Source organism: Micromonospora sp. NBC_00330, assembly GCF_036136635.1.
Classification (GTDB): Bacteria; Actinomycetota; Actinomycetes; order Mycobacteriales; family Micromonosporaceae; genus Micromonospora; species Micromonospora salmantinae.
This window is the reverse complement of sequence record NZ_CP108012.1, coordinates 2,185,413-2,297,974: the sequence shown is the minus strand read 5'-3', so window position 1 is coordinate 2,297,974 and position 112,562 is coordinate 2,185,413. Positions and strand designations below refer to the sequence as shown.

The 112,562-nt window shown below is 72.2% G+C and carries 112 protein-coding genes (2 of these 112 cut by a window edge); 47 read left to right on the top strand and 65 right to left on the bottom strand.

All coding sequences use genetic code 11. The features are described 5' to 3' along the window. On the top strand, positions 1-1,141 hold the 3' portion of the coding sequence (locus tag OG598_RS10120) for an MFS transporter (protein ID WP_328654178.1). The gene continues 92 nt to the left of window position 1, outside the view; 1,141 of the gene's 1,233 nt are visible here — the last part of the coding sequence; the start codon falls outside the window, past its left edge; the stop codon is at positions 1,139-1,141. An 85-nt stretch (positions 1,142-1,226) separates the two neighbouring features. Here OG598_RS10120 and OG598_RS10115 read toward each other — a convergent pair whose 3' ends face one another. Both OG598_RS10115 and OG598_RS10110 read right to left on the bottom strand, forming a co-directional pair. Then, a complete protein-coding gene (locus OG598_RS10115) occupies positions 1,227-1,418 on the bottom strand; it encodes a DUF397 domain-containing protein (protein ID WP_328654177.1) in 192 nt (63 codons plus the stop codon). Next, complete coding sequence (locus OG598_RS10110; RefSeq protein ID WP_328654176.1) at positions 1,409-2,176, bottom strand: DUF5753 domain-containing protein; 768 nt, start codon at positions 2,174-2,176, stop codon at positions 1,409-1,411. The genes OG598_RS10115 and OG598_RS10110 overlap by 10 nt, the downstream gene beginning before the upstream one ends. 222 nt (positions 2,177-2,398) lie before the next feature. Between OG598_RS10110 and OG598_RS10105 the strand changes: the two genes are divergently transcribed. The 6 genes from OG598_RS10105 to OG598_RS10080 all read left to right on the top strand — a co-directional run bounded on the left by OG598_RS10105 (position 2,399) and on the right by OG598_RS10080 (position 8,198). Next, complete coding sequence (locus OG598_RS10105) at positions 2,399-2,644, top strand: flavin reductase (protein ID WP_328654175.1); 246 nt, start codon at positions 2,399-2,401, stop codon at positions 2,642-2,644. Positions 2,645-2,737: 93 nt separating this feature from the next. After that, complete coding sequence (locus OG598_RS10100) at positions 2,738-3,961, top strand: hypothetical protein (protein WP_328654174.1); 1,224 nt, start codon at positions 2,738-2,740, stop codon at positions 3,959-3,961. Further along, positions 3,948-4,850 carry a hypothetical protein gene (locus OG598_RS10095; RefSeq protein ID WP_328654173.1) on the top strand — a complete coding sequence of 301 codons (903 nt, stop codon included), beginning with the start codon at positions 3,948-3,950 and terminating at the stop codon, positions 4,848-4,850. Before OG598_RS10100 ends, OG598_RS10095 begins: the two co-directional genes overlap by 14 nt. Before the next feature lie 143 nt (positions 4,851-4,993). Next, the gene (locus tag OG598_RS10090; RefSeq protein ID WP_328654172.1) at positions 4,994-5,515 is read left to right on the top strand and encodes a SigE family RNA polymerase sigma factor; all 522 of its coding nucleotides are present in this window, start codon (positions 4,994-4,996) and stop codon (positions 5,513-5,515) included. Beyond that, complete coding sequence (locus OG598_RS10085; RefSeq protein WP_328654171.1) at positions 5,512-6,780, top strand: hypothetical protein; 1,269 nt, start codon at positions 5,512-5,514, stop codon at positions 6,778-6,780. Before OG598_RS10090 ends, OG598_RS10085 begins: the two co-directional genes overlap by 4 nt. A gap of 137 nt (positions 6,781-6,917) precedes the next feature. Continuing rightward, positions 6,918-8,198 carry an MFS transporter gene (locus OG598_RS10080; RefSeq protein ID WP_328654170.1) on the top strand — a complete coding sequence of 427 codons (1,281 nt, stop codon included), beginning with the start codon at positions 6,918-6,920 and terminating at the stop codon, positions 8,196-8,198. On the opposite strand, the gene OG598_RS10075 is transcribed toward OG598_RS10080, so the two are convergent. From OG598_RS10075 to OG598_RS10065, 3 genes are read right to left on the bottom strand one after another with little or no spacing between them, the layout of a single operon-like run. Next, a complete protein-coding gene (locus OG598_RS10075; protein WP_328654169.1) occupies positions 8,199-8,786 on the bottom strand; it encodes a GNAT family N-acetyltransferase in 588 nt (195 codons plus the stop codon). Between the two features lie 24 nt (positions 8,787-8,810). Then, positions 8,811-9,317, bottom strand: coding sequence for a DinB family protein (locus OG598_RS10070; RefSeq protein ID WP_328654168.1), 507 nt, complete (start codon positions 9,315-9,317; stop codon positions 8,811-8,813). Beyond that, positions 9,314-10,345, bottom strand: a complete 1,032-nt coding sequence (locus OG598_RS10065; RefSeq protein WP_328654167.1) for an aldo/keto reductase — start codon at positions 10,343-10,345, stop codon at positions 9,314-9,316. The genes OG598_RS10070 and OG598_RS10065 overlap by 4 nt, the downstream gene beginning before the upstream one ends. 123 nt (positions 10,346-10,468) lie before the next feature. Between OG598_RS10065 and OG598_RS10060 the strand changes: the two genes are divergently transcribed. Beyond that, complete coding sequence (locus OG598_RS10060) at positions 10,469-12,022, top strand: ArnT family glycosyltransferase (protein WP_328654166.1); 1,554 nt, start codon at positions 10,469-10,471, stop codon at positions 12,020-12,022. A 29-nt stretch (positions 12,023-12,051) separates the two neighbouring features. Here the strand turns inward: OG598_RS10060 and OG598_RS10055 are convergent, their stop codons facing one another. Continuing rightward, a complete protein-coding gene (locus OG598_RS10055; RefSeq protein ID WP_328654165.1) occupies positions 12,052-12,531 on the bottom strand; it encodes an RrF2 family transcriptional regulator in 480 nt (159 codons plus the stop codon). A gap of 125 nt (positions 12,532-12,656) precedes the next feature. Here OG598_RS10055 and OG598_RS10050 point away from each other — a divergent pair, with 125 nt between their 5' ends. After that, the gene (locus tag OG598_RS10050) at positions 12,657-13,397 is read left to right on the top strand and encodes an SDR family oxidoreductase (protein WP_328654164.1); all 741 of its coding nucleotides are present in this window, start codon (positions 12,657-12,659) and stop codon (positions 13,395-13,397) included. 37 nt (positions 13,398-13,434) lie between these two features. On the opposite strand, the gene OG598_RS10045 is transcribed toward OG598_RS10050, so the two are convergent. Both OG598_RS10045 and OG598_RS10040 read right to left on the bottom strand, forming a co-directional pair. Further along, complete coding sequence (locus OG598_RS10045; protein ID WP_328654163.1) at positions 13,435-14,007, bottom strand: GNAT family N-acetyltransferase; 573 nt, start codon at positions 14,005-14,007, stop codon at positions 13,435-13,437. Then, positions 14,007-15,260: an MFS transporter gene (locus OG598_RS10040; RefSeq protein ID WP_328654162.1), complete on the bottom strand. Its 1,254-nt coding sequence runs from the start codon at positions 15,258-15,260 to the stop codon at positions 14,007-14,009. The genes OG598_RS10045 and OG598_RS10040 overlap by 1 nt, the downstream gene beginning before the upstream one ends. A 128-nt stretch (positions 15,261-15,388) precedes the next feature. Here OG598_RS10040 and OG598_RS10035 point away from each other — a divergent pair, with 128 nt between their 5' ends. Then, entirely contained in the window at positions 15,389-16,327 is a 939-nt protein-coding gene (locus tag OG598_RS10035) for a LysR family transcriptional regulator (protein WP_328654161.1), read from the top strand. On the opposite strand, the gene OG598_RS10030 is transcribed toward OG598_RS10035, so the two are convergent. Continuing rightward, positions 16,320-16,748 carry a winged helix-turn-helix transcriptional regulator gene (locus tag OG598_RS10030; RefSeq protein WP_328654160.1) on the bottom strand — a complete coding sequence of 143 codons (429 nt, stop codon included), beginning with the start codon at positions 16,746-16,748 and terminating at the stop codon, positions 16,320-16,322. The two genes, OG598_RS10035 and OG598_RS10030, sit on opposite strands and share 8 nt — an antisense overlap. 52 nt (positions 16,749-16,800) lie before the next feature. Here OG598_RS10030 and OG598_RS10025 point away from each other — a divergent pair, with 52 nt between their 5' ends. From OG598_RS10025 to OG598_RS10010, 4 genes are all read left to right on the top strand, one after another. Next, a complete protein-coding gene (locus OG598_RS10025; RefSeq protein ID WP_328654159.1) occupies positions 16,801-17,646 on the top strand; it encodes an alpha/beta fold hydrolase in 846 nt (281 codons plus the stop codon). A gap of 188 nt (positions 17,647-17,834) precedes the next feature. Beyond that, a complete protein-coding gene (locus OG598_RS10020; RefSeq protein ID WP_328654158.1) occupies positions 17,835-18,245 on the top strand; it encodes an ArsR/SmtB family transcription factor in 411 nt (136 codons plus the stop codon). Next, positions 18,245-18,733, top strand: a complete 489-nt coding sequence (locus OG598_RS10015; RefSeq protein ID WP_328654157.1) for an SRPBCC domain-containing protein — start codon at positions 18,245-18,247, stop codon at positions 18,731-18,733. Before OG598_RS10020 ends, OG598_RS10015 begins: the two co-directional genes overlap by 1 nt. 4 nt (positions 18,734-18,737) lie before the next feature. After that, entirely contained in the window at positions 18,738-19,298 is a 561-nt protein-coding gene (locus tag OG598_RS10010; RefSeq protein ID WP_328654156.1) for a dihydrofolate reductase family protein, read from the top strand. 79 nt (positions 19,299-19,377) lie between these two features. On the opposite strand, the gene OG598_RS10005 is transcribed toward OG598_RS10010, so the two are convergent. Next, entirely contained in the window at positions 19,378-19,770 is a 393-nt protein-coding gene (locus OG598_RS10005; RefSeq protein WP_328654155.1) for a hypothetical protein, read from the bottom strand. A 60-nt stretch (positions 19,771-19,830) separates the two neighbouring features. Here OG598_RS10005 and OG598_RS10000 point away from each other — a divergent pair, with 60 nt between their 5' ends. Beyond that, a complete protein-coding gene (locus OG598_RS10000) occupies positions 19,831-20,292 on the top strand; it encodes an HNH endonuclease (RefSeq protein ID WP_328654154.1) in 462 nt (153 codons plus the stop codon). Positions 20,293-20,335: 43 nt separating this feature from the next. Next, complete coding sequence (locus OG598_RS09995) at positions 20,336-20,839, top strand: hypothetical protein (protein ID WP_328654153.1); 504 nt, start codon at positions 20,336-20,338, stop codon at positions 20,837-20,839. Here OG598_RS09995 and OG598_RS09990 read toward each other — a convergent pair. The 4 genes from OG598_RS09990 to OG598_RS09975 all read right to left on the bottom strand — a co-directional run bounded on the left by OG598_RS09990 (position 20,829) and on the right by OG598_RS09975 (position 25,038). Further along, a complete protein-coding gene (locus tag OG598_RS09990) occupies positions 20,829-21,515 on the bottom strand; it encodes a Type 1 glutamine amidotransferase-like domain-containing protein (protein WP_328654152.1) in 687 nt (228 codons plus the stop codon). The genes OG598_RS09995 and OG598_RS09990 overlap by 11 nt on opposite strands. An 88-nt stretch (positions 21,516-21,603) precedes the next feature. Then, positions 21,604-22,197, bottom strand: coding sequence for a uridine kinase (locus OG598_RS09985; RefSeq protein WP_328654151.1), 594 nt, complete (start codon positions 22,195-22,197; stop codon positions 21,604-21,606). Between the two features lie 420 nt (positions 22,198-22,617). After that, positions 22,618-24,096, bottom strand: a complete 1,479-nt coding sequence (gene rox / locus OG598_RS09980; RefSeq protein WP_328654150.1) for a rifampin monooxygenase — start codon at positions 24,094-24,096, stop codon at positions 22,618-22,620. Between the two features lie 228 nt (positions 24,097-24,324). After that, a complete protein-coding gene (locus tag OG598_RS09975; protein ID WP_328654149.1) occupies positions 24,325-25,038 on the bottom strand; it encodes a TetR/AcrR family transcriptional regulator in 714 nt (237 codons plus the stop codon). Positions 25,039-25,123: 85 nt separating this feature from the next. Here OG598_RS09975 and OG598_RS09970 point away from each other — a divergent pair, with 85 nt between their 5' ends. After that, complete coding sequence (locus OG598_RS09970) at positions 25,124-25,987, top strand: NmrA family NAD(P)-binding protein (RefSeq protein ID WP_328654148.1); 864 nt, start codon at positions 25,124-25,126, stop codon at positions 25,985-25,987. A 16-nt stretch (positions 25,988-26,003) separates the two neighbouring features. Here OG598_RS09970 and OG598_RS09965 read toward each other — a convergent pair whose 3' ends face one another. From OG598_RS09965 to OG598_RS09955, 3 genes are read right to left on the bottom strand one after another with little or no spacing between them, the layout of a single operon-like run. Further along, on the bottom strand, positions 26,004-26,786 hold the full coding sequence (locus OG598_RS09965; RefSeq protein ID WP_328654147.1) for an ABC transporter permease: 783 nt from the start codon (positions 26,784-26,786) through the stop codon (positions 26,004-26,006). A 31-nt stretch (positions 26,787-26,817) separates the two neighbouring features. Beyond that, positions 26,818-27,576 (bottom strand): ABC transporter permease, encoded by a 759-nt coding sequence (locus tag OG598_RS09960; RefSeq protein WP_328654146.1) that lies wholly within the window; start codon positions 27,574-27,576, stop codon positions 26,818-26,820. 15 nt (positions 27,577-27,591) lie between these two features. After that, complete coding sequence (locus OG598_RS09955) at positions 27,592-28,569, bottom strand: ABC transporter ATP-binding protein (RefSeq protein ID WP_442931464.1); 978 nt, start codon at positions 28,567-28,569, stop codon at positions 27,592-27,594. A 203-nt stretch (positions 28,570-28,772) separates the two neighbouring features. On the opposite strand from OG598_RS09955, the gene OG598_RS09950 reads away from it, so the two are divergent. The 4 genes from OG598_RS09950 to OG598_RS09935 all read left to right on the top strand — a co-directional run bounded on the left by OG598_RS09950 (position 28,773) and on the right by OG598_RS09935 (position 34,238). Then, positions 28,773-30,590: a glycoside hydrolase family 3 protein gene (locus tag OG598_RS09950; protein ID WP_328654145.1), complete on the top strand. Its 1,818-nt coding sequence runs from the start codon at positions 28,773-28,775 to the stop codon at positions 30,588-30,590. Between the two features lie 9 nt (positions 30,591-30,599). Further along, entirely contained in the window at positions 30,600-31,889 is a 1,290-nt protein-coding gene (locus OG598_RS09945) for an exo-beta-N-acetylmuramidase NamZ family protein (RefSeq protein ID WP_328654144.1), read from the top strand. 11 nt (positions 31,890-31,900) lie between these two features. Then, positions 31,901-33,700 carry a serine hydrolase gene (locus OG598_RS09940; RefSeq protein WP_328654143.1) on the top strand — a complete coding sequence of 600 codons (1,800 nt, stop codon included), beginning with the start codon at positions 31,901-31,903 and terminating at the stop codon, positions 33,698-33,700. A gap of 61 nt (positions 33,701-33,761) precedes the next feature. Beyond that, on the top strand, positions 33,762-34,238 hold the full coding sequence (locus OG598_RS09935; RefSeq protein WP_328654142.1) for a hypothetical protein: 477 nt from the start codon (positions 33,762-33,764) through the stop codon (positions 34,236-34,238). A gap of 16 nt (positions 34,239-34,254) precedes the next feature. On the opposite strand, the gene OG598_RS09930 is transcribed toward OG598_RS09935, so the two are convergent. Beyond that, complete coding sequence (locus OG598_RS09930; RefSeq protein ID WP_328654141.1) at positions 34,255-35,238, bottom strand: helix-turn-helix domain-containing protein; 984 nt, start codon at positions 35,236-35,238, stop codon at positions 34,255-34,257. A 103-nt stretch (positions 35,239-35,341) separates the two neighbouring features. Between OG598_RS09930 and OG598_RS09925 the strand changes: the two genes are divergently transcribed. Then, on the top strand, positions 35,342-35,917 hold the full coding sequence (locus OG598_RS09925; protein ID WP_328654140.1) for a maleylpyruvate isomerase N-terminal domain-containing protein: 576 nt from the start codon (positions 35,342-35,344) through the stop codon (positions 35,915-35,917). 105 nt (positions 35,918-36,022) lie between these two features. On the opposite strand, the gene OG598_RS09920 is transcribed toward OG598_RS09925, so the two are convergent. Further along, positions 36,023-36,565 carry a GNAT family N-acetyltransferase gene (locus OG598_RS09920; protein WP_328654139.1) on the bottom strand — a complete coding sequence of 181 codons (543 nt, stop codon included), beginning with the start codon at positions 36,563-36,565 and terminating at the stop codon, positions 36,023-36,025. Positions 36,566-36,596: 31 nt separating this feature from the next. Beyond that, positions 36,597-37,085 (bottom strand): J-domain-containing protein, encoded by a 489-nt coding sequence (locus OG598_RS09915; RefSeq protein WP_328654138.1) that lies wholly within the window; start codon positions 37,083-37,085, stop codon positions 36,597-36,599. A gap of 228 nt (positions 37,086-37,313) precedes the next feature. On the opposite strand from OG598_RS09915, the gene OG598_RS09910 reads away from it, so the two are divergent. Next, a complete protein-coding gene (locus tag OG598_RS09910) occupies positions 37,314-37,964 on the top strand; it encodes a LysE family translocator (protein WP_328654137.1) in 651 nt (216 codons plus the stop codon). A 9-nt stretch (positions 37,965-37,973) separates the two neighbouring features. Here OG598_RS09910 and OG598_RS09905 read toward each other — a convergent pair whose 3' ends face one another. The 3 genes from OG598_RS09905 to OG598_RS09895 are packed head-to-tail and all read right to left on the bottom strand — an operon-like array spanning position 37,974 to position 40,838. Further along, positions 37,974-38,798 (bottom strand): SDR family NAD(P)-dependent oxidoreductase, encoded by an 825-nt coding sequence (locus tag OG598_RS09905; RefSeq protein WP_328654136.1) that lies wholly within the window; start codon positions 38,796-38,798, stop codon positions 37,974-37,976. Next, positions 38,795-40,135: a flavin-containing monooxygenase gene (locus OG598_RS09900; RefSeq protein WP_328654135.1), complete on the bottom strand. Its 1,341-nt coding sequence runs from the start codon at positions 40,133-40,135 to the stop codon at positions 38,795-38,797. The genes OG598_RS09905 and OG598_RS09900 overlap by 4 nt, the downstream gene beginning before the upstream one ends. Positions 40,136-40,190: 55 nt before the next feature. Further along, positions 40,191-40,838: a TetR/AcrR family transcriptional regulator gene (locus OG598_RS09895; protein WP_328654134.1), complete on the bottom strand. Its 648-nt coding sequence runs from the start codon at positions 40,836-40,838 to the stop codon at positions 40,191-40,193. A gap of 57 nt (positions 40,839-40,895) precedes the next feature. Between OG598_RS09895 and OG598_RS09890 the strand changes: the two genes are divergently transcribed. From OG598_RS09890 to OG598_RS09880, 3 genes are all read left to right on the top strand, one after another. Beyond that, positions 40,896-42,254 carry an MFS transporter gene (locus tag OG598_RS09890; protein WP_328654133.1) on the top strand — a complete coding sequence of 453 codons (1,359 nt, stop codon included), beginning with the start codon at positions 40,896-40,898 and terminating at the stop codon, positions 42,252-42,254. 26 nt (positions 42,255-42,280) lie between these two features. Then, positions 42,281-43,435 carry a hypothetical protein gene (locus tag OG598_RS09885; RefSeq protein WP_328654132.1) on the top strand — a complete coding sequence of 385 codons (1,155 nt, stop codon included), beginning with the start codon at positions 42,281-42,283 and terminating at the stop codon, positions 43,433-43,435. A 231-nt stretch (positions 43,436-43,666) separates the two neighbouring features. Beyond that, positions 43,667-44,008 carry an RNA polymerase-binding protein RbpA gene (locus OG598_RS09880; RefSeq protein WP_030489777.1) on the top strand — a complete coding sequence of 114 codons (342 nt, stop codon included), beginning with the start codon at positions 43,667-43,669 and terminating at the stop codon, positions 44,006-44,008. A gap of 86 nt (positions 44,009-44,094) precedes the next feature. Here the strand turns inward: OG598_RS09880 and OG598_RS09875 are convergent, their stop codons facing one another. From OG598_RS09875 to OG598_RS09835, 9 genes are all read right to left on the bottom strand, one after another. Then, positions 44,095-44,625: an FxsA family protein gene (locus OG598_RS09875; RefSeq protein WP_328654131.1), complete on the bottom strand. Its 531-nt coding sequence runs from the start codon at positions 44,623-44,625 to the stop codon at positions 44,095-44,097. A 92-nt stretch (positions 44,626-44,717) separates the two neighbouring features. Continuing rightward, positions 44,718-45,527, bottom strand: coding sequence for a polyprenol monophosphomannose synthase (locus tag OG598_RS09870; protein ID WP_328654130.1), 810 nt, complete (start codon positions 45,525-45,527; stop codon positions 44,718-44,720). A gap of 34 nt (positions 45,528-45,561) precedes the next feature. Continuing rightward, positions 45,562-47,235: an apolipoprotein N-acyltransferase gene (gene lnt / locus OG598_RS09865; protein WP_328655302.1), complete on the bottom strand. Its 1,674-nt coding sequence runs from the start codon at positions 47,233-47,235 to the stop codon at positions 45,562-45,564. Positions 47,236-47,738: 503 nt separating this feature from the next. Then, positions 47,739-49,076 (bottom strand): glutamate mutase L, encoded by a 1,338-nt coding sequence (locus OG598_RS09860; protein ID WP_328654129.1) that lies wholly within the window; start codon positions 49,074-49,076, stop codon positions 47,739-47,741. 40 nt (positions 49,077-49,116) lie between these two features. Next, the gene (locus tag OG598_RS09855; protein WP_328654128.1) at positions 49,117-49,521 is read right to left on the bottom strand and encodes a hotdog domain-containing protein; all 405 of its coding nucleotides are present in this window, start codon (positions 49,519-49,521) and stop codon (positions 49,117-49,119) included. After that, the gene (locus OG598_RS09850; protein ID WP_328654127.1) at positions 49,518-50,273 is read right to left on the bottom strand and encodes an OAM dimerization domain-containing protein; all 756 of its coding nucleotides are present in this window, start codon (positions 50,271-50,273) and stop codon (positions 49,518-49,520) included. Before OG598_RS09850 ends, OG598_RS09855 begins: the two co-directional genes overlap by 4 nt. Beyond that, entirely contained in the window at positions 50,270-51,829 is a 1,560-nt protein-coding gene (locus OG598_RS09845) for a lysine 5,6-aminomutase subunit alpha (protein ID WP_238681383.1), read from the bottom strand. Before OG598_RS09845 ends, OG598_RS09850 begins: the two co-directional genes overlap by 4 nt. Further along, positions 51,826-53,391, bottom strand: a complete 1,566-nt coding sequence (locus OG598_RS09840; RefSeq protein WP_328654126.1) for an amidohydrolase — start codon at positions 53,389-53,391, stop codon at positions 51,826-51,828. The genes OG598_RS09845 and OG598_RS09840 overlap by 4 nt, the downstream gene beginning before the upstream one ends. Before the next feature lie 4 nt (positions 53,392-53,395). Then, on the bottom strand, positions 53,396-54,445 hold the full coding sequence (locus tag OG598_RS09835; RefSeq protein WP_328655301.1) for a zinc-binding alcohol dehydrogenase: 1,050 nt from the start codon (positions 54,443-54,445) through the stop codon (positions 53,396-53,398). A 153-nt stretch (positions 54,446-54,598) separates the two neighbouring features. On the opposite strand from OG598_RS09835, the gene OG598_RS09830 reads away from it, so the two are divergent. After that, positions 54,599-56,005, top strand: a complete 1,407-nt coding sequence (locus OG598_RS09830; RefSeq protein WP_328654125.1) for a KamA family radical SAM protein — start codon at positions 54,599-54,601, stop codon at positions 56,003-56,005. Between the two features lie 133 nt (positions 56,006-56,138). Here the strand turns inward: OG598_RS09830 and OG598_RS09825 are convergent, their stop codons facing one another. After that, the gene (locus OG598_RS09825) at positions 56,139-56,696 is read right to left on the bottom strand and encodes a TetR/AcrR family transcriptional regulator (RefSeq protein ID WP_328654124.1); all 558 of its coding nucleotides are present in this window, start codon (positions 56,694-56,696) and stop codon (positions 56,139-56,141) included. Positions 56,697-56,799: 103 nt separating this feature from the next. On the opposite strand from OG598_RS09825, the gene OG598_RS09820 reads away from it, so the two are divergent. Continuing rightward, on the top strand, positions 56,800-57,744 hold the full coding sequence (locus OG598_RS09820; protein WP_328654123.1) for an NADP-dependent oxidoreductase: 945 nt from the start codon (positions 56,800-56,802) through the stop codon (positions 57,742-57,744). A 3-nt stretch (positions 57,745-57,747) separates the two neighbouring features. Here OG598_RS09820 and OG598_RS09815 read toward each other — a convergent pair whose 3' ends face one another. Both OG598_RS09815 and OG598_RS09810 read right to left on the bottom strand, forming a co-directional pair. Beyond that, positions 57,748-58,428 (bottom strand): polysaccharide deacetylase family protein, encoded by a 681-nt coding sequence (locus tag OG598_RS09815; RefSeq protein WP_328654122.1) that lies wholly within the window; start codon positions 58,426-58,428, stop codon positions 57,748-57,750. Between the two features lie 383 nt (positions 58,429-58,811). Then, the gene (locus OG598_RS09810) at positions 58,812-59,006 is read right to left on the bottom strand and encodes a CsbD family protein (RefSeq protein WP_088989634.1); all 195 of its coding nucleotides are present in this window, start codon (positions 59,004-59,006) and stop codon (positions 58,812-58,814) included. 156 nt (positions 59,007-59,162) lie between these two features. Between OG598_RS09810 and OG598_RS09805 the strand changes: the two genes are divergently transcribed. After that, positions 59,163-59,774 (top strand): histidine phosphatase family protein, encoded by a 612-nt coding sequence (locus OG598_RS09805; protein ID WP_145788530.1) that lies wholly within the window; start codon positions 59,163-59,165, stop codon positions 59,772-59,774. Here OG598_RS09805 and OG598_RS09800 read toward each other — a convergent pair. From OG598_RS09800 to OG598_RS09790, 3 genes are all read right to left on the bottom strand, one after another. Beyond that, entirely contained in the window at positions 59,704-60,210 is a 507-nt protein-coding gene (locus OG598_RS09800; RefSeq protein ID WP_112732312.1) for an Lrp/AsnC family transcriptional regulator, read from the bottom strand. The genes OG598_RS09805 and OG598_RS09800 overlap by 71 nt on opposite strands. A gap of 107 nt (positions 60,211-60,317) precedes the next feature. After that, positions 60,318-61,460 (bottom strand): acyl-CoA dehydrogenase family protein, encoded by a 1,143-nt coding sequence (locus OG598_RS09795; RefSeq protein ID WP_328654121.1) that lies wholly within the window; start codon positions 61,458-61,460, stop codon positions 60,318-60,320. After that, positions 61,457-62,572 (bottom strand): M24 family metallopeptidase, encoded by a 1,116-nt coding sequence (locus OG598_RS09790; protein WP_328654120.1) that lies wholly within the window; start codon positions 62,570-62,572, stop codon positions 61,457-61,459. Before OG598_RS09790 ends, OG598_RS09795 begins: the two co-directional genes overlap by 4 nt. Before the next feature lie 203 nt (positions 62,573-62,775). Here OG598_RS09790 and OG598_RS09785 point away from each other — a divergent pair, with 203 nt between their 5' ends. Beyond that, the gene (locus tag OG598_RS09785; RefSeq protein ID WP_328654119.1) at positions 62,776-64,143 is read left to right on the top strand and encodes a glycosyl hydrolase family 18 protein; all 1,368 of its coding nucleotides are present in this window, start codon (positions 62,776-62,778) and stop codon (positions 64,141-64,143) included. 64 nt (positions 64,144-64,207) lie between these two features. On the opposite strand, the gene OG598_RS09780 is transcribed toward OG598_RS09785, so the two are convergent. Further along, positions 64,208-65,095 carry a winged helix-turn-helix transcriptional regulator gene (locus OG598_RS09780; RefSeq protein WP_328654118.1) on the bottom strand — a complete coding sequence of 296 codons (888 nt, stop codon included), beginning with the start codon at positions 65,093-65,095 and terminating at the stop codon, positions 64,208-64,210. A gap of 205 nt (positions 65,096-65,300) precedes the next feature. Further along, positions 65,301-65,795 (bottom strand): CAP family protein, encoded by a 495-nt coding sequence (locus OG598_RS09775; protein ID WP_328654117.1) that lies wholly within the window; start codon positions 65,793-65,795, stop codon positions 65,301-65,303. 555 nt (positions 65,796-66,350) lie between these two features. Here OG598_RS09775 and OG598_RS09770 point away from each other — a divergent pair. From OG598_RS09770 to OG598_RS09760, 3 genes are all read left to right on the top strand, one after another. Next, entirely contained in the window at positions 66,351-66,554 is a 204-nt protein-coding gene (locus OG598_RS09770; RefSeq protein WP_328654116.1) for a hypothetical protein, read from the top strand. Between the two features lie 58 nt (positions 66,555-66,612). Next, on the top strand, positions 66,613-67,569 hold the full coding sequence (locus tag OG598_RS09765) for a 5'-3' exonuclease (RefSeq protein WP_328654115.1): 957 nt from the start codon (positions 66,613-66,615) through the stop codon (positions 67,567-67,569). Between the two features lie 118 nt (positions 67,570-67,687). Continuing rightward, the gene (locus tag OG598_RS09760) at positions 67,688-68,896 is read left to right on the top strand and encodes a low temperature requirement protein A (protein WP_328654114.1); all 1,209 of its coding nucleotides are present in this window, start codon (positions 67,688-67,690) and stop codon (positions 68,894-68,896) included. A gap of 9 nt (positions 68,897-68,905) precedes the next feature. On the opposite strand, the gene OG598_RS09755 is transcribed toward OG598_RS09760, so the two are convergent. Further along, positions 68,906-69,664, bottom strand: coding sequence for a maleate cis-trans isomerase family protein (locus OG598_RS09755; RefSeq protein WP_328654113.1), 759 nt, complete (start codon positions 69,662-69,664; stop codon positions 68,906-68,908). Continuing rightward, complete coding sequence (locus OG598_RS09750) at positions 69,661-70,488, bottom strand: hypothetical protein (protein WP_328654112.1); 828 nt, start codon at positions 70,486-70,488, stop codon at positions 69,661-69,663. Before OG598_RS09750 ends, OG598_RS09755 begins: the two co-directional genes overlap by 4 nt. A 252-nt stretch (positions 70,489-70,740) precedes the next feature. On the opposite strand from OG598_RS09750, the gene OG598_RS09745 reads away from it, so the two are divergent. Continuing rightward, a complete protein-coding gene (locus OG598_RS09745; RefSeq protein WP_007460667.1) occupies positions 70,741-70,947 on the top strand; it encodes a hypothetical protein in 207 nt (68 codons plus the stop codon). 78 nt (positions 70,948-71,025) lie between these two features. Here the strand turns inward: OG598_RS09745 and OG598_RS09740 are convergent, their stop codons facing one another. Beyond that, entirely contained in the window at positions 71,026-71,415 is a 390-nt protein-coding gene (locus OG598_RS09740) for a winged helix-turn-helix transcriptional regulator (protein WP_328654111.1), read from the bottom strand. A gap of 68 nt (positions 71,416-71,483) precedes the next feature. On the opposite strand from OG598_RS09740, the gene OG598_RS09735 reads away from it, so the two are divergent. Both OG598_RS09735 and OG598_RS09730 read left to right on the top strand, forming a co-directional pair. Next, positions 71,484-72,365, top strand: coding sequence for an NAD(P)-dependent oxidoreductase (locus OG598_RS09735; RefSeq protein WP_328654110.1), 882 nt, complete (start codon positions 71,484-71,486; stop codon positions 72,363-72,365). A 161-nt stretch (positions 72,366-72,526) separates the two neighbouring features. After that, complete coding sequence (locus OG598_RS09730; RefSeq protein ID WP_328654109.1) at positions 72,527-73,486, top strand: TIGR03557 family F420-dependent LLM class oxidoreductase; 960 nt, start codon at positions 72,527-72,529, stop codon at positions 73,484-73,486. A 160-nt stretch (positions 73,487-73,646) separates the two neighbouring features. Here the strand turns inward: OG598_RS09730 and OG598_RS09725 are convergent, their stop codons facing one another. The 5 genes from OG598_RS09725 to OG598_RS09705 form a co-directional block, all read right to left on the bottom strand. Further along, on the bottom strand, positions 73,647-75,149 hold the full coding sequence (locus OG598_RS09725) for a hypothetical protein (RefSeq protein WP_328654108.1): 1,503 nt from the start codon (positions 75,147-75,149) through the stop codon (positions 73,647-73,649). Between the two features lie 174 nt (positions 75,150-75,323). After that, on the bottom strand, positions 75,324-77,420 hold the full coding sequence (locus OG598_RS09720) for an amino acid transporter (RefSeq protein ID WP_328654107.1): 2,097 nt from the start codon (positions 77,418-77,420) through the stop codon (positions 75,324-75,326). 87 nt (positions 77,421-77,507) lie between these two features. Further along, the gene (locus OG598_RS09715) at positions 77,508-77,897 is read right to left on the bottom strand and encodes a hypothetical protein (RefSeq protein WP_328654106.1); all 390 of its coding nucleotides are present in this window, start codon (positions 77,895-77,897) and stop codon (positions 77,508-77,510) included. A gap of 388 nt (positions 77,898-78,285) precedes the next feature. Next, positions 78,286-79,056, bottom strand: coding sequence for a DUF5995 family protein (locus OG598_RS09710; RefSeq protein ID WP_328654105.1), 771 nt, complete (start codon positions 79,054-79,056; stop codon positions 78,286-78,288). Positions 79,057-79,194: 138 nt separating this feature from the next. Next, positions 79,195-82,092, bottom strand: coding sequence for a helix-turn-helix transcriptional regulator (locus tag OG598_RS09705; RefSeq protein ID WP_328654104.1), 2,898 nt, complete (start codon positions 82,090-82,092; stop codon positions 79,195-79,197). 194 nt (positions 82,093-82,286) lie between these two features. Between OG598_RS09705 and OG598_RS09700 the strand changes: the two genes are divergently transcribed. After that, positions 82,287-84,530 (top strand): AAA family ATPase, encoded by a 2,244-nt coding sequence (locus OG598_RS09700; RefSeq protein ID WP_328654103.1) that lies wholly within the window; start codon positions 82,287-82,289, stop codon positions 84,528-84,530. Positions 84,531-84,766: 236 nt separating this feature from the next. Here the strand turns inward: OG598_RS09700 and OG598_RS09695 are convergent, their stop codons facing one another. Further along, positions 84,767-85,585 (bottom strand): class I SAM-dependent methyltransferase, encoded by an 819-nt coding sequence (locus OG598_RS09695; RefSeq protein WP_328654102.1) that lies wholly within the window; start codon positions 85,583-85,585, stop codon positions 84,767-84,769. 171 nt (positions 85,586-85,756) lie between these two features. Here OG598_RS09695 and OG598_RS09690 point away from each other — a divergent pair, with 171 nt between their 5' ends. Beyond that, complete coding sequence (locus OG598_RS09690) at positions 85,757-89,041, top strand: BTAD domain-containing putative transcriptional regulator (protein ID WP_328654101.1); 3,285 nt, start codon at positions 85,757-85,759, stop codon at positions 89,039-89,041. Between the two features lie 90 nt (positions 89,042-89,131). Next, positions 89,132-89,824, top strand: coding sequence for a hemerythrin domain-containing protein (locus OG598_RS09685; protein ID WP_328654100.1), 693 nt, complete (start codon positions 89,132-89,134; stop codon positions 89,822-89,824). 177 nt (positions 89,825-90,001) lie between these two features. Here OG598_RS09685 and OG598_RS09680 read toward each other — a convergent pair whose 3' ends face one another. Then, positions 90,002-90,649: a TetR/AcrR family transcriptional regulator gene (locus tag OG598_RS09680; protein ID WP_328654099.1), complete on the bottom strand. Its 648-nt coding sequence runs from the start codon at positions 90,647-90,649 to the stop codon at positions 90,002-90,004. A gap of 50 nt (positions 90,650-90,699) precedes the next feature. Between OG598_RS09680 and OG598_RS09675 the strand changes: the two genes are divergently transcribed. After that, positions 90,700-91,629 carry an NADP-dependent oxidoreductase gene (locus OG598_RS09675; RefSeq protein ID WP_328654098.1) on the top strand — a complete coding sequence of 310 codons (930 nt, stop codon included), beginning with the start codon at positions 90,700-90,702 and terminating at the stop codon, positions 91,627-91,629. A 100-nt stretch (positions 91,630-91,729) separates the two neighbouring features. Here OG598_RS09675 and OG598_RS09670 read toward each other — a convergent pair whose 3' ends face one another. From OG598_RS09670 to OG598_RS09655, 4 genes are all read right to left on the bottom strand, one after another. Next, on the bottom strand, positions 91,730-92,296 hold the full coding sequence (locus OG598_RS09670) for a dienelactone hydrolase family protein (RefSeq protein ID WP_328654097.1): 567 nt from the start codon (positions 92,294-92,296) through the stop codon (positions 91,730-91,732). Positions 92,297-92,351: 55 nt separating this feature from the next. Then, positions 92,352-93,458, bottom strand: a complete 1,107-nt coding sequence (locus tag OG598_RS09665; RefSeq protein ID WP_328654096.1) for a nucleotide disphospho-sugar-binding domain-containing protein — start codon at positions 93,456-93,458, stop codon at positions 92,352-92,354. A gap of 58 nt (positions 93,459-93,516) precedes the next feature. Next, positions 93,517-94,824 carry a phenylacetate--CoA ligase PaaK gene (paaK, locus tag OG598_RS09660; protein WP_328654095.1) on the bottom strand — a complete coding sequence of 436 codons (1,308 nt, stop codon included), beginning with the start codon at positions 94,822-94,824 and terminating at the stop codon, positions 93,517-93,519. 78 nt (positions 94,825-94,902) lie between these two features. Then, on the bottom strand, positions 94,903-95,352 hold the full coding sequence (locus OG598_RS09655; protein WP_266302423.1) for a MarR family winged helix-turn-helix transcriptional regulator: 450 nt from the start codon (positions 95,350-95,352) through the stop codon (positions 94,903-94,905). Positions 95,353-95,487: 135 nt separating this feature from the next. Between OG598_RS09655 and OG598_RS09650 the strand changes: the two genes are divergently transcribed. From OG598_RS09650 to OG598_RS09620, 7 genes are all read left to right on the top strand, one after another. Continuing rightward, entirely contained in the window at positions 95,488-96,708 is a 1,221-nt protein-coding gene (locus tag OG598_RS09650) for an MFS transporter (RefSeq protein ID WP_328654094.1), read from the top strand. A gap of 142 nt (positions 96,709-96,850) precedes the next feature. Next, the gene (locus OG598_RS09645) at positions 96,851-97,609 is read left to right on the top strand and encodes a class I SAM-dependent methyltransferase (protein ID WP_328654093.1); all 759 of its coding nucleotides are present in this window, start codon (positions 96,851-96,853) and stop codon (positions 97,607-97,609) included. Between the two features lie 70 nt (positions 97,610-97,679). Beyond that, entirely contained in the window at positions 97,680-98,153 is a 474-nt protein-coding gene (locus tag OG598_RS09640) for a fluoride efflux transporter FluC (protein ID WP_328654092.1), read from the top strand. Next, complete coding sequence (gene crcB, locus OG598_RS09635; protein ID WP_328654091.1) at positions 98,150-98,512, top strand: fluoride efflux transporter CrcB; 363 nt, start codon at positions 98,150-98,152, stop codon at positions 98,510-98,512. The genes OG598_RS09640 and crcB overlap by 4 nt, the downstream gene beginning before the upstream one ends. Positions 98,513-98,625: 113 nt before the next feature. Beyond that, positions 98,626-99,150: a PadR family transcriptional regulator gene (locus OG598_RS09630; protein WP_091398392.1), complete on the top strand. Its 525-nt coding sequence runs from the start codon at positions 98,626-98,628 to the stop codon at positions 99,148-99,150. Further along, positions 99,147-99,827 carry an ABC transporter ATP-binding protein gene (locus OG598_RS09625; protein WP_112672048.1) on the top strand — a complete coding sequence of 227 codons (681 nt, stop codon included), beginning with the start codon at positions 99,147-99,149 and terminating at the stop codon, positions 99,825-99,827. Before OG598_RS09630 ends, OG598_RS09625 begins: the two co-directional genes overlap by 4 nt. Next, complete coding sequence (locus OG598_RS09620) at positions 99,824-101,977, top strand: ABC transporter permease (protein WP_328654090.1); 2,154 nt, start codon at positions 99,824-99,826, stop codon at positions 101,975-101,977. The genes OG598_RS09625 and OG598_RS09620 overlap by 4 nt, the downstream gene beginning before the upstream one ends. Before the next feature lie 3 nt (positions 101,978-101,980). On the opposite strand, the gene cobA is transcribed toward OG598_RS09620, so the two are convergent. The 11 genes from cobA to OG598_RS09565 form a co-directional block, all read right to left on the bottom strand. Beyond that, entirely contained in the window at positions 101,981-103,663 is a 1,683-nt protein-coding gene (gene cobA / locus OG598_RS09615; protein ID WP_328654089.1) for a uroporphyrinogen-III C-methyltransferase, read from the bottom strand. Next, on the bottom strand, positions 103,660-104,256 hold the full coding sequence (locus OG598_RS09610; protein ID WP_328654088.1) for a precorrin-8X methylmutase: 597 nt from the start codon (positions 104,254-104,256) through the stop codon (positions 103,660-103,662). The genes cobA and OG598_RS09610 overlap by 4 nt, the downstream gene beginning before the upstream one ends. Next, positions 104,253-104,477, bottom strand: a complete 225-nt coding sequence (locus OG598_RS09605) for a DUF362 domain-containing protein (protein ID WP_328654087.1) — start codon at positions 104,475-104,477, stop codon at positions 104,253-104,255. Before OG598_RS09605 ends, OG598_RS09610 begins: the two co-directional genes overlap by 4 nt. Next, positions 104,465-106,192 (bottom strand): precorrin-3B C(17)-methyltransferase, encoded by a 1,728-nt coding sequence (gene cobJ, locus OG598_RS09600; protein WP_328654086.1) that lies wholly within the window; start codon positions 106,190-106,192, stop codon positions 104,465-104,467. Before cobJ ends, OG598_RS09605 begins: the two co-directional genes overlap by 13 nt. Next, on the bottom strand, positions 106,189-107,451 hold the full coding sequence (gene cbiE / locus OG598_RS09595) for a precorrin-6y C5,15-methyltransferase (decarboxylating) subunit CbiE (RefSeq protein WP_328654085.1): 1,263 nt from the start codon (positions 107,449-107,451) through the stop codon (positions 106,189-106,191). Before cbiE ends, cobJ begins: the two co-directional genes overlap by 4 nt. Then, positions 107,448-108,599 (bottom strand): cobalt-precorrin-5B (C(1))-methyltransferase, encoded by a 1,152-nt coding sequence (locus tag OG598_RS09590; protein ID WP_112672120.1) that lies wholly within the window; start codon positions 108,597-108,599, stop codon positions 107,448-107,450. The genes cbiE and OG598_RS09590 overlap by 4 nt, the downstream gene beginning before the upstream one ends. Then, a complete protein-coding gene (gene cobM, locus OG598_RS09585) occupies positions 108,596-109,441 on the bottom strand; it encodes a precorrin-4 C(11)-methyltransferase (protein ID WP_328654084.1) in 846 nt (281 codons plus the stop codon). The genes OG598_RS09590 and cobM overlap by 4 nt, the downstream gene beginning before the upstream one ends. Continuing rightward, the gene (cobI, locus tag OG598_RS09580; protein WP_328654083.1) at positions 109,438-110,217 is read right to left on the bottom strand and encodes a precorrin-2 C(20)-methyltransferase; all 780 of its coding nucleotides are present in this window, start codon (positions 110,215-110,217) and stop codon (positions 109,438-109,440) included. The genes cobM and cobI overlap by 4 nt, the downstream gene beginning before the upstream one ends. Continuing rightward, complete coding sequence (locus OG598_RS09575) at positions 110,214-111,569, bottom strand: cobyrinate a,c-diamide synthase (RefSeq protein ID WP_328654082.1); 1,356 nt, start codon at positions 111,567-111,569, stop codon at positions 110,214-110,216. The genes cobI and OG598_RS09575 overlap by 4 nt, the downstream gene beginning before the upstream one ends. Next, entirely contained in the window at positions 111,563-112,174 is a 612-nt protein-coding gene (gene cobO, locus OG598_RS09570; protein WP_328654081.1) for a cob(I)yrinic acid a,c-diamide adenosyltransferase, read from the bottom strand. Before cobO ends, OG598_RS09575 begins: the two co-directional genes overlap by 7 nt. A gap of 87 nt (positions 112,175-112,261) precedes the next feature. After that, positions 112,262-112,562: the 3' end of a magnesium chelatase subunit D family protein gene (locus OG598_RS09565; protein ID WP_328654080.1), read on the bottom strand. It continues 1,922 nt past the right edge of the window; 301 of the gene's 2,223 nt are visible here — the last part of the coding sequence; the start codon falls outside the window, past its right edge; the stop codon is at positions 112,262-112,264.

Here is a 112,562-nt window from a genome sequence, read left to right as displayed (position 1 = left end):
GGCGCTGGCCGTGCTGCGGACCACCGGCTCCACCGGCGCACTGGCCGTCGTCCTCGCTGCGTCGGTCGTCCCCCGGCTGGTCCTGTTGCCGCTCGGCGGGGTGGTGGCCGACCGGTTCGACGCCCGCCGGGTCGCCCTCCTGGCCGACCTGGTCCGCTGCGCCACGCAGGTCGCGGTCGGCGTGGAGCTGCTCGGCGGCGACCCGTCACTGACCACAGTCGTGGTGGCGTCCGCGCTCGGCGGCACCGCCTCGGCGTTCGCCATTCCGACAGCGTCCCCGCTGGTCGCCGGCACCGTCGAACCGGCCGACCGGCAGAAGGCCAATGCCATGATGGGGATCACCGCCAACACCAGCCGCCTCGCCGGTCCGGCCCTGGCCGGCGCGCTGATCTGGGCCGCCGGGCCCGGCTGGGCGTTCATCCTGGACGGCACGTCGTTCGCGCTCAGCGCCGCGCTGCTCGCGCTGGTGCGGGTCCGCCACGTGCCGGTGCCCCGCCGTTCCGTCCTCGCCGACCTGCGGCACGGCTTCAGCGAGGTACGCGCCCGCGACTGGTTCTGGACCAGCCTGCTCGGGCACGGCGTGTGGAACGGCGCCGCCGCCGTGCTGATGACCCTCGGGCCGGCCGTGGCCATCGACCGCCTGGGCGGCGAGACGACCTGGGTGCTGCTGTTGCAGGCCGGCGCGATCGGAATGCTCACCGGATCGCTGCTGGCCGGGCGGGTCCGGCTGCACCGGCCGGTGCTGCTGGCCAACCTCGGGCTGGCCTGCTACGCGGCCCCACTGTTCCTGCTCGCCGTCGCCGCGCCCGCCCCTGCGGTGATCGCCGCCTACGCGGTGGCGCTGACCGCCCTCGGCTACCTCAACCCGGTGTGGGAGACAGTCGTGCAGCACCACTTCCCGCCGGAGGTCCTGGCCCGGGTCACCTCGTACGACTGGCTGGTGTCGCTGGCCGCCATGCCGCTGGGCTACGCCCTGGCGCCGTTGGCCGCCGACGCGTTCGGCGCACCCGTCCCGCTGGCCGTCGCGGGCCTGCTGGTCCTCGCCTCCTGCGCGGGCACCGCCCTCGTGCCCGGCGTACGCCGACTCACCTGGCCGGCGGCCCCGCAACCGCAACCGGCCGACCCCGTCGTCGTCCGTTGATCAGATCGTTCGTCGATGCGACGGCCGGGCCACCCACGACGAAGGCTCCCGGCCAGTGCCGGGAGCCTTCGTCTGATGTGGTCGGTCAGCCGGCGTCGCGGGCCATCGCGACGAAGCCACGCCACGATTCTGGGCTGAACGTCAGCGTGCCGCCGTCGCGGTCCTTCGTGTCACGGACCAGGACCACACCCGGAAGGTTGTCGGCAACCTCGACGCAGTCACCGCCGTTGCCGCCGCTCCTCGTGCTCTTCCGCCACCGCGCACCGGTCATGTCCATGATGCTGCCGCTTCTCTGAGAAGTTCCAACGAGCGCCCTCGGGGCAGGGCCTCGCCGCGAATACGCTCCCACCGTCGTTCCAGGCTAACAAGATCCGACGTTTGATCGAGGATCTGCGCCCGTGCCGCGCTGTCGACGTGCGCGACCCGTGACCCGTCCGGCATGTCGGCGATGGTGAACGGTCCGTCGAGTCCGGGGTAGCTGGGCGCGTCCGCCGGGACGATGTGGAGTTGCACGGCGCCCGTCTCGGCGTGCCCGAGCAGGCGCGCGAGTTGCACCGCCATCAAGGCGCGGTCGTCACCGACACGCCGCCTCAGCACCCCCTCGTCCAGCACGGCGATCAACAGCGGCCCGCCTCCCCGGCCGAGGATCGCCTGCCTGTTGATCCGCGCCTCGGCGAACTCGGCGACCGCCTCCGGTGTCAGCACCCCGCCGGCCAGGGTCGCCCGGGCGTACGCCTCGGTCTGGAGCAGCCCGGGAACCCACGCGAGCTGGAACGATCGCAGCGTCACGGCCTCACGTTCGAGGTCGACCCACGGCCGGAACCACACCGGCTCACGGCGACGGACCACGTCCGGCCACAGCGCGTCGGCGTCCTTCGCCAGCAGCCCCGCCACTGTCGCACGGTGTCGACTCTGGGGAATGTGCCCCGGGTTTGCCCACCTGGCGACGGTCTTCGGGTGCACACCGAGCTGACCTGCGAGGCTCTCGGCGGTGTGACCCGCCGCGGCCAGCGCCGCGACAAAGGCGTGGTTCATGCCGTCCCTCCCCTGGAACAAATCCGCTGCTCCGAGAAGATTAGTTAACGCTGTGTGTTTGTCCAGCAACCCCCGGCACAGTGCGGTGTAGACGGTGCAGCGACGAGGAGGAGAAGCTGTGTGGAACGAGGTACGAAGCGCTCTCAGGGCCGGGGTTCTGTTGACCGCCGCCGCGAGCGAACCCATACCGGTTCGACGTTTCGCGACAGTGGGGGTCGGCTGATGCCTGAGCGTCCCAAACACTCCCCTCTGCGCCCGTCGTGGCGCTGCCCGGTCTGCGGCATCCTGTGGCCCTGCTCGGCCGCGAAGCTGCGCCTGCTCGGCGAGTACCGCGAGGATCGACCGGGCCTGTTGATCCACCTGGCGAAGGTCCAGGAGGAAGCCACTGCCGACCTCACCAAGCTCAACCCGGACGTCGCGCTGCCCGACCTGACCGCGCGTTTCGTCGGCTGGGCGGAGGCCCGCTGAGCTGTCGTCAACCACCTCCGGGGGGTCGGTACGCGTCAGCACGATGCGGGAGACTGACTGTGTGACGACAGGCCCCGGGATGAGGCCGGCCCGATGAGCCGACCATTCAGGATCGTCGTCGCCGTGCTCGCCGCGGTGGGCGCCATCCTGGTGTACCTGGGGGTCACCGCCGAGGTCAACTCCCTGTCGGGGCCGATCACCGTCACCCGGACCGCAGTCGACTTCCGGACCCTCGTCGCGAAGGGGGTGGTCTTCTTCGCGCCCCTCGACCTCATGACCGCCCCCATGATGGACGCGGTGACGCCGCTGATCCGCTGGCTGGTGATCCTGCTGGTCGGGGTGTCGACGTACCTGGCCTGCGGCCTGGTCACCCGGCGGACGCACCCGTTCGTCGCGGCGATGGTCGGCGCGGCCGCCGCCCTCACCGCCACGGCGATCGGGGATCTGCTCTGGTGGGCCACCCTCGTGGTTCGCGTCCACACCGCCCCCGCCGGTTGGTACGCCAACGAGGCGCTGGACACCTCCACGCTCCTCGCCAGCGCGCACCTGACGCTGACCGGCTGGACGTCCGACGCCCTCTTTCTCGGCTGCCTGTTGGCGGGCGCGAACGCCTCCCTGGTGGGTGGCACCAGCCTGGCCATACTGCTGCTGGACCGGCTCAGGAAAGACACCGACGAGGGCGACGACAGCGCGCCGGCAGCCCGCGTTCCGTTGATCGGCGACGGGCGAGGACGCAGCGCGAACCTTGCCCTGGCCGGCGTTCTTCCGGTGCTGGTGCTCATCCTGGTCAACGGCACCCAGGCGGTGTGGGACAGCTACTCGGGGAGAGGCTTTCTGGCGTTGCTCAGTGTGTTCCTGTCCCGCCCCGCCCTGTCCCCACCGCCACGCGTACGCGACGACGTCGAATATCTACTGACCCACGAGATCGATCCGAATCCCCTGTCGATGGACGTCTGGGTGCACAGGTCGGTGCTCGCCCTCGCCCTGCTGGTGGTGCTGTGGCTCCTGCTGTGGGCGCTGCTCGCCGGCCTGCCGAACTCCGGGCACCGCCTCGGGCTCGTCGTCGTCTGTTGGGGAGCCACGATCGCGGCGTCCGCGCTGACCGCGGCGTCCGACGTCCTCGTCGACTGCGCCATCTCGGACTCCCCTACCGGCTGCGCGCCCTGGCAGTCCCTGGGCCTGCAATTGACCTCAGCGCTGCGGTTCGGCGCGGCCTGGGGTTGGCTCGTCGCACTGCCCGTGCTGCTGGCCCGTCGGCTCCTCGACACCGACACGTCCACCGATACGCAGGAGACTCCGGTCCATGAGTCCACGTAACAAGCGCCCGCGTCGCCGTAAGGCCGTGCCGCCGCCCGCGCCGGCAACCGTCGCCTGGTGGAAGCGTCCCGTCACCTGGCTGCTGACGATCGTCGTCGGTGCCGTCGCCACCTGGCTCGGCGCCGTCGTCCTCGGCGCGATCAGCCAGTGGAAGCCCGCGAACGAGCTGGCCGAGCAGTTGGCCGGGCGGGGGCCTGTCGTCGTCCTGGACGTGAAGCACGTTCCCTACCCGCAGGAGGGCGCGCTCGACTACGTCTACCCCGCCGGCGCCGACCTGGCTCGCCTGGACGCCAAGCGGCCGGACGATCCGACCGTCGAGGCCGGCGCTGTCGACGTCGAACGGAGCACCTGGGAGATCACCCTCGTCGGCACCCGGGACGAGGCCGGCGAGGCCGTCGACCTCCGGCCCGTCCTCGTCGAGCCCTGCCGTCCCTCGCTCACCGGGATCCGGGAGCCCAACGAGTCCCAGGGCGACTCCAAGAAGATCGTCCTCGTGACACATGTGGACCGACCGAATCCCCGCATGCTCGTCGACGACCCGGATGGCGAGGACACCGGTGCCCCGTTCTTCTCCACCCACAAGATCACCCTGCCCAAGGGTGAGAAGAACGTCGTCCAGGTACGAGCGCTCAGCGCCAAGCAGCACTGCCGATGGCGGCTGGAGCTGGACTACCTGGCCGACGGGCGGCGCCAGACGATGGTGATCTCGGCACCCGGCGACGAGCCGTTCGAGGTGACCGGGCGCGCTGACGACTCGGCCTACACCGGGTTCTACCTCAGTCCGTTCGACGGTTGTCGGGCCAAGGACGGCACCGAGACCGATCGGCTGCGCATCACCGGCGCCGAGTACGCGCAGATGGTGCGCGACGGGCGCAGGTGCCCCTACTGACCGCTGGCCGTCCACCACCCGCGCCACCCGGATCACCGGCCCACACCCGATCACCGGGTCCGACCCGCCGGGCAAAGTTGCCGGACCGGTAAACCCCGCGAGCCCACCTGGTGTCTTGCTGGTTGACGAGGCCGGGAGGTCAGATGAGGGATTCGCGCGGGGCGGAGTTCGACGACTTCGTTCGCTCACGGTCGGGGGCGCTGCTGCGGGTTGCCTTCCTGCTGACCAGTGACCGGCACGCGGCGGAGGATCTGCTTCAGGAGGTGCTGGAGCAGATGTACGTGCGCTGGCGTCGGGTGCAGAGCAGCCCGGAGGCGTACGCGCGGCGTGCGCTGGTCAATCGGTCGATCAACCGGTGGCGGTGGCGTGCCCGCCGCCCGGAACAGTCGCTGGGCGACCACGACGGGGTTGCCCGGGACCACGCCGACGCGGTGGCGGTTCGCGAGCTGGTCGTCGGGGCGCTGCGGGCGTTGCCGCCTCGGCAGCGGGCCGCTGTCGTGCTCCGTTACCTGGAAGACCTGCCGGTCGTCGACGTCGCGGCGGCGATGGGCTGCTCCGAGGGGGCGGTGAAGAGTCACGCCTCCCGTGGGGTGGCTCGGCTGCGAGAGGCGCTGGCCGGATCGAACCTCGTCATGCCCATCACTGGACCCGGGAGTTCGCGATGACCATGAACGACAGTGACGTACGCGGCATCCTGCATCGCGCGACGGATGACCTGGTCAGCCCGCCGGGCCTGCTCGCTGAGGTGCGTCGGGGTGGGCGGCGGCGGGTGGTGCGCCGGCGAGCCGTGTTGGCGGCGGTCTGCGCGGCAGTGGTGGCAGTGCCCGTGGCCGGCGTCCTCGACCTGCCCGGCACCACCGGAGATGCACCCGTCGCGTCACCGCTGCTCGACCAGCCCACTCGCGGTGATCTGGCCGCCGACGAGGGATACCTGCGGCAGGTCCGCCGGGTGTGGCAGCGCCGGATCAAGGAGGTCGGAGATTGGACGCGCGGCGAGCCGCACGTCGTGTGGGCAGGAGGTACGCCTGCTGGCCCGGCCGCCTACGTCGCCCAGGCCACCGCACACGGCACGACCGTGGGGTTCGTCGAACCGACCGCCGGCGGCCCGCGCGTCCGCACCCTGACGCAGGCCACCGACAGCGAGACAGACGGCCTCGAGCAGGCGGTACTGCTCGGACCGCAGCGCGACGTGCTCCTTGTGCTCGACTTCGGGCAACCGGTGGAGTTCTCCGCGCAACTGCGGTCCATGCCCGATGGCAAGGTCGAGCGGACCTTCGAGCCGGTGGTGTTCCGAGACGGTGCGGCGGTGTTGCCGGTGCCGCCACAGCGAACCAAGCTGACCGTCGCGCTCTCCCGGACTCCCGTTGAACGGCAGAACGCGATTCACATCGACGGCACGAGCGAGATCTACTTCCCCGACAACAAGGATCGGCCCGCACCACCGCTTCTTCGCCACACGTTGCCCGGCGCGGAGCAGGTCTGGGGCACCGACCCGGCCGCCAAAGAGGTGAACGCGCCGACCGAAGCCCTCGCCGAATACATCGACCCTGTCGGAGTGCACACGCACAACGGCTCACCCCTCTTGTGGGTCTACGGGGCAACCCCCGACGGCCGGCGGCTCCTCGTGGAAACCGTCCAGTACGACGACGACCCGTCCCGCGTCATCGCGCTGCTCGCCCCCAAATATCTTCCGTTCGAAGCGGTGGCCAGCACGACCGCGGACTGGTCGGCACCCCTCCCCGTGCGGCTACGACTGCCCGACAACCAGGGCATTCTCGTCGCCGCCGAGGGTTCGGCGCTGAGCTACCGGATCGGCGACGGTCAGTGGCAGGACGCCGGCCGCGACGCGGCGCTCCTGCCCGCGACCGCTACCGAGGTACGGGTCACCGACGCCAACGGGACCACCACCGACGTCCCGGTCGCTTCCTGAGTCAGCTCCCCGACAACCGTAAATACCGCGCTCACCGACGCGTCGATGGCTACCTTCACCTACAGGCTGGTTCACCCGTCCCGTGTATCGGCGGCACGACGCCTCACCGCAACCCTCGGCGACAGGGGAAGTTCGAGATGTCCGGCGCAGCGTCCGCCACGGCGGACGCTGCGCCGTTGCGTCCCACCCAGCTGCTTCGTCACAACAGGCCGTTCCGAACGCTCTTCTCGGCACGGCTCGTCTCGTACGCTGGCGATTCACTCAGCCTTGTCGCGCTGATCTTCCATGTCGCCGAGACGACGGGTAAAGGGCTGGCAGTCGCGCTTCTGCTCCTTGTCGGAGACTTCGCTCCATCCCTGTTGGGTCCCTTCACCGGCGCCCTCGCCGATCGGCTCAATCTCCGACGGTTGATGGTCGTCTGCGAACTCATCCAAGCTGTGGTTCTGCTGGTCATCGTCCTGACGATGCCCTCGTTGCCGATGCTGCTGGCTCTCGTCGCGGTTCGCGCCACCGCGTCACAGCTCTTCCAACCGGCGTCTCGGGCGGCAGTGCCCGCCCTGGTCGGTGACAGTGACCTGGAAACCGCCAACTCCACCCTCGGGTTCGGCTCCAACGCGGCGGAGGCGGTCGGTCCCCTGCTCGCCGCGGCCCTGTTCCCGCTGGTCGGACTGCGTGGTGTGCTGCTCGTCGACGCCGTGTCGTTCCTGGTCTCGGCCGTGCTGCTCGCGACGCTCCCCTCACTGCCGCCGGCAACCGGCGACGGACGCCAGCCGTCCCTGCTGCGACAGGCCAAAGCGGGCATCGGCTATCTGTTGAGTGTTCCGACGGTGCGGGTGATCTTCCTTGGCTTCACTGCTGTGGTCGCCTTCAACGGGGTCGACGACGTGGCGCTGGTGCTGCTGGCCCAGAAGACCTTCCACGTCGGCGAATCAGCTGTCGGGCTTCTGCTGGGCGCTGTCGGTGTCGGCCTGGTGGCCGGGTACGCCATGTTGTCCAGGTGGGGCACCAGGGCGTCGATGCCGCTGCTGCTGATCGCGGGCTTCGCCGTCAGCAGTGTCGGCAACCTGCTGACCGGGCTCGCCTGGGCCGTCGCCGCCGCGATCGCCCTGCAGGCCGTCCGTGGGTTCGGGTTGGCGGCCATGGACGTCGCCTCCAGCACGCTGCTGCAACGCACGGTGCCAGCGGGCATGCGCGGCAGGGTCTTCGGCAATCTGTACGGTGCGATCGGGGTCGCCGCCGCGACGTCCTACCTCGCCGGTGGTGTCCTGCTGGACGCCACGTCCGCCCCGGTGACCCTGGTGGTCGCGGGCGTCGGCGGACTGGTGGCCACCGGCCTCGTCGCGCTGCGACTGCCGCGGGCGATGCGACGCGCCGACGAGGACGGCGCGACGCCGACACCATCCGCGCCGACAACCTGATCAGATCGGACCGTCGGTGCGCAGCCGTGCGTGCAGGTGCATGTCGTGCCAGCCATCGGCGTGGCGAACCGACCCCCGGAGCACGCCCTCCACCAGAAAGTCGGCCCGCGTGGCCACCCGGCACGACGCCGTATTGACGGTCGAGTGCTCCAGAGCCAGCCGGTGCAGACCGGCCCGCGTGAAACTCCACCGGGTGAGTGCCCCCAGCGCCTCGGTGGCGATGCCCCGACCACGCGCGGCGGGCACCAACCAGTACGACAGGTGCGCCGACGCCTCGACCAGCAGCACGCCCCGCAACCCCACCTGACCCAGCGGTCGGTCGTCGGCGTCGACGATCGCCCAACTCGCGGCCGTCTCGTCACGCCAACGGCTCGACCACTGCGCCGTCCACGCCCGCGCCTCGTCGTCGCCGTCGATGCGCCGGACGTGCCACCGCTGGATCTGCGGACAGTTGAAGGCCGCCCGGACGGTCGGGGCGTCGTCGTCGCGCCACGGCCGCAAGGCCAGCCCGGGGCGTACCGGAAGATGGGGTTGCTCCTGGGCGGCGAGGCTCCCGGCGGGCAGGGCTGGTGCGACGAGCAGCGGCATCAGCCCATTATCGAGCCGACGGGCTCACCTTCCGGTCGGGCCGCCGGCGAGTTCGGCGACCACGTCGAGGTGGCCCAGGTGGCGGGCGTACTCCTGCACCAGGTGGAACAGCACCCGCTCCAGCGACGCCGGGTCCGCGCCGTTCCACCGCGGGCCCGGCGCGCCGATCTCGGCCAGGTCGTGTGCCGTCACCACGGCCGTGGTGTGCGCGCCCTGTGCCCGCAGCGCCGCCACCAGATCCGCGCGGGTCTCGTCGGGGGCGACGTACCAGCGGTCGTCACGGCGGTCGCCCCACGGCTCGGCGACGTCGCGGCCCTGGAAACCCCACTCGATCCAGCGCAGCTCGACGTGGCGCAGGTGGGTGAGCAACTCCAGTGGCGTCCACCCGGACGGCAGCGGGCTGCGCCGCAGCTCCGGCTCGGCCAGCGCCGACACCTTGGCCACCACGGACTCCCGGAAGTAGTCCAGGTAGCGCAGGAAGACTTCGGTGCGGCTGCCGGCCGGTTCGGTGGGCTCGGGGAACGAGGTCATGATCCGGCCGGCAGGTCACGGGCGCGCTGGCGCACCCCGGCCGCGCCGTACGGGTAGTCGCCCACCAGCGGGGCGCTCGCCTCGTCCAGCAGCCGCATCTGCTCGGCGTCGAGGACCAGGTCGGCGGCGGTCAGGTTGTCGTCGAGCTGGTCGGTGGTCCGCGCGCCGAGGATCACCGAGGTGACCGCCGGTCGGGCCGCCAGCCAGGCCAGCGACACCGCCGACATGGACACGCCCCGGTCCTCGGCGATCTGGCGGACCGCGTCGAGCACCCGCCAGGTGCGCTCCTCGGCGTTGCGACCCGCGTACGCCTCGACGCCGCGCTGCGGGTTCTCGCCGAGCCGGGTCGCGCCGGTGGGTGTGCTGTCGCGCTGGTACTTGCCGGTCAGCCACCCGCCGCCGAGCGGTGACCACGGCAGGATGCCGATGCCCTCGTTCTCGCAGACCGGCACCAACTCGAACTCGATCTCCCGGGCCAGCAGGTTGTACTGCGGTTGCAGGGTCACGATCGGGGTGAGGTTGAGGTGCTGGGTGAGCAGGGCGGCCTTCTGCAACTGCCAGCCGGTGAAGTTGCTGACCCCCGCGTAGCGGATCTTGCCGGCGCTGACCGCGTCGTCGAAGAACCGCAGCGTCTCCGGCAGCGGGGTCAGCGCATCCCAGGCGTGCGCCTGGTACAGGTCGACGGCCTCGACGCCGAGTCGGCGCAGGCTGGCGTCCAGGGCGCGGGTGAGGTGCACCCGGGACAGGCCGGCGTCGTTGGTCCCCGGGCCCATCGGGAACCGCCCCTTGGTGGCGATCACCAGGCTGTCGCGCAGGTCGGGTCGGCTGCGCAGCCAGCGCCCGATGATGTCCTCGGAGACGCCGGTGGAGTAGACGTCGGCGGTGTCGATGAAGGTGCCGCCGGCCTCGACGAACCGGTCCAGTTGGGCGAAGCTGCCGGCCTCGTCGGTCTCCGCGCCGAAGGTCATCGTGCCCAGGCAGAGGGTGGACACCAGGGTGCCGGTGTTGCCCAGAGTGCGATAGCGCATATCGTCCTTTCGGTCCAAGTGACAAAGCTGATCTTCGCACCCGCCTCGGCCACCCGCATTCGGGACAGTGTCGAACGCCGGTAGGGGCACCCACGTTGCGACGCCGCCGGTCATCATGAGCGGGTGAGCGAGCCCGCGATCGAGATCGACCGACCTCAGCGGCCGACCCAGTCGCCGCCGTCGGGGCGGCCGCCGGAGCCCGGCGTTCGTACCCGTGGCCCGTGGCTGGTGGCTGCCGCGACCACAGTGACGCTCCTGCTCCTCGCGGACCGTTACGGCTATCACCGCGACGAGCTGTACTTCCTGCTCGCCGGCCGGCACCTCGACTGGGGTTACGTCGACCAGGGGCCCCTGGTCCCGGTGCTGGCCCGGCTGCTCGACACGATCGCCCCGGGCAACCTGGTGGTGCTGCGTACCCCGTCGGCGGTGCTGGCCGGCGGCGCGGTGCTGCTGGTCGCCGCGATCGCCCGGGAGTTGGGGGCCGGCCGGGGTGGGCAGCTCTTCGCGGCGATGCTCGCCGCGCTCTCCGGCATCGTGCTCGCCAGTGGCCACCTGCTCAGCACCACCACCGTCGACCTGCTGGTCTGGTTGATCGCGGCGTGGTGTGCGGTGCGGTTGCTGCGTACCGGTGACAGCCGCTGGGCGCTGGGCATCGGGCTGGCGCTCGGTGTGGGCATGCTCAGCAAGCTGCTGCCGGCGCTGCTGGCCGTGGGCCTGGTCGCCGGGGTGCTCATCGCCGGGCCGCGTCGGCTGCTGCGCGACCGGTGGGTGCTCGCCGCCGCCGGGATCACCGTGCTGCTGGCCGCGCCGAATCTGATCTGGCAGGCGACAAACGGTTTCCCGCAGCTCGGCGTTGCCGGGTCCATCTCCGACGGCGACAGCTCCTACAGTGGCCGCCTGGAGGCGTTCACCCTCCACTTCGTCATCATCAGCCCGTACGCCGTACCGATCTGGATCGCCGGCCTCGTCGCGCTGCTGCGTCGGCCCGAGTGGCGGGCCTACCGGGCGGTGGGCTGGGCCTGGGTGGTCGTCGTCGGCATCGTGCTGATCGCCGGCGGCAAGGGTTACTACGACGCGCCGCTGTTGCTGGTCCTCACCGCCGCCGGGGCGCTGGTCACCGTGGCGTGGGCGTCGCGCGGGTCGCTCTGGTGGCGTCGGGGGCTGCTCGCGCTGGGCGTGGTGCCGTTCCTGCTGCCCAACGTCGTGCTGCTGCTGCCGGTGCTGCCGGCCGACCGGCTGCCCGGTTTCGTGGTCGACGTCAACTACGACGCCGGCGAGACGATCGGCTGGCCCGAGTTCGCCGACTCTCTCGCTGCCGTCCATCGCGGACTGCCGCCGCAGGAGCGTTCGCGGGCGGTCGTCCTCACCGGCAACTACGGCGAGGCCGGCGCGGTGGCCCGCTACGGGCCGACGCGTGGTCTGCCCCGGGCGTATTCCGGGCACAACAGCATGGTCGACTTCGGTCGGCCGCCCGCCGACGCGGACGTGGTCATCGCCGTCGGCTGGGAGCGCCCCGACCAGCTCACCACCTGGTTCGAGCAGTGCACCCTCGCCGGGCGGGTGGACCAGCGGGTCGAGGTGGACAACGACGAGAACGGCGGCCCGATTCACGTGTGCCGGGGGCTGCGGCGTCCGTGGGCGCAGATCTGGGACACCGAGGTACGCCACACCGGCTGACCGTGTTCAGCCGGCTCTGCCGGGTGGGGTCAGGCCCCGCCGGTCAGCCAGGCCTGGATGCCGACCAGGGCCTCGGGGCCGGAGGTGGCGTCGACGTCACGGGCGAGATCGGCGATCGTGACCGCCGCGAGCGCCTGACGCCACGCGTCCTCGGCCGCCCACATGGCGCGGGCCACCGGGCACGGTGTGGTGCAGGCGTCGGCCGGCGTTGCGAACGGGCCGCGCTGGCGGATCTCGGTGCAGACGAAGGTCGGGCCGGGCCCGTCGACGGCCCGGACCACGTCGAGCAGGGTGATGCTCTCCGGTGCGCGGGTCAGCACGTAGCCGCCCGACTTGCCCTGCACGGAGTGGATCAGGTCGGCGCGGGCGAGCGCCTGGAGCTGCTTGGCGAGGTAGCTGCTGGAGACGTCGTGCAGTTCCGCCAGCTTGGCCGCCGGAACGGGCGTGTGGCTGGTGGTGAGCACCACGCAGCAGTGCAGCGCCCACTCGACCCCGCCGGACATCTTCATGACGTCACCCTAGCCACCCCGCTACTCGGACCTGTTGTGTCCGAGTATAGTTCTCGGACAAGGAAGGTCCGAGTATCGGCTGAACCTCAGCAGTCGGACCACACAGTCACGGGAAGGTGCATGGCATGAAGATCGCCGTACTGGGCGGGACCGGTCTCATCGGGTCGCAGGTTGTCAAGATCCTGCAGGGCGCGGGGCACGAGGCGGTGCCGCTGTCGCCCTCCACCGGGGTGGACCTGCTCACCGGGCAGGGCCTGTCCGACGGGCTCGCCGGCGCCGAGGTCGTCGTCAACCTGACGAACTCGCCGACCTTCGACGAGGCCTCGCCCGCCTTCTTCCAGACGACCATGGACAACCTGCTGGCCGCCGCCGCACGCGCGGGCGTCGGCCACGCGGTGATCCTCTCCATCGTCGGCGTCGACCAGGTGCCTGACCTGGACTACTACCGCGCCAAGGCCCTCCAGGAGGAGATCCTCACGGCCGGTCCCATTCCGTACTCGATCGTCCGCGCCACCCAGTTCTTCGAGTTCGTCGAGGCGATCCTGTCCTGGACGGCCGACGACACCACGGTCCGCCTGCCCGGCACGCCGGTGCAGCCGATGGCCGCCGCCGACGTGGCGCAGGCCGTCGCCGAGGTCAGCATGGGCGCGCCGCTGCAGGGCATCCGCAACGTCGCCGGCCCCGACGTCTTCGCCCTCGACGAGCTGGGGCGGATCACGCTCGCCGCTCACGGTGACCAGCGCACCGTCACCACCGACAACACCGCCGGCATGTTCGCCGCCATGTCCGGCGATGTCCTCATCGCAGGCGACGACGCCGTCATCGCGCCCACCGCCTACCGGGAGTGGCTCGGCCGCCAGGCCTGAGGTGTCCACCTGATCCGCACGTCGCCGTGGCAGACGATCACGACGGCGGCGTGCGGGTGCCGGCCCGCCACTCGTGCGCCAGGATCGCGAAGACGAGCTGGTCGGCCCACTCCCCCTTGAACAGGTAACTCTCGACGTGGCGTGCTTCCTGCCGCATGCCGAGTCGCGCCATCAGCCGGGCCGACGCACTGTTGCGACAGTGGCAGCGCCCGTAGACCCGGTGCAGCCCGAACTCGGCAAACCCCCAGGCCAGCACCGCGGTGGCGGCCTCCGTGGCCAACCCGCGACCGCCGTGGTCGGGGTGGAAGACGAACCCGAGTTCGGCGGTACGCTCCAGCCGGCTGCGCCACACCAACTCCACGATCCCGATCACCCCGACGTCGGTGACCACGGCCGCCGTGAGGCAGTCGCCCTCCGCGCGCCACGCGTCCTCACCCGCCATGGCGAGCACCGACACCCGCGACTGCTCACGGGTACGCGGCTTTGCGCCGAGCATCCAGCGCACGACGTCGGACCGACGCTGAAACGCGTACACGTCGTCGAGGTCGTCGATCGTGACCGGGCGCAGGGTGAGCCGTGCGGTGCGGATCGGGTAGGTCGGCTGGAACATCACGCGATCGTAGAGACCCGTGCGGAGCGCTCCGGTGCCGGTCGATCGGCGTCCGTGCTCCGGGGCAGCAGCAGCGGGCTCGCGAAGATCACCAGCCCGGCGACCGTGATCGCCGTGCGCGGGCTGGTGGCCTGCGCGAGCAGCCCACCGAGCGCGCTGAGGGCGGCGATGGCCGCGCTGCTGCCGATCGACCAGGCAGAGAGGGTACGGACGATGCGATCCTTCGGAGTCTGTTGAAGGCGATAGGTGGCGAGCACCGGGTTGTACAGGCTCATGCTGATGATGATCGCGAACTCGACGGCGATCACCGTGGCGAGACCGACCACGCCGGGCTGGACGAAGGCGAGGCCGATCAGCCAGATCGCGCGCAGCGTGCCCACGGTGCGGATGATCCGGTGTTGGCCATGGCGTGCCACCACCCGACCGGCCAGGCGTGACCCGATGAGCCCGCCGACGCAGGGCGCGGCGAAGGCGAGGCCGTACTGCCACGGCGGAAAGCCCAGCTCGCCGAGCAGGAGCACTGCCAACAGCGGCTCGGTGGCCATGATCAGCCCGGCGACGAGCAACTGGTTGAGGTAGAGCGCCCGCAGACCGGGGTGGGTCAGCAGGTACCGCCAGCCGTCGAGCAGCTCGCCGGCCCGGACCCGGCCTGCGCCGGTGCGCCGAGGTGGGTCTTCGTGGTCGCGAATGGCGGTGAGGCCCAGCGCGGAGAGCAGGTAGCTGAGCGCGTCGGCCACGACGGTGACGACCGGCCCGAAGAGTCCCACGGCGGCGCCGCCCAGCGGCGGCCCGAGCGCGATCGAGCTCCAGGTCGTCGACTCGAACCGCGCGTTCGCCACCAGCAGGTCATCGGGCCGCACGAGGGCCGTGAGGAAGGCGCCGCCGGCCGCGTTAAAGGTGATCTTGGCGGTGGCGACCACGGCCGAGACGACCAGCAACTGCCCGAAGCTGAGCCGGCCCAGCGCGTACGCGACGGGGATCGTCAGCAGGACCGCGAATCGGGCCAGGTCCATCGCGATCATCACCCGCCGCTTGCGGTGGAACTCCACCCACGGCCCGACCGGCAACGCGATCAGCGCGCCCACGGCCGGCCCCAGCGCGGCCAACACCGACACCTGGGCGGGGCTGGCCTGCAACACCAGCACGGCGATCAGCGGCAACGTCCCGAAACCCAGCCCCGAGCCGTAGGCGCTGACCGCGTACGACGCCCACAACCAGCCGAACCGCCGTCCCAGGGACCGCCTCGTGGACAAGCCCACACCTCCCACCCCCGACAACTTCTCGTTGACCATCGCGATCAAAGCAAGGCAGGTGACCATGGATCAAACAACCGCATGGGCGGCGAGTCACAACCAGACGTTGTGTCAGTAGGGTTCGCCGGGTGAACCTCGACGCCGTCCGCACCTTCGTCGCCGCCGTCGACGCCGGCCAGTTCCAGGACGCCGCCGCCGCGCTGTCGATCACCCAGCAGGCCGTCTCCAAGCGCATCGCCGCACTGGAGAAGGACCTCGGGGTACGGCTGTTCACCCGCACGGCGCGCGGCACCCACCTCACCGTCGACGGTCAGACGTTCCTGCCGCACGCCCGTGAACTGCTGCGGGCCGAGGCGCGCGCCGACGCCTCCGTACGCCCCGGGCGACGGGCGCTGCGCGTCGACGTGCACAGCCGACGGATAGCACCAGCGGTGTTGTTGCAGGACTTCCACCGCGCGCATCCCCGCATCGAGCTGGACGTCGTCACCCTCGACGCCGACGTCCACGCCGCGATGGCCGCCGTCGAGGCGGGGACTGTCGACGCCACCTTCCACGCCGTCACCGTCGCGGCGCGTCACCTGCCCGCCGCGATCAGAACCACCCGCGTGATCGACGAGCACCACGAACTGCTCGTCGGCCCCCGCCACGCGCTCGCCAACGCCCGCAGCGTCACGCCCGCGCAACTCGCCGAGCACCGCATCTGGATGCCCGGCATGGCCCCCGACACCGAATGGGCCGACTACTACGACGAACTCGCCGCCGCCTTCGGCCTCACCATCGACCTGGTCGGGCCGGTCTTCGGCAACGAGGCGCTGCTGGCCGAGATCGCCGACTCCGCGGAACTGGCGACCCTCGCCGGGGAACGCACCCGGTACCTGTGGCCGGACAGCTACGACCTGCGCCGCGTACCGGTGCGGGACCCGGCGCCCGTCTACCCCATGTCACTGATCTGGCGCGACGACAACCCGCATCCCGCCCTGGCCGCACTTCGCGATTACCTCGGCTCCCGACGGGTGCAGGCACCCGGCACCGAGGTCTGGCTACCGGCTTGGGCGCACCTCAGCTAGCCAGGTCGGCGGACACCTGATCGTCGTGACGACGGCGGGCCCGACCAACGGCAGCCATGTGATGCTCAGCCCAGGCGCGTACCGCTGCCAGCGGGGCGTCCAACGAAACGCCCAGATCGGTGAGGGCGTAGTAGACGCGCGGGGGCACTGTCGGCTCGACGCGGCGGGTGACCAGGCCGTCACGGCGCAGGCTCTGCAAGGTCTGCGAGAGCATCTTGTGCGACACCCCGGGCGTCCGGCGGCGCAACTCGGCGAACCCGAGTTCGCCCGGATGGACGTCAGCGAGCACCTTGATCAGCATCGACGTCCACTTGTCGCCGATCCGGTCGAGCAGCTCCCGCGTCGGGCAGGCCGGGCTGAAGAGATTGCCGGTTACCTCCAGCTCACCAGGTGTCGGTGAAGTGCCGTCTTGTCCGATCATTCGGTGCTCTCCATGATTGAGTAGGTAACTGATGGTAACCGGTGAGGGTGAGATGGAACTGCGACGAATCCAGACGAACGACACCGAGTTGAACGTGGCGCTGGACGGTGCCGGCCCGCCGGTGCTGCTGATGCACGGTTGGCCGCACACCTGGCAGGTGTGGCGTCCGGTCCTGCCGCTGCTGACCAGCCAGCACCGGGTCATCGCGCCCGACCTGCGCGGCCTCGGCGACAGCGCCGACGTGGCAGACGGCTTCGACGCCGCGACCGGCGCCGACGACATGCTCGGGCTGCTCGACGCGCTCGGAGTGGACCGGGCCGATGTGGTGGCCCTCGACGCCGGCGTACCCGCAGCCTTCCTGCTCGGCGTGCGGCACCCGACCCGCGTCCGCCGACTGGTCCTCATGGAGGCCGTACTGCCCGGCCTGCCGGGCGGTTTCGCCACGCCGCCGTGGTGGTTCGGCTTCCACTCCGCCCCCGGGCTGGCCGAGACGGTGCTGGAAGGTCACGAGGGCGCGTACCTGGACTGGTTCCTCACGGCGGGGACCTACGAGCGCCGGGGCGTGCCACCGGAGATCCGGGACGCGTTCGTCCACGCGTACACCGGCCGCGAGGCGCTGCGCCGCGGGTTCGGCTACTACCGGGCGGCGGAGCAGAACGCGACAGCGATCCTCGCGGCGGGACGGCTGACCGTGCCGACCCTCGCCGTCGGCGGCAACACTGTCGGCGACCTCCTGCACCACCAGTTGGCCCCGGTCAGCGACGAGCTGGCGGGAACACTCGTCGCGCGCAGTGGCCATCTCGTCCCGCTGGACCGTCCAGACGCCGTCGCCGAGCTGATCCTCGCGTCCCACGACGCCAGCGACACCGAGCACCGCTACGGTCTCTCCCGGCCGTAGGCCCGCTCGCCAGGACAGCGGCAGCCACGCCGCGAGCACGGCGTGGCCCAGTGCCGCGGCCACCGCCGGGTCGGCGCCCGCCGGCACCTCGACGAGGCTGCGGGTCCATCCGCGATGTCTCGGCGTGTTGACAGGCGTTCATCCGGCACTACATTTAACGTGTTGGTTAAGTGAGGTGGGAGGCTCTGGTGTCTGGCAGCGATCAACTCAGCGCGGTGTTCTCGGCCCTGGCCGACCCGACTCGACGGGCGATCCTCGCCGAGCTGGCCGACCGCGACGCCACTGTCACCGAGCTCACCGCTCCCCTCCCGATCTCGATGCCGGCGGTGTCGCGGCACCTGAAAGCGCTCGAGCGCGCCGGGCTCATCTCACGCACCCGGTCGGGGAAGTTGCGGATGAGTCGCATCGAGGCCGCCCCGCTGCGCGAAGCGGCCGAGTGGATCGAGCGCTACCGGCGGCTCTGGGACACGTCCCTCATCCGCCTCGACGCCCACCTGGCGGCCGTGCAGGCAGCCGGTCGCCCAACGGACCGAACGGTCCACGACCCGGCGATTTCCGACAGGGATTCACCGGGCAAGGCTCAGGACAAGGAGAATTGATGGACAGCGACGAGCCGCAGATCGTCATCTCACGCGTGGTGGACGCGCCACGGGAGCTGGTCTACCGAGCTTTCACCGACCCGGACCACCTGGCCGCATGGTGGGGGCCGATCGGCAACTCACTGCCCCGCGACGAGATGGACTTCGACGTCCGGCCCGGCGGCCACCAGCGATGGACCGAGGTGTTCCCGGCCCAACCCGGCCTTCGAGTCGACGTCCACATCGACCTCACCGACGTCGCCGACGGCGAACTGATCGACGGCGTCGCGCACGTCACCGGGCAGCTGCCGGAGGGCATTGAGCCGCACGAGACGAGGATGCGGGTCGAGTTCCACGACGAGGCCGATGGACGGACGCGCCTCGAGATCCGTCAGTGGCTCCCGGGGCGGGTGGTTGGCCCCGCCGACCAGGGTTGGAACGAGGCCTTCTCCAAACTGGACGCGGCACTGCGCAATCGCCGCCCCGTCGCAGTCGACGTCGAGGTGTAGCGCCATGGCCAAACTGACGTATGTGACCAACGTGTCCCTCGACGGTTACATCGAGGACGAACACGGCAGATTCGACTGGACCCCGCCCGACGACGAGTACCTCGCGTTCGTCACCGACCTGGTCCGGCCCATGGGCACCTACCTCTACGGCCGACGCCTGTACGAGTCGATGTCGCTCTGGGAGACCGATCCTGCCCTGGCCGCACATTCGAAGCTCACGGCCGACTTCGCCGACGTCTGGCAGGCAGCGAACAAGGTCGTCTACTCCACCACGCTGGACGCGACCTCGACCGCCAAGACCCGGCTCGAACGGAGCTTCGACCCCGCCTCGGTACGTGCCATGAAAGCCTCGGCCACCAGTGACCTCACCATCGGTGGCGCACACCTCGCGGCGCAGGCATTCCAGGCCGGGCTGATCGACGAATGTCACCTGCTGATCCATCCCATCCTCACCGGCGCAGGCAAGCCCGGGCTGCCCAGCGGCACCCGCCTCGGCCTGGAGCTGCTGGGCAATCGCCGACTCAGCAACGGTGTGGCGTACCTGCACTACCGCACCCGCGCCTGAGACGGTCGTCGGCGTCACCGACCCGGACGCGTGTCGGTGGCGCCGCCCAGCTCGCTCCGTGCGAGCGTTCGCATCTCCGTCAGTCCCCATACCAGTGCAGCGTCAGGCCAGGCTCGTCACGCCAACGCGCCAGCAACGCCTTCAGCTCCGCCACCAGCCCACGCTCCGCGTCGTCAGCCGCCGCCGCCCCCAGACGGTCGACCTCAGCATCGAGCTGCGGCAGATCCTCACGAACGAGTACGCCATCTGACCATGGGCTGAGCTGACCCAAGATCGGAAGTCGGTTACCGCCGGCCGCGTTCAGCAACGGCAACAACTTTTCCACCGGCACGTCGAGCAGCAGACCGCGCTCCCGCGCCGTGGCCCACTCTTCGGCGTCGGCGCGATAGCGCTCCCGCCGCTGCGCCCGGGTAGCCCGACGCAGGCTCTTCGGACGCGGCAGCGAAGCGCGCAGCACCAACAGCAGACCCACCCGGGCGACGCTACGGCAACGTCGTTCGCCGACGCTGCATGACGTGGGTACGGTGACACCGTGCTCTCGGCCGTGAAGGGTCTCTCCCGGTACCACACCGAGGAGTCGCTGCGCGCCTACCTCCTGGAGCGCTCACACCGCACCGAGAACGGCTGCCTGATCGTCGAAGGTTACGGGCGGCGACGCGGGGTGCACCAGAAGGTCGCCGGTCGCGCGTGGGCGCACATCGCCGCGTACGTCGTCCTCGTCGGCGGGTACGACCCCGCCCTCGACGTCGACCAGACCTGCGGCGCCGCCGACTGTATCGAGCCGACACATCTCCGCCAGCTCAGCCGGGCCGACGCCTGCCGCAGTCGAAGCCAGCCGGCACAGTGCCGCAACGGCCACGACCGTGAGCTCGACCCGGCCACCGGCCGATACCGTCGGGTCTGTCGCAGTTGCAACCGGGAGGCCCAGCACCGCTGGCGTGAACGCGAGGCCGCCGAGGTGGCCCAGGCCCGCGCCGCGTACGGCCGCTCGTAGTGATCGTCCGGAGATGACCAGTTTCCCCGCGACCGCCCGCCGCGTGCGTGACGATAGCCTCAGCCCTCGACGGCGCCGGTCGCATCTACGGGACTGCCTCTACCACTTCGCGCCGTACGGCTTCCAGGCCACCTGTCATCACCTGGCGACCCGCCACCGCATCCCCCGCAACATCGAGGTCGATCCCCCGTCGCTGGTCCGGGCCCTCGGTGAACTCGAGACAGCCCGCGCTCTGGTGCTGGCGAGAGCAGTCGCCTTCGCGGCGCAACGGCGGCTGCAGAAGCAGGCGGGCAGACGAGTCCCCACAACGCCGCATCCGTGGGACTCGTGGGGTTGCCACGACATCGCCTACTGCCCCGATCCGCGGAGGCACCCCACCGAGGAGCTCTCCATCGTGGTGGAGCGGGTGCTCGATGCGCACGCCGCAGGGGTCGACCCGGCCGGACGTTGCCTGGCCTGCGGCGACGAGGACCGCCCGGGAAGGGTCTGCCGGAACTGCGGCGTCGCACCCGGCGGGTATGGCAACCCGGTCTCGGTCAGGGGTTGATCAGTGTCCACTCTCCTTCGGAGATGACCTCGACGGTGCCATCGACCACCTTGATGGCGGTGTTGTCGTCGATGGCGTAAGTCGGGACCGGGATTCCGGACGCCCACTTCTGGATGTTGGACAGGTCGGTGTCCTCCATGTCCGGATGATTGAGGTGTGGGTACAGCATGAAATCCACCAGCCCCAGCGCCCGGTCGGCACCCTGCGCCATGTCGCTGCCGTCAGGGACGAATTGACTGTCGAATTCGGCGTCGCAGTTGTACGGGGTGACCGCGATGCTCCCGGCGCTGACCCCCACATAGACCGTGTCACTCAGCGACGGCAGGAGGTCGGCCAGGCCCGACTGGCGCAGCCAGTAGGTCAGGTAGAGCACATCGCCGCCCCAGACCAGGAGGGCATCGGCCTCCCGGACCGCGGGGACCCAGTTCTCTTCTCGAATGGTCGGCAGCGCGGTGAGCTCCAACATCCCCAGGGATTTCCAACCGAGCTGGGTCAGTGGGATCGAAGTTTGGCCGTGGATCGCCTTCCACGCCCTCTCGCCTCCGCCGGGGAAGGGGTAGACGGCGGTGGGGACGAACAGGGCCGTGGACTCGGCGATCGGCTTGCCCAGCAGGTCGACGAGCGCGTCGGAGATGCTCGGGTTGCAGATGCCACCCGACGTGAGAAGAAACTTCATCAATCCACCTCCTGAGCGACCGAATGACGGCGATCATGTTGCCCATGAGAACCAGCTTCCCGGCTCGGCTCGTTCTCACTCACCTCGATCATCGTCGACCAATGTCGACCTTGGCGAGGACCGGTCGGGTCACATCCTGGTTGTCGATGACGACGTCCGCGCGTTCGTGAGGCGCGCCGGCGGCGAAGTGCAGCCGCTGGCCGCCGACGTAGCGGCGGAGGCTGGGATGTTCGGGATCCGGATGCGAGCCGTCGCGTCGGGCCATCCGCGCGACGGTGACAGCGAACGGCGCGTCAAGGAAGACGGAGAAGTCCCAGAACTGCACCAGCTCGTCACGGTGCAGGAACAGCCCGTCGACGATGAGTACCGCGCCCGGCGCCGCGGTTCGCCAGGCAAGATCCAGGACCTCGTCTGACCGAAGATCATGGGCAGCGGGACGGTAACGGCGAGAACCCTCGGGACCGAACGGCTCCAGCACGTTGTGGACGAGGGCGTCGTAGTCGTAACTGTCGAGCCAGAAGCCTTCCGGAGAATCCCGGCCCCGGCGATGCCGCACAGCCCGACGGTGATGAAAGTCGTCCGCCGACACGTGCACGACCTGACGTCCCCGGCCGCTGAGCACTGCGGCCAACTCGCCGGCGAACGTGGACTTACCCACCCCGTCGACCCCGTCTACGGCCACCCGTACGCACTGTGGCGCGGGGAACGTCGATTCTGGCAGCCGCTGTCACCGACAGCGCTCCGCATCAAGCCCGTTGGGACAGGACAGCCGCCTCGTCTGGCCGCGTACACCATCCTCATTCATTAGACAGCATAACTGTCATTATGGTGTGTGTACGTTGTGCACCCTTTGTCCCAGGGAATTAGCGGATTATCATTAATAACAATCCAGTATTTGGCTTCTCTGGCCTCGGTCCCCGGCGTCAGCCCGCCTCGGGGCTTGTCCGGCCCTCACGCGGCGAGGGTGGCGGCATGAATGACACAGGGCCGCCCCTCATTCGTGCACGCTGGCGCCCGGGGTGCGGGGTGACCACGACTGTCACCCCGCACCCGTCTCCGCGCCGAACTCCTCAACCTCGACGGTGCGGCCGGCGGCCCGGGATCAGTGGGCCGGGCTGCCGAACCAGCGGAAGAGGTGGTCGTCCAGGTCCCGCTGGTCGTCGCCGATCCAGGCGACGTGGCCGTCCGGGCGCAGCAGGACACAGGGAACGTCCAGTGCCGCAGTCGAATCCGCGAGGTGATCCACCCGGTCCGACCAGCCGCCAACGGTGAGGCGTTCGGTGCGGTCCAGCAGCAGACCGCGGCCGTGGTGCAGCAGACCGTAGAGATGGCCCTGTTTGACGTCGATGTCGGCCAGGCGGCGACCGAGCAGGTCGGGGCCGGCGCCGAAGTCGTAGCGGATACCGATGGCGGTGATCTTCTCCAGCAGATGGAGGTTCACCTCGTCGAAGTCCATCAACTCGGTGAGCAGCCTCCGCACCGCCTGTGCGCCCGGTTCGGTGGACAGCAGCTCCGTCTGGGCTCGGGTGTTGTCCAGCACCGCCTCGGCGACCGGACGGCGTTCGGCCTGGTAGGTGTCCAGCAGTGCCTCCGGCGCCCAGCCGCGGATCCGCGCGGCCAGTTTCCAGCCGAGGTTGAATGCGTCCTGGACACCCAGGTTGAGGCCCTGTCCGCCGATGGGCGGATGAATGTGTGCCGCGTCGCCGGCCAGCAGCACCCGCCCGATCCGATACCTGTCGGCCAGCCGGGTGGCATCGCCGAAGCGGGACAACCAGCGTGGGGAGTGCACGCCGAAGTCGGTCCCGGCGATGGCGCGCAATTGGCGTGTGAAGTCGTCGAGGGTGGGCGGTTCGGCGCGGTCGCTGACCCCGGCGGCGGGGACCAGGACGCTGTAGACCCCAACGCCTGCCGGCCGGAGCCAGAATCGCTGATGGGTCTCGCGGATCTCGGCCACCTTGGCGGCGATCTCCTCCTGCGGGACGCCCACTTCCATCTCGCCCATCAGGCTCTCGGTCCGGGCGGGCTCGCCGGGAAAGCCGACGCCGAGCAGTTTGCGCACCGTGCTCCGCCCGCCATCGCAGCCGACGAGGTAGCGCGAGCGCAGCTGTTCCCCGTCGGCCAGCTCGACTGTCACCCCCTCGTCGTCCTGCTCGAAACCGACGACCGCCCGACCGCGCCGGACCTGCGCGCCCAGTTCGATGGCGCGCTCCTCGAGCAGACGTTCGATGACCGGCTGCGGGATACCCAACAGATAGGCGTACCGGTAATCCAGGCCCTTGGGCGCGGGCTTGGGGATGGCGGCGAAGTAGGCGCTGGCCGGACGCTGCCGCCCGTGCGGGAGGATGCGGTCCAGCAGCCCGCGCATCGCCATCAGCTCCAGACTGCGGATGTGCAGGCCGACGATGCGGACGGCCGATGCCGGCTCGGTCTCCTGCTCCACGATAAGGACCCGTACGTCGTGCAGTCGAAGTTCGGCGGCGAGCATCGCGCCGGTCGGCCCACATCCGGCAACGATCACGTCGTACGTGCTGGGCACGCGATCGGTCGACGGCGGGTCGGCGGTGAATTGCGCAGGGTGCATAGGTATTGCCTCTCGGGAGTGCCGTGTTGGCAAGGCGCTCCCGGCGACACCTACGTCAATCGCCCGACCGTGACGGCAAGGGGGAGCACCCACATCGCTACAACGTTCATGGGTCTCACCTCCTCGGGCGGTGTCGCGGTCAACTGCAAGTTATCTTCCCAGCGGGATCCCGTCGAGTTGTTTCCTCGCCACGTGATCACCTCGTCGGGGGATGACAGCGCCAGGTGATCACGGCGTCTGGTGGGTCAGCGATCGGTGGAGCCACTCGGCCATCAGCGCGCGTTCGGCGTCGGTGAGCCCCGGGAGGTCGGGCAACACCGTCGCGAAGGTCACCGCGACCGCGTTCGCGGTGGTGTCGGGTGTTACCGGAGTTGTCGTCAGGATGTTGGTGAGCACGGCATCGAGCATGGCCTCACCCAGACCGAGGTCGCGCTGGTCGGCGGGCATTCCCAGCAGCGTGAGGATGGTTCCGTTGCCCGCAGAGTGGATCATCATCAGCGCGCGCTCCTCGTCGACCCGCAGGAGGCCGGCTGCGGCGAGTCGTCGGACGCGGCGACGTAGCACGTCGAGGCCGGCAATCGTCGCCGGCGAGGGCGCACCGCTCCCCCGGGTGGCGATCAGCGCGTACAGCTCGGGGTTTGTCAGGCCGAACTCCACGTGCGCGCGCCATCCGGCGCGCAGGTCCGCGACCGGGTCGCCCGTCGCGCCGTCCGCGGCGACCGATTTGCCGCTGACGTAGGTGGCCATGACGTGCTCGGCGACGGCGTCGATGAGGCCGTCCTTGTCGCCGAACAGGCGATAGATGGTCGGCGCCTGCACGCCCGCGGCCTGGGCGACGGCGCGGGTCGTCACCGCGTTCGCGCCCTTCTCCCGCAGCAGGTGGGTCGCTGCCGCGACGATGCCCGCGCGGACGTCGTCGCGGGTGTCCTGCGTCGTCACCATGAACCGATGTTAACAGTGTCTTGTTAGCCACGGAATATCAGTGCTAACGTTCCTGGCGTAACGCCGATAACAAGGAGAGTTCATCATGATCGTCGTCACCGGTGCCACTGGAAACCTCGGGTCCCAGATCGTCGACCGGCTGCTCGACCGGCTGCCGCCCGACGCCGTGGGCGTGAGCGTGCGCGACGTCGACAGGGCCGCCGGCCTCGCCCAGCGGGGTGTGCGGGTCCGCGCCGCAGACTTCACCGACCCGGCCACGCTGGGGCACGCCTTCGAGGGCGCCGACAAGGTCCTCGTCGTCTCCGCCGCCATCCGCGGCCCCGGCGCGCTCGTCGCGAACCGCGCCGCCATCGACGCCGCCCACGCCGCGGGAGTCAACCGGATCCTCTACACCAGCCACCAGGCCGCCTCCCGGGACTCGCTCTTCGCCGCCCAGCCCGCGCACGCCGCGACCGAGGAACACCTTGCCGGACTGGGGGTTCCCTTCACCGCCCTGCGCAACGGGTTCTACGCCAGCACGCTCAGCTTCTCCATCGGCACGGCGCTGGAGACCGGGCAACTCGTGGCGCCGGCGGACGGCCCGGTGTCCTGGACCGCGCACGCCGACCTGGCCGAGGCCGCAGTCGTCGCCCTCACCGAGGACGGCGTACTCGACGGGGTCACCGCACCCCTGACCGCCTCGGAGATGCTCGACCTCGAAGCGGTGGCCGCCATCCTCAGCGACATCACGGGCCGCACGGTCGAACGTGTCGTCGCGGATGACGACCAGTGGCGGGCGGCCGCCATCGAGCGAGGCATGCCCGCAGCGGCGGCCGACTTCACTCTCGGCATGTACCGCGCGGCGCGAGGAAAGGAGTTCGCGGTGACCGATCCGACGCTGGAGGCAGTCATCGGCCACCGCCCGGCATCCGTCCGCTCGGTGCTCGAGGCCATCGTCGCCCAGCGCTGACGCGCTCGCGAGCCGATCAGCGCAGCATCGCGCGGGTCATTCGACGGGTGGCGACGTACATCGCGATCGAGCCGAACGCGAGGAGGTAGACCACCGGGATCAGCAGGTCCCAGCCGAGGCGGCCCAACGCGGGTTCCCTGACCAGTTCGATGCTGTGGTAGAGCGGCAGCGCCTGGATCAGGGGCCGCACCGCCTCCGGGTAGACCGACAGGGGATAGAACGTCGTCGCGAACAGGTACATCGGCAGCATGAAGAGCTGGATGTACTGGAAGTCGGGGAAGTCGCGCAGGTACGTCGTGACGGCCAGGCCGCCGGCGGCGAACGCGTACGAGATCAGTAGCGACGCCGGCAGGGCCAGCAGTACCCAGGCCGACGTGACCAGCCCACCGACGGCCATCAGGGTGAGGAATCCGATCGACGTCAACAGCCCGTTGATCATCGCGCTGGTCACCTCCCCGACGGCGATGTCGGTGACGGAGAGCGGTGTCGGCAGGATCGCCTGGTAGGTCTTCTCGACCCGCATCCGGATGAAGACGCCGAAGCTCGTCTGGTTGAACGCCGTGTTCATCGCCGTGGTCGCCAGGATCGCCGGGCCCACGTAGGCGGCGTACGGAACGTCGACGCCGGGGACCGTGCCGACGAGCATTCCGACGCCGACGCCGATCGACAGCAGGTACAGGATCGGTTCGACGAGCGCGTTGAGCAGCGGCGTGACCGACCGGCGGTAGATCATGAAGTTGCGTTCGACGAGCGCCAGGGCCCGGCGTCTGGTCCAGGCAGGTACGGCGACGGTGGTCATGGTGTCTCCCCGGGGCGCTGGGCGTGGGCCGTCACGGGTGCAACCGTCGGCGGTAGGTGACCCGGGCGACCAGGAAGCCGCCGATGGCGAGCGCCAGCAGGTAGGCGATGTGGACGGAGCTGCCGGTGATCGTCGCCGTGCCGAGGCTGAGCGTGCGGCACAGCTCCACCCCGTGCCACAGCGGCAGCAGGTAGGACACCGGTCGGATCCACTCGGGTAGCTGCGAGACCGCGAAGAACGTGCCGGAGAACATGTAGAGCGGCATGATGACGAAGCGGAACACCGTGTCGATGTGGCGCAGCTTGCGTACGCCGACAGCCCACGCGGCGGCGGGTGCCGCGAACGCGACCCCGGTCAGCGTCGCGCCGAACAGGGCCCCGAGGGCCCACCATCCCCCGATCAACCCGAACGCGGCCATCACCACGATGAAGGCGCCGCTGGCGATGAGCACCCGGAAGGTGATGAAGAGCAGGTGCCCGGCGGCGAGCTGCTCCGGCCTCAGCGACGTCGGGGTGGCGCTGCGGTACGCCCCGAAGCCGGCAGCACGGGCGACCCCGCCGGCCCCTTCCAGGAACGCGTTCTGCATCGCGGCGGCGGCCAGCATGCCCGGGGCGAAGAACGCCGCGTAGGAGACCCCGGCGATCTGGGCGGGCGCGTTGTCGTCGACCAGGGCGCCCAGCCCGGCGCCGATGCCGATGAGGAAGAGCAACGGGTTCAGCACGTTGATCACGATGGAGCCACGCCAGGTGCGGCGGTAGCGTGTCAACCAGTACCCGAATACGCGAAACACCGGTGCTCTCTCCTGCTACTCGATGAGCGATCGGCCGGTGAGCTTGAGGAACACGTCCTCCAACGTCGCGCGGCGGACCAGTGCGGTGAGCGGCGTGAGCGACATGGCATGCACAGTGGCGAGGGCGGCCTCGCCGTCGGCGGCGTAGACGAGCACCCGGTCGGGGAGCAGTTCGACGCGGCCCTCGGCGTCGTTGCCGCCGGTGGCCAGCACCGACATCCGCAGCTTCTCCGCCGCTGTGTCCCGTTCGTCGAGGCGGAAGCGGAGTTCGAGGACCTCCCGGGTGGCGTACCTGGTGATCAGTTCCTGGGGTGAGCCCTGCGCGACGATGCGGCCGTGGTCGACGACGATGAGCCGGTCGCAGAGCTGCTCGGCCTCGTCCATGTAGTGCGTGGTGAGGATGAGCGTGACGCCCTGCTCTTTGAGCTGGAAGAGCCGGTCCCACAGGATGTGGCGGGCCTGCGGGTCGAGGCCGGTGGTCGGCTCGTCGAGCAGCAGGATGTCCGGTTCGTTGATCAGGGAGCGGGCGATGGTCAGCCGCCGCCGCATGCCGCCGGAGAGCGTCTCGACCTGGTCGCCGGCCTTCTCCTGGAGCTGGGCGAAGTCGAGCAGCCGGGTCGCGCGGTCCCGGATGACGGCCCGCGACAGGCCGAAGTATCGCCCGTAGATGTGCAGGTTCTCCCGCACGGTGAGCTCGTTGTCCAGGTAGTCGTCCTGCGTGACGACGCCCAGCCGGGCGCGGATCTCCGGGCCCTGTCTCATCGGGTCCATGCCCAGCACGCGCAGGCTGCCGCCGCTGATCGGCGACGTGGCGGCGATCATTCGCATGGTGGTCGACTTGCCGGCGCCGTTGGGGCCGAGAAGCCCGAACGACTCCCCCCGCTCAAGCGCGAAGTCGATGCCGTCGACCGCGCGGAACTCCGCTGTGGACCCGCGTGCTGGATAGATCTTGGTCAGGCCGCTCGCCTGGACCAAAATATGCTCGCTCACCACGGCAGTTTACGAACACGAACAGCGCTCTGCAAGATTCGAGCAAAGCTTTGTAATTTGTCGACTCTGCATCGAGTGTCCTTTCGCAACGGTTCGAGCACTCTCCCGGAGGGCTTCCGTCTCGGCCGGCGGCAATCTGTAGGTTGTCTTCTTGACGAGCGACTGACGTGAAGCTAAGTTTCAGCCACCCGGACTGAGAGGCGTCTATGCAGACCCGACTCGTTACCGCGACCGCCCTGGCAGCCACACTGGCGGCCACCCTCGCTTCCCTGCCTGCCCAGGCCACCACGCCGGTGCGCCCACCGACCGCCGAGCACGGCTGGGTCACGTCGACGCTGCGACACATGAGCCTGGAGCAGAAGGTCGGACAACTCTTCGCCACCTACGTCTATGGCGGTGACGCCACGGACCCCAGCTCCGCGGACCGGACCGCGAACCTCGCCGCCTTCGGTGTGGAGACACCGGCCGAGGTGATCGAGCGATACCACCTGGGCGGCGTCTGCTACTTCTCCTGGTCGCACAACCTGGACAGCCCCCGGCAGATCGCGACCCTCTCCAATGGACTCCAGAGGGCTGCCCGTGGCGACGGGGCAAAAGGCAGGGTGCCGCTGCTCATCTCCACCGACCAGGAGCAGGGCGCGGTGGTGCGAATGCCCTCCCCCGCCGCCCAGTTCCCTGGGTCGATGGCGCTGGGCGCGGGGCGGTCGCCCCGGGCCGCCCGGACGGCGGCGGAGGTCACCGGACGCGAGCTGCGCGCCGTCGGCATCCAACAGCCGTACGCGCCGATCGCCGACGTCAACGTCAACCCGGGCAACCCGGTGATCGGCGTGCGGTCCTTCGGCGCCGACCCCACCCTCGTGGCCGACCTCACCGCCGCCCAGGTCACCGGCTTCCAGGACCGGGCCGGGGTGACCGCCGTGGCGAAGCACTTCCCCGGGCACGGCGACACGGCCACCGACAGCCACACCGGTCTCCCGGTGATCAACCACAGCCGCGCCGAGTGGGATCGGATCGACGCGCCGCCGTTCGAGCGTGCCATCCGCGCCGGTGTCGACACGATCATGACCGCGCACATCGTGGTCCCGGCGCTGGACCCGTCCGGCGACCCCGCGACCCTGTCGCCGACGATCCTCACCGGCGTGCTGCGTGGTGAGCTCGGTTTCCGGGGCGTCATCGTCACCGACGCGCTGAACATGGCTGGCGTGCGGGCGAAGTACGGCGACGAGCGGGTGCCCGTACTGGCGCTCAAGGCCGGCGCCGACCAGCTCCTGATGCCGCCGAATCTCGCGCTGGCGCGGGACGCGGTGCTGCGGGCCGTCGCCACCGGCGAGCTCACCGAGCGTCGGATCGACGAGTCGGTCCGGCGCATCCTCGGCGTGAAGTATCGCCAGGGACTCGCCCGCTCGCCGCTGGTCGACGTCGAGAAGGCCGTCCGGACCGTCGGCGCTCCGGAGCACCTCGCCGCCGTCACCCAGGTCACCGACCCGACGATCACCGCCGTCCGCAACGACGCCGGAGTGCTGCCCCTGCCCCACGCCGACCGGTCGGTCCTGATCACCGGCTGGGACAGCGCCGCCTTCGCCCCGGTCGCGACGGTCGCCGCCGGATTCACCACGCATGGTGCCCGCGTCACCGCCCGACCGGCGACCCTGCCCTCCGACGCGACGATCACCGCCACGGCGAGCCAGGCCGCCGAGCACGACCTCACCGTCGTGCTCGTGAACAAGGCGTGGGACACCGCCGTCACCGACCCGCGAGCCACCCAGCAGCGCCTCGTCGCGGCGCTGCTGGGCACCGGGAAACCCGTTGTCGTCGTGGCCGTCCGCGACCCGTACGACATCGCGTACCTGCCGGGCGTCACCACCTACCTGGCGACGTACTCGTACACCCGCGCGGCGATGGACGCCCTCGTCCGCGCGCTGCACGGCGAACTGTCCCCGAGCGGACGGCTGCCCGTCACGATCCCCACGGCCGAGGGGGCAGGCTCCGTGCTCTACCCCTACGGCCACGGCCTGAGCTGGTAGGAGGCAAGCATGCAGCGGAGGAATTTCCTGGTCGGCGCGGTCGGTGCGGGCGCGCTGGGGGCGGGGACGCTCGGTGTCGCACCGGCGGCGGCCGACTCCCGTGACCGTCGGGTCCGCACCGGCCTCGACGAGCTGGTGTCGTCCGGGTTCGCCGACCTCGCCGGTCAGCGCGTGGGCGTCATCTCCAACCCGACCGGCGTCGATGCGTCCTACCGGCATCTCGTCGACCTGATGCACGGCTCCGGTCGGGTGCAACTGGTCGCGGCGTTCGGCCCCGAGCACGGCTTCCGCGGCTCCGCCCAGGCCGGTGGCAGCGAGGGAACCGGCGTCGACGCCCGCACCGGCATCCCGGTGTACGACGCGTACGGCGCCTCGCAGGCCCGGTGGGAAGCGATGTTCACCGAGGCCGAGGTGGACACCGTGGTCTTCGACATCCAGGACGTCGGAGTCCGCTTCTACACCTACATCTGGACGATGTACACCTCGATGGTCGCCGCGGCCCGGGTCGGCAGACGCTACGTCGTGCTGGACCGGCCCAACCCGATCGGCGGGCGGGCCTACGGGCCGATGATGACCAGCCCGTACACCTCGGGCGTGGGTCTCAAGGAGATCATTCAGCAGCACGGGATGACCGTCGGAGAGCTGGCCCGGTTCTTCAACGCCACGTTCCTGCCGGCCGAGGCGGGACGACCGGTCGACCTGCACGTGGTGCGGTGCCGGCACTGGAAGCGCGACGCCCTCGCCGCCGACACCGGCGTGCCCTGGGTGATGCCCAGCCCGAACATGCCCACCCCGGACACCGCTCTGGTCTACCCGGGCACCGGGCTGTTCGAGGGTGTCGCCTCGATCACCGAAGGGCGCGGCACGTGCCGCCCGTTCGAACTGATCGGCGGGCTGGCGACGGACTTCGACCACCACTGGGGTGACCGGCTCAACGCCCGGAACCTGCCCGGGGTCGAGTTCCGCGAGGCGTACTTCTCGCCGACCTCGGCCGGGCAGAAGCCGGACCTGCTCAACAAGCTCTGCGCCGGCGTCGAGGTCAAGGTCGTCGACCCGGCGGTGTACGACCCGATCCGCACCGGCGTGGCCATGCTGGTGGAGGCGCACAGGTACCCGGCGTTCGCCTGGCGACGCGACTCGTGGGACACCGTGCGCCCGTACTGGATCGACAAGCTCACCGGGTCGCCGCGACTGCGGACCCAGATCGACGCCGGAGCTGACGTGGACGACGTCGTCGGCGCCTGGGCCGAGGAGTTGGCCACCTTCAACCGGCGTCGCCGGCCCTACCTGCTCTACTGAGGAGTTCGGTGATGACCAGGTCGACCCGTCGTCCGCTCCGCTCACTCGCGCTCGGCCTGGCTCTGATGATCCTGAGCACGGTGCTGCCCACCACCGGGGCGGTCGCCGCGACACCGACGTCCGGTCCGCCGACCGTCACCCCCGCGGACATCCAGTTCCGTCACGACACGTTGCGGCGTGGCAGCGCCCGCCAGGTCGGACTGCTCCCCGACCAGGTGGATCGCCTGCCCGCCGACCTGGCGGCGTATCTCCAGCCGACCCCGGAGCACCCCGGCTACCCGGCGTACGCCGGCGCGGTGGTCCTGGCCGCCAAGGACGGCGTGATCGTTGAGCACGCCGCCGTGGGCAGCGCGGTGAAGTACTCCGCGGTGGGGCCGCCGCCCGACCTGGTCGGTGTGGAACTCCCCGCCGACCAGCAGATCCCGACCCGGCGCGACACCATCTTCGACCTGGCGTCGGTGTCGAAACTGTTCACCACGATCGTCGCCATGCAGCAGGTGGAGCGGGGACGGGTGGAGCTGGACACACCGGTCGCCCGGTACGTCCCGGAGTTCGCCGCCGGCGGCAAGGCGGCGGTCACCGTGCGGATGCTGCTCACCCACACATCGGGTCTGCCCGCGTTCACACCACTGTGGAGCAGGTACCCGACACCGGCCGAGCGATTCGCCGCCGCGCTCGCCACGCCGCTCACCACCGGGGCAACGCCCGGTAGCCAGTATGTCTACTCCGACCTGGGGCTGATCGCGCTGGGCGTCCTGCTGGAGCGGGTAACCGCTCGGCCGTTGGCCGACCTGGTTCGCGACGGCGTGACCGGGCCGCTGGGCATGACCGACACGGGCTACAACCCGGGCCCGGAGCGGCGGTCGCGGATCGCCGCGACCGAATACCAGCCGTACGCCGGACGCGGCATGGTGTGGGGTGAGGTGCACGACGAGAACGCGTGGTCGCTCGGCGGGGTGGCCGGGCACGCCGGGGTCTTCTCCACGGCCGCGGACCTGGCCGTGCTCTGCCAGTCACTGCTCAACGGCGGCGAATACCGCGGCCGGCGGATCCTGCGCTCGGAAACGGTGCGCGCGATGCTGGTCAATCACAACGCGCTGCTCGAGTCGGCCTACCCGGAGAGCGACCGCGGGCTCGGCTTCGAGCTGAACAAGCACTGGTACATGATGGGGCTCTCCTCTCCCGTGGCCTTCGGGCACACCGGCTTCACCGGAACGTCGATCGTCATCGACCCGCTTTCCCACTCGTTCGTCGTCATGCTCAGCAACCGGGTGCACCCGGACCGGGGCTGGGGCAGCAACAACGTCGCCCGACGGGCCGTCGCGCGTGACCTCGCGGAGGCGATGCCGGTACGGCCGCGCTCGGCCAGCGCCTGGCGGGCCGACCCACGCGACTCCGCGACGAGCACGCTCACGGCGCCGCTGCGTCGGCCCGGCCGTGGCGCGGCGGCGAGCTTCCTGCTCTGGTACGACACCGAGCCCCGCTTCGACAGCGCGCGATTCGAGGTTTCCACCGACGGTGGTCAGACATGGGCGTCGGCGGCGATGCAGCTCCGCGACGCCGCCCGCCGGTGGAGCGCCGACGGTACGGTCACCGGCTACGGGGGTCGGGTGTGGTGGCAGGTCACGGTGGCGCTGCCCGATCAGGCCACCCACCTGCGGTTCAGCAGCAGCACCGACGGCTCCGGCCAGGGGCGTGGTGTCTACGTCGACCGGGTCGTAGCGGCGGACCGGCACGGCATGCTGTTCTCCGGCGAGGGTGCCGACGCCTCCCGGTTCGTCGCCGACGGGTGGTCACCGGCGCGGAGCTGAGACGGTACGGGCCCGAGAGCAATTTGACCCTCGACCGGGTTGAGGCCGGACCATCGGCGACATGACCGACCAAGCGACTGCCGACCCGACCATGACGCGCATCATCGAGGCCGTGCAGCTCGGCCAGAGCGGCGCACCTGCCCGAGCCCGCGAGCTGCTCACCGCGTTGTGGGACGAGCTCGGCCCCACCGGTGACGCCCTGCACCGCTGCACCCTGGCGCACTACCTCGCCGACCTGCAGGACACCACCGAGGCGGAGTTGACCTGGGACGAACGGGCCCTGGCCGCCGTGTCCGACCTGACCGACGAACGCGCCCAGCGGTATCTGTCCTCGCTCCAGGTCCAGGCGTTCCTGCCGTCGCTGTATCTCAACCTGGCCGACTGCCACCGGCGCCTCGGTAACGTCGGCCCGGCCCGGGAGCACCTCGACCGAGCCCGCGAGCACCTGGAGCGGCTACCGGCCGACCCGTACGGCGAGAGCATCCGCGCCGCTGTCCGGGACTTCGTCGAGGACGATCCCACCGACCGCCGGCGGTAGCGGTCGGGCGGACGGGTCACCGATCCTGGCGAGCGACGCCCGTGCGGTATTCCTGCGGCGAAAGTCCGTAGTGGGCACGGAAGAGGCGGCTGAAGTGGGCCTTGTCCGGGAAACCCCAACGGGCGGCGATGGCATGGATCGGCTGCCGCAGCAGCGGGTTGCCGAGATCACGCCGGCACTTCTCGAGGCGCTTGGCGCGGATGAGTTCGGCAAGCGTCGTCGCCTCCGCCTCGAACAGGCGGTGCAGCGACCGCGGCGAGATGTGGTGGGCGGCGGCGACGCTGCGAGGGCTGAGCTCGTCACTGTCGAGGTGGCGGTCGATGAAATCGACGACCCGGGCCCGCAGTGCGGTCTGCCGCGCCTCCGGTGACAGGGTTCCCTCGATGTCGAGGTACTGGGCGAGCGCGGCAGTGAGCAGGTCCACCGCCACCCCGCCCAGGATCTCGGCCTGGGCCGGCTCGAACTGCTCCGGGTGCGCCGCGATGCTGCGCAGGTGATGGGCCAACAGCCCGCCGACGCCGACGTGCGACGGCATCGGCGTGGCCAGCAGGCGGCGGAGCCGGTCCGGTGCCAGGGGCAGCGCCGCGTGCGGTATCTGCACGGTGATGGAGGTGGCGGGACCGGGGCCGTCCGCGCGATGGCGGGCAACGTGTGGCCGTGCGGTGTCCAAGAGCGTGAAATGGTTCGCGGCGTCCAGCGTGGACTCGGTGCGGTCCTGTATCAAGGTGCTGCGACCCGTCAGTGGTAGCGCGAGTTGATACACGTCCCCCTCGGCTCGGCGGACCAGTTTCGTGGGCCGGATCGAGTCCAGCGACGGGTAGCGCAGCGAGGTCATCCGAATACGGCCGAGATCGATGGCCTGCGCGTAGGCCACGAAGTTGTCCAGGTGGCTGCTGCTGATGTGCGCCGGGGCTGTCTCCTGGGCGACCAGGGCGTACCAGAACGCGAACCGGTCCGCCGGGGGCAACACAGTCGTGTCCACCACAAGGTTGGGCAACACTCCGTTCGCCTCCCCCCACGTGCAAGGATGGATTCTTGCATGCCTCGACTTTCTTTACCCATGACCGCATTCCCATGCCCGGTGCTGCCCGGCGGGTTGGCGAATGTCGGCGGTGACCGGCGCCGACCTGCGGGAGGCAGCCGACGAGATGACCCGGGTGCTGCTGCCACACCGGGAACGCGACTGGTCGGTGCCGGCCGGCTCGCTGAGCTGGAGCTGCTGGACCACCTCGGCGCACGTCGCGCACGACCTTCTCGCGTACGCGGGCCAGGTCACCGGCCGCCCGGACGACGGCTATCTGCCGTACGACCTGCGGGTCTCCCTCGACGCGAGCCCGACGCAGGTGCTCACCGTGGTGCGGGCCTGCGCCGGGCTGCTCGCCGCCGCCGTCGACGCCGCCCCGCCGGACGCGCGGGCCTGGCACTTCGGTCCGTGCGATCCGGTCGGTTTCGCCGCCATGGGCGTGGCCGAGACCGTGCTGCACACCCACGACGTCACCCTCGGTCTCGGTGTGCCGTGGCAGCCGCCGCAGCGGCTGAGCGCGCTGGTGCTGAGGCGGCTCTTCCCGGACGCCCCGGCCGGGGCGGCACCCGAGGTGCTGCTCTGGATGACCGGCCGCGGTGAGCTGCCCGGCCGGGCCCGGCGCACTTCCTGGAGCTGGCGGGCCGCAGTCGACTGACTCGCACCAGCATCGAGGCCGGCAGCAGACGTTCGGACCTGTTCGGATCCGTTCGCGACGGGTTCGGACGGTCGGCGCGGGGAGGTGTCGAAGAGTGCTGCCCGGCTACCCGGCGTGCAGCGAGTGCCGGTGGCCGTCGAGCGGGAAGGGCGGTCGGGCGGGCAGCACCTCCTGGAACACGAAGCCGCACTTCTGCGCCACCCGGCAGGACGCGACGTTGTCCACCTGGTGCAGCAGGTCGAGACGCGCCACCTCGGGGAACCGGTCGAACGCCCAGCGGCTCAGCGCGGTGACCGCGCGAGGGGCGACGCCGCGGCCGCGTGCCCACGACGCCGTCCAGTAGCCGACCTCCGGGGCCGGGCGCTCCGGGGTGACCCCCTTGAGCACCACGTTGCCCACCAGCCGGACGCCGTCGGCCTGCTCCTCGATGACGGCGAAGGTGTACCGCCGGCCGTCGGCCCAGTCGCGCAGCGCGCCTTCCAGCCACCGTCGTGCCTCGGCGGCGGTGGTGACCGGGGCTCTGGTCCAGCGGCGCAGGACGGGATCCCGGTACGCCTGCACCAGCTCATCCAGGTCGTCGGCGCACCACTGACGCAGGGCGACACCCGGCGTCGAGAGCATCTCGGGCGACAGCGATTCGATCAGCATCGGCACAGTCTGCCGTGGCAGTGGCCGGGGGTCAGCCCCGTCGGCGCCACCGCCGCCACCAACTACGGCGGGGCCGGCGCGCCGGGGGCAGAACGGCCGCCGCTGCTGCGACGGTCGTCGTGACCTTGGGCCGGGCCCGTTCGGTGCGCCAACGGCGGACCACGTCCTCGGTGTTCACCGGGCGTACCGCGACCCGGGGGCCGTCGTCGGGGAAGCGCAGCCACGCCACGATCTGCGCGTTCAACTGCCCCACGAAGTCGCGGACGGACTGTTCGGTGGGCAGGTCACGGACCTCGTCGGGGACCTGCTCGATGCGTCGGCGCAGTTGCAGCGACGTGGGCAGGAGCAGGTCGCTGGGGAGAGCTTCGCGCTCCAGGAAGCTCTTGATCCACCACGCCTCGTCGTACGGCGCCCCCCGACCCGGGATCGGCTTGCCCATGCCGGGCAGGTCGTCGAACTCGCCGCGCTGAACGGCATCCTGGATCTTCGCCTCCACTGACGCTTCCCACGCCTCGGTCACCGTGCGGCACCTCCCTGGCCACCGTAACGCGCCGCCTCCGGCCGGCGACACGCACTTGCCAGGGGTCAGCACGCCCGCGACGGTGAGCATTCCCGCCGACGGCGCCGCCGTCGCACCGAACGCGAGTGGATCACCCAGGATCGCAGGCCACGGCCTGTCAGGTGGCCCTGGGTTGGGACGTTCATCCCGATTACGGTCGGTGTGGGGACTACCGAACGGGGAAACGTCGTGGTGAGTACTGGTGCACTGCTGGGCATCGCGCTGGTGGCGTTGGGCCTGGTGCTCACGCCCGGCCCGAACATGGTCTACCTGGTGTCCCGCTCGGTGGCGCAGGGCCGCCGGGCTGGGCTGATCTCGCTGCTCGGGGTGGCCGCCGGCTTCGGCGTCTACCTGGCGGCGGCGGTCGCCGGCCTGGCCACCGTCTTCGTCCTGGTGCCGACGCTGTACGCGGTGGTGAAGCTGGCCGGCGCCGGCTACCTGCTGTGGCTGGCCTGGCGGACGCTGCGTCCGGGTGGGCACTCGCCGTTCCGGCCCGCGCCGCTGCCGCCGGACCCGCCCCGGCGGCTGTTCACAATGGGTCTGGTCACCAACCTGCTGAACCCGAAGATCGCGATCCTCTACGTGTCGCTGCTGCCGCAGTTCATCGACCCGACGCGGGGACACCTGGCCACGCAGAGCCTGCTGCTCGGTCTGACCCAGATCGTCGTGGCGCTGAGCGTGAACGCGCTGATCGTGCTCAGCGCCGGCTCGCTGGCCGGGTTCTTCGCCCGCCGGCCGGTGTGGCTGCGGGTGCAGCGGTGGGTGACCGGCACCGCGCTCGCGGCGCTGGCCGTGCGCATCGCCGCCGACCGCTCGCGCGCGGCCGTCGCCACGCCCTGACCCGGGCGGTCACCGCCCCCGGTGGCGGCCGAGCATCCCGGCGGCCAGCGGCGCGGCGTCCAGGTCACCGGCGGCGAGCCGGGCGGCGAGGGTACGGCGTACCAGCCGGTCGGCCAACGCGGGCGCGTGCCGGCCGACGGCCATCTCCACCCGGCCGCGTGCGGTGGTCGCCACGTCCCGGGGCGCCCGCCGGGCAGTGGCGGTGCGCAGGATCGCCGCGACCACCCCTTCGACGGGCTCGGGGCGCGACACCCCTTGCAGGGACAGCCCGGCCTCGGCGGTGCTGTCGTGGATCGGTGAGGCGACCATGCTCGGGTAGACGACGCTGACACCGACGTGGGTGCCGACCTCGTGGCGCAGCGCGTCGGCGTAGGCGACCAGGGCCCGTTTGCTCACCCCGTACGCGGCGGCGAGCGGGAGGGGCAGCACCGCCATCCGGCTGGCCACGAAGATCACCCGTCCGTGTGCGGTGAGCAGCGGGGGCAGCGCGGCGGCGGTGGTGCGCCACGCGGCGAGCAGGTTGACCTCCAGTTGCCGGCGGACCACCTCGTCGGGCGGCAACTCGGCCGGCGCGGGACCACCGACCCCGGCGTTGTTGATCAGCAGGTCGAGCCCGCCGAGCCGGTCGACGGCGGCCCGCACCGCCGCCGGTACGGCGTCCGGGTCGGTCAGGTCACAGCCCAGCACCGGCACGTCGTCGTCGGGACGGGCGTGCAGGTCGAGCCCCACCACCCGGGCGCCGGCGGCGCTCAGCGCGGCGCCGAGGTGGCGGCCGAAGGTTCCGCTCGCCCCGGTGACCAGCACCCGCCGACCGGCAAGTGTTCGGCCGCTCACCGGGGTGCCCCAACCGAGGGCGCCGTGCCGGAGCGGGCGCGGCGGGTGCCGGCGGTCAACTCCCGGGCCAGCTCGGCCAGGTAGACGTCGAAGTCCACCCGCATCGCCGGGCGGCGCTGACCCCAACGGGCGGTCGCAGCGCGCAGTTCGGCCCGGCACGCGGCGCGCTGCCGCTCCGGGTCCGGCAGCGCGTACCGGCCGGCGAGGTGCGCCGCGATCAGCTTGGCCTGCGCCTCGACCAGGGGGAACGCGGAGCCGGTGGACTGCATCAGCCCGACGAAGCTCAGCCCGGGGGCGTCGGGGTGGAACACGTGCCGGTACAACGGCAGGGTGTCGGCGCCTCCGGCGAGCAACGCCGGGTCGAGGAACGGGACGTCCACCCGGTAGCCGGTGCACCAGATGATCAGATCGACGCTGTCGCTGCGGCCGTCGGTGAACTCCACCCGGTCGCCGTCGAGGGCGGCGACGCCGGGCCGGGCCTCGACGTCACCGTGGGTCAGCCGCGACAGCAACCCGTCGGAGAGCGTCGGGTGGTCCTGCAGGAAACCGTGCGTTGGCGCGGGCAGCCCGTAGCGGGTGGGGTTGCCGACGGTGGCGCTCAGCATCGTCTGACTGATGCGTTGGCGCAGACGCCACGGCAGCCGGCGGGCCAACGCCCCGTTGAGGGTGTCCGAGGGGCGACCCAGCAGGTACTTCGGCACCACCCAGACGCCCCGGCGCAGCGACAGCAGGGTGCGGGTGGCGGCGTACGAGGCGTCGACGGCGATGTCCATCGCGGAGTTGCCGCCGCCGACGACGAGGACCCGCCGGCCGGCCAACTGCTCCGGGCCCCGGTAGTCGTGGCTGTGGATCTGCTCTGCGGTGCACTCGCCGGGGTAGCCGGGGTCGGGCAGCCGGGGCACCCGGTTGTGTCCGTTGGCGACGACCACGGCGTCGACGGTGACCTCGACCGGGCCGGTCGGGCCGCTGGCGGCCACCGTCCAGGTGCCGTCGGGGTGCTGGGTGACCCGTTCGACGGTGTGGCGCAGCCGGATGGTGTCGGTCAGACCGAAGCGCGTGGCGTAGTCGGCGAGGTAGCCGGCGACGCGACGGTGATCGGGGTAGTCCGGCCAGTCGGTGGGCATCGGGTGGTCGGCGAACTGGGTGCGACCACGGCTGGTGTTGAGGTGCAGCGTGCGGTACGCGGGCGAGTCGGGTGCCCCGTACACCCAGAGGCCGCCGACCTGCTCGGCGGCCTCGAAGCCCACAGTTGGCACGTCGGCGTCGCGTAGTGCCTTGACCGCGGCGAGCCCGGCGGCGCCGGCCCCGATCACCGCCACCCGCTGTGGTACGCCCATTGCCGCCCCCATTAATCCAACGTCCGATGGATAATCGTCGCGCGGAGGCGGCCCGTCAAGGGGTCGGCGATCCGTACAGCCCGTCGAGCAGGCGATGCACGAACGCCCGGAACTCGCGCCGTTCCCGAGCCCCGGGCGCGCCCGCGGCCAGCGCCACCACGTGCCCGTGCGTCGCCCACACCAGACTCCGCACTGTGATGTGCGGGGTCGGCTCGGCGAGGGCGCCGGTCGCCGCGGCGGCGGTGAGTAGCTCCGCGACCAGCCGGTACAACGGGTCGGCGTAGCGCTGATCCAGCTCGGCGTGCCGCTGCGGTTCCAACCAGCGGCGCAGCCACAGCGCTGTGGTCTCGGGGCGGTCCTCCAGGAAGTCGACGAAGGCGTCGACCAGCTCGTGCAGGGCCCGTCGCGCCGCGTCCGGACCCGCGTCGAGGGCGGCGCGGGCCTGCTCGGCGGCCTCGGTCAGCACGTCCCGCTCGGCGGCGAACACCCTGGCGAAGCACGCGTCGTAGAGCGCCGCCTTCGTACCCGTGTGGTGCGCGACAGTGGCGACGTCGACCCCGGCGGCGGCGGCGACCTCCCGCAGCCCGACGGCGTCGAAGCCCCGCTCGGCGAAGAGCGCGGTCGCCGCGGTGAGCACCACCTCGCGGGTCGGCCGGGTCTCGTCGCGGCGGGGCCGACCCGGGCGGCGGCGGGGCATGGTCATGGCCGCCATTCTGCCCCTAGAATCCAGCAACCGTTGGATTGCGGAGAGGATGCGGCGATGACCGGGCTGGACCGGCGGCCCGCGGCCGCCACCGACGCGACGCTGCCACGCGGGCCCCTGGCGGGCTTCGCGGCCGGCTCGCTCGGTATGGGTGTCTGGGTGACAGTGCCCGGCCTGCTGCTGCTCTACTTCCTCACCGACGTGCTGGCCGTCGGGCCGTGGCTGGCCGGCCTGGCGCTGCTGCTGCCGAAGATCGCCGACGTGCTGCTGCACCCCTGGGTGGGGCACCGCGCCGACGTCGAGCAGACCCGACGCGGCGACCGTCGTCGCCTGCTGCTGCTCGGCTGCGCCCTGCCGGTCGCGTTCGCCGCGCTCTTCGCGGTGCCCGGCGGCCTGACCGGCGCGCCGGCGGCGGCGTGGGTGGCGGTGTTCTTCATCGCCGGCAACCTGCTCTTCGCCGCCTACCAGGTCCCCTACCTGTCCACCCCGGCCGACCTGCGCATCGGCTACCACGAACGCACTCGGCTGATGGCGTTCCGGATGGTGGTGCTCACCCTGGGCATCCTGGCCTCCGGGCTGCTGGCCCCGCTGCTCACCGGCGGCGACGCCGCGACGCGGGACGGCTACCAGCGGATGGGCGTGGTCCTGGCGGTGGGGATGCTGGTGGCCATGCTGGTCGGTGTCGCCGGCATCGCCCGGCTGCGCGGTTCCGCGCCGCCCAGCACCGCGTCCGGGCACGGCGGGTGGCGGGCGTTGCGCACGGCGCTGCGCGATCCGCAGTTCCGGTGGCTGGTCGCCGCGTACCTGGCGATGTCCACCACCACCCACCTGGTGCTCGCCGGGGTGCCCTACTACGCCGAGTACGAGCTGCGCGCCCCCGGCCTGACCACGGTGCTGGTGGCCGCGTTCGTGGCGCCGGCGTTGCTGGTCACCCCGGCCTGGCTGGTGGTGGCCCGACGCGTCGGCAAGCAGCGGGCGCTGCTCGGCGCGCAGGGCGCGTTCGCGACCGGCTCGGTGGTGCTGGCGGTGGGCAGGCCGGCCGGCCTGCCGGTGCTGGTCGCCGCGGTGGCGGTGCTCGGGGTGGCGTTCGCCGGCATGCAGTTGCTGCCGTTCTCGATGCTGCCCGACGTGATCCGCGCCGCCAGCAACGCCGGCAGCACCGGAGCCGGCACCTACACCGGGGTGTGGACGGCCACCGAGGCCACCGGCGCGGCCCTGGGCCCGTACGCGTACGCGCTGTGCCTGACGGTGGGTGGTTTCGTGGCCTCGACGGCCGGTGAGTCGCCGACGCAGCCGGACGCCGCGCTCGCGGCGGTCCGCTACGGCTTCGGGTTGCTGCCGGCGGTGGCGATGCTCGCGGCGCTGCTGCTGCAACGTCGCTACACCCTGGACGCGACGGCCCGGGCGGCGAGCTGATCGGCCGGCACTAGACTTCGCCCTCGATGGACGCCCAGCCCAGCACCGCCGAAACCCGCCCGTGCGCCCACTGTGGAGCGCCCGTCCCGCAGCGCGTCGGCGCGGGTCGACCGTTTCGCTACTGCCGCGACAACGACGGCGCCTGCCAGCGTGCCTCCCGCAACAGCCGGATGCGGCACCGCAACGCCCCCGGTCTGCCCGGGCAGGTCGCCCGCACCTGGGAGGCGGTGGACCGACTCGACCAGATCGTCGAGACGTTGACCGAGTCGCTGCACGCCGAGTTGTCCCCGGTGGGTGTGCAGCGCCAGCTCGCGCAGGTCCGCGCGGAGGCCGCCACCGAGATCGCGGCGGCGCAGACCGAACGCGACGAGGCCCGCGACGACGCCGAGACCGCGGCGGCCGACGCGGCGCGCGCCCGCGAGCAGGCCCGCGAGGCCCGCGCCGAGGCCGACGACGCCCGCCAGCGCGCCGAGCTGGCGCACCGGCAGGCCGACACCGCCGACGAGCGGGCGCGGCACGCCGAGGCCGCCCGCGACCAGGCCCGCCACGACGCCAGCGCCGCCGAGGCGCTGCGTGCCCAGGCCGAGCGCGACCGCGACCAGGCCCGCGCCGAGGCGCGGGACCTGCGCACGGAACGCGACGCCGAACGGCAGCGGGTGGCCGACCTGAGCGTGGAACGCGACGCGCTGCGCGCCGAGGCCGAACGGGCCGGCCGGGCCGCCGCCGAAGCGACCGAACGGGCCGGTCGGTGGCAGGCCGAGGTGCAGGACGTCCGCCGCCAGATCGAGCAGTCCCGCGCCGACGCGGCGCGGACCCGCGCCGAGGCCGCCGACGCCGCCCGGGCGCGCGAGCAGGCCGACCGGGCCCGCGACCGCGCCGACGTCGCCGCCCGGCAGGCCGACGACGCCCGGCAGGAGGCCGCGGAGCTGGCCGCGCGGCTGCGCGCGGAGGTGGCGGCCCTGGCCGCCCAGCGCGACACGCTCACCGCCGAGCTGACAGTGGCCCGGCAGGCCGCGGCGACCGCCGAGGGTCACCGCACCGCCCTGACGGTACGACTCGACGCCGCAGAGACCGACCGGGACCTGGCCCAGCGGCGGGTGGCGCAGCTCGGCGACCAGGTCAGTGACCTGGCGTTGGCGCTGGCCCGCCTCGGCGCCGCCGCTCCCGGGGACGCCACCTGATGATCGTGGCGCAACCTTCGGTAGGCTCGGGCGGTTAACCTCCCCGGTGGCAGCGGACACACACCGTTGTCCCGACCCGCCTGGGGATCACCTCACCGGGTGAGCGTCCCGGCCGGCTACCCTTGGTCCCGGCCCACCCGTCGACGCCTCACGCCCTCGGGCGGGAATGGCTCGACGGGGACGCACCGTTACACCCAGAAGACCAGCACCACGAACGAGGGGAAGTCGATCATGGGCGAGCGTATGCTGCGCGGAAGCCGCCTTGGCGCGGTGAGCTACGAATCCGACCGCAACACGGAGCTCGCGCCGCGTCAGACCCGCGAGTACCTCTGCGCCAAGGGCCACCAGTTCGAGGTGCCGTTCGCCGTCGACGCCGAGGTCCCGATGACCTGGGAATGCAAGTTCGACGGCAGCGTCGCCCGACTCGTCGACGGCAACGAGCCGGAGCAGAAGAAGGCCAAGCCGCCGCGTACCCACTGGGACATGCTTCTGGAGCGGCGTTCCATCGCCGAGTTGGAGGACATCCTGGAGGAGCGCCTGCAGGAGGTTCGGACCCGCCGCGGCCGCGCCTGAGCCGCACGACGCGCGATGACGGCGCCCCCGGGGTTTCCCCCGGGGGCGCCGTCATGTCTGCCTTGAGCGCGGTAGGTGGCCTGGTCTCAGTGCCGGCCGGGCTCGACGATCTCGCCCTCGATGGCCCGACCGCCGTCGACCACCACCGGCTGTTCCGGCTGTGCAGTCGGTTGCGGGGTGGGTTGCGGCGCACCTTGACGCACCCGCACCGTACGGGGCCCGAACAGGTCACCGGCGACCATCGACGACACCCGCCGCTCGGTGGCGCGGCGCACCCCGGCGCGGGCCAGTCGACGCACCGGCGGCACCAGCAGCAGCAACCCGACCAGCCCGCTGACCAGGCCGGGCACCGCCAGCAACAGCGCGCCGGCCAACCCGACGAGCCCGTCGGTCACCTGACCGCCCGGGGGTTGCCCGGCCGCCGCCGCGGCGCGGAAACCACGCCAGGCGCGCATCCCCTCGCGGCGCAGCAGCACCAACCCCAGCAGGGACGCGGCGAACACCAGCAACACCGCCGCGCCGAACCCCAGCGCCCGTCCCACGCCGACGAACACCGCCAGCTCCAGCACCACCGCCAGCAACAGGGCCAACGGTACGAACCTCAGTCCTCGGCGCATCTCACCTCATCGCCATTCCTGCGGACACCACTGACGTGTTCCGCTCATCCAGCATGACACGCCCGCGCGCACGGCCACCGCGCCTGACCCGCTCACGGCCACCGTGCCTGGCCGGTGGCGGTGCCGTGCAGGCCCCGGCGTACCGCCTGGCGCCGGTCGCGCACCCCCCAGGCGGTGATCCGCCACAGCGCCTCGGCCACGATCTTCGGGCTCATCTTGCTGTCGCCGCGTTCCCGCTCGGCGAAGGTGATCGGCACCTCCACGATCCGCACCCCGGCCCGGTGCGCCAGCCGCGACAGCTCCACCTGGAACGAGTAGCCCTGCGAGGTCACCGACTCCAGGTCGATGGCGTCCAACGCGCTGATCCGGTACACCCGGTAACCGCCGGTGGCGTCCGAGACGGGCATGCCCAGCGCCAGGCGCGCATACAGGTTGCCGCCACGCGACAGCAACAGCCGCCGCAGCGGCCAGTTGACCACCCGCGCGCCCCTGGTCCACCGGGAGCCGATCACCACGTCGGCGTCGCGGGCGGCGTCCAGCAGCGCCGGCAGGTCCTCCGGGGCGTGCGAACCGTCCGCGTCCATCTCCACGACCGCCTGGTAGCCGCGCTCGCGCGCCCACCCGAACCCGGCCAGGTACGCCGCGCCGAGGCCCTGCTTGCCCTGGCGGTGCAGCACCTGCACGTGCGCGTCGCCGTCGGCGAGGGCGTCGGCGATCGCGCCGGTGCCGTCGGGGCTGTTGTCGTCGGCGATGAGGATCTGCACCGCCGGGGCGGCCCGCCGGACCCGGCCCACGATCACGGCGATGTTGTCGGCCTCGTTGTAGGTGGGGATCACCACCAGCACCCGGCCCACCCCGGGCACCTCGTCCGCGCGTCGGATCGTATCGGTCGCCTGGATCACGGTTCCTCCGCTCCCGCCGGCGTACCGGCTGTTGCTATCCGGGCCTGACCCGTTGCCGCCGGCGCAGCACCGCCGCGCCGACCAGGGCCGCCGCGGCCAGCGCGGCGAGCGCCACCTCGGGCCACCAGCCGAGGCGGGTGGCGAGGGTGCGTCCGTCGTCGAGCCGCAACTGCCGCACCACGACCTCCCGGGTGTTGAACCCGGTGGCATCGCTTACCCGCCCGTCGGGTGCGACGAACCCGGACACCCCGACCGTGGAGGCCATCAACGCCGGCCGTCCGTGCTCCACCGCCCGCAGCCGCACCATGGCCATCTGCTGGCGGGCCTCCGCCACGTCGAAGGTGGCGTTGTTGGTCTGCACCACCAGCAGTTGCGCGCCGCCGGTGACGGTGTCGCGGACCACCTCGTCGTAGGCGACCTCGAAGCAGATCACGTCACCGAGCACTGTGGGGCCGGCACGTACCACGCCCGGGGTGCTTCCGGGCACGAAGTCACTGCGGATCAGGTCGACCTTCTTGCTGACCATCCGGGCCACGTCGCGCAGCGGCACGTACTCGGCGAACGGCACCGGGTGGCGTTTCGTGTACAGCTGCTCGAGGTCCGGGCCGGTGCCGGGTCGCCACAGGATGCCCGCGTTGCGGACCTGCCCGGCGTCGGGGCCCAGCAGGACCGCGCCAACCAGGATCGGCGCGCCGACGGTGTCGGCGGCCTGGGAGATCCGCGCACCGGCGGTGGGGTTGCGCAGCGGGTCGATGTCGCTGGAGTTCTCCGGCCACACCACCAGGTCGGGTCGCCGCTGCTGCCCGGCGGCGACCCGCTCGGCCAGTTCGATGGTGGCGTCGACGTGGTTGTTGAGCACCGCCTGCCGTTGGGCGTTGAAGTCCAGGCCCAGCCGCGGCACGTTGCCCTGCACGATCGCCACGGTGACGGTGTCACCGGACCCGGCGGTGGCGACCGGCACCAGCAGAGCCCCGACGGTCAGCGCGACGGCCACGACGGCCGGTACGACCACCGGCGTCCACCGCCACCCCGGCGCACCCCCGCCGCGTGCAGGGCCGTCCAGCGGGCCCTCAGCGCCCGGCGCGGCGTCGCCCGGCGTGGTGGTGGGCTCAGGGCGCCGGGCGGTGACCCAGGCCTGCCAGACGGCGGTGACCAGCAACCCGCCGACGAGGGCCACGACGAAGGTGACCAACGGGGCGCCGCCCAGCGCGGCCAGCCGCAGCAGCGGTGAGCTGTCCTGGCTGAACGCCAACCGCCCCCACGGGAACCCGCCGAACGGGGTGCGGTCGCGCAGCGCCTCCTGCCCGACCCAGAGCAGCCCGGTCAGCGCCGGCCACGCCCAGCGGGCGCGGTCGACCAGCGGCGACACCCAGGCGGTGGCCGCGCCCAGCAACGCCAGGTAGCCGGCCTGCAGCAGCGACAGCAGCACCCACGGCAGGTAGCCGGTGTGCAGGTTCGTCCAGGCCAGCAGCGGGGCGAACAACGCCACCCCGGTCAGGAAGCCCAGGCCGGCACCGGCGCGCAACCGCCGCCGGTGCGCGGCGGCGGCCAGCAACGCCACCCCGACCGGCGCGAGCGGCCACACCCCGTACGGGGGAAACGCCACCAGCAGGGCCAGCCCGGCGGCCACGGCCAGGGGCACGGCGACCCTCAGCGGCAGCGGCCGACCGGGAACGACCGGCCGGGGCAGCGCCGCCGGGGTGTGCATCTCATCCCGGTCCAGGGTCGTCACCGCTTCACCTCGATCACGGGGCGAAGGTTACCTGGCTGGCGGGTTCACCGGCCGCGTCGGGCCGTCGGGCACGAACCGCCCGGCGGACATGAAATCGGGGCGCGGCTCGCGCCGCGCCCCGATGCTCCCAGGCCCTTCCCGGCCGGTGTGGCGAGGATGGGGCACGACGACCTTCGGACCGACCGGACGTGGACTGGCTGCCCCCGCCGGGCCGTTGTCTACTGGCCGTGCACCTCACCCTGCCCGTACACCGGTAACCGCGGCCGGTTCGCGCCGCCCCGCCGACCCCCGCCCGCTGGACCTGGCCGCCGCGACGATGACGCTCAAACATGTCGCTCGGCCAGCGGACGAAGGGACGAAGCGAACAACAGCCGCTTCCCGTGGTAGGACTCAAAGACGGTACGTGCCGACCCCCGTCGGTTGTCAACCCGCAGCCGGCCTGTCGTGTGTTGCGACACGGCGTGTCGGGTCGGCGAGTCTCAATGCGTCCGCAGATGCTGACGCAGCAGCGCCTGCGCGGCCGCCCGGTGCTCCTCGGCGAGCAGCCCTCCGGCGGCCAACACGTAGTCGGCGTCGACCACCGCCGCGGCGGCGCGCGGCAGCGCCCACCCGCCGGCGTGGTCGGCCAGGACCGCCGTCAACACCTGCCCGGACACGTCCGCCGGCGCGTGCCGCAGCACCCCACCGGAGCCCACCAGCATCCGCACGTCGCGCAGGTCCCGCCCGGCCCGCTCACCGGTGGCGGCGCCCCGGGCGTGCCGGCGCAGCGCCACCGTCGCGGCGAGGGTGGCGATGCGCCGGTCCACGGCCCGCTCGACGTCGTCGACGGCCAGGAACGCCGGGTCGGCCGCCCGGCGTGCCGCGGCGGCACCCAGGTCGTCGGCTTCGCCGGCGGTGAGCAGCCGCTCCTCCGCGGCGGCCCGCACCACCCCGGGGGCGCTCCACCGCATGCCCAGATCGCCCTCCACGGTGCGGGCCCGCCACAGGCTGCCGGCGACCTCCCGGCCCGGCCCGGTGGCCCGCTCGTCGGGCGTGAGCACCGAGTACACGTCGGTGGTGGCCCCACCCACGTCGACCACGGCCAGGTCACCGCCGAGGGTGTCGGCGAGCACCTCCACACCGGTGAGCACCGCGTCGGGGGTGGCCGCCCGCACCAACCGCGCGAACCGGGCACCCCTGGACAGTCGTTTACCACCGATGACGTGGCGCAGGAACACCGCCCGGATCGCCGCCCGCGCCGACGCCGGGGCGAGCACCCCGATGCGCGGCAGGACGTTGTCGGCGTCGGTGACCGGCACCCCGGCGTCACGCAGCAGCCCGGTCACCTGCTCGCGCACGTCGGCGTTGCCCGCGTACACCACGGGTCGGCGCCACCGGGCCCGGGCCAGGCGGGTGGCGTTGTGGGTGACAGTGTCGGCGTCGCCGCCGTCGGTGCCGCCCACGAGCAGCACCACGTCCGGGCGGGCCGCCCGCAACGCCGTCAGGTCGGCGGCGCCGAGCCGCCCGGCCGCGACGTGCACCACGTGCGCGCCGGCGGACAACCCGACCCGCCGGCCGGCCTGCGCGGTGACCAGCGGCTCGTAGCCGATCACGGCCAGGCGCAGCCCACCACCGGCCGACGAGCACACGTACCAGGGCACGTCGCGCACGCCGAGCCCTGCGGTGGCCGCCGCTACCGCCGCGTCCAGACCGTGCAGCACGTCGGTGCCCACAGTGGTGGGCGCCGACGCCGCGCCGGCCAGGACACCGGCGGCCAGGTCCACCACCGCCACCTTCGTGTACGTGGAACCGACGTCCGCGCAGACCGCCAGGGTCACGAGTTTCCCTGTTCGCGACCGCGGGGCTCGCAACCCCGGCTCACTCCTCGCTCACGCTGGCGGCGGGAACGACCACGGTGCCGGTCGCGGTGACCGCCACGATCGGCGGGTCGAGGACCTCCGCGGCGGACGCGGAGCGGTCCGGGCGACCCCGGCACACCACCGCGCAGCTCAGCTCCAGGGTGCGGCTGCGGGTGCCCACCCGCGACACCCGCGCGGTGACCTCGACCACGTCCCCGGCGTGGACGGGCGCGTGGAAACGCACGTCGGCGTACCCGGCGAACAGGCCCTCGTCGCCGTCGGTGCGGATGCACACCTCGGTGGCGACGTCGCCGAACAACCCGAGCGCGTACGCCCCGTCGACGAGGTTGCCGGCGTAGTGGGCGTGCGAGTACGGCACATACCGCCGGTGCGTCACCGTCAACCCGAGCCGTGCGTCGGTCATGCCATCGCCTTCCGTTGCGTGATCAGGGCGTGCACGAGGTAGCTGGCCACCTCGCCGGGCGTGGTGCCCCGACCGAAGATCCGGTCCACGCCCAACTCGTCGGTCATCGTCTCGTCGAAGCGGGGACCACCGACGATCAGCAGCGGACGCCGCCCCGCCGGCATCGCCTCCCGGAACGCCGCCGACATCTCCCGGGTGTTGTGCAGGTGCGCGTCGCGTTGGGTGACCACCTGCGACACGAGCACCGCGTCGGCCTTCTCCGCCCGGGCGGTCTCCACCAGCTCCGGCACGCTGACCTGCGCGCCCATGTTGGTGACCTTCAGCTCCCGGTAGTACTCCAGGCCCTTTTCCCCCGCGATGCCCTTGACGTTGAGGATCGCGTCGATGCCCACCGTGTGCGCGTCGGTGCCGATGCACGCCCCGACCACCGACAGCTTGCGCCGCAACCGCTGCTTGATCACCGTGTTGACGTCCTTCGCCGACAGCAGCGCGAAGTCCCGTTCCACCACCTGCACGGCGCCCAGGTCGACCAGGTGGTTGGCCCGCCCGTAGACGACGAAGAACGTGAACCCGTCGCCCATCGGCTTGGCGTGCACCACCATCGCCGGGTCGATGCCCATCTTGTTGGCCAACTGCACCGCCGCGCCCTCGGCGCGCTTGTCGTGGGTCACCGGCAGGGTGAACGACACCTGCACCATGCCGTCACCGGTGGTGTCCCCGTACGGGCGCACGATCTGCTTCTCCCCGCTCACGCGGCGGCCTCCAGGATGTCGGTGGCCGGGTTGCAGTAGTCGGCCTCGTGCGCGGCGACCCCGGACAGTCCCTTGCCGCGATCCGCGGGCCGCTTCATGATCCCGAAGGTGCCCTCGGCGATCGCCGTGAGCAGCGTCTGCTCCCCGATGCGGTCCAGCAGGTCCAGTGCCTCACCGAGGACCTGGTTGGCGCGGCGGCGGATGAACCCGCCCGGCGCCGGCACGAAGTCCTCGTGCAACCCACCGGCCGCGCCGAGGACGTAACGCACGTTCTGCAGGGCGATGTCCCGGTCGGACAACCACGGCGTCACCACCGCCTCGGTCATCATCCCCACCAGCAGGATGCCCTGACCGGTCAGCGCGCCGGCCAGGTTGAAGAACCCGTCGAGCAGGTTGCCCCGGAACACGTCACCGGTCATGTGCTTCGTCGGCGGCATCCACTTCAACGGCGCATCGGGGAACAACTCGCGGGCCAGCAACGCGTGCGCCAACTCCAACCGGAACGACTCCGGCACCTCCGGGTTGATCTCGAACGCGTGCCCCAACCCCAACTGCCAGTCCGCCAACCCCGCCTCGTGGGCGAAGAACTCGTTGAGCAGCTGCGACACCGTCACCGTGTGCGCCTCGTCGACAGCGTCGGCGGTGGTCAGGTAGTTGTCCTCACCGGTGTTGATGATGATCCCGGCGCGGGCGTGCACCTGCCGGGAGAACCGCTGGTCGACGAACGTGCGCACCGGGTTGATGTCACGGAACAGGATCCCGTACATCGAGTCGTTCAACATCATGTCGAGGCGTTCCAACCCGGCCAGCGTCGCCATCTCCGGCATGCACAGCCCGGACGCGTAGTTGGTCAACCGCACGTAGCGGCCCACCTCCTTCGACGACTCGTCCAACGCCGCGCGCATCAGCCGGAAGTTCTCCTGGGTGGCGTACGTGCCGGCGAACCCCTCCCGGGTCGCGCCCTCGGGCACGTAGTCCAGCAACGACTGCCCGGTGGAGCGGATCACCGCGATCACGTCAGCGCCGGCGCGCGCCGCCGCCTGCGCCTGCGGAATGTCCTCGTAGATGTCACCGGTGGCGACGATCAGGTAGATCCACGGCCGCTGCGCCGGGTCGCCGTGACGCTTCACCAGCCGGTCCCGCTCGGCGCGCCGCCGGTCGATGCGCCGAATGCCCGCGCCGACGGCCTTGCGCGCCGCCGACCGGGCCGCCGTGGCCGCCCGCCCGGTGGGCTGGGTGAACCGCACCGACCCGGCCGCGGCCTTCTGCGCCAGCAACGTCACGTCGGTGCTGCCCTCGCGGACCAGGGCGTCGAACACCGGCACCGCCACCCCGTGACCCAACCCGACGTCCGCGGCAACCGCGTCGACGAGCCGGTTCACCCACGGAATGCCGTCCGGGTCGGCGCCGGTCACCCCGGCCAACCGCAGGACCGCCCGTTCCACCGACACCGTGGTGTGGCTGCGCGCCAGGTCCACCACCGGCTGCCCGGCCCGACGCGCCAACTCCCGGGCCCGCGCCACCAGCACCGGATCAAGATCAAGCTTCCCGGTCATGATGACCCTTCCTCGTAGATGACCTCACCGCGCAGCACCAGACGCCGGCACACCGGCAGCGGCGTCGGGTCGTCCGGACCCCGCGCCTCCGGGTCCTCGGCCTGCAACACCGGCAGACCCCGCTCCACCCCCGCCGGCGTCGACCACACCGCGAACGTCGCCGGCGCGCCCAACGCCAGGACCCCCTCGACGTCCAGGTGCACCGCCCGCCACCCGCCCCGGGTGTGCGCCGCGAACGCCGAGCGCACACTCATCCGCTGCGCCGGGTTGTGGTGCGCCACCGCCGCCCGCACCGACCCCCACGGGTCCAGCGGCGTCACCGGCGAATCCGACCCGAACGCCAACGCCACCCCCACCGAGTGCATCGCACCCATCGGGTTCGACTCCAACGACCGGTCCAACCCCAGCCGCGTCTCGTACATCCGGCCCGCGCCACCCCACAACCGGTCGAACGCCGGCTGCATGCTCGCCACCACCCCGTACTCCACGAACCGCGCGATCAACGCCTTGCTCATGATCTCCGCGTGTTCGATGCGGTGCCGGGCCGCGCGCAACCGCTCCACCCCCAGCGTCCGCGCCGCCGCCGCGAACCCGTCCAGGACGGTGCCGATCGCCGCGTCACCGATGGCGTGGAAACCGCCCTGCATGCCGTGCGCCGCGCAGTCCAACAGGTGATCGCGCACCTGCTCGACCGACAGGTACCCGTGCCCGCAGCCGTCACCGTCGCCGTACGGCTGCGACACGTGCGCCGTGCGTGAGCCCAACGCCCCGTCGGCGAACAGGTCCCCACCGGCGCCGACCGCGCCCAACTCCCGGGCCCGCGCCGCGCCACCCAACTCACCCCAGTACCCGTACACCTCCGGCAACCCCGCGCCGGAGATGCCCAGCAGACCGGTGAAGTCCTCCTCGTCGGAGATCTCCGGGCCACCACACTCGTGCACCGCCGCGATCCCCAACGACGCCGCGTGGGCCAGGGCCACCCGCTGCGCCACGACCCGCTGCGCCCGACTCACCGACGCCTGCGCCGCCGCCCGCACCACGTGGTGCGCGTCGCGCCGCAACCAGCCCGACGCGTCGTACCCGGCCGCCTGCGCCGCCTGCGGGCACGCCGTCAGCAACGCCGACGACACCAACGCCGAGTGGATCGACGCCTGCGACAGGTACACCCGCCGACCACCGGCCGCCCGGTCCAGCGCCGCGGCGTCCGGCAACGTCGGGTCCGACCAACCCGACTCGTCCCAGCCGTGCCCCAGCACCACCGCGTCCGCCGGCAGACCCGCCGCGAACCGCGCCACCGCGTCGAGCAGCTGCCCCGCCGAGCGCACCCCGGACAACGCCAACCCGGACAACGCCAAACCGGTGCCGGTGGCGTGCACGTGCGCGTCGACGAACGCCGGCGTCACCAACGCCCCGCCCAGGTCCACCACCCGGTCGGCCGGCGGCGCGTCACCGTCGGTCCCCAACCAGGCAATCCGCCCACCGGACACCAGCAGCGCGGTGGCGCTCGGGTCGGCGGGACAGTGCAGCACGCCGCCGCGATACAACGTCGAGGGGTTCGTCATGACCTCAGTCTGCCGCGACCCGCGCCGCGAACAGCTGACGCACCCCCGGCTCGGACCGCAGCAGCCCCAGCGCCAACTCCGCGTGCCCCGGCACGTACCCGTTGCCCACCAGCATCGTCACGTCAGCGGCCAACCCCTCCGCGCCCAACGCGGCAGCGGAGAAGCTCGTCGCCATCGAGAAGAAGATCACTGTGCCGCCGTCCGCGGTGGCCAGCACCGCCCCGTGCTCACACCCCGGCACGTCCACGCAAACCACCGTCACGTCCGCCGGCGCACCCAGCGCGGTGGTCACCGCCGTGGACAACCCCACCGGGTCGCGCGCATCGGCCAACGCCACCACCGACGCCAGACCGGCGGCCGTCAGCGCGTCGTGCTCCGCCGCCACCGGCACCACCCCGACGGTACGCGCGGCGCCCGCCCGTCGCGCCGCCGCGAGTGACAGCGACCCGCTCTTACCCGCCCCACCGATCACCGCGACCCGCACCGGCGTCGGATCACCGCTACGCCGACGGTCCTCGACGTAGCGCGACACCACCCGGGCGGTCAGCGCGGGCGCCCCGCACACGTCCAGCACGGCCAGGGACAACTGCGGGTCCTCGTCGTCGGGCAGCACCGCCGCGATGGAGCGCGCGAACAGGATCGCCCACCCGTCACACGGCACCTGCTCGCTGCGCCCGTCCCAACGGGCCAACCCATCGGTGATCACCAAGGGCGTCAACGTCAACGACACCAGGGTCGCGACCCGCTGTCCCGCCCGAAGCCCCAGCGGGGACCGCCGACCGGCCTCCTCGACCGTGCCGATCAACATCCCGCCCGACCCGGTCACCGGGTTCTGCATCTTCCCCCGGGTCGCGATGATCTCCAGCACCTCGGCGCGGACCGCGTCACCGTTGCCGCCGTGCTTCTCCGACAACTGCCGGAAGCTCGCCGCGTCCAGGTTGAGCCGCTGCACCCGGATCCGCACCTCGTTCGGCGCGATCGCCGCCGACGTGTCCAGGCGCCAGGCCGCCTGCGGCAGCACCCCCGCCGGTTGCACGACGCGGTGCAGTCCCACCGGTGACGTCACGCCAACCTCCCCCTGCCAGCCGTCCGAAGCCCCGGTCAAGGCTCGCGTAACGGGAAAACTTACGGCAGACTAGTTTCTGTACCGAATATTTTCCAGTAGCCTTCGGGCTTCGATGATCAGCCGTAACACCGAGGAGGGGCCGTGACCCAGACCCAACCGGTTGAGACCATCCCTCAACCCCGTCACGCCCCGGTCGCCGTACCGACCGCCGGGCAGCCCTACGAGTACCACCGCCGCCCCCTGGTCGAACCCGACTGGACCCGCTTCCCCGGCTGGCGCCACGTCACCCGCGACCAGTGGGAATCCGCCCAGTGGCAGCGCGTCAACTGCGTCAAGAACATCAAGCAGCTCCGCGCCGTCTTCGGTGACCTGATCGACGAGACCTTCTACGCCGACCTCGAGGCCGACCAGAAGGCCCTGGCCACCATGTCCATGCTGGTGCCACCACAAATGATCAACACGATGGTGCCGTTCGCGACCCTCACCACCGAGGCGCTGCTCGCCGACCCCATCCGCCGCTACATGATCCCGGTCGCCTCCGACCGACGCACCGACTGGCCCTCACACCCCTACGCCAGCCGCGACAGCCTCCACGAACACGACATGTGGGTCGCCGAAGGGCTCACCCACCGCTACCCCACCAAGGTCCTCGCCGAACTGCTCTCCACCTGCCCCCAGTACTGCGGGCACTGCACCCGCATGGACCTCGTCGGCAACTCCACCCCCGCCGTCGACAAACTCAAACTCACCCTCAAGCCCGTCGACCGCTACGACGCCCACATCGCCTACCTCAAGTCCCACCCCGGCGTCCGCGACGTGGTCGTCTCCGGCGGCGACGTGGCCAACGTCCCCTGGCGCAACCTCGAGTCGTACCTCATGCGCCTGCTGGAACTGGAAACGGTCCGCGACATCCGCCTCGCCACCAAGGCCCTCATGGGCCTACCCCAACACTGGCTGCAACCCGACGTCGTCGAGGGCCTGGAACGCGTCGCCCGCACCGCCGCCCGCCGCGGCGTCAACCTCGCCATCCACACCCACGTCAACCACGCCCAGTCACTCACCCCACTGGTCGCCAAGGCCGCCCAGACCGCCCTCGACGTCGGCGTCCGCGACGTCCGCAACCAGGGCGTCCTCATGCGCGGCGTCAACGCCACCACCCCGGAACTGCTCGACCTCTGCTTCGCCCTCCAAGGCGAAGCCGGGATCCTGCCGTACTACTTCTACATGTGCGACATGATCCCCAACGCCGAACACTGGCGGGTTCCGGTCTGGCACGCCCAGCAACTCCAACACGACATCATGGGCTACCTCCCCGGCTACGCCACCCCCCGCATCGTCTGCGACGTCCCCTTCGTCGGTAAGCGCTGGGTGCACATGCTCACCGACTACGACCGGGAGCGCGGCATCTCCTACTGGACGAAGAACTACCGCACCTCCATCGAATCCGCCGACCTGGAGGCGCTCAACAAGCGCTACGCCTACTACGACCCGATCGACACCCTGCCCGCCAACGGCCAGCAGTGGTGGCACGACCACCGCGACGACTGACCCACCAACGGCGAAGCCCCCGGGATTCCTCACCCGGGGGCTTCGCCGTTGCCCGTCACCGGCAGCCCAGCGCCTGCACGTACCCGGCCCGCACCGTCCCCGCCGCGACGACAACCGTGACGGCCCGCACCGGTCAGGCGCGGATACCGGCGAGCACCAGATCGGCGACCCGACCGATCACCCGGGCGCTCGTCGCTGCCGGCAACCGCCGAAGCGACGCGATGGCCAACAGACCGGCCCGGACGTCGTCCGCGTCGACGCCGTCGCGCAGCACACCCGCCGCCCGGGCCCGCCCGACCAGCACGTTCAACGCCTGCGCGTGCTCCCGCCGCTCCCGCTGAAACGCCGCACTCACCTCACCCGGCCCCAACAACGCCTCATTCAGCGCCCGATCATGGATCTGTCGCTCAGCGAACTCGCGCACCACCCCCGACAGCGCCCGCCACGGGTCCGGGTCATCGAGCGCGCGGCGCACCTGCAGACCGCAGTCCTCCACCCGCTCGGCCAGGACCGTCGCCACCAACTCCGTACGCGTCGGAAAATGCCGGTACAGGGTCGCCACACCCACCCCCGCCCGTCGCGCCACCTCCCGCATGGGCACCTCGAGCCCCGCCGACGCGAACGCCTCCCGTGCCGCCGCCACCACCCGATCACGGTTGAACCGGGCATCGGCACGCTGTATCTGAGACATCCCCGACCGACCACCCTCTCACTTGATCCCACAGCGGAACGTCTGCTCCGTTTCCGGCCTACGGTACGACTACCACCCCGTCAACCAGGCAGAGGAGCCCCTGATGTTCGCCGTGCAGTACGACCGGTTCGGCGGTCCCGAGGTACTCCACCTCGGCAGCACCGACGCGCCACAGCCCCGGGCCGGCCAGATCCGCATCCGCGTCCGAGCCGCCGGCGTCTCCCCCGTCGACGTCGGCCTCCGCTCCGGCCGCACCCCGATGAGCGCCCAACTGCCGTTGCCACATATCCCCGGCGTCGACGCGGCCGGCATCGTCGACGAGATCGGCGACGACGTCGACGGAGTCACCCTCGGCGACCATGTCTTCGGCATCGTCGAGCTGGCCAGACTCGGCGGCGCGAGCGCACAGTTCGCGGTACTACAGCTCTGGGCGCACAAGCCCACAGCCATGCCGTGGGCTCAGGCGGGCGCGGCGGGCACCAGCATCGAGACCGCCACCCGGGCCCTCGACCTGCTGGACCTACGGCCCGGCATGACGCTCCTCGTCGACGGCGCCGCCGGTGGCGTCGGCAGTACCGCCGTCCAACTTGCCGCCGCCCGCGGCGTCCACGTCATCGGCACCGCCCGCGCCGACAACCACGATTTCCTCCGCCAGCTCGGGACGACACCGGTCACCTACGGCCCCGACCTCACCACCCGCCTCGACGCCCTGGGTGTGACCCGGATCGACCGCGCCCTCGACGTAGCCGGCGCCGGGTCCCTGACCGAGCTGCTCCACCTCACCGGCGACCCGACAGCGGTGCTCACCCTGGCGGACTTCACCGCGCCCAACCACGGCGTCCGCCTGTCCATGGGGCAGCTGGCCGGCGAACCCGACGGCCGCCACGGCCTGCCCGCCGCAGCCGAACTGTTCACCGAAGGCCGCTTCAGGGTGCCCATCGAAGCGACCTTCCCGCTCGCGAAGGCGGCCGACGCGCACCACACGGCCGAGCACGGATCCCGCCGCGGAAAGATCGTCCTGACCGTCGACGACGTGCAGGAAAGCTGAGCCTCAGCCGCCGGCCAGCACCTCGGACAACGGCGCCGGCACCAGCCCTCGCTCCCGCAACCCCGCCAGGATGTGCGGCAACGCCTCATCGGTCATCGCCGCGTTCGCCTCGGTCACATGCATGATCACCACCGAGCCGGGGCGAACGTGGTCCAACACCGCCCGCACCAACGGCTTCCACGCCGTCGCGAACGGATCGCCGCTGACCACGTCCCCGTCGACAACGGTCACACCCAGCGGCGCCAACGCGTCCAACGCCGCCGCGTCGTGACACAACCCGGGAAACCGGAAGTACCGGGTCTGCCGACCGCCGTACGGCGCGATCACCTCGAACGTCTTCGCCACATCGCCGGCCAGCTCGTCGACCGGCAGCCGGGGCAGGTCGTAGCAGTCGGCGGTGAACGCCGCGTGCCCGTAGGTGTGGTTGGCCAACTCGAAGCGCGGGTTGCCGGCGATCCGCCGGGTCACGTCCGGATACCGCCGCACCCACTTGCCGGTCAGGAAGAACGTCGCGGACACCTGCTCCCGCTCCAGCAGGTCGAGGATGCGCAGGTTCGCGTACGACTTCACCCGGCCGGCCCGCAGACTGGCCAACATCCCGTCGGTCATGTCCGCGTCGAAGGTCAGCGCGACCTTCGCGCCGGTGCGCGGGCCGTGATCGACGACCGGCGCCCTGCTGCCCACCCGCGTCGCCCCCGGGACAGCCGCAACCGTCGGCGTCTGGGCACTCGGTGGGGTGGCGGGAGCCGTTGGCGTCGCAACCGTCGGCGATGCGCTGGCCGGCGGCGCGGCCGCAGAGGCGGACGAGCCGACGAAGACCGGCCCCTCCGGCGGTGGCACCCGGGACGCCGTGCACGCGACACTGCCGACAACGGCCGCCGCAACCAGTACGCCACACCACAGTGGGCGAAGGCGGGGTCGGATCACGCGGCAGATCATCGCAGACGCGAAAGCGCCTCACTGCCCCGCGCGCCGTCTCGAATCCGCCTCGCCCTGAGCAGGCAGAGCAACGCACCACGACGGGTCCCCGGGCGACGGTGCGCCCGGGGACCCGTGGACCGCTCAGGTCACTTCGTGAAGGAGTCCTTCACGTTTCGACCGGCGTCCTTGACGTTCTGACCGGCCTGCTTGGCGCGCGCGTCGCTCTGCTGGCTGGCGCCCTCGCCACGCATCCGCTCGTTGTCGGTCATGTCGCCGACGCGCTCCCTGGCGGCGCCGGCCATCTGCTCAACCTTGTTCTTTGCCTTCTCGGTGAAGCTCATCGCGCCTCCTCGGTCTGGCGGTTGTCCTGGCTCGCTTGCCCGGTCTCCGGGTGCCGAAACCGGCAGTGCCGGTCGGCACACCCGCTAAGGCATCCTAGGAAGATAGGTAGTGGAGGGTCTCCTGTCGGCACCGCCCCGCGATGGTTAACTGACCGCATGGGAGAGCTCCTGCTGATCCGGCACGGCGAGACCACCTGGAGCGCCAGCCTGCGGCACACCTCGTACACCGACCTGGAGCTGACTCCCGACGGCGAGCGTCAGGCCCGCACCCTGGCCGCGTTCCTGGCCGGCCGGCGTTTCGTCACCGTGCTGAGCAGTCCCCGCTCCCGGGCGCTGCGCACCGCGCAGCTGGCCGGGCTCACCGTCGACGGCGTCGACGAGGACCTCAGCGAGTGGAACTACGGCGAGTACGAGGGCCGCACCACCGTCGACATCCACGACGACGATCCGCACTGGAACATCTGGACCGACGGCTGCCCCGGCGGGGAGTCCCCCGCGCAGGTGGGCGAACGGCTCGACCGGGTGCTGGCCCGCGTCACCCCGCTGCTCGACCGTGGCACCGTCGCGCTGGTCGGGCACGCGCACAGCCTGCGGGTGCTCGGTGCCCGCTGGATCGGCCTGCCCCCGTCCGCCGGCGGGCGCCTACGCCTGGAGACCGCCACGGTCAGCGCGCTCGGTCACGAGCACGGCCGGCAGGTCATCCTGCGGTGGAACCAGCCGGCTCCTCCGGCACCCGGGACCGCGACCGACTCGGTGCCGCAGAGCTGATCTTCGGCGGCCGGTTCTCGTACGGCGTGGACAACACCACAGTCGTCCGGGTCGTGACGTTCGCCGAGGTGCGGATCTCCTGGAGCACCCGCTCCAGGTCGGTGGGGCTGGCCACCCGCACCAGCAGCAGGTAGAAGTCCTCCCCCGCCACCGAATAGCAGGAGTCGATCTCCGGCAGGTGGGCCAGCCGCTCCGGGGCGTCGTCCGGCTGCGACGGATCGAACGGCCGGATCGCCACGAAAGCGGTGAGCGGCAGGTCCAGCGCCTCGAACGACACCCGGGCGGCGTACCCCTTGATCACCCCGCGCTGCTCCAGCCGACGGACCCGCTGGTGCACTGCGGACACCGACAGCCCCACCCGCTCGGCGAGGTCGGTGTACGACAGACGGCCGTCGGCGGTCAGCGCGGCGACGATAGCGCGGTCGATCTCCTCCACGGCGTGCAACCTACCGGGAAAACCGTCGCACGGCGACGAGGTACCCGAGTGGCGGACCGCGGTGGGCCGTGACGCACCCACCGCAGCCTTACCACCACGTGCCGTCGTCAGCCCTTGGCCAGTGCCCGGGAGATCACCATCCGCTGGATCTGGTTGGTGCCCTCCACGATCTGCAACACCTTCGCCTCACGCATGTACCGCTCCACCGGGTGGTCGGCCACGTAACCCGCGCCGCCGAGCACCTGCACCGCGTCGGTGGTCACCCGCATCGCCATGTCGGTGGCGAACAGCTTCGCCTTGGCCGCCTCGATCGAGTACGGGCGGCCGGCGTCGCGCAGTCGGGCCGCCGCCAGGGTCAGCGCGCGGGCGGCGGAGATCTGGGTGGCCGCGTCGGCGAGGAGGAACCCCAACCCCTGGAAGTCGATGATGGAGCGCCCGAACTGCTGCCGCTCCCGGGAGTAGGAGACCGCGTAGTCCAGGGCGGCCTGGGCCAGCCCGACCGCGCACGCCGCGATGCCCAGGCGGCCGGAGTCCAGCGCGGACATCGCGATGGTGAAGCCCATCCCCTCGCCGCCGATCAACCGGTCGGCCGGCACCCGCGCCTCGTCGAAGGCGATCTGCGCCACCGGGGAGGCTCGCAGCCCCATCGTCCGCTCGGCCGCCTGCGGCGTGATGCCGGCGGTGCCCGCGTCGGCGAGCAGGCAGGAGATCCCCTTCGGGCCGGGCCCTCCGGTGCGGCAGAAGACGTTGTAGAAGTCGGCAGTGTGGGCGTGGGTGATCCACGCCTTGGTGCCGGAGACCCGGTACGCGTCGCCGTCGCGATCGGCCCGGGTGGTCAGCGCGGCCGCGTCCGAGCCACCCTGGGGCTCGGAGAGGCAGTACGCGCCCAGCAACTCGCCACCGAGCATGTCCGGCAGGAGCTTGCGCTGCTCGTCGCTGCCGAACGCCGCCACCGGGTAGCAGGACAGGGTGTGCACGCTGACCGCCTCGGCGACAGCGAGCCACCGGCTGGCCAGGATCTCCAGCACCTGCAGGTACACCTCGTACGGCTGTGCCGCGCCGCCGTGCTCCTCGGGGTAGGGCAGGCCGAGCAGGCCGGCGCGGCCCAGCGTGCGCAGCACCTCGCGGGGGAACTCGGCGCGTTCCTCGAAGGCCGCGGCCCTCGGCGCGAGCTCGCCGTCGGCGAGCTCGGTGGCGAGACCCAGCAGGTCGTGGGCCTCGTCGGTGGGGAGGATCCGGTCGACAGTCATAGCGCGATGAGCTCCGTGGGGGTGGTGTTGAGCCGTTGCACGCCGTCCGTTGTGCAGACGACGATGTCCTCGATGCGGGCGCCGTGCCGGCCCGCCAGGTAGATGCCCGGTTCGATGGAGAAGGCCATTCCGGCGTCGAGGGGACGATCGTTGCCGGCCACCAGGTACGGCTCCTCGTGCCCGTCCAGACCGATGCCGTGGCCGGTGCGGTGCAGGAACGCGGGACCGTAGCCGGCGGCGGCGATCGGCGCGCGGGCCGCGGCGTCGGCCGCCGCGGCGGTGATCCCGGGCCGCACCGCCTCGACGGCGGCGCGTTGGGCGTCGCGCAGCACCGCGTAGTAGTCCAGGAAGTCGGCCGGCGCCGACCCGCCGGCCAGGTAGGTGCGGGTGCAGTCCGAGCGGTAGCCCGACGCCATAGTGCCGCCGATGTCGACCACCACCGGCTCGCCGACGCCGATCGGACGGTCGGAGGTGCCGTGGTGCGGGCTGGCGCCGTTGGGCCCGGCCGCCACGATGACGAAGTCGACTGTGACGTGCCCGGCGGCGCGGATCGCCGCGGCGATGTCGGTGGCGACCTCGGCCTCGGTGCGACCGGGGCGCAGCCACTCGCCCATCCGCAGGTGCACCTCGTCGATCGCCGCGCCGGCCTCGGTGAGCGCCGCGATCTCCGCCGGGGACTTGCGGATCCGCAACTCGCGCAGCACCTCCCCGGCGAGCCGTTGCCCGGCGTCGGGCAGCGCCGCGCGCAGGCCGAGGACCTGCTCGGCCCACATCCGGTCGGCGAGCCCGACCGCCGCGACCGGGCCGTCGAGGGCGGCGACGACCAGGGGGTACGGGTCGGTGCCGTCGGCGTGGTCGACGATGCGCACCCCGGTCGCCGGCGCGGGGGACGCTTCGGCGGCCGGGCGTTCGAGCCGGGGCACGACGAGGGTCGGCTCACCCTCGGCGGGCAGCACCAGGCAGGTCAGCCGCTCCCCCGCGTGGGCGTCGTATCCGGTCAGATACCGCAGGTCGGAGCCGGGCGTGAGCAGCAGGGCGTCCAGGCCGGCGGCGGCCGTCGCGCGCTGCGCGGCGATCAACCGATCCGGCGGATACAGCTCGTCGATTCCCACCCCGTCAGCTTAACGGTCGTTTGGGCAAACCCCATATCGACACCGATCGTCGGAAAATCCATCGACGTTGATTGACGCGGACAGTTAACACTCTTTAAGATTTGGCTGCCTCGAGGCCCACCCGTCCCTGCGTCCCCCGCACCCCCCGCCCGCGACAACCCTGCGCGGGCGGGTGTCGTCCCCCGCCCACGGGAAGGCCCCCGATGTCCTCACCACTGCGCCGCGCCCTCGCCGCCGGCCTGCTCGCGCTGGCCACTGCCGGCGCCACCCTCACCGTCATTCCCACCGCCGCGCAGGCCGTGGTGCTGCCGAACAACTTCAAGAGCGTCGGCTACATGCCCTCCTGGGCCGGCAACATCAACACCATCCAGTACAACAAGCTCACCCACATCAACTACGCCTTCGTCCTACCCAACAGCAACGGAACCCTGCAAGGGGTGGACGGCGCCCGGCTCTCCTCGCTGGTCTCCCAGGGGCACGCCAACAACGTCAAGGTCTCCATCGCCGTCGGCGGCTGGAACGACGGCAACGACTCGGCCTTCGAGACGCTCGCCGCCAACGCCACCAGCCGCACCACCTTCGTCAACAACCTGATCAACTTCGTCAACCAGTACAACCTCGACGGCGTCGACATGGACTGGGAGTACCCCGACCCGGGCGCCTCGGCCAACAACTACACGGCGCTCATGACGCAGCTCAGCAGCGCCCTGCACAGTCGCGGCAAGCTGCTCACCGCCGCCGTGGTCAGCGAGGGCGGCAGCGTCCAGGGCGTCCAGACGGCCGTGTTCAACCAGGTCGACTGGCTCAACATCATGGCGTACGACGGCGGCAGCCCGCACGCCAACTACGACTGGTCGATCAACAGCATCAACCTGTGGAAGGCCCGCGGCCTGCCGGCCAGCAAGGCCGTCCTCGGCATCCCGTTCTACAGCCGCCCCGTCTACTACAACTACTCGTACCTGGTCGGACTCGACCCGGCGAACGCCAACCGGGACTGCGCCACCATCGGCGGCAGCCAGCAGTGCTGGAACGGCATTCCGACAGTCAAGCGCAAGACCCAGTGGGCCCTGGCCAACGCCGGCGGCGTCATGAACTGGGAGCTGTCGCAGGACACCAGCGGCTCGACCTCACTGCTCAGCGCCATGTACGACACCATCATGGGCAGCACCACCCCGCCGCCGACCGGTCGCACCGGTCAGATCACCGGGATCGCCGGCAAGTGCGTCGACGTGGCCTCGGCGAGCACCGCCAACGGTGCCGCCGTCCAGCTCTGGGGCTGCAACGGCACCAACGCGCAGACCTGGACCGTGGCCAGCGACAGCACGCTGCGCGCCCTCGGCAAGTGCGCCGACATCACCAGCGGCTCCACCGCCAACGGCGCGAAGATCCAACTCTGGGACTGCAACGGCAGCGGCGCGCAGGTCTGGCAGGCCCAGTCCAACGGCACGCTGCGCAACCCGCAGTCGAACAAGTGCCTCGACGCCAGCGACAACAGCTCCGCCGACGGCACCCGGTTGCAGATCTGGGACTGCTTCGCCGGCGCCAACCAGCGCTGGACGCTCCCGGCCTGACGCCGCGCCCGCAGGCTCCACGGACCCGCCGGCTCGTAGGCGCCCCCGGTCGACGCAGAAGGCGTCAGCCGGGGGTCCCTGCGTGCTCACCGACCAGTGTGAGCATCTCCTGCACCGAGCCGGCCGGGTCCGTGACCGGGAACTGCACGGCCCGCACCACCGCCGTCGGGTCGACCAGCAGAGTCAGGCGCTTGAACCGGGTCATCCCACCCGCGCGGAACACCGGCAGCAGCAGCCCCGTCCCCAGCCGACCGTCCTCATCCGACAGCAGCGGAAACGGCAGTTCGGCGTACGCGGCGAAGTCGGCGAGCTGGTCGGGCCGCTGGGTGCTGACGCCGTACACCCGGACACCGGCGGTCACGAAGTCCGGATGACGCTTGGCGTACGTGGTCGACTCCAAGGTGCACCCCCGGGCACCGGGAATCTCCGCCCAGCCTGGCGGATAGCCGTGCGTCCCCGGCGCGTACGCCCCGGGGAACAGGTAGAGGACCGTCCACGCGTCCGTCGCGGCCACCGCCACCGGTTGCCCGTCGGCGGCGGGCAGGACGACAGCGGGCAACCGTCGACCGACCAGGTCGTGCGCGCGGCGCGCCTCGGCCGAGCCGGCGTCGGCCGTCGCGGTCACGTCACCGTCACCCATCAGATGCCTCGTCCCCCAGTCCTGCAGCGCGATCAGCACCGGCAACAGCCCCTCGCCCCTCGTGGTGAGCAGATAGTCGTACCGGGGTGGGTGTCGCGAGTACGGTCTGCGTTCCAGCACACCGTGCTCGACCAGGGCGGCGAGGCGCTCGGTCAGCGCCCGCCGGCTGACGCCCAGCTCGCGCTGGAGCGCGTCGAAGCGGGTCGTCCCGCCGGCGACGTCACGCACGATGAGGAACGTCCACCAGTCCCCCAGTACGCCGAGCGCCTGCGCGATGCCGCAGTCCGCATCGGCAAGATCCTCTCGCCGCACCCGCTACCTCCGTCGCTCCCGCTCCGACTATAGTCCGTTCCAGGTTGGAACGCGCCGGCTTGGCGAGCAGGGGACGGCGACATGCACGTCGACGAAGCGGGCCGGGGCTGGCATGCCCCGTCGCCTCGGCCCTGATGGTGGTTCGGGGGCAGCCCGGGGGGCGCACCGGTCACCGCCGGTACGCCCGCCGCGAGGGGTCGGCGTGTCAGCTCGCGGGCGACACGTTCATCACGTACTGGCCTCCCATGTTTCCGGGCGGCGAGAAGTTGGCCACGATGTAGGTCTCCCACCATTTCGTGCCCTGGCCGGCGACCCGCCCCACGCCCAGCTTCGTGGTGTTCTTCCACACCAGCGCGGTGAAGTGCCCGATGGCCTTCGTGGAGTCGATGGCCTTGCCCGTGGCGAAGTCGTAGTTGCTGATCTCGCTGTACCAGGAGTCGACGGCAGCGGTCCCGGAGCCTGCCGTCGGGCCAGTCGAGGCTCCCGCCCACGACCCGTTCTCACCGGTGCCCGATCGCAGGCCCTCGTGGGTGAGGTTGTCCTTCTCGGCCATGAAGGCCGCCCGCGACTTCGAGTACTCCACGAGCTCCAGGTCGAGGGTGAGCAACGACGATCCGTGCCGCGCCCGCAGTTCGTTGACCTTGCTCAGCACCTCTTGCAGGAACTCGTCGTTGGTTCGGTCCGCGAATCCATCTCGCATGTTGTGACACCTCTTCTGAAGAAGAACGACGGAATATCTGCCCGTGGTGGGCGGCTCGACCCTCGACGGCTGGCACAGCGGGTCGGATGGCCATCGACAGCCTTCCATCGAGAAACACAAAAGAGCCGTCACTCAAGGTGATGGATTAATGACAGAAGCGATAACACCGGGCCGTCGCGGGTGAACCGCTGGGCAGATGCCGCAGCAGGCCCGGCCGCACCGCCCCAGGTGGTGACCCGGGCACCCTGGCTGGACGCACCGTCAGCGGCACGCTGTCTCAGACCCGAACGACATCAGTGGCGTGACAGAGAATTTCCTCTTCTCCGTCACAACGGCGATTTCACACCCGCCGCCGACCGGTTCCGTTCGCTGACGTCATCGATGCGCCGCCACCCGGTTGCCCAGCTCGTCACGACTTCGGCACACCGGCCGGCAGGTGCTCCGCCTACGTTTTCCGGCCCCGCGCGTCCCCGCGGCCCCCTAGCCTGGGATCGGGACGCCCGCGCGGGCGACCTGACCGGGAGGACCGACGTGGCAGGCAACGAGGCGAATCGGGTGGCAACACGCCGTCGTCGCCAACTGTGGGCCGGGGTCCTCGCACTCGTCGGCCTGGTCCTGCTGGTCATTGGCGTCACCGTCGCCGACGGCGTCGCGGCCTGGGTCGAGGTGGTGGTCGCGATCCTGCTGCTGGTGACCAGCTACGTCGTGCAGCGCCTGGCCCGACGGGAGACCGTCTACCGGCCCGACGAGCGACGCTGACACCACCGGCGGCCGGGCGTACGCCAGATCGTCGGACGGTTGTGCCAGGCTGTCCGGCGTGGCACACCGACCCCCGATCCTGCTGATCGACGCAGCCAGCCTCTACTTCCGGGCCTACTTCGGCATTCCGGAGTCCGCCGCCAAGGCCGAGGATGGCACCCCGGTCAACGCGGTGCGCGGCTTCCTCGACATGCTCGCCACCCTGATCCGGGTGCGGGGCGCCGACCGGATGGTCTGCGCACTCGACTACGACTGGCGCCCGGCGTGGCGGGTCGACCTGCTGCCGTCGTACAAGGCGCACCGGGTCGCCCCGCAGGGCGGCGAGATCGTTCCGGACACCCTCTCCCCGCAGGTGCCGAAGATCCTGGAGGTGCTGACCGCTGTGGGCATCACCGCGGTCGGCGCGACCGGCTACGAGGCGGACGACGTGCTCGGCACGCTCTCGGTGACCCAGCCCGGCCCGGTCGAGGTGGTCTCCGGCGACCGCGACCTGTTCCAACTCGTCGACGACGCCCGACCGGTCCGGTTGCTCTACGTCGGGCGCGGCGTCGCCAAGCTCGACGACTGCGACGACGCCGCCGTGCGGGCCCGCTACGGTGTGCCCGCCGACCGGTACGCCGACTTCGCCGCGCTGCGCGGCGACCCGAGTGACGGGTTGCCCGGGGTGGCCGGCGTCGGCGACAAGACCGCCGCCCGGTTGATCGAACGGTACGGCAGCATCGCCGGCATCCTGGCCGCGCTCGACGACTCCGACTCGTCCTTCGCACCGGGTCTGCGCGCCAAGCTGGTCGCGGCGCGCGACTACCTGGGCGTCGCGCCGACGGTGGTCCGGGTGGCCCTGGACGTGCCCCTGCCGGAGCTGCCCACCGCGCTGCCGAGCGCGCCGGCCGACCCGGACCGGCTGCTCGAGCTCGCCCAACGATGGAACCTGGCCGGCTCGGCCCGCCGCCTGGTCGACGCCCTCGCCGCCCCTCGCGGCGGCGAGAAGCCGTCGGCATCGCCGCAAGCGGGGTGACCAACCCGGTCGGGGGACGAGCGGGCGAAGGTGGAATCCCGCGTTCGCCCGCTCGCTACCGTCCGTAGAGGTGGACCGGACAGGTCCATCGAGTCGAGCGGTTCCGCAGGAGTATCCCGTGCACCTCGCCGCGCCGGAGCCCGGATCGCCACGGGCCAGCGGTCCGCCGGTGCGCGACCCGGAGGCCCCACGCCGGGTCACCCTCCTCGAACTCTTCTTCGACCTGGTGTACGTGGTCGCACTGGCGCTCATCTCACGGGGCATGGTCGACCAGCTCGACTGGCACCGAGGCGCCGAGGCGCTGATCATGCTCGCCGCCGTCTGGTGGACCTGGGCGATCACCACGCTGGTCACCGACCTGTACAACCCGGAACGCACCGAGATCAAGCTGCTGATCAGCGCCGTCATGTTCGGCGCGCTGCTGATGACCACGGCGATCCCGGAGGCGTTCAACGCCCGGGGGCTCGTTTTCGCCGGCACCTACGTGGCGATCCACCTGGGGCGTGGCCTGTTCCTGATGCCGGCCGTACGCCGCGAACCGCAGACCCAGCGTCGGGCGGCCCGCATCTTCGTCTGGTTCGCGGTGTCGGCGATCCCGTGGCTCATCGGCGCGTTCGTCAGCGAGGACGCCCGGATCGCGTGCTGGGCCATCGCGCTCGCCATCGACTACCTCGGCTTCCGCCTCGCGTACCCGGTGCCGGGGCTCGGGGTGGTGCCCGAGAAGCAGCGCAACGTCACGGCGGAGCATCTCTCCGAGCGCTACCAGCAGTTTTTCATCATCGCGCTCGGCGACGCGATCCTCACGATCGGCACCATGTTCAGCATGGAACACAACGAGGCCGAGAACATCGGGGCCTTCGCTGTGGCGTTCCTGACCACGCTGCTGCTCTGGCGGATCTACGTGCACAAGTCCGGCGAGCTGCTGCCGACCGCGATCCAGGCAGCGCAGTCGCCCAGCAAGTTCCTGTTCAGCGCGCCGTACACCCATCTGTTGATGATCGCCGGCGTGGTCACCACGGCGGCCGGCTTCCACCTGGTGCTGCACGAGCCGACCGGGCGGACGCCACCGGCCTGGCTGGCGGTGATCCTCGGCGGCCCGGCGCTGTTCCTGGCCGGCCGGGCCTCGTTCGAGTACGAGGTGTTCAGCCGGGTGTCGTGGTCCCGACCCGGTGGGGTGCTGGCGCTGCTGACCATCGCCCCCGGCGTGCTGTACCTGCCGCCGGTCTTCGCCTCCCTCGGCGGGCTGCTGGTCCTTGTCGGCGTGGCCTACGCGGACTTCCGGCGTAGCCACGGCAAGCCGCCGGAGGCCCCGTCACCGCCGCACTGACCCCCCAACTCAGCGCGGAAACGGGCCGGCCAGCAACCGACCTGCGTCGGGCACGTACGGCTCGACACCCAGACCGGTGAGCAGTTGATGCACTGTCGCCGTCGCCGCGGTGAGCACCGGGCGGCCGAGACGGGCCTCCACCTGCGGCACGGCCGCCAACGACGGCAACTGCACGCAGGCGGAGAGGACCACCGCGTCCACGCCGGTCACGTCCAGACGACCGGCCAGCTCGACCAGACGCTCCGCGGGGATGCGCCCGACCGCCACGTTGTCCGGCTCGCAGAGGCTCACCGAGTCGGTCACCTGCACGCCGTACGCGGCGAGGTAGGCGGCGACGGTCGCTGTCAACGGCGGCAGGTACGGCGCGATCAGGGCCACCCGGCGGGCACCCAGCGCCCGCAGCCCAGCGACCAGCGCACCGGCACTGGTCACCACTGGCATGTCGTGCCCGGCGCGAACGGCCGCGCGGCCCAACCGCCGCTCGGCCCGCTCGTGCGCGCCGGCGCCCTCGCACATCACCGCCACCAGACAGGCGTACGCGAGCACGTCGCAGCGGGCATCGGCCAGCTCGGCGGCACACCGCAGGGCGGAACGGTTCATCCGGGCCAACTCGTCGGCGGTCACCTGACGCAGCCGTACCCGACTGGCGTGGGTGGTGAAGCGGACCGTCGGATCGACGACCTCACGTCGGCGCAGCATCGCCGGGATCTCGGTTTCCATTGTGGTGTTGGAACTGGGCACCACCAGGCCGATGCGGTAGCCGCTCACACCAGTGCCCCGGCGTACCCCCGGACCTGCAATCGTTCCCGGGCACCTCCGGCCAGGCGCACCTGTAGGCCGAGCGGCGCGGCCGCGCGGCGGACGTCGTCCAGGTGCAGTGATCCGTGCCGGTCCACGGTGAGCACCGGCGGTTCTTCGAGGTCACCCTCCGGCGCGTGGAACGAGAGCAGCGTGACCGAGGTGGTGAGGTAGCCCGGGTACGCGGCGCGGGCCGCGGCCTCGTCCCGGTGGACCAGCACCACCAGATCGTCGAGGTGGGCGAAGTCGGCGGCGAGGGCGCCCGCCTTCCAGTGCGCCGGTTCCTCCGCCGCGCCGGTGAGATGCCGGGAGCGGTTCGCCGAGGTGATGTAGAGGTGATCCGTTCCGGTCTCGGCGAGCGCCCGCTCGAAGAAGGCGTTGGACGGGCAGGTCAGCCCTGGTGCGATCACCTGGGTGGTCCGCAAACCCTGGTCGACCTGGGTGAGGTGCTCGGGGAGCCGATCCGCCGCGGGCCCGCGGAAGCCGAACGGCCCGGCCCCGTAGAGGGCGTCCATCAGCGCCCGCACCCGACCGACCGGCAACCGCGGCGAGATCCGCGTCCAGTCGAACATCCCCGGGATCCGGCCGATCGCTGTGGTGATGCTGCCGACCTGGTGGACCGGTCGCCCCTTGGCCAGGTTGACCCGGCGCACGGTGGCCGCGTCGGGACGCGTCACGATGACGTAGAAGTTGGCGAACGCCGCCGCGACGATCGCGCCGCCGGCAAGCGCGCGGGCCGCGACCGCGACGTCCTCGGGGCGGTCGATGTAGAGGGGCGGTGTCGGGGCGTCCATGAGTCCTCCTCGGCGGGGCCGTGAGGCAGTTCTACGTCCACTCACCCGGATGACGGCGAGGTCGGTCGCCGATCCGATAGCCGACAGGCGCTACCCGGTGCGGGCGGCGGATGCCCGGGCGGTACACAACGGCGGACGGCATCGGCCGGATGGGGGATCCGGCGGGGGGCCTAGCACGCCACCGTTAGCCGCGCGACCCGATTGGGTACAACGGCTGCACCTCAGATCCACCACATACCTCAGGAGGCAGCGATGCGCGGCACCTCGATTCTCGGAGTCATCGTCGTGATCTGGTTGGTGATCGGCGCCATCGCCGGTGGCCAGCGCGGTTACTACAGCGGCGACGACACCAACTGCGCCGAGGCCGGCACCATCCTGGTCACCATCGTGGCCGGGCCGCTGAACTACATCGGCGCCAACCCGAAGGTCGACTGCAAGCTGCCCGAGCCTTCCAAGTAGACGACGGACGTACCCCGGCCCGTGCCCCCGCAGTGGGGGCACGGGCCGGCGCGGTTTCGACGAGGTCGCCCAGGACCACTAGCCCGTCTCCTCCCCCAACCGTCGAACTGTCGACCTGTCGCGTCCCCAGGCGGCCAGCGGCTCGAGGGCCTCGTTGAGGCGCGTGCCGGCCTCGGTCAACGAGTACTCGACGCGGGGTGGCACCTCGTCGTAGGAGACGCGGCGCACGACGCCGTCCGCCTCCATCTCCCGCAGGTGGGAGGCCAGCACCTTCTCGGTGATCCCCGGAAGCAGTCGACGCAGCTCGCCGAAGCGACGCAGGGGGTGCTCGTGGAGCGCCCAGAGGATCAGCACCTTCCACTTGCCGCCGATCACCTCCATCGCGGTGTCGATACCGCAGGCGTGTCCGTCAGCGGTGCCCGGCCGGTTCACCGTCGCCATACCCACCCCTTCGACGTGCTCGCTCACCCCCGGGTAACCACGCACTCCGAAGTGCGTACTTGATCATCTGGGTGCCGATGACCAGCCTAATCGGCATGGAACCGAACACTGTGGAGAAGCCCTCCGTCACTGTGCTGGGACTCGGCGCGATGGGTACCGCGCTGGCCCGCGCCTGGCTCGCCGCCGGCCACCCGCTCACCGTCTGGAACCGCACCCCGGCCCGCGCCGCAGCGCTCACGCCCGAAGGGGCAAGGGTCGCGGGCAGCGCCGCTCAGGCGGTAGCGGCGAGCGCCCTGGTCGTGGTCTGCCTGTTGGACGACAGCTCGGTCGACCAGGTGCTGGCTGGTGTGGACCTGGCCGGCCGGGACCTGGTCAACCTGACCACCAGCACCCCTGCCCAGGCTCGCGCCCGCGCGGCCTGGGCCCGCCGACACGGCGCGCGCTACCTGGACGGTGGAATCATGGCTGTCCCGCCGATGATCGGCGTCCCGGAAGCCGGCGGCTACGTCTTCTACAGCGGCTCGCGAGCGCTGTTCGAACGGCACCGGGAGACGCTGGGCGTTCCGGTCGGCACCACCTACGTCGGCGATGACGCGGGCTTCGCTGCCCTGTACGACGTGGCTCTGCTCAGCGCCATGTACGGGATGTTCGCCGGGGCCGCGCACGCCTTCGCCCTGATCCGTCGCGAGGACATCGACCCCGCGGCGCTCGCCCCACTGCTCGCCGACTGGCTCGTCGCGATGATCCCGGCGGTTCACCAGACCGCCGACCACCTGCGCAGCGGGGACTACACCAAGGGAGTCGTCTCCCCTCTCGCCATGCAGGTGGCCGGCACGCCGACCTTTCTGCGCACCGCCGAGCAGCAGGGCGTCAGCCCCGAACTGCTCCGCCCCTACTTCGACCTGATGCGCCGCCGCCTGGCGGAGGGCGGTGGCGAGGAGGACCTGACGGGTGTCATCGATCTGCTGGTGCAATGACGCTGTCCGGTGGTTGGAGGCGGTGATTGGTGCCTGACGTCGCCCACCGCACACCGGCTAGAGCATCCTAGGAGGCTGGTTTGCGGCTCGCCGGCGTTTGTCCGCGCCGGTGCCGGGAACCGCCGATGCCTCAGTCAGCGAACGGGATCGGGAGTGTGGGCATGCAGATCGGCTACAAGCTGGCCGCAGAGGGGTACGGCCCGCAGGAGATCATCCGGCAGGCCGTCCTGGCCGAGCGGGCCGGCTTCGACTTCGTCGAGATGAGCGACCACTTCCACCCGTGGCTGGACGCCCAGGGACACTCGTCCTTCACCTGGAGCGTGCTCGGCGCCATCGCGGCCAAGACCAGCACCCTGCGCCTGGCCACCGGGGTCACCTGCCCGACCGTCCGCTACCACCCGGCGATCATCGCGCAGGCCGCGGCGACCATGGCGCTGATCTCCGACGGCCGGTTCACCCTCGGGGTGGGTGCCGGAGAGCGGCTCAACGAGCACGTGGTCGGGCAGGGCTTCCCCAGCGTACGGGGGCGACACGAGCGACTACGCGAGGCGCTGGAGATCATCCGGCTGCTCTGGCAGGGCGGCTACCAGTCGTACGAGGGCCGGCACCTGCAACTGGAGGACGCCCGGATCTTCGATCTGCCGGACACCCTGCCCGTGATCGCGGTCGCGGCCAGCGGTGAGGTGTCGGCCCGGCTCGCCGCCGAGTTGGGCGACGGCCTGTTCGCCACCGAGCCGGACGCGTCGATCGTCGAGCACTACCGCCGCGCCCAGGGTTCGGGCCCGCGCTACGCCGAGGTGCCACTGGCCTGGGCCACCGACGAGCAACAGGCGGTGCAGGCGGTGTTGCAGACGAGCCGATGGATGGTCACCGGCTGGAAGGTGATGAGCGAACTGCCGAACCCGGTCAACTTCGACGCGGCCAGCGCGTACGTCGAGGAGAAGCACATCCGGCAGCTCTTCGCCATCGGCCCGGACCCGGAACCGCACGTCGCCAAGGTCCGGTCGTACGTCGAGGCGGGCTTCGACCACATCGTCCTGCAGAACGCCGGCCCCGACCCGGACGGCTTCCTCGACTTCTTCGCCGGCGACCTCTCGGGCCGTCTGCGCGCGATGGGCTGACGCCGCGACCTGGAGTGGATCGGCGGCGGCGGAGGCCACGGGGATCGACGGTCGGCGAGGGCCCGAGGGCGTCACGTGACGACGAGAAGCACCGCCCGTCCGGACGGTCGTCCGGGCGGGCGGTGCACTCGGGATGAACGCGCTCGGGATGGTGCGCGGGTCAGCGGAAGCAGTGCGCGATCGGCACCTGGCTGCCCTCGCAGTTGGTCGGCTCGTTCTCGACCACCACGCTCTCATCGTCGATCTTGACCTGGGCGTGCATGCCGAAGATGCCGCCGGGCTTCACCGTCGACGCGTTGTGGGTGACCTTGCTGGTGTAGATCGCCACCGAGCCCGCGTTGGCGTAGATGCCGCCGCCCTGGGACGCGGCGCCGACAGCCTCGTTACGGGTCACGTCGCTGCCGCGGACCAGCAGGTTCGCCTTCTCGGCGTAGATGCCGGCTCCGAGGCCGTGCGTGGTGTTGCCGTCGATCACGCTGTCGTCGATCGGCGTCAGGCCCTTCACTGTCGAGACGCCGCCGCCGTTGACTGTGGAGGTGTTGCCACGGATGGTCATCGTGCGCATCACCAGCACCGCGTCGGAGTTGGCGGCACCGCCGCCGACCTGCGCGGTGTTGTTCAGCAGCTCGGTGTCGGAGACCTTCGTCCGGGCCGAGAAGCTGGCCAGCCCGCCACCCTGGCCGGCGCTGTTCTGGGTGAAGGACACGCTCTCCACGTCGGCGGCACCACGGTAGTTGCCCAGCCCGCCGCCGTAGGCGTTGGCGCTGTTGCGGTGGAACTCCGAGCGCTTCAGCGTCAGTACGCCGCCGTTGAGCAGGCCCCCGCCCTTGCCCGCGGCGCCGGAGGCGCTGTTGCCGATGAACGTGGAGTCGGTGACCACCATGTTGCCGTCGTTGAAGATGCCGCCGCCACCGCCCTCGGGCGACAGCGAGGTGCTCTGCGTGACGGTGACCCGTTCCACAACGGCGGTGGCACCGTGCACCACGTGCACGCTGCCGCCCTCGATGGCCGAGCGGCCGTTGTGCAGTTCCACGTCGCGCAGGGTCAGCTCGCCGCCGTCGCGGACGGTGAAGAAGCGGAACGAGGCGGCCTGGGCGGCCCGGGCGATGGTGGCGCCCGCACCGTCGATGGTGATGGCCTGGTAGATCACCGGCAGGCCGGCGGTGTCGTCGGCCGGGTTGTGCGGCGGCGCGTCGGCGTCGCCGGGGGTCTCCGCGGCGTCGGCGGCTTCCCGGGCGTCACGGATCCCGCCGTCGTACTGGTCGGTCTCGTGGAACGCCTCCGTGAGGGTGTAACGGCACTTGGGCGCGAGGCGGAGCTCACCGCCCCCCTCGGCGTTGGCCGCGACCAGCGCCGCCACCAGCTTCGCGGAGTCGCAGGGCACCGACACCACGGCCCGCTTGCCGGTGCCGGGGGTGGTCGGGCGTGCCCGCTCCGCGTCGTCCGGTGCGGGCTGCGAACCCGGCCGGTCGCCGTCGCGGCGGTCGTCGTCGGCTGCCGGGGTCAGCCGGGCCAGACCGGGGAGGGTGAGGGCGCGGTCGGCGGCGGCGGCCGCTCCGGCCCCTCCCACGACCAGGCTCCCCGCCAGCAAGCCGCTGGCTAAGAACCATCGGGACCGCCGTCTGGGTCGGGTCGCGCCGTCTCCCTCTCGGTACGTGGACATCAACGGTGCCTACCTTCCTGCGTACGTGACGTGGCCGCGCGCCGATTCGGGCGCGGGGGGCTCGACGTGTTCGCCGGCTACCAAACGCCACGATAGGTCCGCAATACGGACAGGAAGGTGTGAACGTGAATAGTGCCCTCTTTCATCTTCAAAGCCGCCAGAGGGGTACCGAGGTCACCCGCCGACGTGGATGCCGGGTCGACGCAGTGGATCCCGTTCGGTCCGGCGGATGATCTCCCGCACCACCGGTGGGGTGTCCCCCCGGCCCAGGATGAGGTAGCGCGCCAGGTGCGCGATCGGGCTGCCCTCCGACCACTCGAAGTGCGCGTGCGGTCGTACCCCGGTGGCGTCCCGCAGGGCCAGCAGGATCGCGGCGATCGCGTTCGGCACGGCCGGGCTGTTGGCCCGCAGCACCCGGAAGCCGCCCACCTCGATCCCGTGCACGCGCAGCACCTGACTGAACTCCGACGGATCGACCACGTCGATCTCCAGGAACAGCACGTCGGCGGCACCGGGCACCGGATTCATCCCGCGCTGCGCCCGCTCCTTGAGCGTGTACTCCTTCACCGACCCCTTCTGCCGCTTGTTCGCGATCAGGTGCAGCTGCCCGTCGTGCGCCAGCGACTCGGTGATGAACCGACGGGCCGCCTCGTCGAACTCGATCCGCTCGGCGCGCAGCTCGGTGGTCCGGGTGACCCGGGAGACCAACGAGACCACGATGATGCCGAGGATGAACAGCGCGGAGATCGTGATGCCGTCGGGCTGTTCGATGACGTTCTCCAGCAGCGCGTACAGCAGCACCAGGGTCAGCACTGTGAAGCCGATCGCGGAGCCACGCCGGTGATGACGGGCCGCGGAGATCGTCACCGCCACCGCCCCGGAGACCATCATCGCCAGGATCCCGGTGGCGTACGCCCCGGCCTGGGCGTTGACGTCGGCGCGGAAGGCGATCGTGATGGCGACGCTGACGACGGTGTAGACGATCACCACGGGGCGTACCGCCCGCGCCCACTCCGGCGCCATGCCGTACGACGGCAGGTAGCGCGGCACGATGTTGATCAGCCCGGCCATCGCCGAGGCGCCGGCGAACCACAGGATGAGCACGCTGCTCACGTCGTAGACGGTGCCGAACACCTCCCCCAGGTAGGTGTGCGCCAGGAACGCCAGCGCCCGCCCGTTCGCGCCGCCGCCCGGCCGGAACTCCTCCGCCGGAATGAGCGCCGTGGTCACGAAGGTCGTCGAGATCAGGTACACCGACATGATCAACGCGGCGGTGGTGAGCAGCCGGCGCGTGTTGCGGATGCGGGCGGCGAGCCGGGCCTGCCTGTCCGGGCCGTCGGCCGCCACCAGGGGCATCATGCTGACCCCGGTCTCGAAACCGGACAGCCCCAGCACCAGCAGCGGGAACGCCAACACGGCGGTGAGCAGCACCCCTCCCGGTCCGCCACCGGTCGAGGTCACCGCGGCCGTCCAGTTCGACACGATGCCCGGGTCCTCGACGATCCGGGCCACCGCGACCACGACGATCACCGCGTTGAGCACCAGGAAGACCGCGACCAGCGGGATGGCCACCACCACCGCCTCGCGGAACCCGAGCAGGAACACCCCGCCGAGAATGAGCAGCAGCACCACAGTCACCACGACCGGCACCAGGGACCCGTGCAGGGCGTCCGGCAGGTACGGGTTCTCCAGCAGGTGCACCGTGGCGTCGGCCGAGGAGAGGGTGATCGTGATGATCCAGGAGGTGGCCACGAAGCCGAGCAGCACGAGGACGAAGATCTTGCCCCGCCAGAACGGCAACAACCGCTCCAACATCGCCACCGAACCCTGACCGTGCGGGCTCTCGTGGGCCACCCGCCGGTACATCGGCAGCATGCCGAACAGGGTGAGCACGACGATCAACAAGGTCGCCAGCGGGGAGAGCGCCCCGGCCGCCACCGCAGCGATGCCCGGCAGGTACGACAGCGTGGAGAAGTAGTCCACGCCGGTCAGGCACATCACCTGCCACCAGGCGTGCCGACGGTTCTGTCCCTCGGTCGCCTCGGGGCCGGGCGGCTGCACCTGATGCTGAAAGAGCCACCGGCGCAGCGGGCTGGCCGGCGGCGCCGATCGGGCCGCGGTGGCCACGCGTTCGGGCACCACGACGCCCTGCCGGCCGCCCCGGTGTGGGCGCGCCGGATCGCGGGCCGCCCGCAGCGCCGGGTCCGGCCCGCTCGGTGCGTGGCGGCGCCCGCTCCAGCGCCGTGGTTTCGCCCGGTGCTCGTCACCCATCGCCAGTCCCACCCTCACAGGTCCTGATCTGACGGTAGGCGGTGCCCGGCCGCCCGATCGGCGGAACCGGGCACCTGTTCGGCCTGCTCAGGACGGGTCCGGAACGGCGAGCAGCCGGGCCAGCGCGGGCGGGTCGGCGACGGTCACCGTGGCCGCCGGGTGCCGAGGCCGCCCCCCGGGCACCAGCGCCGGCACCGGTACGCCGAAGCGCACGCAGATCCCGCCGGCCGCACTACTGCCGAAGGTCGCACCGCCGTCGGCCAGCGACAGGTGCGGGCCGATCGCCCGCCACCATCGGTAGGGCCCGCTCAGCTCGACGGCGGTCACGTTGTCCCGGTCGGTCCGCAGCCGCCACGGCCCGTACCGGATCATCAGGTCCCGTTCGGTGACGGCGACCCAGGCCGTCGCCGGGCGGACCCCCAGCAGCGCCAGCACCGGGCGGAACACCGGATCGAAGCGGAACGGAAACCGGGCCACGACGCCGGTCATCGGGCGCCGGGCCGGGCGGTGGGTCGCGACACCGGGCCGCCCGGCCGCAGAGGGCCGGGCCGCGCGGGCCGGGGGCGGGCGGCGGGCCGGCGCCGGGCCAGGACGGTCATGGCGCGGGCGTACCCGATCCGAGCCCGCCGACACCCCCGGATCCGCACGCCGTCGAACCGACCCCCGTTCGGCGCTCCCCCACCGCCGGCCGACACCCCCCGGGCCGGCCGACGGTGGCAGACGGTCGGCACCCCCCCGGGCCGACCGGCTGTCCCCTGCGTGACCGACCCGAGCTCGGGTCGGTCACGCGGGGTGGAACTGGTGGGACGCGCCCCCGCGCTCCGCCGCCCCCCACGGGGCGGAGCGCGGAGGCCCCCCGTCCCGGCTACTGCAGGAACGCCCCGAGGGGCGAGAGCAGCAACCGGCCGAGCGCCGCGGCGTTGTCGTCCAACCGTGTGCGCTCACACTCGCGGGCGTCCGGATCGTGCCGGCACCGCCAGATCTTCTGTGCGTTACGCCAGGCGACATCGCGGGTGTACTCGACCAGTTCCCCCTGGTACCAGTCGTCGATGTCGCCGTTGAGCATGTCGATGAGCAGCTGCCACCGCTCCAGGTAGCCCCGGCGCAGGCCGGGGATCTTGTCCGCGAAGATGTTGTTGATCTCGAGGTAGTCGTGGTGCTGGTCGCTGCCGTCGACCGGCTCCGACTCCAGGTGGTCGAACGTGGTCACCAGGGCGAACGGCAGGTCGAAGTTGATGTGGGCGTTCACCCCGGCCGCCGCCGACGGCAGCGGCCGGGCATCCGGCCCCTGCATCCGCTCGAAGAGGCACGCCCACGCCTTCGGGGTGCCGGGGCTGGAGTCGGTCCACAGCCGCATCGCGTCGAAGTACCGGGCGGCGAACTCGACGTCGAGCCGGGAGAGGAAGACCGGGTCGACGAAGCGGTCGTCGTACAGCCCGTCCAGCACGCTGCTGGTGATGGTCAGGTAGAGCTTGTTGAAGTCAGCGAGGGGGCAACTGGCTTCCAACGGTGGCAGCCGGACCAGCATGTCCTGGAGCTTGGTCAGGTGATCGACCACGGCCGGCACGTCCGCGGGATGATCGGCGAGCAGGTCGACGATGTCCCGGTGCACGGGCCCCCAGACCGGTTCGATCATTTCTCCTCCATTGTGGTCGGCGGCATCCCCCGTGCCGTCGTCGACGCGGCCCAGCCTCTCAGCCGACACCGGGCCAACGGATCAGTAAAACGACGTATCCCGGCGCGCACACGCGCCGGGATACGTACGTCGGGTCGGTCAGCCCCGTTGGTTGCGCAACTGGATCGCGCTGGCCTGCACACGGGTACGAACCTGGAGCTTGTCGAAGATATGCGACACGTGCACCCCGATGGTCCGCTCGCTGATGAACAGCCGCTGCCCGATCTCCCTGTTGGTCAGCCCCTCGGCGACCAGGGCGAGCACTTCCCGCTCCCGGGCGGTGAGCGCCGCCAACTCGTCGTCGGACGCCTCGACCGGGACGCTGCGCGCACCGGTGGTGCTGTCACGCTCGTCCAGCGACACCCGGGCCCGCCCGGCCAACTCGCGGATCTCCGAGGTCAACGGCACCGCGCCCAACCCCTGCGCCACCCGGTAGGCCTCCCGCAGGAGCTTGCCGGCGGTGGCCACCCGGCTGCGCCGAGCCAGCAGCGCCTCGGCCTGCCGCAGCCGCGAGTAGGCCGCCGGATAGGGGTGATTGCGTCGATCCCACTCGGCCGCCGACACGGCCCACAGCTCCGGATCGCTGCCGTCCAGGCGGCTCACCTCGGCGGCGCACAGAGCCAGGAAGCCCTCCACCACCGAGCGCACCGGCCGGGCGGCGCCGGCGCTCTTGCGAGCCACGCGCTCGGCCACGTCCCGCAGCCGGCGCACCGCCGTCGGGTCCACCTCCACGGTGCGGCTGGCGTGCGCCTCGGCCTCGGCGCGCAGGCCGTGCCAAACCAACGCGGAGAGGATCATCACGTCGTCGGAACGGCTCTCGGTGAGGCCGCGCTGCACCGCCTGCCGGGCCACGTCGTGCCGACCCTCCCACATGGCCAGCCCGGAGCGCAGGGTGAGCAGCGGAATGACGTGTCGCGCCCCGCCGCCGGCGAGCAGGGTCGCCACCGCGTCGAGGTCCCGACCGGCGGCCTCGATGTCGCCGTAGCCCACCGACAGCCGGCACCGGGCCAACAGCAGCTCCACGGCGTCCGCACCGGACGGTCGGTGCCGCAGCGCCGCCGCCACCACCTTCTCCGCCTCGGCCCACTGGCCCACCCGGAACAGCCCGTTGATGGCGATGGCCAGCAGCCGGGTGCCCCAGGTGCGGCCCAGCCCCAGCTCGGCCACCCGTTCGGCGCCCCGCCGGGCCACCACCACGCCCTCTTCGAGGACGTTCAACGGCCCGGTCAGCAGCTCCGCCAGGTGCAGGTACGCGCAGGCCACGTCCTCGGGCTGACCGGCGCGCTCGGCAGTGTCGAGAGCGTCGCGCATGACCGCCAGACCGGCGTCCGGGTCTTCCAGACAGGCGTCGCTGAAGCCCAACGCCGAACTGGCCAGCACCACCTCGGTGGCCGATCCGGCCACGTTCTCGGCCAACGCCAACGCCTCGCGGGCCCGCACACCGGCGTCGGCGTAGCGACCCAGGTGCAGCAGCAGCTCGGCCAGGCGGGCGGCGGCGCTGGCCCGGTCCCGAGGAGAGCAGTCCTCCGCCTTCAGCGCCCGCTGGTACTCCTCCTCGGCCAGCGCGGAGCGACCGGCGGCGGCCAGGTAGCGGGCGCGGCGGATGTGCAGCGCGCAGCTCGGCTCGCCACCCCGCAGCGAGGCCAACTCCTCCAGCAGGGCCAACGCGCGGGCGTGCTCCCCACAGTGGTGGGCCGCCTCGGCGGCGTTCTCGAGCAACTCGACCCGGTCCACAGTCAGCGGGCCCGGCTCGGCGGCCAACTGCAACGCCGCCGACCAGTGCCGGTGCGCCTCGGCGTAACCGTGCAGCCGCTCGGCCTCCTGGGCGGCGGCCACCGCCGCCGGCAGGGCGCGCGCCGGCTCGCCGGCCAGCCGCCAGTGGTGCGCCAGCCGGGCCTGGTGCAGCTCACCCGGCGCGGTGGTCAGCGCCTCGGCGTAGCGGCGGTGCAGCCCGGAACGCTCGGCCGGCAGCAGCTCGTGCGCCAGCACCTCGGCCACCAGGCGGTGCCGCAGCCGGTAGCCCTCGTCGGCACCGACCAACAGCCGGTGCGCCACCGCGGCCCGGGCCGCGGCGATCAGTTCGTCCTCCGGCATCCGCAGCACCTCGGCCAGCAGCCAGTGCTGCACCGGCTCGACACCGGCGGCCACCGCGTGCACCACGGCGTGCGCGTGCTGGGGCAGCGCGTCGACCCGGTCGAGGAAGATCTCCCGCAGCGTCTCGGACAGGCCGTCGCGGCCGTCGCGCAGATCCCGGGCCAGCTCCTCGATGACGAACGGGTTGCCGCCGCTGCGCTGCCAGACCTGCTCGGCGGCGTCCGTGGTCAGCGTCCGGCCGACCACAGCGGCGGCGAGCGTCTCGGTGTCGGCCCGGCCCAGCGGCGCCAGGTCGAGCACCCGCACCGTGCGGAGCCGCCGCAGCTCGGTGAGCACCCGGCGCAGCGGGTGCGCGCCCTGCAACGACTCGGCACGCACCGCCGCCAGCACCGACAACTGAAGATCACCCAGGCCGGCCAGCAGGTAGAGCAGGAGCTGCCGGGTGCTGCGGTCGACCCACTGGAGGTCGTCGAGGATCAGCACCAGCGGGCGACCCTCGGCGATCAGGTGCAGGCCACGGGAGACCCGCTCCAGCAACGCGCCAGCGCCGTCCGGGCCGGCGGTCTCGTCGGCGAACATCTGCAACAGCCCCCGCACCGCCGAGGAGGTGCGGGCGGGCGAGGCGGACACCTCGGTGTCGAACCGGCGCAGCGCCTGCAACAGCGGGTGCAGCGGGGACGCGTCGCCGATGTCCAGGCAGCTGCCGGTGAGCACCACGGCGCCCCGCTCCCGTAGGCGGTCGCCGATCTCGCCCAACAGCCGGGTCTTTCCCACACCGCTCTCGCCGGTCAGGAAGACCGCAGCGGTCTGCCCGTGCGCGGCGTCACCGAGCAACGCGGACCGAACCGTCTGCACCAGCTCGGCCCGGCCCACGAGCGGTGCGGTGTCCACATCGCTGGCCATGCCACGCAGCCTAATCACAGGGCCCCATACCGTTCTACGGCCGCCCACCGCATGCGGTACTCCTCGCGTCGACTTTGCGACTAAAGGTTGCAGGTGGCCGACATACGTCGTTCGGCAGATCCCCCGTCGGCCCACTAGTGCCAATCTCCGGAGGTGATCAGGCAACAGCGGGGAGAAAGGCCGGTGCGACACCCATGACCACCAGCATCATCGTCGACACGCAACGGACCGTGACCCCGCTCTGGCCGGTACCTCAGGAGAGGCGCGTCGTCACCGTCCTCTTCGCGGACATCGTCGGCTCCACGGCCCTGGTGGACCAGCTCGACCCCGAGGACGTCCGAGCGTTGCAGCGGGCCTACTTCGACACCGTGGCAGGTGTGCTGCACCGCTGGCACGGGGTGGTGGAGAAGTACATCGGCGACGCCGTGATGGCGCTCTTCGGCGCTCGGCACTCCGACGGCTTCGACGCGTACCGGGCGGTGCGCGCCGGGCTCGAGATCCAGGCCGCGCTGGACCGACGGCCCATGGTCGACGGCATCAGGCTGCGCGTCCGGGTCGGTGTCGCCACCGGCGAGGTCGTGGTCGACCTGGGCGACGTCGTCACCGGCGGGCACGGCGTGGCCAGCGGCGCGGTGATCACCACAGCGGCCCGCCTGCAGGAGTACGCCGCGCCCGGTGCCGTCGCGCTCTGCGCTGCCACCGCGCGCGCCACCGCCGGCCTGATCACCCAACGTCAGCTGACGCCGGTGCCGGTCGCCGGCCGGGTGCCGCCGGTGCCGGTCTGGCACGCCGTCGGTCCGGTACGCCCCGGCGCCGACCGGCACGACGGCCCGTTGATCGGTCGACGCCGCGAACTGGCCACCATCCGCGACCAGTTGGGCGCGGCCATCCGAAACCGGACACCACGGTGGATCTCACTGGTCGGCCCCACCGGCAGTGGCCGCAGCCGCCTGCTGCACGAGCTGACCCGTGGGCTGACCACGGTGGACGGATTGTCGGTCCGCTGGTGCGTGGCGACCTGTCAGCCGTACCCCGACCAGGTGTTGGCGCCGGTCGCGCACCTGCTCCGCGGTCTCGCCGGGATCCGGCACAGCGACGGCCCGGCGGCGGTCCACGATCGGCTCGTCGCCGCCCTGACGCCGCTGTTCCCGCCAACCCGGGTGGCCACCGCGGTCCCGGCGCTCCAGCGGATGCTGACCACCCCGGACGGCTCGGCCGCCGCCCTGGCCGGCGCGGCGATCTGCCGCGAGGTCCTGCTGCGGCTGGCCGCCCACCGGCCGCTGATCGTGGCCGTCGACGACCTGGACCGGGCCGCGCCCGCGGTGAGCCGCTTCCTGCACGCGCTGTTCGGCGCGGCGACGGAGCGCGGCCTGCCGCTGGCCCTGCTCACCGTGCACCAGCCGCAGTGGGCCGACACCCGGCCCGGTCCGGCCCGCCAGATGACGATCGGACCCTTGGCCACTGTGCAGTCCGGACGGCTGCTGCGTCACCTGCTCACCCGGGCCGGGCAGCCGGTGGCGCTGGTCGACCGGCTGCTGCCGCTGGTGGGAGGCCGCCCCGGGCACGCGGCGGCGTACGTCACGTCGCTGGTGGACGGTGCCGATCCGGCGACGCTCCCGCTGCCCGAGGCGGTACGCCGGGCCGTCGGCGCGGAACTGGACCACCTCGACGGTGAGCGGCGGGCGGTCCTGATGGCCGCCGGCACCCTCGGTGGTCTGATCTCCGGGGCGGCCGTGGACCGGGCACTCGGCTGGACACCCGGCCGGTCGGCATCCGCGCTCCGCAAGCTGGTCGCCGCCGGGCTGCTGCTCCCCCACCGCGTCGACGGGTACGCGTTCGCCGCTCCCGCGCTGCGCCAAGTCGCCGCCGAGCGGTTGCCCCGCGCCCTGCGGGCCGTGTTCCAACGCCGGGCTGCCAGCGTGGGGCACGTCGACACCGTGCACCGCGACGCCAACCTGCCCGCTGCTGCGGTCAACGGCTCGGCGGCGAGGATTGCGGAGATTGTGCGCCTCGACACCGTCGGCGCTCGGACCGGCCGCCTCGACGCCGTCTTCGCGACGCTGGCCTCGGCGGGGCCGGGCGGTGCCACCGGCCCGATCGCGTCGAAACGAGGCAGCCCCACCCCGACGATGGCCACCCGCCCCGCCGCGTCGGGTTCCGACAACAGCCGTACGGCGGGCCCACGCCGGCTCCGAGCCGTCGCCTCGGCGGGCGACGTACCGCCGACGCCGGCTACGGCGGCGTCCCGACCTCGGCGCGGTGCGGATGATGATCCGTTACGGGACATCGGACGGCCCGCCGCGCCGGTCCGCCGCACGCCGACGAGTTCGGCCGGACAGTGGACACTCGCGGACGCCGGCACCCCGCCGGGCGTGGTGCGCGCAGTGTCCCGCCCACCGTTGATCCGCCCACTGGATGGCCTACCCGCCTCCGCCTAACCCCACCCAGCCCAGCCCAGCCCAGCCCAGCCCTGCCCTGCCCTGTCGATCATGGAGTTGTGGTGGTTGACAAATGCCTTGGCAACCAACAAGTCAGGCACCACAACTCCATGATCGACGGTCCTGACCCGCGATCTTGCACTTGCTGTCCCGGCATAAGCGGCATCTCACTGATATCGACAGCCGAAACTGCAAGATCGGCGCGGCGGGGGTGGTGGGGGTGGGGGGTGGGGTGGTTAAGGCACGGACGCCGAGGCCAGTAGTGCCGCGGTGGGCAGCGTGAGCAGGCCGTCGGGGCCACGGTAGCGGACGGTCAGCTCGTCGTACGCGGCACGAATGCGGCTGATCACGGCCGCCGGCTGGGTCTCCATCACCAGACCTGGCTTGCTGATGCCGTTGGCGGGGCCGTCCCACCAGACCTGCGGATCGGTGCGGTGCGCCCAGGTGATCGTGTCGCAGCGCACGTCGGTGAGCCCGGCCCGGTCGAGCAGGCCCGCCAACCCGTCGGGGGTACGGGGGAAGTCCCGGTCGGCGTCCACCGTCGGGGCGGCGGCGCGACGGTCCACCCCGGCGGCGTCGAAGACCTCACCCCAGAGGCTCTGCGCCTCGGGCGGGGGGTGCGGCCACACGGTGACCGCGACCCGACCAGCGGACCGGACGACCCGTCGCAGCTCGGTGATCGCGGCCAGCGGATCGCCCACGTGATTGATCACGAAGTTCGCCACGGCCGCGCCGAACGACCGGGAGGCGAACGGGAGGTGCGGCAACGCCGCGAGGCAGACCTCGTCGACGGACCGAAGGCGGTCGCGCGCCAACTCGACCATGCTGGGCTCGGCGTCGACGGCGACGACTGTGGCGTGGCGAGCGCACGCCAGCCTGGCCACCGTGCCGGAGCCGGCGCCCGCGTCGAGCACCCGCATGCCCGCCCCCACGTGGGCGGCGTCCAACAACGCCGGTGCCGGGTACGCGCAGAGCGCGGCGAGACTGTTGTCGTACGCGCCCGCGCGCCCGGCCCAGCGCGACCGTTCGTATTCGTCGAAGGCCGTCGTGCTCATCGCCAGGCACCCTTCGAGGATCTTGACTGTGACGCCACGATATCGAACGAGGCGCATTCGGCGGTGCCCCGCGCGGTGGTCGGCCGCCGCCCGCGGCTGCCATGAGCTGGGTGTCCGGTGTCCCGTGGCAGCGGAGAAGCCGCTCACCAGCGCGACTAGGATTGGTCCGTCATGCTGCTACGGGTGCTCGGGCCGCTTGAGGTCGAGATCGACACAGGCGGGCCGGTCGACCTCGGCGGCCCCCGCCAACGCGCCGTGCTCGCGCTGCTGCTCTCAACCCGCGGCGAGGTCGTCTCCGTCGGGCAGATGATCGAGGATCTGTGGCGGGGTGACGCACCGCCCCGGGCGATCGCCTCCCTCCAGGCGTACGTCTCACATCTGCGCCGCGTTCTGGAACCGACCCGCGAGCGCCGAACGCCGGCCCGGGTCCTGGTCACCGCGCCACCGGGCTACGCGCTGCGGCTGCCCGCGGACGCCGTCGACGCCGGTCGGTTCGAGACGCTGCTGGCCGAGGCGCGTGCGGTCGGCCCCGTCGACCCGGGCCGGGCACGTCGGTTGCTGAGCGTCGGGCTCGATCTGTGGCGCGGTCGGGCGTACGCCGAATTCGCCGGTGAGCCGTGGGCGCAGCCGGAGGTGCTGCGGCTGGAGGAACTGCGGCTCGGCGCCCGGGAACTGCTGCTCGACGTGACGGTGCGCTGCGGCGACGCGGCCGAGGCGGTGCCGGAGGCGGAGCTGTTGACCCGGCAGGCGCCGCTGCGGGAGGAGAGCTGGCGGCTGCTGGCGCTGGCGTTGTGGCGTACCGGTCGGCAGGGCGACGCGCTCGCCGCGCTGCGCCGGGCCCGGTCGACCCTGGCCGACCAGCTCGGACTGGACCCGGGCCCGGCGCTGGTCGAGGTGGAGTCCGCCATCCTGGGCCAGCGACTCGACCTGCTGCCGCCGGTGGCGGCGACAGCGGTACGCGTCCAGCGGCAGGTGTCGGAGGAGGTCTTCGTCGGCCGGGAGGCAGAGCTGGAGGCGCTCCGGCAGGCGGCCGCCGAGGCGGTGGCGAGCGGTCCACGAGTCGCTCTGCTCGGCGGTGAGGCCGGGGCCGGCAAGACGAGCCTGCTCACCCGGTTTCGGGACGAGCTCACCGCCCACGGCTGGCTGGTCACCGTCGGCCGCTGCCCCGAGGTCGAGGGCGCCCCGCCGGCCTGGGCCTGGGTCGAGGCGCTGCGGCAACTCGCCGAGCAGGCACCCCCGGGCGACCTCGCACCGGCGCTCGCCCCGCTGCTCGGTGGGGGCGACGGCGAGCCCGGCGGCGACGTCACCGCCGGCCGGTTCCGGCTGCACCGCGCCGTCGGCGCCTGGTTGGACGCCGCCGCGGCCCGCCGACCGGTCACCGTGATCCTCGACGACCTGCACGCCGCCGACGCCGAGACGTTGCTGCTGTTGCAGAGCGTCACCGAGATGACCAACGGCACCGTCCTGTTCGTCGCGGCGCTGCGTCCCGCCGACAACACCGAGCGGCTCGCCGACACGATGGCCGTCCTGGCCCGCCGGTCACCCCACCGGATCCCGTTGGGCGGCCTGAGCGCGTCCGAGGTCGAACGGCTGCTCGGCGCGCTGGCCGGGAGCACCGTCGACCCGGACACTGTCGCCGCGTTGGCCGAGCGGACCGGCGGCAACCCGTTCTACGTCCGGGAGTCGGCGCGACTGCTCGCCGCCGAGGGCACGCTCGTGGCCACCTCGGACGTTCCCGAGGGCGTACGCGACGTGCTGCGCCGACGACTCTCCCGCCTCCCGGCGACGGCCGTCTCGGTGCTGCGTCTCGCCTCGGCCGTGGGGCGGGAGGCCGAGGTGCGAACGCTCGTCGACGCGGCCGGCACCGACGAGGGCACCGTCCTGCGGGCGCTGGAAACCGGGTTGGCCGCCGGGCTGCTCACCGAACCGGCGCCCGGGCGGGTGCGGTTCGTGCACGGCCTGGTCTGCGACACCATCTACACCGACCTGCCGCAGCTGCGCCGCACCCGCCTGCACGCGCGGATCGCCGCCGCCACCCGTCGGCTGCGGCCCGACGACTACCCCGCCCTGGCCCACCAGTACGCCCGCGCCGCGTCGGCCGACACCGCACCGCTCGCCGTCGACTACGCCATCCGGGCCGCCGAGCTGGCCGAGCGGCGGTACGCGTACGACGCCGCGATCGAGCTGCTCAGCAATGCTGTCGAGGCCGCCGCCACTGTCGCCGGGGACCGCGACGCGCTCCGGGTCGACCTGCTCGGGCGGCTGCTGCGCGCCCAGGCGCGGGCCGGCGCGGTGGCGGCCGCCCGGCAGACCCGCGCTCGGGCGATCGACGTCGCGGCGGCGTCCGGCCGCGACGACCTGCTGGTCGCGGCGTTCACCGCGTGGACCGTCCCCACCCCGTGGCTGACCCACGAGTACGGCGTGGTGGACCACCGGGTCGTCGAACTGCTCACCCGGCTGCTGCGCGCCGACGACCTGGACCCGGTCGCCCGCTGCCGGCTGCTGGAGGCGCTGGCCACGGAGTTGGACGGCGAGTCCGATTCGCGAGGCGTGGCGGCCGGACGGGAGGCGCTGGCCCTCTCGCAGCGGCTGGACGACCCCGAGCTGCGGGCCCTCGGCCTGGCCGCGCGGCTTCGCACCATGAGCTACGAGCGGGAGGCGCCGGAACGCCGGACCTTCGCCCTTGAGCTGCGTGACCTCGCCGACGAGCACGGGCTGGTGACCTACCGTTCGGTCGCCGAGCAGGCGCTGGGCCACTGCGCTGCCGCGCTCAACGAGCCGGACGAACTGCGCCTCAGCGTCGCCCGGCAGGGGTGGCTGGCCGAGACGTACCAGTTGAACGAGGCGCAGACGATCAACCTGTGCTCGCTGGGCGCCCTCGCGCACATCGCCGGCGACTTCGCCGCCGCGCGGCGGCACTACGACCAGGTCGCCGTGCAGATGCGGCGGCAGGGTTCGCTGCACGCCGGGGCCTTCCACTACTTCTCCACCGGCACGCTGCTGATCAGCCAGGGGCGGTTCGGTGAGCACCTGGAGGCGACGCGGCGAATACGGGGGTCGTTGGGCCCGATCGTGGACGACCTGCTGGCGCTGGCGCTGATCGGAAGCGGACGCCTGGACGAGGCACGGGCCATGCCGATCGGGCGGCACACCTACCGCCCGGACTACTTCGAGTCGGCGCTGCTCAGCGTTCGCGGGATGGTCGTCGTGGCGCTGGGTCGACCGGACCTGGCCCAACCCGTGATCGACGCGCTGCTCCCGGTACGCGACCAACTGGCCGGCTTCTCCACCACAGCGGCAGTGGTGCGGCCGGTCGCGCTGACGCTCGGTGAGCTGTTGCGGCTGGTGGGCCGCACCGAGGAGGCGACCCGGCACTTCACCCTCGCCGCGCGGGTCGCCCGCCGATGGGAGTCGCCGCACTGGCTGGCCGAGGCGACGGCGGCGATGGCCCGCTGACCGGCACGGTTGGCGGATTCCAAGCCGGTTCCAAGTGGCACCGAGCATGATCAACATATCTGTGCCAGTTGATCCCTCGGAAAGGTCACCGTGAACCAGAACCACCGCGAAGCCATGGCCGACGTACGCGACATGTACATGGCGCACTCGGCGCTCCGTCGCGAGTTCAGCCTGCTGCCGCAGCTCGTCCGCGACGTCACACCGGGCGACGCCACGCGCGCGGAGGTCGTCGGCGCCCACGCCGAGATGCTCTGCCACATCCTGCACCTGCACCACGAGGGCGAGGACCTGCTGCTCTGGCCCCGCCTGCTGGAGCGCGGCGGCGCGGAGGCCGCGGCGATCGTCCCCACCATGGAGGCGCAGCACCACGCCATCGAGGACGCCCACGCGACGGTCGTCGGCCTCCTCCCCCAGTGGCGCCGCACCGCACGCGACGGTGAGCAACTCGCGGACGCCCTGGAGCAGCTACGCGCCGCGCTGATCGAGCACATGGCCCTGGAGGAGAGTGAGATCCTGCCGCTGGCGCAACGGCACGTCACCGCCCGGGAGTGGATGCAGCTCGGCGAGCACGGCATGAGCAAGTCCCCGAAGAAGCAGCTCCCGCTGGCCTTCGGCCTGGCCATGTACGAGGGCGACCCGGAGGTGGTCAAGGCGGTGCTGGCGCACGCTCCGCTGCCGGCCCGGCTCCTCATGCCGATCATCGCGCCCCGATTGTTCGCCAGCCACGCCAAGCGGGTGCACGGCACCGCCACGCCCCCGCGCATCGGCGCCAGCGTCCGCTGAGCAAGGTCAGCGGCTCGCCCGACCCGGCTGAGTCGGGGGCCCGCGCGACGCGGCTGGGACGGGGGCCCGCGCGACGCGGCTGGGTCGGATTCGCGACCAAAGCCCGCCTCACCCTCAGCATGATCGACACGGCGACCCAGCCGGCCGGGACTCCTGCCGGCTGGGTCGCCGGGAGTACTAGCCCGCTTGGCTGCGTCCGGACACCGACGCCGGCGGCGCCAACCGCGCCACGGGCGGGAGCGGCGAGACATCCGGGGAGGCTTGGAACGCCGAGATGGCGAGCGCGGCGAAGCGCCGGGAGGCGCTGACCTGAGCAGTCGGCGAGGTCACGTGGATACCGCTGTTGGCCATCAGCACGAGGATGACGTCGTCCAGGACGAAGTCGGGGCGAAGGCGACCCGCTTCCTTCGCGCGGCGAGCCAGTTCGTCGATCGCTCTGAGCGCGTATTCGCGACGCGCCTCGAAATCAACTGCCCTGGGAAAGGTCGACATGAGAGCTGCGGTGAAGCCTCGGTCGCGTGCGTGCAGTTCGCACATTTTCTCGATCACGAAACAGAAACCGTGCCATGGATCCGAATCGGCAAGGCCCTCGTCGACAACGCCGCGACACGCGTACATCTGTTCTGCGAATGCCTCGGTGACCAGCATCTCCTTTGTCGGAAATCGGCGGTACAGGGTGGCGGGTGCGACCCCGGCGCGCCGGGCAACCTCCCGCATCGGCACGTCCAGGCCGTCGACGGCGAAGACCGCGCGGGCGGCCTCGAGGATGCGCTCGCGGTTGTCCAGGGCGTCGGAGCGAAGAGCGTGAGGCAAACGATCGGTCACGGCTCTCACTTTAGCGAGGCGGACAGCGGCGTGCGTTAGCGTCCGTGTGCATGAGGGCTTTGCAATTTTCGACATACGGTCCCGCGAGTGTCCTTGCGGTATCGGAGGCACCGGAACCCCACGCCGGACCCGGCCAGATACGGGTGGCGGTTCGGGCCTCGGGTGTCAATCCGGCCGACACCTACGTTCGCGCCGGTCGATTCCAGGAGTGGATTCCGCTCCGCCTGCCGCACGTGCCCGGTGTCGACGCTGCCGGCGTGGTGGATGAGATCGGGGACGGGGTGACCACGGTTCGGGTAGGCGATGAGGTTTTCGGGATCACCGACTACGCCCAGATGGGCGGGGCGAACGCCGAATACGCCGTCCTGGCCGCGTGGGCACGGAAGCCGGCCGCCCTGAGCTGGGAGCAGGCCGGCGGCGCGGCGGGCAACATCGAGACGGCGACCCGAGTGCTCGACCGGTTGGGCGTCAAGGACGGCACCACGCTGTTGATCGAGGGCGCGGCTGGCGGGGTCGGTACGACAGCGATCCAGCTCGCTGTCGCTCGCGGGGCGGCCGTCATCGGCACGGCCAGCGACCGCAACCACGAGTTCGTCGCCTCGCTCGGGGCGATCCCGACCACCTACGGCCCCGGGCTGGCCAATCGTGTCCACACTCTGTTGCCCGGCGGGGTGGATGTCGTACTCGACTGTGCCGGCTCTGGTTCTCTGCCAGACCTGGTCGGCCTGGTCCCGAGCCCGGACACTGTGGTGAGCATCGCCGACATCAACGCCTCGGCCTACGGCGTGCACCTGTCGCGCGGCTCTGGCCCCGGCGCGGACACACCGGCACTCGAAGGAATCGCCGCCGTCGTCGAACTCGCCGAGCAGGGTCGTTTCACAGTGCCGGTCGCGGCCGTGTTCTCGCTGGAAGAGGCGGCCGCCGCCCACGAGCTCAGTGAGTCCCGCCATGCGCAAGGCAAGATCGTGCTGAAGCCGTAGGGTGTCGCACCCAGCTCTGTCCACCTGACCCGAGCACGCGCGGCCGACCATCCGCCGTGGTGGGCGAGCGTCAGGCGAGCGCGGTCCGCGGAAGGGGTGCTCAGCGAGCGGCCAGGAAGGCCAGCACGCGCGGCCAGACCGCCGCGGTGGCGTCCGGGGAGTACTCGGCCAGGTCCGGGTCGGTGAACAGGTGACCCACGCCGGGATAGCGGAAGACCGTCAGATCGCCGCCGGTGTCGGTCATGCCCTGCTGCCACTCGTCGACCTCGTCCGGCGCGTCGTACGGGTCGGGGTCGGCGAGGTGCAACTGCACCGGCAACCCGGGTCGGACCGCGTCCGGGGCGCCACCGGTGCCGTGCAGCAGGAGCAGACCGGCGGCGGCGGGGCGTTCGGCCAGCAGCGCCCCGGCCACCCCGGCGCCCATGGAGAAGCCGGCGAGCACCGTCTCCGGTGGCAGGTCACGCAGCGCGGCGCGGGCCCGGTCCAGCACCACCTCCTGGCCGATCTTGTCGAGCAGCGCGAAGCCCTCCTCGACGGTGTCGGTGGCCGGGACGCCGTACAGGTCGGGGGTGCTGACCTGGTGCCCGGCAGCGCGCAACCGGTCGGCGGTGGCGCGCACGGCGGGTCGCAGCCCGTACACGGAGTGGAACAGCACGACGTGTCGCATCCGGTCATCCTGCCGCAGCCGACGGTGCATCCGGGGTGGCCACGCGGGGTGGGCGTCAGACCAGTGCCGCCAGCCGCGCTACGAGGTCGGTCGGTGGCGGCATCTCGGCGATCTCGCGGCTGACCTGCGCGGCAGCGGTCCGCAGGCGCTCGTCGGTGAGCAGCTGGGTCAGTGCCCGCGCGGTGATGTCCCGGGGGCGCAGCGCCAGGCCGGCTCCCCGGCGAGCCACCAGTTCGGCGTTGTGCCGTCGGTCCCCCGGACCCGTGGTGGCAAGTTGGGGCCGGCCTGCGGCGAGGGCACCGAAGGCGCTGCCCGCACCACCGTGGTGCACCAGCGCCGCGCTCGCCGGCAACGCCTCGTCGAGCGGGATCCAGCCGACCACCCGCACGTTTCCGGGCACCGAGCGGGCCGACCGTTCGTCGGGGCGGACCAGCACGATCTCGGCGTCCACCTGGGCGGCGGCGGCCACCACGGCGGGCATCGGCCCCCGGTCTCCGGGGCCGGTGAGGGTGCTGCGGGTGACCAGGATCCGGGGGCGCTCACCCGGCTCGCGCAGCCAGGCCGGCAGTTCCCCACCGCCGACGTAGGACGTGTAGCGCATCGGCCAGCCGCCCTGCGTGGCAACGCTGGGTGGGGCCACAGCGAGGGCGGCGGCCGGCGCGGGCAGCTCGGTGAGGCCGTGGCGGCGCAGCGCGGCGCCGAGTCGGGCGACTGTGGCGCGGACCAGGTCCCGACCGTCGAAGAGGGCGTTCTCCTGGCGTACGGCCGGCACGTCTAGCCGCGCGGCGGCCACCGCACCGGCGACCGCGAACGGCTCGTACAGCACCAGATCCGGCCGCCACCGGGTGGCCAGCGCTACCACCGGGTCGGTGAGCTGGTCGTTGAGCGCGCCGAACAGCAGGCCGGCGCCCCGGGTGCCGGCGGTGCCGGCCATTTCCGCCCGCGCGATCAGCGGATGGCGGGGGAAGACCCGCAGCGCGATCCGGCCGAATTCGAAGCCCGGCGCGATGTCGTGCACCGGCAGACCCGCCTCGGCGGCGGCCAGAGCTCCGCCGCCGGTGGCCACCAGCACGTCGTGGCCGGCGTCGCGGAGGGCGACCGCGAGCGGCACCAGCGGGAAGACGTGCCCGACGAGCGGGGCGGAGACCACCAGCACGCGCATGGGCAGAATCCTATGTCGACGACGGCCACCCCCGGGGGCCCGGAACGTTGGGCAGCGGTCAGGCGGACGGTCGCTGGTCGACGATGCGGCGCATCTTGCCCATCGACCGTTCCACAGTGTCGGGGGCGAGGACGTCGACCGCCACGCTCACGCCGATGGTGTTCTTCACCAGTTGAACCAGCGCGTCGCCGGCCCGCTCGGCGGCGTCCACGCCGACGTCGGCTCGCCGCTCCACCCGCACCGTGAGGGTGTCCAGCCGGCCGTGCCGATCGAGGACGCACTGGAAGTGCGGCGAGAGCTGCGGGGTGCGCAGGATCAGCTCCTCGATCTGGGTGGGGAAGATGTTCACCCCACGCAGGATCATCATGTCGTCGGTACGGCCGGTGATCTTCTCGATCCGGCGCATCGGGCGGGCGGTGCCGGGCAGCAGCCGGGTCAGGTCGCGGGTGCGGTAGCGCACGACGGGCATCGCCTCCTTGGTCAGGGAGGTCAACACCAGCTCACCCCGTTCGCCGTCGGGCAGCACCGCCCCGGTGACCGGGTCGATGATCTCCGGGTAGAAGTGGTCCTCCCAGAGGTGCAGCCCGTCCTTGGTCTCGACGCACTCGGTCGCCACGCCGGGACCCATCACCTCGGAGAGCCCGTAGATGTCGACGGCGTGGATGTCCAGCTGCTGCTCGATCTCGCGACGCATGTCCTCGGTCCACGGCTCGGCGCCGAAGATGCCCACCCGCAGTGAGGTGGCCCGTGGGTCGATGCCCTGGCGGCGCATCTCGTCGACGATGGCCAGCAGGTAGCTGGGCGTGACCATGATGACCTCAGGCTCGAAGTCGCGGATCAGCATGACCTGACGCTCGGTCATGCCCCCGGAGACCGGGATGACAGTGCAGCCCAGTTCCTCGGCCCCGTAGTGCGCGCCCAGGCCGCCGGTGAAGAGCCCGTAGCCGTACGCGACGTGCACCCGGTCGCCGGGGCGGCCACCGGAGGCGCGGATCGAGCGGGCCATCAGCCGCGCCCAGGTGCGCAGGTCGTCGCGGGTGTAGCCGACCACCGTCGGCCGGCCGGTGGTGCCGGAGGAGGCGTGCAGGCGGGCCACCCGCTCCCGGGGTACGGCGAACATGCCGAACGGGTAGTTCTCCCGCAGCTCCGCCTTGCCCGTGAACGGAAAACGCGCCAGGTCGTCGAGATCCCGGCAGTCGTCGGGGTGCACGCCGGCCGCGTCGAACGCCCGGCGGTAGTGCGGCACGTTGTCGTACGCGTGCCGCAACGACCAGCGCAGTCGGTCGCGTTGCAGGGCACGCAGCTCGTCGATGCCGGCGCGCTCGATCGGCTCCAGCTCCTCCGGACGAGGGGTGCGGTCCTGCATCGGCTGCCTCCTTGGCGCGGCGGTCCCGGTGGGGCTGCGGGTACCGTACGCCCGCTGTCGCCCCCGGCCGACGGGCGGTCAGCGGGTGGCCGGCAGCCGGTGCAGGGCGTCGACCAGCGGCGCCAGCTCGGGGGTGGCCTCCGCCTGGGCGAGCGCGTCGGCGAGCACCCGGTCGTGGGTCGGTCGGGTCTGGGCGAGCAGCTCGGAGCCGGCCGGGGTCAGCTCGGTGTAGATGCCGCGCCGGTCGTCGGCGCAGAGGATGCGGGTGAGCAGCCCTCGCTGTTCGAGGCGGGTGACCAGCCGGGTGGTGGCACTGCCGGAGAGCGCGGCGGCGCGGGCGAGCTGGCTCATCCGCATGTGCCAGCCGTCCTGGCGGGAAAGCGCGTCGAGCACCGTGTATTCGACGACGGAGAGGTCGTGGCCGGCCTGTAGGGCCCGCTCCAGGGATGTCTCGATCAGCCCGTGCAGGGCGGCGAGGGTGCGCCAGCCCTGCGCGCGGATCTCGACCGCGTCGTCGGCGATGCCCATGCCGGCCTCCTCGGGGTGATCTGAACGGACCCCAGGTTACCACGCTTGCGCTGATATGAAGCGCGTGCAAGTATTTCGTTGCTGGCGCGTGTAGTTGCACGCGCCGCATATCTGCCCCCTCCCGATGGGAAGACCATGTCCGTACGCCCCAAGTCCCTGCCGCCCGGCCTGATCGCGCTGGCCATCGGCGCCTTCGGCATCGGGCTCACCGAGTTCGTGATCATGGGGTTGCTGCCCGAGGTGGCCGCCGACTTCGCTGTCACCGAGCCGGTGGCCGGCTGGTTGATCTCCGGCTACGCGCTCAGCGTGGCCGTCGGTGGCGTCGCCCTCACCGCGGCGGTCACCCGCCTGCCGCGCAAACCCGTGCTGCTCGGCCTGATGGTGCTCTTCATCATCGGCAACCTGCTCTCCGCCGTCTCCGGCGACTACGCCGTGATGATGGCCGGCCGGATCGTCGCCGCGCTCTGCCACGGCGCGTTCTTCGGCATCGGCGCCGTGGTCGCCGCCGGCCTGGTCGCACCGGCCCGACGGGCGGGCGCCATCGCCATGATGTTCGCCGGCCTGACCATCGCCAACGTGCTCGGCGTGCCGTTCGGCACCTTCCTCGGGCAGCACTTCGGCTGGCGGTCGACGTTCTGGGCGATCACCGCCATCGGGGTGGTCGCCCTGATCGGGCTGGCCCTGCTGATCCCGGCGGGCGAGACCGCCAACGCCGACCGTCCGGCCGGTGGGCTGCGCGGCGAGTTGCGCGCCTTCACCCACCCGCAGGTCTGGCTCTCCCTGGTGATCACCGTCCTGGGCTTCGGTGGGATGTTCGGCGCGTTCACCTACATCGCCTACACGCTGACCGAGGTCAGCGGCTTCGCCACCAGCACCGTGCCGTGGCTGCTCGTCCTCTTCGGCGTGGGGCTCTTCGCGGGCAACCTGCTCGGCGGCCGGGCGGCGGACAGGTCACTGTCGCGCACGCTGGTCACCGTCCTGGCGGTGCTCACAGTCGTGCTCGTCGGCTTCGCACTGACCGCCACGAACCCGGTGCTGACCATCGTCGCGCTGGTGCTGATGGGTGGGTTCGGCTTCGCCACGGTGCCGCCGCTGCAAATGCGCATCATGCGGTACGCCCACCAGGCGCCGACCCTGGCGTCCGGGGCGAACATCGCCGCGTTCAACCTGGGCAACGCGCTGGGCGCGTGGATCGGCGGGGTGACCATCGCCGCCGGACTCGGCTACACCTCGCCGATCTGGGCCGGCGCCGCACTCACCCTCATCGGCCTGGGCGTACTCCTCGGCGCGCTGCGGCTGGCCCGCCGCGACGAGCCGGCCCGCACCGACGCGAGCCTGGTGGACGCCCCGGTCTGATCTCACCGGAAGGAGGACGCCGGGCCGGGCGGAGGCCCGACCCGGCGTCGCTCTGATCATCGCCCTGCCATCTTCTCGCAATTGCAAAAGATGTGCAACAAGGTCTGGACAACGTGCTTCTGACGTAACTAGCCTGGTCGCCATGAGTCCTTACATCGTGGATCCCTGGGCCTGGCAGGAAAGCTGGGACCGCCAGCAGGAGGCCTACCTCCCGGACCGGGAGCACCGGTTCACCGCCATGCTCGACACCGTCGACGCGGTCCTCGACGGCCAGCCGCCGCGCGTGCTCGACCTGGCCGGCGGCACCGGCACCATCTCGCTGCGGACGCTGGCGCGCTTCCCCGCCGCCGAGACCACAGTGGTCGACCTCGACCCGGCGCTGCTCGCCATCGCCGGCGCCTCGCTGGCCGACCGGGCCACCATCATCACGGCCGACCTCGGCACCCCCGAGTGGCGCTCCACGCTGCCGCACCAGGAGTACGACGCCGTGCTCACCGCAACCGCCCTGCACTGGCTGCCGGCCGACCGGCTCGAGCAGCTCTACGCCGAGCTGCGTGACGTGCTGCGACCGGGCGGCGTCTTCGTCAACGCCGACCACATGCCCGACGACACCCTGCCGGAGCTGACCAAGCGGCTGATGGAACGCGCCCGGGACCGACGCAACGCCCGGTACGCCGCCGGCTCGATGCTGTCCTGGTCGGACTGGTGGGAGCGGGCCGGCGCCGACCCGGTGCTCGCCCCGCTGGTCGCCCAACGACACGAGATCTACCCGACCGGGCACAGCCCCGAGTGGAATCCGCCGGTCTCCTGGCACCTGGCCGCGCTCACCGCGGCGGGCTTCAGCGAGGTCGGCACGGTCTGGCGAGGCGGCCCGGACGCCGTTGTCGCGGCAGTTCGCTGACGCCACCGCGACACCACCGTCGCCGACAGTGCGCTGATCGCCGCTGTCCCCGGCACTACGCTGAGAAGCCGTGCCAGAGCCGTTCGAGCCGCGTACCGACCCCGACGTCGACCTGCGCGTCCCCGCCGACCGCCGCGAGCTGACCGCGCGCCCCGTGACGGTCCTCGCCGCGATCGCGGCCGGCGGGGTGCTCGGCGCGCTGGCCCGGGCCGGCCTGCAACACGCCGTTCCGCACCCGCCCACCGGCTTCGGTTGGGCCACGTTCACCATCAACACGTCCGGCTGCCTGCTGATCGGCGTGCTGATGGCGGTGCTCGGGCACCTCGACGGTGGGCCCCCGTTGGCTCGCCCGTTCCTCGGGGTCGGGGTGCTCGGCGGGTTCACCACATTCTCCACCTATGCCGTCGACGTTCAGCAGGCGATCGTCGTGGGCGCGCCGGGCACGGCGCTGGCGTACCTCGCCGCGACGGTGCTCGGGGCGCTCGTCGCGGTCGCCGTGGGCGACGCCGTCACCGCCGGGCTGCTGCGTCAGGTGACGCGATGACAGTGCTGCTCATCGCCCTGGGCGCGGCGGTCGGCGCGCCGCTGCGCTACCTCACCGACCGGGCCGTGCAGTCCCGGCACGGCTCGGCGTTCCCCTGGGGGACGCTGCTCGTCAACGTGGCCGGGTCGCTGCTGCTGGGCGTCCTGGTCGGGTGGCCGGCCGGCCCGGCGGTCAGCGCGTTGCTCGGCACCGGGTTCTGTGGCGCGCTGACCACCTACTCCACCTTCAGCTACGAGACGCTGCGGCTGAGCACTAGCGGTCATCGGCTCCTGGCGCTGGCCAACGTGCTCGGCAGCGTGGCCGCCGGGCTCGCCGCGGCCACCGCCGGCTACGCAGTGGCCCGCGCCCTGATCGGCTGACCGCACACCAGCCACACCGCCGACTCCATCCCCAGCAAACGCCTGACCAGGGCCGACTCACAACACACCGAGGGTATATACGCGAGGTATACCCTCGGTGTAGTCTCGCTGGCATGAGCGTGCCACTGACTCTTCTCGGACTCCTCGAACGCGAGCCCAGCCACGGTTACGACCTGAAGCGCGACTACGACGCCTTCTTCGGCCGGGGCAAGCCACTGCCGTTCGGCCAGGTCTACTCCACCCTCAGCCGACTGGCCCGCGACGGCAAGGTGGTGATCAGCGACGTCGCCCCCGGCTCCGGCCCCGACCGCAAGCGCTACATCATCACCGACGTCGGCGCGACCGAGGTCGAGCAGTGGCTGACCCAACCGGTCGACCCGGAACCGCACCTGCAGACGGTGCTCTTCGCCAAGGTCGTGCTCGCGCTGATGCTGGACCGGCCGGCCGCCGAATACCTCGACACCCAGCGCAGCGCGCACCTGCACCGGATGCGTGAGCTGACCGAGATCAAGCGCGCCGGCAGCCTGGTCGACGCGCTGCTCGCCGACCACGGGCTCTACCACCTGGAGGCGGACCTCCGATGGATCGAGATGACCGGCGCCCGACTGGACGCCCTACGGAAAGAGGTGCGGCCGTGAGCGTCGTGATCGAAGCGCGCGACGTCGAGTTCTCCTTCGGCCAGACCCCCGCCCTGCGCGGTGCCAGCGTCGCCGTGGAGGCGGGCGAGATCCTCGCCGTCATGGGCCCCAGCGGCTCGGGCAAGTCCACCCTGTTGCACTGCCTGGCCGGCATCCTGGTGCCCGACTCCGGCGAGATCCTCTTCGACGGGGCCCGGGTGCACGCCATGGCCGAGACCGAGCGCAGCAGCCTGCGCCGGGACCGGTTCGGTTTCGTGTTCCAGTTCGGTCAACTCGTCCCCGAGCTGACCGCCGTGGAGAACGTCGCGCTGCCGCTGCTGCTCAGCGGCGTACACCGCAAGCAGGCGCTGCCCAGGGCGCGAGCCTGGTTCGCGCGCCTCGGGCTGGACGGCCTGGAGCAGCGGCGCTCTGGTGAGCTCTCCGGCGGGCAGGCGCAACGGGTCGCCCTGGCTCGCGGCCTGGTCGCCGAGCCGCAGGTGCTCTTCGCCGACGAGCCGACCGGCGCGCTCGACTCGCTCACCGGCGAGCAGGTGATGGACCTGCTGGTCGGCGCCGCCCGCGAGCAGGGCACCACCGTCATCCTGGTCACCCACGAGCCGAGGATCGCGGCGTACGCCGACCGCGAGGTCATGGTCCGTGACGGGCGCGTGAACGCGCCGGACCGGATCGCCTCGTGATCCGCTTCGGGCTCCGCCTCGCCGTGGCCGGCGGCCGCGAGGCGCTCACCCGTCTGATCGTCATCGCCGCCGCCGTCGCGGTCGGCAGCGGGCTGCTGCTGACCACCCTCGCCGGGGTCAACGCGGTCAACGCCCAGCTCACCCGGTACGCGTCGATGTATCCCAACGTCTCGGCCGGCGACGCCGACCCGCTGTGGTGGTCGACCCGGCAGGACTACTTCCGCGGTAAGCAGATCATTCGGATCGATGTCGCCGCGACCGGCTCGACAGCGCCCACCCCGGTCGGCGTCCCCATCACCCCGGGTCCCGGCGAGTACTACGCCTCGCCCGCGTTTCGCGAACTGCTGGCCGCCCACCCGGCCGACCAACTGGGCGAGCGCTACCCCGGGCGTGACCTCGGCACCGTTGGCCCGGCCGCGCTGACCTCGCCGGACACCCTGCTCGTCCTCGCCGGCGGCTCTCCCGAAGAGGTCGCCAAGCTACCCGCTGCGAAGCAGGTCACCAGCGTCGGCGACACCCCCGCCCTTCCCGAGACCACTGTGAACCTGATCCTGGGTGTGATAGCCGGTGGGTTGCTCTTCCCGGTGCTGATCTTCATCGGCACCGCCACCCGGCTCAGCGCCGCCCGCCGGGAGCAACGCTTCGCCGCGATGCGCCTGGTCGGCGCGACCCCCCGGCAGATCTCGATGGTCGCCGCGGTGGAGGCGGTCGCCGCCGCCGTCGCCGGCACCGCCGTCGGCTTCGGCCTGTTCTACGCCTTCCGCGACCCGCTCGCGAGCATCCCGTTCACCGGCATGCCGTTCTTCCCCAGCGACATGTCGCTGGGCGTGCTGAACGTCCTGCTGGTGGCGCTCGGCGTCCCGGTCGGCGCGGCGGTGGCTGCCCAGGTCTCGCTGCGCCGGGTACGAATCTCGCCGCTGGGCGTCACCCGGCGGGTCACACCCCGGGCACCGCGGGCGTACCGGCTGATCCCGGCCCTGCTCGGTGTCGCCGTGCTGTTCTTCGCCATCGGCTTCAAACCGGAAACGTCCGACGGCCAGACTGCGGTGTTCCTGCCCGGGCTGCTGCTCATCATGGCCGGCCTGGTCTTCGCCGGACCGTGGTTGACGATGGTCGGCGCCCGGGTGATGGCCCGGTACGCCAACCGCCCGGCCACGCTCATCGCCGCGCGACGCCTCGCTGACAACCCGAAGGCCGGCTTCCGGGCGATCAGCGGCATCATGCTCGCGCTCTTCGTCACGAGCGTGGCCGTCGGCGTGATCACCACGATCGTCGTCAACCGCGGCCCGGCACCGGTCGGCTCGACCGACGCCGGCACGGTGAACACCGTCTTCGACGAGAAGGTGCCCTCGGTGCCCGACACGCTCTTCGCCGAGCTGCGCGCGATCTCCGGGGTGCGGTCCGCGACCGCCATCCGCGAGAACCCGGTGGTGACCGACTCCGGGGAGTTTGGGGTGATCGCGTGCACCGACCTGCCGAGCGCGTACGGCCGGTGCGCCGACGGCGCGAGCGTCATCGAGGTGCCGATGGGCCTCAGCCGCTGGCGGGAATCGGCGTCGTCCGCGACGGTCTGGCCCGCCGCGTCGCTCACCCTCGACGAACTCCAGCGGCTACCCGTGGTGTCGATGGTCGTCGGCACCGACGGCTCCGCCGCCGCCGTCGAGCGCACCCGTACCGTGCTGGAGGTCGCCTTCCCGACCTTCTGGGTCGGGCCGAACGTGCCCGGTGACTTCGAATCGGACTTCGCCGACACGCTGCGCGGCTGGGAGCAACTGGCCAACGTCATCATCATCGCCAGTCTCGCGCTCGGTGGGTGCAGCCTCGCGGTCAGCGTCATCGGCGGTCTCACCGAACGCCGACGGCCGTTCAGCCTGCTGCGCCTCAGCGGCGCTCCGGTGCGGGTCCTGCGTCGGGTGGTGGCGTTGGAGAGCGCCGTGCCGATGCTCGCCGTCGCCGCCGTCGCCATCGGCATGGGCCTCCTCGCCGCCCACCTGTTCCTCCGGGCGCAGATGGGCTACACCCTCGTCGCGCCGCAACCGGGCTTCTATGTGATCGTCGTGGCCGGGTTGGCAGCCTGCCTCGGCGTCATCGCCTCCACCCTGCCGCTGCTGGAACGCATCACCGGGCCGGAGACCGCCCGCAGCGAGTAGTCGTCATCCCGTCGGCCCGGTGGTGGTGAGGGCCACCACCGGGCCGAGGACGAAGACGGCGGGTGGGCCGACGCCCTCCCGGGCGGCGACGGCGCCGATCTCGTCCAGCCGGGCGGGCACCGATCGCTGGTCGGGCAGCCCGGCGTCCTGCACGGCCAGCACCGGGGTCTCCGGGGCACGACCGTGCTCGATCAGCACGTTCGCGATCTTGGCGATGGTGTCGACGGCCATCAGCAGCACGACGGTGCCCCGGGCTCGGGCCAGCGCCGCCCAGTCGACGAGCGAGTCGGGGTGCCCGGGCGGCAGGTGCCCCGACACGACTGTGACGTCGTGCGCCACGCCCCGGTGCGTCACCGGCACGCCGGCGAGGGCCGGTGCGGCGAGCGCGCTGCTCACCCCGGGCACCACCGTCACCGGCACACCGGCCGCCGCGCAGGCCAGCACCTCCTCGTGGCCGCGCCCGAAGACGTACGGGTCACCACCCTTGAGACGGACCACCCGGCGACCGGCGCGGGCGTGCGACACCAGTGCCTCGTTGATCGCCTCCTGGGCCATCGACGGGCCACGGGGCACCTTCGCGGCGTCGACCACCAGCACGTCGGGGCGCAGCCCGGCGAGCAGCCCCTGCGGGGCGAGGCGGTCGACCACCACGACGTCCGCCGCGTCGAGCAGCGCCTTTCCGCGTACCGTGATCAGGTCGTCGGGCCCCGGCCCGCCGCCGACCACGGCGACCGAGCCGTGGTCGTGCCCATGGTGTGCGTGCCCGTGGTCGTGGTGGTCGTGTCCGTGCCCGTGATGGTGGTGGCCGACCGGGTCGTCGGGGTGGTCGTGCGGGCGTTGCGGGCGACCCACCTTGTCCGCGAAGCCGGGCATCAACACCCGGTACGCGCAGGTGTCGCAGTTCATCCGGATGTCCCCGCCCAGCGCCTCGGCGTACCGCTCCAGGACGAGGTCGGCGAGGGCGTCACAGTCGCCGATCACCTCGGCGACGCGGACGTCCAGGTCGGGGTGGGCGGCGGCGAACTCCGCCGACTGGGCGACGATCCGGTCCGGCAGCACCCCGGCGAACAGGAAGTACGGCGCCACCACGATCCGCCGCGCGCCGAGGCGGCGCAGGCGCTCCAGCACGGCCGGCACCGACGGCTGCGCCAGCGAGATGAACCCCGGCTCCACGCCCGCGTAGCCGCGTCCCTCCCAGAGCAGCCGGGCGACCTTGGCGACCTCGGCGTTGGCGTCCGGGTCGGTGGACCCCCGCCCGACCAACGCCACCCACGTGCCGGCCCGGTCGGTACCAGCCAGCTCCGTGTCGGCCCGGTCGGCGCCGGCCAGTGCGGCGTCGATGCGCTGTTCGAGGGCGTCGTGCAGCAGCGGGTGGGGGCCGAGCGGGCGGCCGTAGCGGTAGCTCAGCCCGCTGTGGCGCTGCTGCTCCCGGGCCATCGCGGCGGGGATGTCGCCCTTGCCGTGACCGGCGCCGGTGAGCACCAGCGGCAGCGCCACCAACGCCCGGTGCCCCCGGGCGACGAGAGCGCCGACCGCGTCGGTCAGCGGTGGGCGGGACAGCTCGATGAAGCCGCCCTCGACGTCGCCGATGTCACCGCGACCGCGGACCCGCTCGACGAGAGCGGCGAACTGCTCGACCCCGGCCGCGCTGCGCGTGCCGTGCCCGACGATGACCAACCCGGTCATGACTTCTCCTCGACGTAGAGCAGGGCGTTGAGGGCGGCGGCGGCGACCGCCGAGCCACCCTTCTCCCCCACGTTGGACACGGCGGGCAGGCCGCTGGCCCGCAGCGCCGCCTTCGACTCGGCGGCGCCCACGAAGCCGACCGGCAGGCCGACGACGAGCGCCGGTGCGGCGTCCACTGTGAGCAGTTCGACGAGCGCGGTGGGCGCGCAGCCGACCACCCAGACCGCGCCCGGGCCGACCCGTTCCACTGCGATCCGGATGGCCGCCGCCGAGCGGGTGATCCCGGCCGAAAGGCCAAGCGCGGCGGCGGCCGGCTCGGCGACCGGGCAGACGAGCTCCAGGCCGGCCCGGGTGATGCCGGCGGCGACCATCGCCACGTCGGTGACCACTGGCGCCCCGGCGCGCAGCGCCGCCAGCCCCGACTCCAGGGCGGCCTCGTCGCACACGAGGTCGTCGACGTACGCGAGGTCGGCGCTGGCGTGCACCACCCGCTCGGTGACCGCGCGGCTCAGCGGTGGCAGGTGCGACAGGTCGACGCGCTCGCGCAGGATGCGGTACGACTCGGCCTCGATGGGGTGCACCACCCGGCTCATCGGGCTCCTTCACAGGGGTCGGGCTCGACGACGCGGATCGCGTCAGGGTCAGCGACGACGCGGATCGCGTCGACCGGGCAGATCTCCAGGCACTCCAGGCAGCCGGTGCACCGGTCGGCGCGGACCGTGAGGCCACCGGCGACCGGTCGGATCGCGTGCGTGGGGCAGGTGAGCAGGCAGGCGCCGCAGCCCTGGCAGGCGTCGATCGTCACGAGCGCCATCGGTACCCCCGGGGTGTGACCATCCGGCCGGCGACCAGCCTCGTGTCGCTGCTGCCGACGACCACGACGCTGTACATGTCGACGATGGCCGGGTCGAGCGTGGCCAGGGTTGCGAGGTGCACCCGTTCGCCGGGGCGGCTGGCGTTGCGCACCACACCCACCGGGGTGTCCGGGGGCCGGTGCGCGGCGAGGATGCCGAGCGCCTTGCCGAGCTGCCAGTCGCGGGCTCGGCTGCGCGGGTTGTAGAACAGCGTCACGAAGTCACCCTCGGCGGCGGCGGTCACCCGCCGCTCGATGACGTCCCACGGGGTGTGCAGATCGGAGAGGCTCAGGTAGGCGTGGTCGTGGCCGAGCGGCGCGCCGAGCAACGCCCCGGCGGCGAGGGCGGCGGTGACGCCGGGCACGCCGACCACGTCGATGCGCTCGTCGGCGTACTCCAGGGCTGGGCTGGCCATCGCGTACACCCCGGCGTCGCCGGAGCCGATCAGCGCGACGGCCCGGCCGGCGGCGGCCTCGGTGACGGCGGCGCGTGCCCGCGCCTCCTCCGCGCCCAGCCCGCTGGAGAGCACCCTGGTGCCGGGGCGGAGCACGTCGCGGACCTGCTCCAGGTACTGGTCGAGGCCGACCACCACGGCGGCGCGACGTAGCTCGGCCACCGCCCGGGGGGTGCGCAGGTCGGTGGCGCCCGGCCCGAGGCCGACGACGGCCAGCCGGCCGCGTGGCGCGTGCCGGGCCACCGCGACGGTGGCCATCGCCGTCGCTGTCTTTCCCACCAGCAGCGTCGCGTCGTCGGCCCGGCCGTCCGGGCCGAGCAGGGCCGCGGCCTCCGCCACGCTCGGCGTGCCGACCGCGGCGCGGACCACCTCGCTGGGGTGCGGCACGTCGACCGTCGCCAGCCGCGTCGCCGGCCAGGTCACCAGGGGTACGCCGAGCGCGTCGGCGGTGCTGCGGATGCCCGCCTCGTCGGCCTTGATGTCGGCGGTGGCCAGGCAGCGCAGGCTCGCCGGGTCGAGGCCGGCCTCGGCCAGCACCCGGTGCAGCAGCTCCGTCACCTCGGCGGCGGGTACGCCCCGACTCGCGCCCACGCCGGCGACCAGCGACGGCGGTCGCAGCACGGCGGTCCGCTCGTCGGGTGAGACGACCCGGTCGGTGACCAGCAGCCGGTACCCGTCGTCCGTCGGGTCCTCGTCGGCGGCGCGCACGTTCGGCGGCAGGGCGGGCAGCGGCCAGTCGGCGTCGGCGATCAGCCGGACCGGCTCGCCGTCCAGGATGGCCCGGGACACCGCGGCGACAGCGCCCTGCACGGGCCAGCCGAGGGTGTCCAACCCCGGCAGGTCGACCGCGTCGGTGGCGGTGGTGATCACCGGTCGGGCGTCCAGTAGGGCGGCGACCTGCTCGGCGAGCGCATTGGCCCCGCCGGCGTGCCCACCGAGCAGCGCCACGGCGTGCCGGGCGGCCTCGTCGACGACCACCACCGCCGGGTCGGTGCGCTTGTCGTCGAGCAGCGGCGCGACGATCCGCACCACGGCCCCGGTGGCCAGGAACGCGATGACCGCGTCACACCCGGCCCAGGCGGTCCGCAGCGCGTCGGCGACGGTCTCGGCCTCGACCAGCCGGGCGTGCGGCCAGGCGGCGGTCACTGTGTCGGCGTGCCGGCGGCCGGCGGCGGTGGCCGCCACCAGGCCGATCCGGGCGGGCGGGTTCTGGTCGGTCACTGGCGCTCCCCGGTGAGGACGACCACCGGGTTGGTGGCCGCGAGGCGGATCGACCCGCCGGGCAGGTCGGCGAGGCGGGCGGCGGAGAGCTGGCTGCCCTCGACCGTGTAGCCGGCGGCGCGCAGCAGACCCACTGCCGGTGCGACCCGGTCCAGTGCGGCCAGGGTGAGCACCACCCGCTCGGGTTGGCGGGCCACCACGGCGGTGAGGACGTCGACGCCGCCACCGCCGACGAAGACCGCGTCGGGCTCGGGGAGGTCGGCCAGCGCCGCCGGGGCGCGTCCGGCAACCAGCCGGACGTGCACGGCGTGCGCGGCGGCGTTGGCCTGGACGGTGGCGCCGGCCTCGGGGTCCTGTTCGACGGCGAGCACTGCCGCGCCGAGCAGCGCGCACTCGATGCCGACCGAGCCGCTGCCCGCCCCGATGTCCCAGACCAGCCGGCCCAGTCGGGGCCGCAGCCGGGCGACGACGAGGGCGCGCACCTCCGACTTCGTGATCATGGAGTCGCGGTGGGCGTACCGGTCCTCCGGCAGCGCCCAGCCGTCAGCCGGCGCGGCGGCGGGCTGATTGTCGGCGCGCATGCCGCCGGCCGTGCCCCGATCGGACGGGGCGTCGGCGGGCGGGGCGGGTACGGGGTCGGCGAGGCTGAGCAGGACGTGCGGGTCGGCCCAGGTCTCGGCGGCGGCCCGCTCGGGGGTCACCGCGCGGATCCGTTCGGCGGCGGTGCCCAGGTGCTCGGCGACCAGCAGACGGCGGGACCAGCCGATCAGGCCGGCGCCCAGTTCGGCCGCGCCGGCGCCGGGTGCGGTGAGCACCGCGACCAGTGGCAGCGCCCGGCAGGCGTTCACTGCGGCGCGGGGGTCGCGCCCGTGCGCGGTGACCACTGCGGCGCCGTCCCAGGGCAGCCCGGCGCGGGCGAACGCGGCGGCCACACTGGACACCGCCGGCACCACCCGCAGCGGCAGCCCGGCCGCGCGCAGCCGCCGGACGATGCCGAACAGGCCGGGATCGCCGCTGGCCAGCACCACGGCCGGCACCCCGGCGGCGACGGCCTCGGCGAGGCGGCGCAGGGCGGGGGCGAGCGGCCCGAGGGTGACGGTGTCCACGCCGGCCGGTACGGGCACCGCGGCCAGGTGCCGGGCGGCCCCGACCACCAGCCCGGCGGTGGCCAGCACCGGTGCGAGCGCGGGGTGCGGCGGTGCGCCCGCCGCGTCCAGTCCGACCACTGTCACGGCGGTCACCGGGGTCAACGGCGTCATCGGGGCCACCGGCCGGACGAGGCGACGACGTGAGCCCCGGCGAAGTCGACCATCGCCACGTCGACGGTGACCGTCGGCCCGGCGAAGCGCCGCAGCACCTGGCGGACCCGCTGGCAGAGCAGGTCGCCGGCCGGGGCGAGCAGCCCGGCGGCCTCCCACAGCTCGTACGCGTGCCGCCCGGTGTTCGCCTCGGTCACGGCGGCGACCAGCGACGGGTCACCGCCGGCCTCGGCGGTCACCGCGCCGAGCAGGGAGAGGTCCACAGTGGAGCGGGTGTAGTGGGTCATCAGGATGCCGGCCGCGAGTTTGGCGAGCTTGCCGGCCATGCCGACGAAGACCACCCCGGTCATGGCGTCACCCACGGCGGCGGTCACCGCGGCCCCGGTGAAGTCGCCGACCTCGACGAAGCAGACCTCGGGCAGGTCGGGCAGGAGCGCGCGGGCGGCCCGCTCGGTACGCCCGCCGGTGCAGAGCACCACCGTCGGCTCGCCCTGGGCTGCCATCACGTGCACGGCCTGCACGACGCTGGCGCGCCACGACGCGGTGGAGAAGGGGCGGACGATCCCGGTGGTACCGAGGATCGAGATGCCGCCGAGGATGCCGAGCCGGCGGTTGGTGGTCTTGCGGGCCATGATCTCGCCCCGGGGCACGCTGATCACCACCCGGACGCCGACCTCGCTGAGGTCGACCACCTCGGCCACCGCCTCGCCGATCATCCGGCGGGGGGTGTCGTTGATGGCTGGGCCGCCGACCGCGAGCCCGAGGCCGGGCTTGGTGACGGTGCCGACGCCGGCACCACCGGCCAGCCGCAGGCCGGGGACGTCGGTCCAGTTCACTGTGGCGGTCAGCTCGGCGCCGTGGGTGACGTCGGGGTCGTCCCCGGCGTCCTTGACCACCACCGCCTCGGCGCGGACCGGTGGCGTGCCGGTCACCTCGCAGCGCTCCACTCCGAAGCGCACCCGGCGTCCGGCGGGCAGGCCGATCTCCACCTCCTGCTGGGTGGTGCCGGTGACCAGGGCGGTGACAGCGGCCTTGGCCGCCGCCGTCGCGCACGCGCCGGTGGTCCATCCGGTGCGCAGCGCTGTGGGCCGGACCTTCGCGGTACGCGGCAGGTCCGGCTCGCGCAGCGGCGGCTCGGCGTACGTCATGGTGTGTGCCCCGGTGTGGCCGTCCCCCCGGTGCGGGCGCCGGCCTGGCGGCGCAGCTCGGCGCGGGCGGCCGGCTCGGCCCGGCGGAAGGTGTGGAAGTGCCCGGGGTGGTAGAGGTGCGAGCGGGTGCCCTCGGCGGCGAGGGCCGGGCCGACCAGGAAGAGGGTGTGCTTCCACAGCTTGTGCTGCTTGACAGTCGCCTCCAGGGTGCCGACCGTGCAGCGGACCACCAGTTCGTCGGGCCAGGTCGCCTGGTACGCCACCACGGCCGGGGTGTCCTCCGGGTAGCCGCCGGCCAGCAGTTCGGCCTGCACCTGCCCGGAGCGGGCGGCGGAGAGGAACAGCGCCATCGTGGTGCCGTGCCGGGCGAAGTCGCGGACCCGCTCGCCGGGCGGCATCGGGGTCTTGCCGCCCTCGAGGCGGGTGAGGATGACCGACTGGGCCACCTCGGGCACTGTCAGCTCGCGTCCGACGATCGCCGCGACGGCGGTGAACGAGGACACCCCGGGCACGATCTCGACGGCCAGGTCGAGCGCCCGGCACACGTCCAGTTGCTCCTGCACCGCGCCCCACAACGCCGGGTCTCCGGAGTGGATCCGGGCCACTGTCAACCCCTGCTCGGCGGCGCGTCGGTAGAGCGGCAGCACACCCTCGATGGGCAGTTGCGACGAGTCGACGATCTCCGCCCCGGGGCGGGCGTGGTCGAGCACGTCGACGTGCACCAGGCTGGCCGCCCAGATCACGATGTCCGCCTCGGCGATGACCCGGGCGGCCCGCAGTGTCAGCAGGTCCGCCGCCCCCGGGCCGGCTCCGACGAACCACACCTTGCCGTCGCTGGTCACAGCTTTCCTCCTCGGTGTTCGCGGCGGGCCGGAACCAGCAGCGTCGACAGGTACGGCAGGTCGTGCTCGGTGTCGTCGACCGGCCCGATCCGTTCACCGGGCAGCCCCAGGCTGCGTCCGAGCACGGCGTCGGCGAGGCGACCCTGCCGGCGCAGCTCGGCGAGCAGTTCCGGGTGCCGCCGCCAGCCCTTGTAGGTGACGACGGTGCCCGGCCCGGCGAGGGCGTCGGCGAAGAGCGCCAGGCCCGCGGTGGCCGGCAGCAGGGTGAGCGGTTCGCGTCCCTCACAGAGCGGGGTGCCGCTGCGGGCCGCCAACTCCTGCATGGCGGTGACGCCGGGCACTGTCGCCACCCGCACCGCCGGGCGCAGCGCGCGGACGCTCTGGGCCAGGTAACCGAAGGTGGAGTAGACGTTGGGGTCGCCGATGGTGGCGAACGCGAGGGACCGTGCGCCCGCGTCGATGGCCTCGACCACCACCCGGGCGGCGTCGTCCCAGGCGGCTGCCCGGCGCGCGGTGACCCCACCCCGGTCGTCCAGCGCGAACGGCAGCCGGCGCAGCCGCTCCGCCGCGACGTGGGAGCGCACTGTCGCCTCGGCCCGCCCGGCGTCCGCACCCGGCGGCGTCGCACCGGCGGTCGCGGTGGGCGCGACCCGGTCCGCCATCACGGGTACGAAGACCAGGTCGGCCTCGCGCAGCAGCCGCACCGCCTTGACGGTGAGCAGTTCGGGGTCGCCGGGGCCGACGCCGACCCCGGTGAGCGTGGCCTCGGCGCTCATCGGCACGCCTCGACCAGTCGACGGGCCGCGTCCGGGTGACCGGCCCAGTGGGTGTGCAGGTAGGACGCGTGCACCCGACCGGCGACGAAGCCGTGCCCGGTGTCGTTCCAGCGCCACGCCGGCGCGTCGCCGTGCTCCGGGTCGGTGGTGGTGCGGTGGAACTCGTGGCCGCGTACCGGCTCGCCGGCGCGTGCCACCGGGGAGTCGGTGACGGCGAGGGCCTCCCGGTAGCCGAGGGTGAGCCGGTCGGTCATCCGGGCGGTCAGGTCCAGTCGACCGCACATCGGCACCCCGTCCAGGGACTGCCCGAGGTAGAGCAGCCCGGCGCACTCGGCCACGATCGGCCCGTCGAAGTCGGCCAGCTCGGTGCGGAGCGCTGTGTTGTCGGCCAGCGTCTGGGCGTACGCCTCGGGGAAGCCGCCGCCGATCACCACCGCCCGGGTGCCGGTGGGCAGCGCCGGGTCACGCAGCGGGTCGACGGTGACGACGTCCGCGCCGGCCGCGGTGAGCAGTTCGGCGGTCTCCGCGTACGAGAAGGTGAAGGCCGGACCACCGGCGAGGGCGACCCGTGGTCGCTCGACGCCGGCCGGCCCACCGACGGCGGCGACCGGGTCCCACGCCCTGGTGGTCAGCGGCGGGGCGGTCCGGGCCAGGGCGAGCACGGCGTCGAGGTCCACTGTGGCCTCGACCAGTTCGGCGAGCGCGGTGACGATCGCGACGGATTCGGGTGCCCGCTCGGCGACCGGGACGAGGCCGAGGTGCCGGGCCGGCGCGGCCACCTCGGCGGCGCGGGTCACCGCCCCGAGCACCGGTACGCCCACCTCGGCGAGGGCGTCGCGCAACAGCGTCTCGTGCCGGGGCGAGCCGACCCGGTTGAGGATCACCCCGCCGATCCGTACCGCCGGGTCGAACGCGGCCATGCCGAGGGTGAGCGCGGCGGCCGACCGGCCCTGCGCTGTGGTGTCCAACACCAGCAGCACGGGTGCCTCGATCAGCCGGGCGACGTGCGCGGTGGAGGCGTAGTCGCGGCGGCCCACCGCGCCGTCGTGCAGGCCCATGACGCCCTCGACCACTGCGATGTCGGCGGGCGTGGGGACGCTCGCGCCGTGGCGCAGCAGAGGGGCGATCCGGTCGGCCCCGACCAGGAAAGGGTCGAGGTTGCGGCCGGGTCGCCCGGAGGCGAGGGCGTGGTAGCCGGGGTCGATGTAGTCGGGGCCGACCTTGTGCGGGCTGACCGTCAGGCCCCGTCGGCGCAGCGCGGCGAGCAGCCCGGTGGCCACCGTCGTCTTGCCGTGGCCGCTGGCCGGGGCGGCGACCACCACCCGGGGCAGCGCCCAGTGTGCGTTCACCACTCGATGCCCTTCTGGCCCTTCTGGCCGGCGTCCATCGGGTGCTTGACCTTGGTCAGCTCGGCGACCAGGTCGGCGGCGGCGACCAGGCGTGGGTCGGCATCCCGGCCGGTGATCACGACGTGTTGGAAGCCGGGGCGCTCAGCCAGGGTGGCGACCACCTCGTCGACGTCCACCCAGCCCCACTTCATCGGGTAGGTGAACTCGTCCAACACGTACAGCCCGTAGCGCTCGGTGGCCAGGTCACGCTGGATCTGCCGCCAGCCCTCCAGGGCGTCGGCGGCGTGGTCGGCGTCGCCGCCGCGCTGGATCCAGGACCAGCCCTCGCCCATCTTGTGCCAGGCCACCGGCGCGCCCTGGCCGGTGCGCTCGTGCACCTCGCCGAGCGCCCGGAAGGCGTTCTCCTCCCCCACCCGCCACTTGGCGCTCTTGACGAACTGGAACACCCCGACCGGCAGCCCGGCGGTCCAGGCCCGCAGGGCGAGCCCGAAGGCCGCCGTCGACTTTCCCTTCATCTGTCCGGTATGGACGATCAGCAGTGGCCGGTGCCGCCGCTGCCGGGTCGTCAACCCGTCAGCGGGCACCGAACTCGGTTGTCCCTGCGGCATCAGCCCGTCCCCCGTCCCGCGGGCACTCCCGCGCCCGTCTCTCCCGCGATCTTGCGGTTTCTGTTGGTCATACGTGTGTTTGGTCCGTTATGCCGCGACAGGAAGTGCATGATCGCGGGGGTGGGTGAGGGCTTCCAGTGGGGTTCGGGGGGCCCTGAGCTGGGTGGCCAGGCGGGCGGCCAGGTGCAGGCGGACCGGGCCGGATTCGCAGTCGACGACCACGCACGGAGCCCCGGTCGCGGCCAGGACGGCGGCTGCCGCTGCCGCCCGGTCGAGCGGGCGGGTGCCCGCCGTGGCTCTCCCGTCGGTGACGATGAGGACCAGTGGGCGGCGCTTCGGGTCGCGCAGGCGCTCCACCCGCAACAGGTCCGCGGCGGCGAGCAGCCCC

Bases quoted from the DNA above. Each gene is read 5' to 3' on its own strand.
- OG598_RS09750 (WP_328654112.1), bottom strand. From the start codon at position 70,488: ATGGACGCCCCGACACCGCCCCTCTACATCGACCGCCCCGAGGACGTC.
- OG598_RS10065 (WP_328654167.1), bottom strand. From the start codon at position 10,345: ATGCGCTATCGCACTCTGGGCAACACCGGCACCCTGGTGTCCACCCTC.
- OG598_RS09775 (WP_328654117.1), bottom strand. From the start codon at position 65,795: ATGCGAGATGGATTCGCGGACCGAACCAACGACGAGTTCCTGCAAGAG.
- OG598_RS09710 (WP_328654105.1), bottom strand. From the start codon at position 79,056: ATGATCGAACCGGTCTGGGGGCCCGTGCACCGGGACATCGTCGACCTG.
- OG598_RS10050 (WP_328654164.1), top strand. From the start codon at position 12,657: ATGAAGATCGCCGTACTGGGCGGGACCGGTCTCATCGGGTCGCAGGTT.
- OG598_RS09650 (WP_328654094.1), top strand. From the start codon at position 95,488: ATGTCCGTACGCCCCAAGTCCCTGCCGCCCGGCCTGATCGCGCTGGCC.
- OG598_RS09810 (WP_088989634.1), bottom strand. From the start codon at position 59,006: ATGAGCTTCACCGAGAAGGCAAAGAACAAGGTTGAGCAGATGGCCGGC.
- OG598_RS09670 (WP_328654097.1), bottom strand. From the start codon at position 92,296: ATGCGACACGTCGTGCTGTTCCACTCCGTGTACGGGCTGCGACCCGCC.
- OG598_RS09935 (WP_328654142.1), top strand. From the start codon at position 33,762: ATGACCGACCAAGCGACTGCCGACCCGACCATGACGCGCATCATCGAG.
- OG598_RS09875 (WP_328654131.1), bottom strand. From the start codon at position 44,625: ATGCGCCGAGGACTGAGGTTCGTACCGTTGGCCCTGTTGCTGGCGGTG.
- cobA (WP_328654089.1), bottom strand. From the start codon at position 103,663: ATGACCGGGTTGGTCATCGTCGGGCACGGCACGCGCAGCGCGGCCGGG.
- paaK (WP_328654095.1), bottom strand. From the start codon at position 94,824: ATGCAGGACCGCACCCCTCGTCCGGAGGAGCTGGAGCCGATCGAGCGC.
- OG598_RS09725 (WP_328654108.1), bottom strand. From the start codon at position 75,149: ATGTCCACGTACCGAGAGGGAGACGGCGCGACCCGACCCAGACGGCGG.
- OG598_RS09610 (WP_328654088.1), bottom strand. From the start codon at position 104,256: ATGAGCCGGGTGGTGCACCCCATCGAGGCCGAGTCGTACCGCATCCTG.
- OG598_RS09795 (WP_328654121.1), bottom strand. From the start codon at position 61,460: ATGACTGTCGACCGGATCCTCCCCACCGACGAGGCCCACGACCTGCTG.
- OG598_RS10070 (WP_328654168.1), bottom strand. From the start codon at position 9,317: ATGACCTCGTTCCCCGAGCCCACCGAACCGGCCGGCAGCCGCACCGAA.
- OG598_RS09745 (WP_007460667.1), top strand. From the start codon at position 70,741: ATGCGCGGCACCTCGATTCTCGGAGTCATCGTCGTGATCTGGTTGGTG.
- OG598_RS09880 (WP_030489777.1), top strand. From the start codon at position 43,667: ATGGGCGAGCGTATGCTGCGCGGAAGCCGCCTTGGCGCGGTGAGCTAC.
- OG598_RS10080 (WP_328654170.1), top strand. From the start codon at position 6,918: ATGTCCGGCGCAGCGTCCGCCACGGCGGACGCTGCGCCGTTGCGTCCC.
- OG598_RS10090 (WP_328654172.1), top strand. From the start codon at position 4,994: ATGAGGGATTCGCGCGGGGCGGAGTTCGACGACTTCGTTCGCTCACGG.
- OG598_RS09845 (WP_238681383.1), bottom strand. From the start codon at position 51,829: ATGACCGGGAAGCTTGATCTTGATCCGGTGCTGGTGGCGCGGGCCCGG.
- OG598_RS10105 (WP_328654175.1), top strand. From the start codon at position 2,399: ATGCCTGAGCGTCCCAAACACTCCCCTCTGCGCCCGTCGTGGCGCTGC.
- OG598_RS09970 (WP_328654148.1), top strand. From the start codon at position 25,124: ATGATCGTCGTCACCGGTGCCACTGGAAACCTCGGGTCCCAGATCGTC.
- OG598_RS09975 (WP_328654149.1), bottom strand. From the start codon at position 25,038: ATGGTGACGACGCAGGACACCCGCGACGACGTCCGCGCGGGCATCGTC.
- rox (WP_328654150.1), bottom strand. From the start codon at position 24,096: ATGCACCCTGCGCAATTCACCGCCGACCCGCCGTCGACCGATCGCGTG.
- OG598_RS09990 (WP_328654152.1), bottom strand. From the start codon at position 21,515: ATGAAGTTTCTTCTCACGTCGGGTGGCATCTGCAACCCGAGCATCTCC.
- OG598_RS10030 (WP_328654160.1), bottom strand. From the start codon at position 16,748: ATGATCGGACAAGACGGCACTTCACCGACACCTGGTGAGCTGGAGGTA.
- OG598_RS09675 (WP_328654098.1), top strand. From the start codon at position 90,700: ATGAGGGCTTTGCAATTTTCGACATACGGTCCCGCGAGTGTCCTTGCG.
- OG598_RS10110 (WP_328654176.1), bottom strand. From the start codon at position 2,176: ATGAACCACGCCTTTGTCGCGGCGCTGGCCGCGGCGGGTCACACCGCC.
- OG598_RS09655 (WP_266302423.1), bottom strand. From the start codon at position 95,352: ATGGGCATCGCCGACGACGCGGTCGAGATCCGCGCGCAGGGCTGGCGC.
- OG598_RS09590 (WP_112672120.1), bottom strand. From the start codon at position 108,599: ATGACGTACGCCGAGCCGCCGCTGCGCGAGCCGGACCTGCCGCGTACC.
- OG598_RS09630 (WP_091398392.1), top strand. From the start codon at position 98,626: ATGAGCGTGCCACTGACTCTTCTCGGACTCCTCGAACGCGAGCCCAGC.
- OG598_RS09900 (WP_328654135.1), bottom strand. From the start codon at position 40,135: ATGGGCGTACCACAGCGGGTGGCGGTGATCGGGGCCGGCGCCGCCGGG.
- OG598_RS09720 (WP_328654107.1), bottom strand. From the start codon at position 77,420: ATGGGTGACGAGCACCGGGCGAAACCACGGCGCTGGAGCGGGCGCCGC.
- OG598_RS09730 (WP_328654109.1), top strand. From the start codon at position 72,527: ATGCAGATCGGCTACAAGCTGGCCGCAGAGGGGTACGGCCCGCAGGAG.
- OG598_RS09700 (WP_328654103.1), top strand. From the start codon at position 82,287: ATGACCACCAGCATCATCGTCGACACGCAACGGACCGTGACCCCGCTC.
- crcB (WP_328654091.1), top strand. From the start codon at position 98,150: ATGACAGTGCTGCTCATCGCCCTGGGCGCGGCGGTCGGCGCGCCGCTG.
- cbiE (WP_328654085.1), bottom strand. From the start codon at position 107,451: ATGACGCCGTTGACCCCGGTGACCGCCGTGACAGTGGTCGGACTGGAC.
- OG598_RS10100 (WP_328654174.1), top strand. From the start codon at position 2,738: ATGAGCCGACCATTCAGGATCGTCGTCGCCGTGCTCGCCGCGGTGGGC.
- OG598_RS09945 (WP_328654144.1), top strand. From the start codon at position 30,600: ATGCAGCGGAGGAATTTCCTGGTCGGCGCGGTCGGTGCGGGCGCGCTG.
- OG598_RS09940 (WP_328654143.1), top strand. From the start codon at position 31,901: ATGACCAGGTCGACCCGTCGTCCGCTCCGCTCACTCGCGCTCGGCCTG.
- OG598_RS09925 (WP_328654140.1), top strand. From the start codon at position 35,342: ATGTCGGCGGTGACCGGCGCCGACCTGCGGGAGGCAGCCGACGAGATG.
- OG598_RS09735 (WP_328654110.1), top strand. From the start codon at position 71,484: ATGGAACCGAACACTGTGGAGAAGCCCTCCGTCACTGTGCTGGGACTC.
- lnt (WP_328655302.1), bottom strand. From the start codon at position 47,235: ATGCACACCCCGGCGGCGCTGCCCCGGCCGGTCGTTCCCGGTCGGCCG.
- OG598_RS10095 (WP_328654173.1), top strand. From the start codon at position 3,948: ATGAGTCCACGTAACAAGCGCCCGCGTCGCCGTAAGGCCGTGCCGCCG.
- OG598_RS09695 (WP_328654102.1), bottom strand. From the start codon at position 85,585: ATGAGCACGACGGCCTTCGACGAATACGAACGGTCGCGCTGGGCCGGG.
- OG598_RS09665 (WP_328654096.1), bottom strand. From the start codon at position 93,458: ATGCGCGTGCTGGTGGTCTCCGCCCCGCTCGTCGGGCACGTCTTCCCG.
- OG598_RS10015 (WP_328654157.1), top strand. From the start codon at position 18,245: ATGGACAGCGACGAGCCGCAGATCGTCATCTCACGCGTGGTGGACGCG.
- cobI (WP_328654083.1), bottom strand. From the start codon at position 110,217: ATGAGCGCCGAGGCCACGCTCACCGGGGTCGGCGTCGGCCCCGGCGAC.
- OG598_RS10025 (WP_328654159.1), top strand. From the start codon at position 16,801: ATGGAACTGCGACGAATCCAGACGAACGACACCGAGTTGAACGTGGCG.
- OG598_RS09895 (WP_328654134.1), bottom strand. From the start codon at position 40,838: ATGACCATGCCCCGCCGCCGCCCGGGTCGGCCCCGCCGCGACGAGACC.
- OG598_RS10055 (WP_328654165.1), bottom strand. From the start codon at position 12,531: ATGAAGATGTCCGGCGGGGTCGAGTGGGCGCTGCACTGCTGCGTGGTG.
- OG598_RS09840 (WP_328654126.1), bottom strand. From the start codon at position 53,391: ATGACGAACCCCTCGACGTTGTATCGCGGCGGCGTGCTGCACTGTCCC.
- OG598_RS10010 (WP_328654156.1), top strand. From the start codon at position 18,738: ATGGCCAAACTGACGTATGTGACCAACGTGTCCCTCGACGGTTACATC.
- OG598_RS09855 (WP_328654128.1), bottom strand. From the start codon at position 49,521: ATGACCGACGCACGGCTCGGGTTGACGGTGACGCACCGGCGGTATGTG.
- OG598_RS09885 (WP_328654132.1), top strand. From the start codon at position 42,281: ATGGACGCCCAGCCCAGCACCGCCGAAACCCGCCCGTGCGCCCACTGT.
- OG598_RS10075 (WP_328654169.1), bottom strand. From the start codon at position 8,786: ATGCCGCTGCTCGTCGCACCAGCCCTGCCCGCCGGGAGCCTCGCCGCC.
- OG598_RS09965 (WP_328654147.1), bottom strand. From the start codon at position 26,786: ATGACCACCGTCGCCGTACCTGCCTGGACCAGACGCCGGGCCCTGGCG.
- OG598_RS09645 (WP_328654093.1), top strand. From the start codon at position 96,851: ATGAGTCCTTACATCGTGGATCCCTGGGCCTGGCAGGAAAGCTGGGAC.
- OG598_RS09785 (WP_328654119.1), top strand. From the start codon at position 62,776: ATGTCCTCACCACTGCGCCGCGCCCTCGCCGCCGGCCTGCTCGCGCTG.
- OG598_RS09605 (WP_328654087.1), bottom strand. From the start codon at position 104,477: ATGGCGCTCGTGACGATCGACGCCTGCCAGGGCTGCGGCGCCTGCCTG.
- OG598_RS09890 (WP_328654133.1), top strand. From the start codon at position 40,896: ATGACCGGGCTGGACCGGCGGCCCGCGGCCGCCACCGACGCGACGCTG.
- OG598_RS10045 (WP_328654163.1), bottom strand. From the start codon at position 14,007: ATGTTCCAGCCGACCTACCCGATCCGCACCGCACGGCTCACCCTGCGC.
- OG598_RS09950 (WP_328654145.1), top strand. From the start codon at position 28,773: ATGCAGACCCGACTCGTTACCGCGACCGCCCTGGCAGCCACACTGGCG.
- OG598_RS09805 (WP_145788530.1), top strand. From the start codon at position 59,163: ATGGGAGAGCTCCTGCTGATCCGGCACGGCGAGACCACCTGGAGCGCC.
- OG598_RS10085 (WP_328654171.1), top strand. From the start codon at position 5,512: ATGACCATGAACGACAGTGACGTACGCGGCATCCTGCATCGCGCGACG.
- OG598_RS09820 (WP_328654123.1), top strand. From the start codon at position 56,800: ATGTTCGCCGTGCAGTACGACCGGTTCGGCGGTCCCGAGGTACTCCAC.
- cobO (WP_328654081.1), bottom strand. From the start codon at position 112,174: ATGCCGCAGGGACAACCGAGTTCGGTGCCCGCTGACGGGTTGACGACC.
- OG598_RS10115 (WP_328654177.1), bottom strand. From the start codon at position 1,418: ATGGACATGACCGGTGCGCGGTGGCGGAAGAGCACGAGGAGCGGCGGC.
- OG598_RS09690 (WP_328654101.1), top strand. From the start codon at position 85,757: ATGCTGCTACGGGTGCTCGGGCCGCTTGAGGTCGAGATCGACACAGGC.
- OG598_RS09705 (WP_328654104.1), bottom strand. From the start codon at position 82,092: ATGGCCAGCGATGTGGACACCGCACCGCTCGTGGGCCGGGCCGAGCTG.
- OG598_RS09920 (WP_328654139.1), bottom strand. From the start codon at position 36,565: ATGCTGATCGAATCGCTGTCGCCCGAGATGCTCTCGACGCCGGGTGTC.
- OG598_RS09825 (WP_328654124.1), bottom strand. From the start codon at position 56,696: ATGTCTCAGATACAGCGTGCCGATGCCCGGTTCAACCGTGATCGGGTG.